Source organism: Bradyrhizobium sp. 1 (genome assembly GCF_023073315.1).
Classification (GTDB): Bacteria; Pseudomonadota; Alphaproteobacteria; order Rhizobiales; family Xanthobacteraceae; genus Bradyrhizobium.
Window position 1 is genome coordinate 186,494 of sequence record NZ_JADPJH010000018.1, and the last position, 111,194, is coordinate 297,687.

Annotated in this window: 114 protein-coding genes, 1 other RNA gene and 2 pseudogenes (1 of these 117 cut by a window edge); 54 read left to right on the forward strand and 63 right to left on the reverse strand. The window is 64.7% G+C overall.

Annotation, left to right across the window (positions count from 1 at the left end; translation table 11 throughout):
• The first annotated feature begins 313 nt into the window (after nt 1–313).
• Entirely contained in the window at nt 314–3,724 is a 3,411-nt protein-coding gene (locus IVB29_RS13280) for a PAS domain S-box protein (RefSeq protein WP_247503822.1), read from the forward strand.
• 40 nt (nt 3,725–3,764) lie between these two features.
• Here IVB29_RS13280 and IVB29_RS13285 read toward each other — a convergent pair whose 3' ends face one another.
• The 13 genes and pseudogenes from IVB29_RS13285 to IVB29_RS13345 all read right to left on the reverse strand — a co-directional run bounded on the left by IVB29_RS13285 (nt 3,765) and on the right by IVB29_RS13345 (nt 17,562).
• The gene (locus IVB29_RS13285) at nt 3,765–5,294 is read right to left on the reverse strand and encodes an FAD-dependent monooxygenase (RefSeq protein ID WP_247503823.1); all 1,530 of its coding nucleotides are present in this window, start codon (nt 5,292–5,294) and stop codon (nt 3,765–3,767) included.
• 320 nt (nt 5,295–5,614) lie between these two features.
• Nucleotides 5,615–5,797, reverse strand: a pseudogene (locus IVB29_RS13290) (hypothetical protein); the annotation flags it as partial.
• A 430-nt stretch (nt 5,798–6,227) separates the two neighbouring features.
• Nucleotides 6,228–7,400: an acetyl-CoA C-acyltransferase gene (locus IVB29_RS13295; RefSeq protein ID WP_247503824.1), complete on the reverse strand. Its 1,173-nt coding sequence runs from the start codon at nt 7,398–7,400 to the stop codon at nt 6,228–6,230.
• Between the two features lie 218 nt (nt 7,401–7,618).
• Nucleotides 7,619–9,208: a phosphoglycerate dehydrogenase gene (gene serA / locus IVB29_RS13300; protein ID WP_247503825.1), complete on the reverse strand. Its 1,590-nt coding sequence runs from the start codon at nt 9,206–9,208 to the stop codon at nt 7,619–7,621.
• 220 nt (nt 9,209–9,428) lie between these two features.
• Complete coding sequence (locus IVB29_RS13305; protein WP_247503826.1) at nt 9,429–10,601, reverse strand: phosphoserine transaminase; 1,173 nt, start codon at nt 10,599–10,601, stop codon at nt 9,429–9,431.
• 79 nt (nt 10,602–10,680) lie between these two features.
• On the reverse strand, nt 10,681–10,872 hold the full coding sequence (locus IVB29_RS13310) for a hypothetical protein (RefSeq protein ID WP_244547669.1): 192 nt from the start codon (nt 10,870–10,872) through the stop codon (nt 10,681–10,683).
• Nucleotides 10,873–11,045: 173 nt separating this feature from the next.
• Entirely contained in the window at nt 11,046–11,510 is a 465-nt protein-coding gene (locus tag IVB29_RS13315; protein ID WP_247503827.1) for a GNAT family N-acetyltransferase, read from the reverse strand.
• 18 nt (nt 11,511–11,528) lie between these two features.
• Complete coding sequence (locus IVB29_RS13320) at nt 11,529–12,119, reverse strand: glutathione S-transferase family protein (protein WP_247503828.1); 591 nt, start codon at nt 12,117–12,119, stop codon at nt 11,529–11,531.
• 75 nt (nt 12,120–12,194) lie between these two features.
• Complete coding sequence (locus IVB29_RS13325; RefSeq protein ID WP_247503829.1) at nt 12,195–13,082, reverse strand: outer membrane beta-barrel protein; 888 nt, start codon at nt 13,080–13,082, stop codon at nt 12,195–12,197.
• A 168-nt stretch (nt 13,083–13,250) separates the two neighbouring features.
• Entirely contained in the window at nt 13,251–14,096 is an 846-nt protein-coding gene (locus tag IVB29_RS13330; protein WP_247503830.1) for an outer membrane beta-barrel protein, read from the reverse strand.
• Between the two features lie 228 nt (nt 14,097–14,324).
• Complete coding sequence (locus IVB29_RS13335) at nt 14,325–15,566, reverse strand: MFS transporter (protein WP_247503831.1); 1,242 nt, start codon at nt 15,564–15,566, stop codon at nt 14,325–14,327.
• A 264-nt stretch (nt 15,567–15,830) separates the two neighbouring features.
• Nucleotides 15,831–17,174, reverse strand: a complete 1,344-nt coding sequence (glmM, locus tag IVB29_RS13340) for a phosphoglucosamine mutase (RefSeq protein WP_247503832.1) — start codon at nt 17,172–17,174, stop codon at nt 15,831–15,833.
• A 220-nt stretch (nt 17,175–17,394) separates the two neighbouring features.
• On the reverse strand, nt 17,395–17,562 hold the full coding sequence (locus IVB29_RS13345; protein WP_247503833.1) for a hypothetical protein: 168 nt from the start codon (nt 17,560–17,562) through the stop codon (nt 17,395–17,397).
• Between the two features lie 105 nt (nt 17,563–17,667).
• Between IVB29_RS13345 and IVB29_RS13350 the strand changes: the two genes are divergently transcribed.
• Nucleotides 17,668–18,804 carry an alpha-hydroxy acid oxidase gene (locus tag IVB29_RS13350; RefSeq protein WP_247503834.1) on the forward strand — a complete coding sequence of 379 codons (1,137 nt, stop codon included), beginning with the start codon at nt 17,668–17,670 and terminating at the stop codon, nt 18,802–18,804.
• Nucleotides 18,805–18,941: 137 nt separating this feature from the next.
• Here the strand turns inward: IVB29_RS13350 and IVB29_RS13355 are convergent, their stop codons facing one another.
• The 9 genes from IVB29_RS13355 to IVB29_RS13395 all read right to left on the reverse strand — a co-directional run bounded on the left by IVB29_RS13355 (nt 18,942) and on the right by IVB29_RS13395 (nt 28,559).
• Nucleotides 18,942–19,565 (reverse strand): hypothetical protein, encoded by a 624-nt coding sequence (locus tag IVB29_RS13355; protein WP_247503835.1) that lies wholly within the window; start codon nt 19,563–19,565, stop codon nt 18,942–18,944.
• 151 nt (nt 19,566–19,716) lie between these two features.
• On the reverse strand, nt 19,717–20,343 hold the full coding sequence (locus IVB29_RS13360; RefSeq protein WP_247503836.1) for a hypothetical protein: 627 nt from the start codon (nt 20,341–20,343) through the stop codon (nt 19,717–19,719).
• Nucleotides 20,344–20,409: 66 nt separating this feature from the next.
• Complete coding sequence (locus IVB29_RS13365; protein ID WP_247503837.1) at nt 20,410–21,249, reverse strand: shikimate dehydrogenase; 840 nt, start codon at nt 21,247–21,249, stop codon at nt 20,410–20,412.
• A gap of 54 nt (nt 21,250–21,303) precedes the next feature.
• Entirely contained in the window at nt 21,304–21,948 is a 645-nt protein-coding gene (locus tag IVB29_RS13370) for a YoaK family protein (RefSeq protein ID WP_247503838.1), read from the reverse strand.
• A 68-nt stretch (nt 21,949–22,016) separates the two neighbouring features.
• Nucleotides 22,017–23,780, reverse strand: a complete 1,764-nt coding sequence (locus IVB29_RS13375; protein WP_247503839.1) for a SulP family inorganic anion transporter — start codon at nt 23,778–23,780, stop codon at nt 22,017–22,019.
• A 108-nt stretch (nt 23,781–23,888) separates the two neighbouring features.
• The gene (locus tag IVB29_RS13380) at nt 23,889–24,161 is read right to left on the reverse strand and encodes a helix-turn-helix transcriptional regulator (protein WP_247503840.1); all 273 of its coding nucleotides are present in this window, start codon (nt 24,159–24,161) and stop codon (nt 23,889–23,891) included.
• Between the two features lie 336 nt (nt 24,162–24,497).
• Nucleotides 24,498–26,546 carry an elongation factor G gene (locus tag IVB29_RS13385; RefSeq protein WP_247503841.1) on the reverse strand — a complete coding sequence of 683 codons (2,049 nt, stop codon included), beginning with the start codon at nt 26,544–26,546 and terminating at the stop codon, nt 24,498–24,500.
• 168 nt (nt 26,547–26,714) lie between these two features.
• The gene (locus IVB29_RS13390) at nt 26,715–27,197 is read right to left on the reverse strand and encodes a DUF992 domain-containing protein (protein ID WP_247503842.1); all 483 of its coding nucleotides are present in this window, start codon (nt 27,195–27,197) and stop codon (nt 26,715–26,717) included.
• Nucleotides 27,198–27,356: 159 nt separating this feature from the next.
• Nucleotides 27,357–28,559, reverse strand: coding sequence for a pyridoxal phosphate-dependent aminotransferase (locus tag IVB29_RS13395; protein WP_247503843.1), 1,203 nt, complete (start codon nt 28,557–28,559; stop codon nt 27,357–27,359).
• 542 nt (nt 28,560–29,101) lie between these two features.
• On the opposite strand from IVB29_RS13395, the gene IVB29_RS13400 reads away from it, so the two are divergent.
• From IVB29_RS13400 to IVB29_RS13425, 6 genes are all read left to right on the forward strand, one after another.
• Nucleotides 29,102–29,752, forward strand: coding sequence for a glutathione S-transferase family protein (locus IVB29_RS13400; protein ID WP_247503844.1), 651 nt, complete (start codon nt 29,102–29,104; stop codon nt 29,750–29,752).
• A 154-nt stretch (nt 29,753–29,906) separates the two neighbouring features.
• Complete coding sequence (locus IVB29_RS13405) at nt 29,907–30,083, forward strand: hypothetical protein (RefSeq protein ID WP_247503845.1); 177 nt, start codon at nt 29,907–29,909, stop codon at nt 30,081–30,083.
• Nucleotides 30,084–30,156: 73 nt separating this feature from the next.
• Nucleotides 30,157–30,315 (forward strand): hypothetical protein, encoded by a 159-nt coding sequence (locus IVB29_RS13410; protein ID WP_247503846.1) that lies wholly within the window; start codon nt 30,157–30,159, stop codon nt 30,313–30,315.
• A 128-nt stretch (nt 30,316–30,443) separates the two neighbouring features.
• The gene (locus IVB29_RS13415) at nt 30,444–31,250 is read left to right on the forward strand and encodes a PAS-domain containing protein (protein WP_247503847.1); all 807 of its coding nucleotides are present in this window, start codon (nt 30,444–30,446) and stop codon (nt 31,248–31,250) included.
• A gap of 65 nt (nt 31,251–31,315) precedes the next feature.
• The gene (locus IVB29_RS13420) at nt 31,316–31,771 is read left to right on the forward strand and encodes a GNAT family N-acetyltransferase (protein WP_247503848.1); all 456 of its coding nucleotides are present in this window, start codon (nt 31,316–31,318) and stop codon (nt 31,769–31,771) included.
• A gap of 260 nt (nt 31,772–32,031) precedes the next feature.
• The gene (locus IVB29_RS13425; RefSeq protein ID WP_247503849.1) at nt 32,032–32,973 is read left to right on the forward strand and encodes an aldo/keto reductase; all 942 of its coding nucleotides are present in this window, start codon (nt 32,032–32,034) and stop codon (nt 32,971–32,973) included.
• 2 nt (nt 32,974–32,975) lie between these two features.
• On the opposite strand, the gene IVB29_RS13430 is transcribed toward IVB29_RS13425, so the two are convergent.
• The 3 genes from IVB29_RS13430 to IVB29_RS13440 all read right to left on the reverse strand — a co-directional run bounded on the left by IVB29_RS13430 (nt 32,976) and on the right by IVB29_RS13440 (nt 36,165).
• Complete coding sequence (locus IVB29_RS13430; protein WP_247503850.1) at nt 32,976–33,299, reverse strand: antibiotic biosynthesis monooxygenase; 324 nt, start codon at nt 33,297–33,299, stop codon at nt 32,976–32,978.
• 77 nt (nt 33,300–33,376) lie between these two features.
• Nucleotides 33,377–34,594: a DUF1501 domain-containing protein gene (locus IVB29_RS13435; protein WP_247504306.1), complete on the reverse strand. Its 1,218-nt coding sequence runs from the start codon at nt 34,592–34,594 to the stop codon at nt 33,377–33,379.
• 2 nt (nt 34,595–34,596) lie between these two features.
• Nucleotides 34,597–36,165: a DUF1800 family protein gene (locus IVB29_RS13440; protein ID WP_247503851.1), complete on the reverse strand. Its 1,569-nt coding sequence runs from the start codon at nt 36,163–36,165 to the stop codon at nt 34,597–34,599.
• 114 nt (nt 36,166–36,279) lie between these two features.
• On the opposite strand from IVB29_RS13440, the gene IVB29_RS13445 reads away from it, so the two are divergent.
• Nucleotides 36,280–36,477: a cysteine-rich CWC family protein gene (locus tag IVB29_RS13445; protein WP_247503852.1), complete on the forward strand. Its 198-nt coding sequence runs from the start codon at nt 36,280–36,282 to the stop codon at nt 36,475–36,477.
• 93 nt (nt 36,478–36,570) lie between these two features.
• Here the strand turns inward: IVB29_RS13445 and IVB29_RS13450 are convergent, their stop codons facing one another.
• Nucleotides 36,571–37,269: a glutathione S-transferase family protein gene (locus IVB29_RS13450; RefSeq protein WP_247503853.1), complete on the reverse strand. Its 699-nt coding sequence runs from the start codon at nt 37,267–37,269 to the stop codon at nt 36,571–36,573.
• A 184-nt stretch (nt 37,270–37,453) separates the two neighbouring features.
• Between IVB29_RS13450 and IVB29_RS13455 the strand changes: the two genes are divergently transcribed.
• Together IVB29_RS13455 and IVB29_RS13460 are read left to right on the forward strand one after the other, a co-directional pair.
• Nucleotides 37,454–38,569 (forward strand): MBL fold metallo-hydrolase, encoded by a 1,116-nt coding sequence (locus IVB29_RS13455; RefSeq protein ID WP_247503854.1) that lies wholly within the window; start codon nt 37,454–37,456, stop codon nt 38,567–38,569.
• Between the two features lie 29 nt (nt 38,570–38,598).
• Complete coding sequence (locus tag IVB29_RS13460) at nt 38,599–39,174, forward strand: SCO family protein (RefSeq protein WP_247504307.1); 576 nt, start codon at nt 38,599–38,601, stop codon at nt 39,172–39,174.
• A gap of 24 nt (nt 39,175–39,198) precedes the next feature.
• On the opposite strand, the gene IVB29_RS13465 is transcribed toward IVB29_RS13460, so the two are convergent.
• Nucleotides 39,199–39,429: a hypothetical protein gene (locus IVB29_RS13465; protein ID WP_247503855.1), complete on the reverse strand. Its 231-nt coding sequence runs from the start codon at nt 39,427–39,429 to the stop codon at nt 39,199–39,201.
• On the reverse strand, nt 39,426–40,205 hold the full coding sequence (locus IVB29_RS13470; RefSeq protein WP_247503856.1) for a sulfite exporter TauE/SafE family protein: 780 nt from the start codon (nt 40,203–40,205) through the stop codon (nt 39,426–39,428). Before IVB29_RS13470 ends, IVB29_RS13465 begins: the two co-directional genes overlap by 4 nt.
• Before the next feature lie 330 nt (nt 40,206–40,535).
• On the opposite strand from IVB29_RS13470, the gene IVB29_RS13475 reads away from it, so the two are divergent.
• The 4 genes from IVB29_RS13475 (at nt 40,536) to uvrB (ending at nt 45,108) form a co-directional block, all read left to right on the forward strand.
• Complete coding sequence (locus IVB29_RS13475; RefSeq protein ID WP_247503857.1) at nt 40,536–41,450, forward strand: LysR substrate-binding domain-containing protein; 915 nt, start codon at nt 40,536–40,538, stop codon at nt 41,448–41,450.
• A 110-nt stretch (nt 41,451–41,560) separates the two neighbouring features.
• Entirely contained in the window at nt 41,561–41,788 is a 228-nt protein-coding gene (locus tag IVB29_RS13480; RefSeq protein ID WP_129267758.1) for a hypothetical protein, read from the forward strand.
• A gap of 40 nt (nt 41,789–41,828) precedes the next feature.
• On the forward strand, nt 41,829–42,062 hold the full coding sequence (locus IVB29_RS13485; protein ID WP_247503858.1) for a hypothetical protein: 234 nt from the start codon (nt 41,829–41,831) through the stop codon (nt 42,060–42,062).
• Between the two features lie 91 nt (nt 42,063–42,153).
• Nucleotides 42,154–45,108 (forward strand): excinuclease ABC subunit UvrB, encoded by a 2,955-nt coding sequence (gene uvrB, locus IVB29_RS13490; protein ID WP_247503859.1) that lies wholly within the window; start codon nt 42,154–42,156, stop codon nt 45,106–45,108.
• A gap of 59 nt (nt 45,109–45,167) precedes the next feature.
• On the opposite strand, the gene IVB29_RS13495 is transcribed toward uvrB, so the two are convergent.
• The 4 genes from IVB29_RS13495 to IVB29_RS13510 form a co-directional block, all read right to left on the reverse strand.
• Nucleotides 45,168–45,410 carry a hypothetical protein gene (locus tag IVB29_RS13495; protein WP_247503860.1) on the reverse strand — a complete coding sequence of 81 codons (243 nt, stop codon included), beginning with the start codon at nt 45,408–45,410 and terminating at the stop codon, nt 45,168–45,170.
• Between the two features lie 7 nt (nt 45,411–45,417).
• Complete coding sequence (locus IVB29_RS13500) at nt 45,418–45,804, reverse strand: hypothetical protein (protein ID WP_247503861.1); 387 nt, start codon at nt 45,802–45,804, stop codon at nt 45,418–45,420.
• A 105-nt stretch (nt 45,805–45,909) separates the two neighbouring features.
• Complete coding sequence (locus IVB29_RS13505; RefSeq protein ID WP_247503862.1) at nt 45,910–46,089, reverse strand: hypothetical protein; 180 nt, start codon at nt 46,087–46,089, stop codon at nt 45,910–45,912.
• Nucleotides 46,090–46,183: 94 nt separating this feature from the next.
• Nucleotides 46,184–46,420, reverse strand: coding sequence for a hypothetical protein (locus IVB29_RS13510; protein WP_247503863.1), 237 nt, complete (start codon nt 46,418–46,420; stop codon nt 46,184–46,186).
• 359 nt (nt 46,421–46,779) lie between these two features.
• On the opposite strand from IVB29_RS13510, the gene IVB29_RS13515 reads away from it, so the two are divergent.
• The 4 genes from IVB29_RS13515 to IVB29_RS13530 all read left to right on the forward strand — a co-directional run bounded on the left by IVB29_RS13515 (nt 46,780) and on the right by IVB29_RS13530 (nt 49,592).
• Complete coding sequence (locus IVB29_RS13515; RefSeq protein ID WP_247503864.1) at nt 46,780–47,220, forward strand: nuclear transport factor 2 family protein; 441 nt, start codon at nt 46,780–46,782, stop codon at nt 47,218–47,220.
• 220 nt (nt 47,221–47,440) lie between these two features.
• Nucleotides 47,441–48,361, forward strand: a complete 921-nt coding sequence (locus IVB29_RS13520; protein WP_247503865.1) for a hypothetical protein — start codon at nt 47,441–47,443, stop codon at nt 48,359–48,361.
• A 349-nt stretch (nt 48,362–48,710) separates the two neighbouring features.
• Nucleotides 48,711–49,133: a hypothetical protein gene (locus IVB29_RS13525; RefSeq protein ID WP_247503866.1), complete on the forward strand. Its 423-nt coding sequence runs from the start codon at nt 48,711–48,713 to the stop codon at nt 49,131–49,133.
• 321 nt (nt 49,134–49,454) lie between these two features.
• Nucleotides 49,455–49,592, forward strand: coding sequence for a hypothetical protein (locus IVB29_RS13530; RefSeq protein WP_164987744.1), 138 nt, complete (start codon nt 49,455–49,457; stop codon nt 49,590–49,592).
• 26 nt (nt 49,593–49,618) lie between these two features.
• Here the strand turns inward: IVB29_RS13530 and IVB29_RS13535 are convergent, their stop codons facing one another.
• The 3 genes from IVB29_RS13535 to IVB29_RS13545 all read right to left on the reverse strand — a co-directional run bounded on the left by IVB29_RS13535 (nt 49,619) and on the right by IVB29_RS13545 (nt 50,896).
• The gene (locus tag IVB29_RS13535) at nt 49,619–49,765 is read right to left on the reverse strand and encodes a hypothetical protein (RefSeq protein ID WP_007596790.1); all 147 of its coding nucleotides are present in this window, start codon (nt 49,763–49,765) and stop codon (nt 49,619–49,621) included.
• Nucleotides 49,766–49,964: 199 nt separating this feature from the next.
• Nucleotides 49,965–50,444 carry a MaoC family dehydratase gene (locus tag IVB29_RS13540; RefSeq protein WP_247503867.1) on the reverse strand — a complete coding sequence of 160 codons (480 nt, stop codon included), beginning with the start codon at nt 50,442–50,444 and terminating at the stop codon, nt 49,965–49,967.
• Nucleotides 50,444–50,896, reverse strand: coding sequence for a MaoC family dehydratase (locus tag IVB29_RS13545; RefSeq protein ID WP_247503868.1), 453 nt, complete (start codon nt 50,894–50,896; stop codon nt 50,444–50,446). Before IVB29_RS13545 ends, IVB29_RS13540 begins: the two co-directional genes overlap by 1 nt.
• 155 nt (nt 50,897–51,051) lie before the next feature.
• Here IVB29_RS13545 and IVB29_RS13550 point away from each other — a divergent pair, with 155 nt between their 5' ends.
• Nucleotides 51,052–51,348: a DUF4282 domain-containing protein gene (locus IVB29_RS13550; RefSeq protein ID WP_247503869.1), complete on the forward strand. Its 297-nt coding sequence runs from the start codon at nt 51,052–51,054 to the stop codon at nt 51,346–51,348.
• 146 nt (nt 51,349–51,494) lie between these two features.
• Here IVB29_RS13550 and ychF read toward each other — a convergent pair whose 3' ends face one another.
• From ychF to IVB29_RS13570, 4 genes are all read right to left on the reverse strand, one after another.
• Nucleotides 51,495–52,592, reverse strand: a complete 1,098-nt coding sequence (ychF, locus tag IVB29_RS13555) for a redox-regulated ATPase YchF (protein WP_247503870.1) — start codon at nt 52,590–52,592, stop codon at nt 51,495–51,497.
• Between the two features lie 5 nt (nt 52,593–52,597).
• Nucleotides 52,598–53,203: an aminoacyl-tRNA hydrolase gene (gene pth, locus IVB29_RS13560; RefSeq protein ID WP_247503871.1), complete on the reverse strand. Its 606-nt coding sequence runs from the start codon at nt 53,201–53,203 to the stop codon at nt 52,598–52,600.
• A 58-nt stretch (nt 53,204–53,261) separates the two neighbouring features.
• Nucleotides 53,262–54,011, reverse strand: coding sequence for a 50S ribosomal protein L25/general stress protein Ctc (locus tag IVB29_RS13565; RefSeq protein ID WP_247503872.1), 750 nt, complete (start codon nt 54,009–54,011; stop codon nt 53,262–53,264).
• 342 nt (nt 54,012–54,353) lie between these two features.
• On the reverse strand, nt 54,354–54,605 hold the full coding sequence (locus IVB29_RS13570) for an accessory factor UbiK family protein (RefSeq protein ID WP_247353013.1): 252 nt from the start codon (nt 54,603–54,605) through the stop codon (nt 54,354–54,356).
• A 167-nt stretch (nt 54,606–54,772) separates the two neighbouring features.
• On the opposite strand from IVB29_RS13570, the gene IVB29_RS13575 reads away from it, so the two are divergent.
• The 7 genes from IVB29_RS13575 (at nt 54,773) to IVB29_RS13605 (ending at nt 61,398) form a co-directional block, all read left to right on the forward strand.
• Entirely contained in the window at nt 54,773–55,504 is a 732-nt protein-coding gene (locus tag IVB29_RS13575; protein WP_247503873.1) for a dienelactone hydrolase family protein, read from the forward strand.
• Nucleotides 55,505–55,518: 14 nt separating this feature from the next.
• Nucleotides 55,519–56,364 (forward strand): prolipoprotein diacylglyceryl transferase, encoded by an 846-nt coding sequence (gene lgt, locus IVB29_RS13580; protein ID WP_247503874.1) that lies wholly within the window; start codon nt 55,519–55,521, stop codon nt 56,362–56,364.
• Between the two features lie 21 nt (nt 56,365–56,385).
• Nucleotides 56,386–57,501, forward strand: coding sequence for an SAM-dependent methyltransferase (locus tag IVB29_RS13585; RefSeq protein WP_247503875.1), 1,116 nt, complete (start codon nt 56,386–56,388; stop codon nt 57,499–57,501).
• Entirely contained in the window at nt 57,501–58,268 is a 768-nt protein-coding gene (gene pgeF, locus IVB29_RS13590) for a peptidoglycan editing factor PgeF (protein WP_247503876.1), read from the forward strand. Before IVB29_RS13585 ends, pgeF begins: the two co-directional genes overlap by 1 nt.
• A gap of 304 nt (nt 58,269–58,572) precedes the next feature.
• Nucleotides 58,573–59,187 (forward strand): hypothetical protein, encoded by a 615-nt coding sequence (locus tag IVB29_RS13595; protein WP_247503877.1) that lies wholly within the window; start codon nt 58,573–58,575, stop codon nt 59,185–59,187.
• Between the two features lie 193 nt (nt 59,188–59,380).
• Nucleotides 59,381–60,334 carry a ribose-phosphate pyrophosphokinase gene (locus IVB29_RS13600; protein ID WP_247503878.1) on the forward strand — a complete coding sequence of 318 codons (954 nt, stop codon included), beginning with the start codon at nt 59,381–59,383 and terminating at the stop codon, nt 60,332–60,334.
• 278 nt (nt 60,335–60,612) lie between these two features.
• Complete coding sequence (locus IVB29_RS13605; protein ID WP_247503879.1) at nt 60,613–61,398, forward strand: IclR family transcriptional regulator C-terminal domain-containing protein; 786 nt, start codon at nt 60,613–60,615, stop codon at nt 61,396–61,398.
• A 3-nt stretch (nt 61,399–61,401) separates the two neighbouring features.
• On the opposite strand, the gene IVB29_RS13610 is transcribed toward IVB29_RS13605, so the two are convergent.
• Together IVB29_RS13610 and IVB29_RS13615 are read right to left on the reverse strand one after the other, a co-directional pair.
• Nucleotides 61,402–61,794, reverse strand: a complete 393-nt coding sequence (locus tag IVB29_RS13610; protein ID WP_247503880.1) for a group II truncated hemoglobin — start codon at nt 61,792–61,794, stop codon at nt 61,402–61,404.
• A 2-nt stretch (nt 61,795–61,796) separates the two neighbouring features.
• Nucleotides 61,797–62,705 carry a helix-turn-helix transcriptional regulator gene (locus IVB29_RS13615; protein WP_247503881.1) on the reverse strand — a complete coding sequence of 303 codons (909 nt, stop codon included), beginning with the start codon at nt 62,703–62,705 and terminating at the stop codon, nt 61,797–61,799.
• A gap of 138 nt (nt 62,706–62,843) precedes the next feature.
• Here IVB29_RS13615 and IVB29_RS13620 point away from each other — a divergent pair, with 138 nt between their 5' ends.
• Entirely contained in the window at nt 62,844–64,385 is a 1,542-nt protein-coding gene (locus IVB29_RS13620) for a benzoate-CoA ligase family protein (RefSeq protein WP_247503882.1), read from the forward strand.
• A 39-nt stretch (nt 64,386–64,424) separates the two neighbouring features.
• Here the strand turns inward: IVB29_RS13620 and IVB29_RS13625 are convergent.
• Both IVB29_RS13625 and IVB29_RS13630 read right to left on the reverse strand, forming a co-directional pair.
• Nucleotides 64,425–64,772, reverse strand: a pseudogene (locus IVB29_RS13625) (ATP-dependent DNA ligase); the annotation flags it as partial.
• Nucleotides 64,769–65,806 carry a ligase-associated DNA damage response exonuclease gene (locus IVB29_RS13630; RefSeq protein ID WP_247504308.1) on the reverse strand — a complete coding sequence of 346 codons (1,038 nt, stop codon included), beginning with the start codon at nt 65,804–65,806 and terminating at the stop codon, nt 64,769–64,771. The pseudogene IVB29_RS13625 and the gene IVB29_RS13630, both read right to left, overlap by 4 nt.
• A gap of 64 nt (nt 65,807–65,870) precedes the next feature.
• Here IVB29_RS13630 and IVB29_RS13635 point away from each other — a divergent pair, with 64 nt between their 5' ends.
• The 5 genes from IVB29_RS13635 to IVB29_RS13655 all read left to right on the forward strand — a co-directional run bounded on the left by IVB29_RS13635 (nt 65,871) and on the right by IVB29_RS13655 (nt 72,197).
• Nucleotides 65,871–66,797 (forward strand): methyltransferase domain-containing protein, encoded by a 927-nt coding sequence (locus tag IVB29_RS13635; protein ID WP_247503883.1) that lies wholly within the window; start codon nt 65,871–65,873, stop codon nt 66,795–66,797.
• 116 nt (nt 66,798–66,913) lie between these two features.
• Complete coding sequence (locus IVB29_RS13640; protein WP_247503884.1) at nt 66,914–68,143, forward strand: ABC transporter substrate-binding protein; 1,230 nt, start codon at nt 66,914–66,916, stop codon at nt 68,141–68,143.
• Between the two features lie 203 nt (nt 68,144–68,346).
• Nucleotides 68,347–70,923, forward strand: a complete 2,577-nt coding sequence (locus tag IVB29_RS13645) for a ligase-associated DNA damage response DEXH box helicase (protein ID WP_247503885.1) — start codon at nt 68,347–68,349, stop codon at nt 70,921–70,923.
• Nucleotides 70,924–70,975: 52 nt separating this feature from the next.
• Complete coding sequence (gene pdeM, locus IVB29_RS13650) at nt 70,976–71,647, forward strand: ligase-associated DNA damage response endonuclease PdeM (protein WP_247503886.1); 672 nt, start codon at nt 70,976–70,978, stop codon at nt 71,645–71,647.
• A gap of 118 nt (nt 71,648–71,765) precedes the next feature.
• Nucleotides 71,766–72,197, forward strand: coding sequence for a hypothetical protein (locus IVB29_RS13655; RefSeq protein ID WP_247503887.1), 432 nt, complete (start codon nt 71,766–71,768; stop codon nt 72,195–72,197).
• A 67-nt stretch (nt 72,198–72,264) separates the two neighbouring features.
• Here the strand turns inward: IVB29_RS13655 and IVB29_RS13660 are convergent, their stop codons facing one another.
• Nucleotides 72,265–73,041, reverse strand: a complete 777-nt coding sequence (locus IVB29_RS13660) for a DUF2865 domain-containing protein (RefSeq protein ID WP_247504309.1) — start codon at nt 73,039–73,041, stop codon at nt 72,265–72,267.
• Between the two features lie 295 nt (nt 73,042–73,336).
• The gene (gene pyrE / locus IVB29_RS13665) at nt 73,337–73,900 is read right to left on the reverse strand and encodes an orotate phosphoribosyltransferase (RefSeq protein ID WP_247503888.1); all 564 of its coding nucleotides are present in this window, start codon (nt 73,898–73,900) and stop codon (nt 73,337–73,339) included.
• A gap of 171 nt (nt 73,901–74,071) precedes the next feature.
• On the opposite strand from pyrE, the gene IVB29_RS13670 reads away from it, so the two are divergent.
• Nucleotides 74,072–74,698, forward strand: coding sequence for a glutathione S-transferase family protein (locus IVB29_RS13670; protein WP_247503889.1), 627 nt, complete (start codon nt 74,072–74,074; stop codon nt 74,696–74,698).
• A gap of 162 nt (nt 74,699–74,860) precedes the next feature.
• On the opposite strand, the gene IVB29_RS13675 is transcribed toward IVB29_RS13670, so the two are convergent.
• The 3 genes from IVB29_RS13675 to IVB29_RS13685 all read right to left on the reverse strand — a co-directional run bounded on the left by IVB29_RS13675 (nt 74,861) and on the right by IVB29_RS13685 (nt 79,965).
• Nucleotides 74,861–75,496, reverse strand: a complete 636-nt coding sequence (locus IVB29_RS13675) for a LysE family translocator (RefSeq protein ID WP_247503890.1) — start codon at nt 75,494–75,496, stop codon at nt 74,861–74,863.
• A gap of 148 nt (nt 75,497–75,644) precedes the next feature.
• Nucleotides 75,645–78,668 carry a DNA polymerase I gene (polA, locus tag IVB29_RS13680; RefSeq protein WP_247503891.1) on the reverse strand — a complete coding sequence of 1,008 codons (3,024 nt, stop codon included), beginning with the start codon at nt 78,666–78,668 and terminating at the stop codon, nt 75,645–75,647.
• Between the two features lie 229 nt (nt 78,669–78,897).
• Nucleotides 78,898–79,965: an acyltransferase family protein gene (locus IVB29_RS13685; protein WP_247503892.1), complete on the reverse strand. Its 1,068-nt coding sequence runs from the start codon at nt 79,963–79,965 to the stop codon at nt 78,898–78,900.
• A 194-nt stretch (nt 79,966–80,159) separates the two neighbouring features.
• On the opposite strand from IVB29_RS13685, the gene IVB29_RS13690 reads away from it, so the two are divergent.
• The 4 genes from IVB29_RS13690 to IVB29_RS13705 all read left to right on the forward strand — a co-directional run bounded on the left by IVB29_RS13690 (nt 80,160) and on the right by IVB29_RS13705 (nt 86,519).
• Nucleotides 80,160–81,476, forward strand: a complete 1,317-nt coding sequence (locus IVB29_RS13690) for a UDP-glucose/GDP-mannose dehydrogenase family protein (RefSeq protein ID WP_247503893.1) — start codon at nt 80,160–80,162, stop codon at nt 81,474–81,476.
• A 142-nt stretch (nt 81,477–81,618) separates the two neighbouring features.
• A complete protein-coding gene (gene hrpB / locus IVB29_RS13695; protein ID WP_247504310.1) occupies nt 81,619–84,093 on the forward strand; it encodes an ATP-dependent helicase HrpB in 2,475 nt (824 codons plus the stop codon).
• A 119-nt stretch (nt 84,094–84,212) separates the two neighbouring features.
• Nucleotides 84,213–84,725, forward strand: coding sequence for a TIGR02281 family clan AA aspartic protease (locus IVB29_RS13700; RefSeq protein ID WP_247503894.1), 513 nt, complete (start codon nt 84,213–84,215; stop codon nt 84,723–84,725).
• A 294-nt stretch (nt 84,726–85,019) separates the two neighbouring features.
• Nucleotides 85,020–86,519: a phosphomannomutase/phosphoglucomutase gene (locus tag IVB29_RS13705; protein WP_247503895.1), complete on the forward strand. Its 1,500-nt coding sequence runs from the start codon at nt 85,020–85,022 to the stop codon at nt 86,517–86,519.
• Nucleotides 86,520–86,676: 157 nt separating this feature from the next.
• On the opposite strand, the gene IVB29_RS13710 is transcribed toward IVB29_RS13705, so the two are convergent.
• From IVB29_RS13710 to IVB29_RS13750, 9 genes are all read right to left on the reverse strand, one after another.
• Nucleotides 86,677–87,186, reverse strand: coding sequence for an Lrp/AsnC family transcriptional regulator (locus tag IVB29_RS13710; protein WP_092035192.1), 510 nt, complete (start codon nt 87,184–87,186; stop codon nt 86,677–86,679).
• Between the two features lie 97 nt (nt 87,187–87,283).
• Complete coding sequence (locus IVB29_RS13715) at nt 87,284–88,201, reverse strand: sugar kinase (protein ID WP_247503896.1); 918 nt, start codon at nt 88,199–88,201, stop codon at nt 87,284–87,286.
• Between the two features lie 19 nt (nt 88,202–88,220).
• On the reverse strand, nt 88,221–89,159 hold the full coding sequence (nudC, locus tag IVB29_RS13720; RefSeq protein ID WP_247503897.1) for an NAD(+) diphosphatase: 939 nt from the start codon (nt 89,157–89,159) through the stop codon (nt 88,221–88,223).
• Nucleotides 89,160–89,170: 11 nt separating this feature from the next.
• Entirely contained in the window at nt 89,171–89,590 is a 420-nt protein-coding gene (locus tag IVB29_RS13725; RefSeq protein WP_247503898.1) for an HIT family protein, read from the reverse strand.
• A 158-nt stretch (nt 89,591–89,748) separates the two neighbouring features.
• The gene (locus IVB29_RS13730) at nt 89,749–90,876 is read right to left on the reverse strand and encodes a muconate cycloisomerase family protein (protein WP_247503899.1); all 1,128 of its coding nucleotides are present in this window, start codon (nt 90,874–90,876) and stop codon (nt 89,749–89,751) included.
• On the reverse strand, nt 90,873–91,628 hold the full coding sequence (locus tag IVB29_RS13735) for an SDR family oxidoreductase (protein WP_247503900.1): 756 nt from the start codon (nt 91,626–91,628) through the stop codon (nt 90,873–90,875). The genes IVB29_RS13730 and IVB29_RS13735 overlap by 4 nt, the downstream gene beginning before the upstream one ends.
• Nucleotides 91,628–92,422, reverse strand: a complete 795-nt coding sequence (locus IVB29_RS13740; protein ID WP_247503901.1) for an amino acid ABC transporter ATP-binding protein — start codon at nt 92,420–92,422, stop codon at nt 91,628–91,630. The genes IVB29_RS13735 and IVB29_RS13740 overlap by 1 nt, the downstream gene beginning before the upstream one ends.
• The gene (locus IVB29_RS13745) at nt 92,419–93,081 is read right to left on the reverse strand and encodes an amino acid ABC transporter permease (protein WP_247503902.1); all 663 of its coding nucleotides are present in this window, start codon (nt 93,079–93,081) and stop codon (nt 92,419–92,421) included. Before IVB29_RS13745 ends, IVB29_RS13740 begins: the two co-directional genes overlap by 4 nt.
• Before the next feature lie 223 nt (nt 93,082–93,304).
• Nucleotides 93,305–94,159 (reverse strand): transporter substrate-binding domain-containing protein, encoded by an 855-nt coding sequence (locus IVB29_RS13750; protein WP_247503903.1) that lies wholly within the window; start codon nt 94,157–94,159, stop codon nt 93,305–93,307.
• A gap of 184 nt (nt 94,160–94,343) precedes the next feature.
• On the opposite strand from IVB29_RS13750, the gene ffs reads away from it, so the two are divergent.
• The 5 genes from ffs to IVB29_RS13775 all read left to right on the forward strand — a co-directional run bounded on the left by ffs (nt 94,344) and on the right by IVB29_RS13775 (nt 97,816).
• An RNA gene (ffs, locus tag IVB29_RS13755) (signal recognition particle sRNA small type) lies at nt 94,344–94,440 on the forward strand.
• A gap of 94 nt (nt 94,441–94,534) precedes the next feature.
• Nucleotides 94,535–96,379: a DNA polymerase III subunit gamma/tau gene (locus IVB29_RS13760; RefSeq protein ID WP_247503904.1), complete on the forward strand. Its 1,845-nt coding sequence runs from the start codon at nt 94,535–94,537 to the stop codon at nt 96,377–96,379.
• Nucleotides 96,380–96,427: 48 nt separating this feature from the next.
• Complete coding sequence (locus IVB29_RS13765) at nt 96,428–96,748, forward strand: YbaB/EbfC family nucleoid-associated protein (protein WP_247503905.1); 321 nt, start codon at nt 96,428–96,430, stop codon at nt 96,746–96,748.
• Nucleotide 96,749: 1 nt separating this feature from the next.
• The gene (recR, locus tag IVB29_RS13770; RefSeq protein ID WP_247503906.1) at nt 96,750–97,352 is read left to right on the forward strand and encodes a recombination mediator RecR; all 603 of its coding nucleotides are present in this window, start codon (nt 96,750–96,752) and stop codon (nt 97,350–97,352) included.
• A gap of 26 nt (nt 97,353–97,378) precedes the next feature.
• Nucleotides 97,379–97,816, forward strand: a complete 438-nt coding sequence (locus tag IVB29_RS13775; protein ID WP_247503907.1) for a hypothetical protein — start codon at nt 97,379–97,381, stop codon at nt 97,814–97,816.
• A 53-nt stretch (nt 97,817–97,869) separates the two neighbouring features.
• Here the strand turns inward: IVB29_RS13775 and IVB29_RS13780 are convergent, their stop codons facing one another.
• The 4 genes from IVB29_RS13780 to tldD are packed head-to-tail and all read right to left on the reverse strand — an operon-like array spanning nt 97,870 to nt 101,002.
• Nucleotides 97,870–98,436, reverse strand: a complete 567-nt coding sequence (locus tag IVB29_RS13780; protein ID WP_247503908.1) for a nucleotidyltransferase family protein — start codon at nt 98,434–98,436, stop codon at nt 97,870–97,872.
• An 8-nt stretch (nt 98,437–98,444) separates the two neighbouring features.
• On the reverse strand, nt 98,445–98,792 hold the full coding sequence (locus IVB29_RS13785) for an MmcQ/YjbR family DNA-binding protein (RefSeq protein ID WP_247503909.1): 348 nt from the start codon (nt 98,790–98,792) through the stop codon (nt 98,445–98,447).
• A 9-nt stretch (nt 98,793–98,801) separates the two neighbouring features.
• Entirely contained in the window at nt 98,802–99,578 is a 777-nt protein-coding gene (lepB, locus tag IVB29_RS13790; RefSeq protein ID WP_247503910.1) for a signal peptidase I, read from the reverse strand.
• Nucleotides 99,575–101,002 (reverse strand): metalloprotease TldD, encoded by a 1,428-nt coding sequence (gene tldD / locus IVB29_RS13795; RefSeq protein ID WP_247503911.1) that lies wholly within the window; start codon nt 101,000–101,002, stop codon nt 99,575–99,577. Before tldD ends, lepB begins: the two co-directional genes overlap by 4 nt.
• An 89-nt stretch (nt 101,003–101,091) precedes the next feature.
• On the opposite strand from tldD, the gene IVB29_RS13800 reads away from it, so the two are divergent.
• Nucleotides 101,092–101,580 carry a GNAT family N-acetyltransferase gene (locus IVB29_RS13800; protein WP_247504311.1) on the forward strand — a complete coding sequence of 163 codons (489 nt, stop codon included), beginning with the start codon at nt 101,092–101,094 and terminating at the stop codon, nt 101,578–101,580.
• A gap of 16 nt (nt 101,581–101,596) precedes the next feature.
• Here IVB29_RS13800 and IVB29_RS13805 read toward each other — a convergent pair whose 3' ends face one another.
• Nucleotides 101,597–102,142, reverse strand: a complete 546-nt coding sequence (locus IVB29_RS13805; RefSeq protein WP_247503912.1) for an invasion associated locus B family protein — start codon at nt 102,140–102,142, stop codon at nt 101,597–101,599.
• A gap of 446 nt (nt 102,143–102,588) precedes the next feature.
• Between IVB29_RS13805 and coxB the strand changes: the two genes are divergently transcribed.
• The 9 genes from coxB to IVB29_RS13850 all read left to right on the forward strand — a co-directional run bounded on the left by coxB (nt 102,589) and on the right by IVB29_RS13850 (nt 109,624).
• Entirely contained in the window at nt 102,589–103,428 is an 840-nt protein-coding gene (gene coxB / locus IVB29_RS13810; protein ID WP_247503913.1) for a cytochrome c oxidase subunit II, read from the forward strand.
• An 88-nt stretch (nt 103,429–103,516) separates the two neighbouring features.
• Nucleotides 103,517–105,142 (forward strand): cytochrome c oxidase subunit I, encoded by a 1,626-nt coding sequence (ctaD, locus tag IVB29_RS13815; RefSeq protein WP_092026928.1) that lies wholly within the window; start codon nt 103,517–103,519, stop codon nt 105,140–105,142.
• A gap of 60 nt (nt 105,143–105,202) precedes the next feature.
• Nucleotides 105,203–106,147, forward strand: a complete 945-nt coding sequence (locus IVB29_RS13820) for a heme o synthase (RefSeq protein ID WP_247503914.1) — start codon at nt 105,203–105,205, stop codon at nt 106,145–106,147.
• Complete coding sequence (locus IVB29_RS13825) at nt 106,144–106,320, forward strand: CoxF protein (protein WP_092026932.1); 177 nt, start codon at nt 106,144–106,146, stop codon at nt 106,318–106,320. The genes IVB29_RS13820 and IVB29_RS13825 overlap by 4 nt, the downstream gene beginning before the upstream one ends.
• A gap of 5 nt (nt 106,321–106,325) precedes the next feature.
• Nucleotides 106,326–106,958 carry a cytochrome c oxidase assembly protein gene (locus IVB29_RS13830; RefSeq protein ID WP_247503915.1) on the forward strand — a complete coding sequence of 211 codons (633 nt, stop codon included), beginning with the start codon at nt 106,326–106,328 and terminating at the stop codon, nt 106,956–106,958.
• Nucleotides 106,959–107,035: 77 nt separating this feature from the next.
• Entirely contained in the window at nt 107,036–107,893 is an 858-nt protein-coding gene (locus IVB29_RS13835; RefSeq protein ID WP_247503916.1) for a cytochrome c oxidase subunit 3, read from the forward strand.
• 96 nt (nt 107,894–107,989) lie between these two features.
• Nucleotides 107,990–108,391, forward strand: coding sequence for a DUF983 domain-containing protein (locus IVB29_RS13840; RefSeq protein WP_247324638.1), 402 nt, complete (start codon nt 107,990–107,992; stop codon nt 108,389–108,391).
• On the forward strand, nt 108,388–109,140 hold the full coding sequence (locus IVB29_RS13845) for an SURF1 family protein (protein WP_247503917.1): 753 nt from the start codon (nt 108,388–108,390) through the stop codon (nt 109,138–109,140). Before IVB29_RS13840 ends, IVB29_RS13845 begins: the two co-directional genes overlap by 4 nt.
• A 118-nt stretch (nt 109,141–109,258) precedes the next feature.
• Nucleotides 109,259–109,624 carry a nuclear transport factor 2 family protein gene (locus IVB29_RS13850; RefSeq protein WP_247503918.1) on the forward strand — a complete coding sequence of 122 codons (366 nt, stop codon included), beginning with the start codon at nt 109,259–109,261 and terminating at the stop codon, nt 109,622–109,624.
• A 97-nt stretch (nt 109,625–109,721) separates the two neighbouring features.
• On the opposite strand, the gene IVB29_RS13855 is transcribed toward IVB29_RS13850, so the two are convergent.
• On the reverse strand, nt 109,722–111,062 hold the full coding sequence (locus tag IVB29_RS13855) for a histidine kinase (RefSeq protein WP_247503919.1): 1,341 nt from the start codon (nt 111,060–111,062) through the stop codon (nt 109,722–109,724).
• Nucleotides 111,063–111,148: 86 nt separating this feature from the next.
• Here IVB29_RS13855 and IVB29_RS13860 point away from each other — a divergent pair, with 86 nt between their 5' ends.
• On the forward strand, nt 111,149–111,194 hold the 5' end (the start) of the coding sequence (locus IVB29_RS13860; protein ID WP_008139927.1) for a response regulator transcription factor. Its footprint extends 599 nt past the window's final position; the window shows 46 of its 645 coding nt (coding positions 1–46); it begins with the start codon at nt 111,149–111,151; the stop codon falls past the right edge of the window.

The window sequence follows — 111,194 nt, forward strand, 5'->3', positions numbered from 1 at the left end:
GGGGCACCGCCTCTGCGGAACGACTGTCACCCCACCTCGGTTCGCATATCGCTTCGCTCCATGCGAACCGATCCTCCCCCTCCAGGGGAGGATGGGCACCTCCGGCTTGGCCGCGTCCATCGAATCCTGCGGATGTCCCCGAGCTGCGGCTTGCGGGGCCGGGCGGATTAAGGTTATCGCGGCTTTAGGTCCTTCCCCTTAGGCTGCGGCCGTGGACCTGCCCGTCCCCGCGGGCGATACTAACCCTTTCTTAAGGCTGCCATTCCCGGCGGCCGCCCGCGAGAATGCGACAGCGAGACTTGAAGCCGGTTGGATGACGAGTTCGGATTTCCAGTTGCGAGGCGTGGGTGATCCCCGGCTGGCCGTGCATGCGACGTCCCCGCTGCCCGCCTGGCTCTGGTCGATCGACGGCACGCGCGTGCTCTGGGCCAATCCGGTCGGCGCAAAACTGTTTGGCGCGGCGAATTCCACGGCGCTTGCGGGCAAGATGTTCGGACCGGCCGACGGCCATCGCCGCCAAATTATCAGGCTCGCCCGCCAGCTGCCGGCGAACGGCGCCATCAGGCTGGAGCGGCTGCGCGGCTTCGGCGCCCGGCTCGGCACGCTGATGACCTGCGTCTGCGCGCGGCTCGACTTTGCCGATGGCGCCTCTGGCGTGCTCGTCACGGCGATGGATCCGGCTTTGCGCACCATGCCGCTGGTGGAGCGGCTGCATCGTCTCGTCGACGGCGCCAAGGTGCCGATGGCGGCGTTCGGGCCCGACGGGATGTTCGCCGGCGCGAGCGAAGCCGCCCGGTCCCTGCTCGGCTTTCGCGATCTCACCGAGGCCGGCCTCCAACAGGCGCGCAACGATGCGCTTCGCGAAGGCCGCGTCGAGATGCCGATCGGCATCGGCCAGATGGTGCTGCAACGGGTCGGCACGGGCGACGATGTCGGCCTGGTCGCGCTGATCGAGCCGGCTGCGCAGCCGGCGGCAGAAGCGACGACAGATGCCGCGCCTGAAGTGGTTGAAGACATCGCGCGCGACGAGGTCGCCCAGCCTGCCGCACCGGACACTCCGCCGCCAGCGATGCCGGACGATGCGCAGGGGGCGCCGTCGAACGGGGCTCCATCCGGGATCGCGCTGTTCGATGCCTTCGCCGAGCCGGTCGAGACGCCTGCGCCCGCGACGGAGATCGTCACGATCCAGGACGCCGTGAGAGAGGCGGCCGAAGCGCCGCTCGAAGCCGCACCAAAGACTCCGGTTGAAAACCCGCCCGAAGCCATCGTGCCGCCGCAGGCCGCGCCGATCACCTCACACATGGTCGAGCCGCAATCAGCAGAGCCGCCCGCACCGCGCCAGCATCCGCTGCGCTTCCTCTGGCAGATGGATGCGGAGGGCCGCTTCGTGCTGGCGTCCGGCGAGTTCATCGGCCTGATGGGCACACATACGGCCTCGGGCTTCGGCCGGCCCTGGCGCGAGATCGCCGACGAGTTTGCGCTCGACCCTGACGGTCGCGTCGCGCAGGCGCTTGAAAGCCACGACACCTGGGCCGGGATCACCGTGAACTGGCCGGCCGATGGCGGCGAGCATCTGCCGGTCGAACTGGCGGGCCTCCCCGTCTACGACCGCGAGCGCAACTTTGCGGGTTTTCGCGGTTTTGGCGTCTGCCGCGATCTCGACAGCCTGAACCGGCTCGATGCGCTCAGGCGCTTTGAGCTGTTCGTCGAACCGTCCGCACAGCGCGGCCTGTCCGCCGAAATCGTCGAGCCCGGGCCCGAACCGGAGCCCGTGGCAGAGCCACCGCCTCCGCCGATCGAGCCATCTGAGCCTGAGCCCGAGCCTGAGCCCACATTTGAGCCTGTCGCCGAACTGCCCGAACCCGCACCTGATGTGAATTCACACCCAACCGAACCGGAAACGCCAGTGGAAACGCCTCCCAATGTCGTGCCGTTCCGCCCCGCCGGCGATGCGAGATCACCCGGTGATCAGAGATCGCCGACGCTGACGCCGGTCGAGAACAGCGCGTTCAACGAGCTCGCCCGGCAATTGTCCGAGCGGCTCGAACGCGAGCGCGAGACGATCGCATCTGTTGCCGCCGAACCGCCGGCGGTGGAGTTCACGCCCGAACCGCCGGCGCCCGAAGCGCCGCACGCGCCGGCCGAATGGCTGACCGAACCCGCACCGCCCGCGCACGGCCACAGCGCGCGCGACCGCGCGCTGCTCGATCTGGTGCCGACGGGCATGTTGATCTATCGCCTCGACCGCCTGCTCTACGCCAACCCCGCCTTCCTCGCGCGCATGGGCTATGCCAGCCTGAGCGCGCTGGAGGATGCCGGCGGGTTGGATGCGCTCTATGTCGAGCCGGGCGTGTCCTCGGCCAGCAGCACGTCGCAGGCCGGCACGCCCGTGACGATCAGCGCGACCTTTGCCGATGGCGAGCGGCCGCTTCCGACCACGGAAGCCCATCTGCACACGATCGACTGGGACGGCGACAACGCGCATGCGCTGATCTGCGCGCTGCCGCAGGCTGCTGTCGTTGCTGCACAAGCGGTCGTCGCGCCGTCCGTCGTCGCCGAGACTGTTGTCGCGGAATCCTTCCCCTACGCCGTCGAACCCGATCTTGAAGCCGGCGACGCGGACGCGGAGGATCTCGCCGCGATCCTCGACACCACGGCCGAGGGCATCGTGATGTTCGATGCCGAAGGCAACATCCACGCCTGCAACCGCAGCGCCGAAGCGCTGTTCGGTTACGACGGCGAAACGCTGATGCAGCAGAATCTGGCGACGCTGTTCGCGCCGGAGAGCCAGCAAATCGTCATCGACTATCTCGAAAGCATGAAGAGCCAGAACATCGCGAGCCTGCTCGACCATGGCCGCGAGGTGCTGGGACGCGAGAAGAAGGGCGGCGTCATTCCGCTCGCCATGATCATGGGCCGCACCAGGCCCGACGGCCCGAACTTCTTCGCCGTGTTCCGCGACCTCTCTCAGAGCAAGAAGGGCGAGAGCGAGCTGAAGAGTGCACGACGTCTCGCCGACGGCGCGGCCAACGCCAAGGCCGACATGCTGGCGCGGATCAGCCACGAGATCCGCACGCCGCTCAACGCCATCATCGGCTTTTCCGAGGTGATGATCTCCGAACGCTTCGGTACGCTCGGCAACGAGCGCTACGGCGAGTACATGAAGGACATCCGCGCCTCCGGCGAGCGCGTCATCGCCATCATCGACGATCTGCTTGAGCTGTCGCGGATCGAGACCGGCAAGCTCGACCTCAATTTCGCCAACCTCAATCTCAACGACCTGGTCGAGGCCTGCGTCGTGGTGATGCAGCCGCAGGCCAACCGCGAGCGCATCATCATCCGCACCTCGCTCGCGCATGCGCTGCCGCAGGTCACGGCGGACACGCGCGCGATGCGGCAGATCACGATGAATTTGATCTCGAACTCGATCCGGCTTGCGAGCGCCGGCGGCCAGGTCATCGTCTCGACCGCGCTGTCCGATCGCGGCGAGATCGCCCTTCGCATCCGCGACACCGGTCACGGCCTGTCCGAGCGCGAGGTCGCAGCCGCCATGGAGCCGTTCCGGACGCCACCGCCTGGAGATGCCGCAGACAATTCGGCGCTCAGCCTGTCATTGACGAAGGCCCTGGTCGAAGCCAACCGCGCCCGGTTCAACATCAAGAGCGGGGCAAATTCGGGGACGCTGATCGAAGTGGTATTCGCGCCGGTGGTGGCGGGGGCTTAAGGCCCCGCCGTCATTGCTGCGAGCGGCGAGAGCGTCGCTCTTAGTCGCCGAACCATCGCGACCCGGCCTGAGCGGCCTCCTCCTCGTCGGATGCGCTATCACAAGCCCAGGCTACAAAACCATCGGGGCGCACCAGCACGGCGCTGAGGCCCAGACGATCCTCGGGCGCGGCAGCGACATATGTGATGCGGTCGCCCCAACGGCTTGCAAGCGCCTGAAGCGATGCGCGCGCGTCGAAGTCCAGCAATATCCCTTTCGCGCTCCTGAGGCGCTCTCCGACCGTCGTCCCGTCGCGCAATTGGAAATCGGGAACACTCCGACCGACGAGCGGATGGCTGCCGCCGAGATCGTAGCGGAGCGAAATGCCCCGCACGCGCTCCGCGAAATAGGTTGCGCCGTCGCGGGTCTCGATGAGATCGCCCATGATGGCCTGAAGCGCACGGGCGCTCGGCGTCGGCCGCATGATCGCCACCTGCGCGCGCGACCAGTCGAGGACTTTCGCAGCGACGGGATGCCGCTCGTGCGAATAGCTATCGAGCAGATCGGCCGGTGCATGGCCGCTGATGGTCGCAGCCAGCTTCCAGCCAAGGTTCATCGCATCGCCGAGGCCGAGATTGAGGCCCTGGCCGCCGAGCGGCGAATGGATGTGGGCGGCATCGCCCGCCAACAGCACACGCCCCTTGCAATAGGTCGTGGCCTGATGGGCGCGATCCGTCCAGGTGGCGGCGAGCCGAAGCGACGTGATGGTGACGTCCGTGCAGGAGATACGGCGCAGGACATTCTGCACATGCTCGAGTGTGACCGGCTTGGTCCGGTGGAAGGCGCCACCGTCGAAATCGACCATCGCGATCGTTCCTGGCTGCGCATAGGTGTACATGCCCGTGGCCGTGTAGTTGCGTCCCGGACGGAGTTTTTGCGGATCGGCCAGTTCGACGTCGATGGAATAGCCGGTGAGCTCCGGGTCGGTGCCGACGAAGTCAAAACCGCTGATCTTGCGCACGGTGCTGCGGCCGCCGTCGCAACCGACCAGCCAGCGTCCCCGAAAAGTCTCGCCGGCCGCCTGCACGACGACTTCTTCGTCTGAAACAGCAATGGCATTGACACCAAAACCGCGCCGGATCTCGACTCCGAGGCCGAATGCGCGCGCGACCAGAACGGATTCGAGGGTTTCCATGTCAACCGCAACGTTGGCATCGGCTGGCGTCGGCAGGCGATACGACCATTTCGCGGCATCAACATCGTCCTGATAGAACTGGATGCCTGCAAAGTGGCCTGCGGGCCGTCGCGCCTGCTGCATCCAATGGGCAGCACTCTTGATCGCGACAGACTTGGCGCGCTGCGCGGCCACGATATCGTCCAGCAAGCCACGCCGGTGAACGGCCTCGGTCGTGGGGATCGACAAGCCGCGCAGGCCGAACGGGAGTTGCTTCAGGGGAGACTGCGGGTCTTGTGCTTGCTCCAGCACCAGCACGGAGAGACCCGCGAGCCGCAGCTCGCAGGCGAGAAACAGGCCGACGGGGCCCGCACCGGCAATAACGACGTCGTATGGATTCGTGGATCGGGTTTGCACGAGACGCTCCTGTGGTCGATGTTCGACCGGAGCGTTCCCTAAGCTTCGAGAATCACACGGACGAACGATTGGACGCCTCTATGGCGTCCGATGTTCGTCGCGGGGATCTCGTGCACAAGGCCAAAGACCAGAGCTTTCGTTACCGAAAGGATTTGGGCTTACCAGACCAAATCTGCCTTTTCCGACGGGAGCTGTATAGTTTCGCGGCGATCGTTCCGCAACAAGAAAGGCACGGCGCGCAGCAAGCGCCGTGGCCTTCACATTCGAGGTGCCGTCGCCGACTCCGCCTTCGGTGCCGCGGCAGTTCCTTGCCGGCTCACCTATCGCTTGGCAGGCGGTCCGCTCTTGTTGCCGGGCAAACCCTTTATGTTCGAAGGATCTTGCTCCTGGACTGACTGATTTTGGGAGCTCGAGCCGACGGTTCCGGTGTGCGCCGCCGGACCATTCTTGTTGCCCGGGGCGCCCGCGATCCCTGCCCCTGAGTTCTGCGCGCTGGGAGAGGTGGCAACCCCGCCTGTCGTAGTGGTGCGGTCTCCCGGCACGTTCGCGGCCGCGCCCGGCTTGTCCTGCTCTCCGACATAGCCCGAGGCGCCGGAGTTTTGTGTCTTGATGCCCTTGTCAGCCTCACTTTGCATGTTCGGGTTCGGCGTCGTCTGCGCGAGCGCCGGCCCTGCCATGAGCGGGACCACCATAAGGATTGCTGCCATTGTCGTGCGCATGAACATTCTCCTCCATCTGCCCCATCGCGCTTAACGCCTGGCGAGACAAAGATTTCCTCGGCACCGCGAATAAGCCTGCGGCACGAACCAGCCTGTTCCGGCCAAGAGCGCCGGACATTTCTGTTGGGCCCGCACCCGACATCGCATCAAGCAGGATCCCAAACAAAAAGGGCACGGCTCACGCCGTGCCCTTTCGTGTTCTTGCAGCTTCGCCTCAGCTGTAGATCTCGAACAGGCCGGCGCCGCCCTGGCCGCCGCCGATGCACATGGTCACGACGCCCCACTTGGCCTTGCGGCGGGCGCCTTCCTGGAGCAAATGGCCGGTGAGACGGGCGCCGGTCATGCCGAAGGGATGGCCGATCGCGATCGAGCCGCCATTGACGTTGTACTTGGCGGGATCGATGCCGAGCTTGTCGCGCGAGTAGAGGCACTGGCTGGCGAAGGCTTCGTTGAGCTCCCACAGATCGATGTCGTCGATCTTCAGGCCGTGACGCTTCAACAGCTTCGGGATCGCAAACACCGGGCCGATGCCCATCTCGTCCGGCTCGCAACCCGCCGCCGCCCAGGCAACGAAGCGGCCGAGCGGCTTGAGACCGCGCTTCTCCGCGTCCTTGGCTTCCATCAGCACCACGGCGGCCGCGCCGTCCGACAGCTGGCTGGCGTTTCCGGCGGTGACGTATTTGCCCGGACCCCTCACCGGCTCGAGCTTGGCGAGGCCTTCCATCGTGGTCTCGGGACGATTGCACTCGTCGCGATCGACGACGTAGTCGACGATGCTCTCGGCCTTGGTCGCCTTGTCGACGACTTTCATCTTCGTCTTCATCGGGACGATCTCGTCCTTGAACTTGTTGGCCTGCTGCGCGGCCGCCATGCGGCGCTGCGATTCCAGCGAGAACTCGTCCTGGTATTCGCGGCTGAGCTTGTAGCGCTCGGCGACGATGTCGGCGGTGTCGATCATCGCCATGAAGATGTCGGGCGCGACCTTGAGCAGTTCAGGATCGATCGATTCCTTCGGCGTGCCGCCGCCCGGCATCGAGATGCTCTCGACGCCGCCTGCGACGATGCAATCAGCGCCGTCGGAGCGGATCGAGTTGGCGGCCATCGCGATGGTCTGGAGGCCCGAGGAGCAGAAGCGGTTGACCGAGACGCCGGCGGTGGTCGTCGGCAGGCCGGCGAGCAGCGCGGCCTGGCGGCCGATGTTCGGCGCGCCGTGGGCGCAATTGCCGAGATAGCAGTCCTCGACATAATCCTTGTCGACGCCGGCGCGATCGACCGCGTGCTTGATGGCGTGGGCCGCGAGCGACATAGGCGGCGTGATGTTGAACCCGCCGCGGCCGGATTTTGCCAGGCCCGTGCGTGCATAGGAAACGATGACGGCTTCACGCATTTGTTTTCTCCCTTTCGACGATGGTACGGAGGCGTAGGTACGAGGCTTTCTCGGCGCCATTGGTACACAAAGTTTGCGAGGCTTGGGAGAAATAAAGCACCGCGATGCATCAACAAAAACGCCGCCCTCTCGCGAGGGCGGCGGCGTTGTTCCGCAGGTCGGAATTTATGAGATGATGACCGTCATTCCGAAGCGCCCGGGCGCCGGATTGACGTAGCTCAGAACGTCAGCGCCTTGACCTGCTTGACCTGCGGCAGGGCCTGCACCTTGGCGAGCAAATCGGCCGGCACCGCGCCATCGACCTCGATCAGCGCGATGGCATCGGAACCCGGCGCGACGCGGCCGAGATGGAAGGTCGCGATGTTGATCTTGGCATCGCCCAGGAGGCTGGCGAACTTGCCGATGAAGCCCGGCTTGTCCTCGTTGGTGACGTAGATCATCGATTTGCCGAACTCGGCATCGACGCGGATGCCCTTGATGTCGACGAGGCGCGGCTTGCCGTCGGCATAGACGGTGCCCGAGACCGACCGCTCCTGCCGTTCGGTGGTCACCGTGACGGTGATCAAGCTCTCGTAATCGCTCTGGGCGGCGCGGACGATCTCGTCCACCACCATGCCGCGCTCCTTGGCGACGACGGGCGCGGACACCACGTTGACCTCACCGAGCATCGGCCGCAGCAGGCCCGACAGCACGGCCGAGGTGATCGCCTTGATCTTCATCTCGGCGACGTGGCCCTCATAGGTGATCTCGACCTTGAGGATACCGCTTTCAGTGAGCTGGCCGGCGAACGAGCCGAGCTTCTCGGCGAGCGCGATGAACGGCTTCAGCTTCGGCGCTTCTTCCGCCGTGATCGAGGGGAAGTTGACCGCGTTCGAGATCGCGCCGGTGAGCAGATAGTCCGACATCTGCTCGGCGACCTGGAGCGCGACGTTCTCCTGCGCTTCGGTGGTGGAGGCGCCGAGATGCGGCGTGCAGATCACGTTGGGATGACCGAACAGCACGTTCGCGGTCGCGGGCTCTTCGACAAAGACGTCGAAGGCCGCACCCGCGATGTGCTTGGAGTTGAGCGCATCGACCACCGCCTGCTCGTCGACGAGACCGCCGCGGGCGCAGTTGATCAAACGAACGCCCTTCTTCATCTTGGCGATCGCGGTAGCGTCGATGATGTTCCGGGTCTTTTCGGTCAGCGGCGTATGCAGCGTGATGAAATCGGCACGCTTGAGCAAATCGTCGAGCTCGACCTTCTCGACACCGATGTCCCTGGCGCGCTCGGGCGACAGGAACGGATCGAATGCGATCACCTTCATGCGCAGGCCGAGGCCGCGGTCGGCGACGATCGAGCCGATATTGCCGCAACCGACCACGCCCAGCACCTTGCCCGTGATCTCGACGCCCATGAAGCGGTTCTTCTCCCACTTGCCGGCCTGCGTCGAAGCGTCAGCCTGCGGGATCTCACGGGCCAGCGCCAGCATCAGCGTGATCGCATGCTCGGCGGTCGTGATCGAATTGCCGAACGGCGTGTTCATCACGATGATGCCCTTGGCGGTGGCCGCGGGAATCTCGACATTATCGACGCCGATGCCGGCGCGGCCGATCACCTTGAGGTTGGTCGCCTTCTCGAGGATTTTTGCGGTCGCCTTGGTCGCGGAGCGGATCGCAAGGCCATCGTAATTGCCGATGATCTCGGCGAGCTTGTCCTTGTCCTTGCCGAGGTTGGGCTGGAAGTCGACCTCGACGCCGCGGTCCTTGAAGATCTGCACGGCGGCGGGCGAGAGCGCGTCGGAAATGAGAACTTTGGGTTTGGTCATGGGAATGTGTCCTTCACCGTCCCTGAGGGAGGATCGGCCCGAGGGCCGGAATGAGGAATTGCTCGGAAGCTCTTTGCACTCCCTCTCCCCGTTCTTACGGGGAGAGGGTTGGGGTGAGGGGCAGCCACAGGCGAAGTGCTCGTGGAGAGAGCCCCTCACCCGGATCGCTGCGCGACCCGGCCTCTCCCCGTAAGAACGGGGAGAGGCGAAGAAAGAAAACTTACGCGGCTTTCGCCAGCGTGGCCTTGATCTCGGCAAAAGCCCAGTCGATCCACTGCGTCAGGATCTCGACGTCCCTGGCTTCGACGGTCGCGCCACACCAGATGCGCAGGCCAGCCGGCGCATCGCGGTAGTACGCGAAGTCGTAGCCGGCGCCTTCCTTCTCGACCAGCGCGACCAGCTTCTTCGAGAACTCCGCCTGCGCGTCCTCCGAGAGCGAGGTGAGCGCGGGATCGGTGAACTTCAGGCACACAGAGGTGTTGGAGCGGATCGCGGCGTCCTTGGCGAGGAAGTCGATCCAGGGCGTCTTCGCCTTCCAGTCGGCGAGCACCTTGGTGTTGGCGTCGGCACGCGCGATCAGCGCCTTGAGGCCGCCGATCGACTTGGCCCAGTTGAGCGCGTCGAGATAATCCTCGACGCAGAGCATCGACGGCGTGTTGATGGTCTCGCCGACGAAGATGCCTTCGTTGATCTTGCCGCCCTTGGTCAGGCGGAAAATCTTCGGCAGCGGCCAGGCCGGTTTGTAGGTCTCGAGCCGCTCCACCGCACGGGGCGACAGGATCAGCATGCCGTGCGCGGCTTCGCCGCCGAGCGCCTTCTGCCAGGAGAAGGTGACGACATCGAGTTTTGCAAAATCGAGCGGCTGCGCGAAGGCGGCAGACGTCGCGTCGCAGATCGTGAGACCTTCGCGATCCGCCTTGATCCAGTCGGCGTTCGGCACGCGCACGCCGGAGGTAGTGCCGTTCCAGGTGAAGATGACATCGCTGTTGGGATCGACCTTGGAGAGGTCGGGGATTTCACCATAGGCTGCGTTGAGCTTGGTGACGTCCTTGAGCTTCAATTCCTTGACGATGTCGCTGACCCAGCCCTCGCCGAAGGATTCCCAGGCGAGCGTGGTGACGGGCCGCGCACCGAGCAGCGACCACAGCGCCATTTCAACCGCGCCGGTATCGGACGCCGGCACGATGGCGATGCGATAATCGGCGGGCACTTCAAGCACTTCACGCGTCAGATCGATCGCGAGCTTGAGCTTGGTCTTGCCGACCTTCGCGCGATGCGAACGGCCGAGCGGTGCGTCCTTGAGATTTTGGGCGTTCCAACCGGGGCGCTTGGCGCAGGGGCCGGAGGAGAAGTGCGGCACGTTGGGCCGCGAAGCGGGCTTCGCTACAGTCATAATCTACCCTTCCAGATAGTAAGCCTCCCGTTGGGGGGAGGTGTCCCGCCGCGGCTGATACGGGAAACAGGAAGAGTCGTCAAGGAAGTTCCGGGGCTTCACGCGCGAGTGATGGCGCCTCCGGCGCGATATCGGGGGATTCGACCACGGCGAGCGCGTTCAGCAAGTCCGTGGCATCGCTGATCAATTGCGCAGCTTTGCGGCGGCTGCCGACCTTCAAAATGCATTTGTCATTGGCCTGCACAACGTAGTCGTTGCCGACCTTGATCATCGAATAGCTTGTCATCGCAATCCCCGAACCGACCGAGCCCGGTTTGAGATGCTCCGGTAGCACCGTTCGTTCCTGGTTCCACGTGAACGCGCGCTGGGTAGTTTATCAGCTCTTAAGATGAACGAATGCGCGATCGGATTTCGCTGATCACGCAACGCTCGCGCGATGCTGCCTCAAAAGCGGACAGTCATGCCGACATGGCTCGATGTGAATCCGAGCCGCTTGTAGAAGCGCTGCGCATCAACTCTGCTCGCATGCGTCAGTAATTCGACCAGATTGCAACCGCGCGCTTTTGCTTCACTCACCGCCCACTGCACCAAGAGCTCGCCGATGCCGCGGCTGCGGCAATCGGAGGCAACGCGCACGTCTTCGAGCAGGCCGCGAATGCCGCCTTGCGAGCTGATGCCGGATAACACGGCGAGTTGCAGGCAGCCGACCACCCTGCCCTCGCTCTCGGCGACGACGAGCGTGAGGTTGGGATCGCGCTCGACCCGCTCGAACGCTTCGTAATAGATCGCAGGCAGCGGATCCTCCATGCGCTCGCGGGCGCGCCCGAGATGATCGTCGGCGAGCATCGCGATCATCGCAGGGACGTCCTCGCGGCGCGCGGCACGGATGGAAACGGACTTGTCGTTCATGTCAGGGAAACTCCAGGCTCAACGCGCCGGCGGCAGGCCAAGCGAGGCCTCGGCCTCGCCGATCCAGCGGCGGAGGGCCGCATAACGGCCGAGATCGAAGCCGCCCTCATGCGCCAGGCGCGTATAGGCCAGCAGCGAGACATCGGCGAGCGAGACCTCATCGCCGGCGAAGAAGCGGCTTGCCGCCAGATGCTGCTCCATGCGGTCGAGCGCCGCATAGCCGCGTTTGACCTTGTCGGGATCGAGCTCGGAGGCGTCCTTGCCGAGATAGAGCAGCTGGAAGCGGCACACCGCGATATAGGGCTCGTGGCTGTACTGCTCCCAGAACAACCATTCATCCATCTTGGCAGCAGTGAACGCGTCGCGCGGGATCAGCGCACTGTCGCGCGCGAGATAACGGATGATGGCATTGGACTGCGCCAGCGTGCGGCCGTCGTCGAAGGCGACGGCCGGCACCTGGCCGGCGCCGTTCATCGCCAGGAATTGCGGCGTGCGCGTCTCGCCCTTGCGCGTGTCGATCTCGATCCAGTGATAGGGCAGTGCGAGCTTGTCGCAGACCCACTTCACCTTCAGACAATTGCCGGAATTGGTATCGCCGTAGATCTGCATCGCTGCCGCCCCGCCCTCGGGCGACAGAGCATCAGGACGGGCAGAGCCTGTCAACCGCGGCGTAGAGGAGCCGCCTCAGAACTTGTAGCCGAGGCCGACGCGCGCGTTGTTCAGCGTCACCGAGGTGTTCATGACGGGAGAGAATTTCACGTATTCGTACTCCACCCGCGCGAACAGCCCCTCCCAAATGCAATATTCCAGTCCGATGCCGGCGGTCCAGCCGACCACGAAAGCATTGGTCTTGTGCTGACTTTGCGTCTGCGACTGCGCGTCAACATGCCCCGGCGTTCCCGTGATGGTGATGACGTTGCCGAGTGCGTCCACCACTGTCGCATCCTGACGCAGCCACACATCGCTGGTCACGGTGCGGGAGACGTCCATCCGGCCAACAGCGGCGCCGGCGAACATGTAAGGCATGAAATCGCCGCCGTCCCACCCCACGCGCCCGCGCAGCGTGACCATGTCCTTCACCTGTGCTGCAGCGGTGCCGGTCAGTGTCGTGAGATAATGATTGGTCACGCCGGTAGGCTGGACGTCACCGGGCGGATTGACGATATCGAGCGAGTTGTAGCCGGATGACGACGTTTTGATATTGTTGAAGTAGGTGTAGGTGCCTTCGAGACCGAGAACGGCATCGTACCATTGCCAGTTGCGGCCGACGAAGCCGCCGAAATTGGTCCCTTGCGCGGTGTTCGTGTTGAGCAACGACCAGGACGCCGTCGGCCCTTGCAGCACGCTGTCGCGGAAGATGAAGTTGGTCAGGCCGGCCACGCTCCGGCTGAAGTCGGTCGAATCGGTGGTGTAGCCGAAATTGCCGCCGGCGTAGAAGCCATCCCAGTTGTGGCTCGTCTTCGACAGGCCGTCGGTGAAGCTGCCGCGCAGGATCGGCAGATCCGGCATGTCGGCCGCGTGCGCGGCAGACACCGTCCCCAACATCACCGCTGCCAACAAAAGCCTACGCATCGCAACGCTCCATCGAACTCGAACTTTCGCTGGTGATCATGGCTCGTTAACCTTAACCAATGGTTGCGCCGGACGCTTTCATCGCCGCCCGCCATGAAAAATACGCAAAGCAAAACGGCGCGGGATGATCCCGCGCCGTTAAGACAGGTTAAGCGATGAGACTGACGATCAGCCCTTGGTGACGAGCGGCGGCATGTAGGCCGGCGGGCTGTTGAGCTCCCAGCGCACGCCGAGCTTGACGTCGTGCGAGGTGAGGTCCTTGAGCTTGATCGAGGTCGGGCCCGAGGCACTATTGTCGAACGCGCGGAAGTTGCCGGGCGCCGCGTCGCCGAGATTCATGTAGCTGTAGGCCAGTTCGACCGTGAAGCCGGGGTTGACCTTGTAGGCGAGACCGGCGTGTGCGGCCCAGGCGAAGTTCCACTTTCCGTTGTCGGCGAAGTAAGTGACGCTGTTGCTCGGGACCCCGGCCGGCACCCCCGCCGCGCCGTATATCACGCCATCGTCGCGGAAGCCGCTGATCTTGTTGTAGGAGCCGCCGACGCCGGCACCGACGAACGGGGTGATGCACCACCAGGTGCCGAGATCGACATAGGCATTCGCCATAACGACCCACTCGGACTTGCTGCCGGTATAGTTGTTGGTCTCAGCGTAACCGGGCAGAACGAGGTTGTTTGCGCCGTGCAGGTTAGCCTTGCCACGGTACTGGCCGATCACGTCCGCACGGAACCAGTTGTTGAAGCGATAACCGACGCCGAGGTCGAACAGCGGCGAGGAGTCGAAACCAAGGCCCTCGGTCGTGAACGGCAGTGCAGCCGCCGGCCCGCTTTCGATGCTCTTGGCACGCTGGTTGGTCATGCCGACGTCGCCGCGCAGATACCAGCCGCCGAAGTCGGAGGGCGGGGCAACCGGCGCGTACATCGGAGGGGGCGCCGCGATCGGCATGTCGGCGGCGAATGCCATCGACGAGATCAGGGATGCCGCACCCGCGGCAAGGAGAGACTTAACGCTACGCATTGGCTTCGTCCTTATGGCCGGTGAGGCTAAATACGGGCGCCTCACGTTCTGGAAACTCACAGGCGGGACGATCGCACCAAATGTTTAAGCGCCACTTAACCCTAATTTTTAAGGTTGATTTTTTCTGACTGCACACGCGGATGCGGCGCAAGCGTTGCAAAAATGCGGCACTGGCGTGCCGCAATTGCTAACGATTGATGAAGTCGCGTTGCGGCATAACAGGATCTGTTAACGCGTATGTCGCGGCAGTTTCGGCAGGAACACCGCAAGCAGCCCGATCGCCGGCAGATAGGCGCAGATTTGGTAGACGAACTCGATCGAGGTGTGATCGGCGAGCTTGCCGAGCACAGCGGCGCCCAATCCCCCGATGCCGAAAGCGACACCGAAGAACACGCCGGAGATCATGCCGAAGCGGTGCGGCACCAGCTCCTGCGCGAACACGATGATCGACGACGTCGTCGAGGAGATGATCAGGCCGATGATCACTGACAACACCGCGCTCGCAGTGAGACCGGCATAGGGCAGCGCCAGCGTGAACGGCAGCGCGCCGAGGATCGAGATCCAGATCACGATCTTGCGGCCGAAGCGATCGCCGAGCGGTCCACCGAGAAACGCGCCGACCGCGTTCGCGGCGAGGAAGATGAAGAGATACATCTGGGCTGCCTGCGTCGAGACGCCGAAGCGGTCGATCAGATAGAAGATGTAATAGCTCGACAGGCTGGAGACGTAGAGCTGTTTCGAGAACAAGAGCGCGACGAGCACGAGCAGCGCGACCGTGACGCGGCGCGAGCTTGGCGCATCAGGATGGGCCTGAACCGCAACCGTCTTCTTCGCCCTGATCTGCGGCTCATACCAGCGGCCGATGCGCCAGAGGATGAGAATCGCGAGGAACGCGATCGAGGAGAACCAGGCGATGCTGCCCTGCCCGAACGGCACCACGATCAGCGCGGCCAGCACCGGCCCCATCGACGTGCCGAAGCTGCCGCCAAGCTGAAACACCGATTGCGCAAAGCCGTAGCGGCCGCCCGAGGCGAGCCGCGCGATGCGCGCGGATTCGGGATGAAACACCGCAGAGCCGAGGCCGACGAAGGCAGCCGCAACGAGGATGACCAGATATTGGTGCGCGGCGCTAAGCAGCAACAGGCCGAAGAAGGTCGAGGCCATGCCGATCGACAGCGAGTAAGGCTGCGCCTTCTTGTCGGTGTAATGCCCGACCACCGGCTGAAGCAGCGAGGCCGTGAACTGGAAGGCCAGCGTGATCATGCCGATCTGCGCGAAGTCGAGCGCGTATGTGTCCTTCAGGATCGGATACACCGAGGCGATCAGCGACTGCATGGTGTCGTTGAGGAAGTGCGAGAACGAGATGCCGGCAAGCACGACATAGGCCGGCCCCGCAGCGGCGGGCGTGATGTCCGCGACGACGACGGGCTCGGTCAGCGTTTCCTCTGAGACGACGACTGGCTTGTTCAAGGGAGCATCCTGGCAGGCGCGGCGAACCGCCGCATCCGCCTACCTACGATGCAAGCGGCGGCCAAACCACCGCCAATCGTCGATGGCTGGGATGCGTGTCTTACTTCTCCAAGGGTCCAGTATCGTAGGGTGGGCAAAGCGAAGCGTGCCCACGCGCCTTTGCCGTATTGGAGAGATCGTGGGCACGGCGCAAGGGCGCCTTTGCCCACCCTACGATACTGCGCGTGGGGAGAGATCACCCCACATTGCTCGCGCTTGAAAACCTCAGGCCGCTGCCTGCCCCAGTGCCGAGACGATGGTGTCGACGACGTCCTCGACGAGGATGCGGTCCTCGCCTTCGGCCATGACGCGGATCACGGGCTCGGTGCCGGAGGAGCGGATCAAGAGACGGCCGTGGCCGTTGAGTCGCTTCTCGCCGTCGGAGATCGCCGACTTGACGTCGGAATCATCGAGCGGCTTGCCGCCCTTGTGGCGGACGTTCTTGAGGATCTGCGGCAGCGGATCGAAGCGGTGGCAGACTTCCGAGACCGGCCGGCGCGACTTCTGCACCACGGCCAGCACCTGCAACGCAGCGACGAAGCCGTCGCCGGTGGTGGCATAGTCGGACAGGATGATGTGGCCGGATTGCTCGCCGCCGAGATTGTAGCCGCCGCCCAGCATCTGCTCGAGCACGTAGCGGTCGCCGACCGGCGTGCGCACGAGATCGAGCCCCTGCTCTTTGAGAAAACGCTCGAGGCCGAGATTGGACATCACGGTGGCGACGATGCCCGGACGCGAGAGACGTCCGTCTTCCTTCCAGCTCTGCGCGATCACCGCCAGCAACTGGTCGCCGTCCACGACATGGCCGCGCTCGTCGACCAGGATGACGCGATCGGCGTCGCCGTCCAGCGCAATGCCGATGTCGGCGCGCATCTCGCGCACCTTCCGCGACAGCGCTTCCGGCGAAGTGGAGCCGCAATCCTTGTTGATGTTGAAACCGTCGGGCTCGACGCCGATCGGCACGACGTCCGCGCCCAATTCCCACAGCGCTTCCGGCACGACCTTGTAGGCGGCGCCATTGGCGCAATCGACCACGACGCGCAGGCCGTCGAGCGAGAGGTCGCGCGGCAACGTGCGCTTGGCGAACTCGATGTAGCGGTCATGCACGCCGTCGATACGGCGGGCGCGGCCGAGACTGGCACTCTGCGCAAGACGCTTATCAATGGGCTCGTCGAGCAGTTGCTCGATCTGCTTCTCGACGTCGTCGGAAAGTTTAAAACCCTGCGGGCCGAACAGCTTGATGCCGTTGTCCTCGAACAGATTGTGCGAGGCGGAGATCATCACGCCGAGATCGGCGCGCATCGACTTGGTCAGCATCGCAACAGCCGGCGTCGGCATCGGGCCGACCAGCAGCACGTCCATGCCGACGGAGGTGAAGCCCGCGACCATCGCGTATTCGATCATGTAGCCGGACAGGCGGGTGTCCTTGCCGATCACGACCCGGTGGCGGTGATCACCGCGCTGAAACGCAAGGCCCGCGGCCTGGCCGACCTTGAGCGCGAGCTCCGGCGTGATCAGTCCGTTGGCGCGGCCCCGAATCCCGTCCGTCCCGAAATATTTGCGGCTCATATCGTCCCCCAACGCAACAACCAGGAATCCCCACGACAACCTCCGGGTGCCCCAACGAGCCCCGCATCCCTGATTTGCTGAGGTCTTATAAAGCCTGTGCGGCTAACTTGGCTTCAAAAAATATGATGAATCATTACGGAACCGGGGACAGCGCCCCCCGGTAACTTATTGTTAACGTTATATTTCCGACTGGTCCGCAGGGGCGTTAGGGAACCCGCTCCTAACTGGAGCGCTTCACATGGCCGTCCCCACGGCTCGGCGCGGGCTGGGTGACGTTGACGGGATCGGAGCCCGGAAAGGTCTCTTCGAGGCCCTCTTCGAGGGCGTCATCGAGGTCCTGCTTCTCCTTGATCTCTTCCGGCGTCGGCCCGGCGTGCGGCTTGCTCATGGCGCCCTCTTCTCAAACGATTTGGCTGTGCATCCAACCATGCTAGATGACCACTCGATCTTCCGATGCAAGACTGCCGACGCAAGACGGGCCGGGGAAACGTTCATGAAGCATATCACCTGTATCGACGACCTTCGCACACTGCATCAGCGCCGCGTGCCGAAGGCGTTCTTCGATTATTGCGACCGCGGTTCCTATGCCGAAGAAACGCTGCGCGCCAACCGCGACGACATGCAGAACATCAAGTTCCGCCAGCGCATCCTGGTCGACGTCTCCAAACGCGATACGTCGACCACGATCCTCGGCGAGCCCTCGACCATGCCGCTGATGCTGGCGCCCGTCGGCCTGCTCGGCATGCAGCATGGCGACGGCGAGATCCACGCCTGCCGCGCCGCGCAGGCCGCCGGCATCCCGTTCACGCAGTCGACGATGTCGATCTGCTCGATCGAGGACATCGCCGCCAATGTCGAGAAGCCGTTCTGGTTCCAGCTCTACGTCATGAAGGACCGCGGCTTCATCAAGGAATTGATCCAGCGCGCCGCCGCAGCCAAGTGCAGCGCACTGGTGCTCACGGTCGATCTTCAGGTGATCGGCCAGCGCCACGCCGACATCAAGAACGGCATGACGGTGCCGCCGGAATGGTCGCTGTCGAAGCTGCTGGATTTCGCCAGCAAGCCCGCCTGGGTCTCCGGCGTGCTGCAAGGCAAGCGCCGCACCTTCGGCAACATCGCCGGCCACGTGAAGAACACCGAGGATCTCAACCGCCTCGCCGAGTGGACCGCATCGCAGTTCGACACCTCCTTGAGCTGGAAGGACGTGGAGTGGGTCCGCAGCATCTGGCCGGGCAAGCTCATCATCAAGGGTATCCTCGATGTCGAGGACGCCGAGGAAGCCGCCAAGACCGGCGCGCAGGCCCTCGTCGTCTCCAACCATGGCGGCCGTCAGCTCGACGGCGCGCCGTCCTCCATCGAGGTGCTGCCCGAGATCGTCGACGCCGTTGGCGAGAAGATGGAGATCATGTTCGACGGCGGCATCCGCTCCGGCCAGGACGTGATGCGCGCGCTCGCGCTCGGCGCAAAGTCCTGCATGATCGGCCGCGCCTATGCCTATGGGCTCGGTGCCGGCGGCCAGGCCGGCGTCGCCAAGGCGATCGACATCATCCAGAAGGAATTGCTGACGACCATGGGCCTGTGCGGCGTCAACAAGATCGACGAGATCGACGATCATATCATCGCGGTGTAGCGGTAATACCGCAGGGTGGGTTAGCTCTGCGGCTGCGCGAAGCGCGGTCGCTGAGCGTAACCCACCAATTTCGGTTCGCATTTGCGGAAGCATGGTGGGTTACGGCTTCGCCTAACCCACCCTACAGGTCCCGCCCCTCACATCGGCGGCGTCACGCCGTCGCGGCCGACATTCACGCGGTTCGCCTCTAGCGTGCCGTCCTCCTTCTTCGCCGCACCGAAGATGATCAGCTTGGCGCCCGGCTTGATCTCCGACTTGTCGCTGGCGACGAAGGTGACGATCGGGGTGTCCGGCGGCACCACGACTTTCTTCTCGCCGTCCTTGTATTTCACCGTGATGTTCTGGCCGTCGGTGCCCTTCACCGTTTGCGCCACGGTGGCGTTGGTCATGGTCGAATTGGCGCGCGCGTCCCAGGGACGAAAACCTTCGGCGGCGCCGCGCTGGTTTTCCGGGAAGATGTGCACGGCGATGGCTTTCTGGGTGCCGTCGGGCTCGGGCAAGCCGGTGACGCCGATGTAGGAGCCGTCCTTGATCTCCGACAACGAGGTCTTCACCACGGCGAAGACGGCAACATTGTCAGTCATGTTCACCTTCACGTCAGTGCCCTCACGAGTCTTGATGGCGAGGGTGTTGCCGTCGACACTCTCGATGGTTCCGCGGATGCGGACCGTCGGCGCCGTCTGCGCCGAGACGGACACGATTGAAACGACTGCAAATGCAGCCACGACGGCGCGCGGCATCCAGTTATTCAGCTTCGACATGATTGTCCCCTCCAGGGCGTTGCGGTGGATCAAACACGGCAACCCCGCGTCACCACCGCTATTCCCTCAACTTTTTGAGCATGATCTTTTCGGAAAACCGCTGCACACTTTGCGCTAATGCGGCCCTTCGGGTCCGGACCATGCTCTCCGATCACATCGGCGGGGTCAGGCCGTCTCGGCCGACGCTGACGCGGTTGGTCTCGAACGAGCCGTCCGGCAGCTGCTTCATGAAGGCGATGACCTTGGCACCGGACTTCAAATCGGACTTCTCGCCGGGCACGAAGGTCACGACCGGCGTGTTGTCGGGGACGAACACCTTCTTCTCGCCGTCCTTGTACTTGACCAGCAGCGTATGTCCGTCATTGCCGACCACGCTTTCCGACACGGTCGCATTGGTCATGCTGGAATTGGGCTTGAGGTCATAGGGCCGCGAGCCCTCGCCGGTGCCGCGCATATTTTCCGGAAACACATGAACCTCGACGGCGTTGTCGTCGCCATCAGGGCCCGGCACGGTGGTGGCGCCGACGAAGGAGCCGACCTTGATGTCGGCGAGTGAAATTTTGGTAACGCCTGACACCTTCACGTCAGGGGCGATGTGGAGCTTGACGTCCTCACCGCTGCGCGACTTGACCTGCATGGTGTCGCCGTTGACGCTTTCGATCGTGCCGCGCACGCGCGTCGGCACCGGCGCCTTTTGCGCAACGGCATAAAGGGTCGAAGCGGCCACCATCGCGACGGCGATCAGCGGACGTGTGAAAGTTGCGCGTTGAATGGTCATGACGGTCTCCGATTGTCCCCACAGGGGTAGAACTCCGGAGATGGTGCGCTATTCGCGATTCATCTCTCAAGTCTTTGTGAGATCGGCCTCAACCAGCGCGCGCAGCTCGGCGGTGACCGTCGGCCGCTGGCCGAACCACAGCTCGAAGCCGCGCACCGCCTGGTGCAAGAGCATGCCGAGCCCGTCGGCGGTCTTCAGCCCGCGCGCTTGCGCTGCCGCCAGCAGCGGCGTCACCAGCGGGACGTAGACGAGATCGGCGACGACCGCCGTTTGCGGCAGGCGCGCGACGTCGACATCCAGTGACGGCTGGCCGTGCATGCCGAGCGAGGTCGTGTTCACGAGAAGGTTCGCGCGCGGCAGCACGTCGCCGATCCCGTCCCACGCAACAGGATGCACGTTCGGTCCGAACTGTCTTGCAAGCGTCTCGGCCCGCGCGATGGTGCGGTTGGCGAGGTGGATGCGCTTGATGCCGCGCTCGCGCAGGCCGAACACGATTGCGCGCGAGGAGCCGCCGGCCCCGAGCACCAATGCTTCTTCAGCCCTGTCCCAGCCGGGCGCGCTGGCATCGAGATTGTTGATGAAGCCTTCGACGTCGGTGTTGGTCGAGCGCAGCTCGCCGTTCTCGAACCATAGCGTGTTGGCGGCGCCGACCGCTTGCGCGCGCGCATCGGGCGTGGACAACGCCAGCACGCCTTCCTTGTGCGGAATGGTAACGTTGGCGCCCGCAAAACCGCGCAGCGACAGCCGCAGCACGAAGTCGCGCAAATCGTCGGGCGGCACCGCCTCGATGACATAGCCGCCCTCGATCCCGAGCGTGCGCAGCCAGTAATGATGGATCAGCGGCGAGCGCGAATGCGCGGCCGGCCATCCGATCAAACAGGCAGCTAGCGTCCTGGGCGCGGTCATCTTTCCCTCGGGTCGTGTTTCCGAGGCGATCCATTTCGCGTCCCGCCGGCTCTGTCAAGCGCGCGGGCGCCGCAGCGCCACGGCCACGATCGCAGCCGACGCCAGCGCCGCGCCCGCTGCGAACCAGATCGCGGCGAGGTTGATCCAGGCATAAGCGAGCGCGCCGGCCGCCGAGCCCGCAACCAGCGCCGCCCATAGCAGGAGGTTCGGCACCCAGCCCCAGCGCGGCCCGCCGGTGAGGCCGACCGCGAGGAGCTGGCCGACCTTGACCAGCGCGCCGGTCACATAGGTGAGGCCGAGCCCGGCGCCGCCGTCGATCTGGAACACGGCATTCTCCAGCCCCATCGCGAGCACGATGCCGGCAATCGCAAGGTTCGGAAGGCCGTAGCCATGGCAGAGCGCGGCAGCGGCGAGCAGCGCAGCTTCGATGAGCAGCAGCCATGGCTGCCGCTCGGCGCCGGCGCCGAGCACCACGAGACTGCCGGCGGCAGCTCCAGCAACGAACAGCGCGATCAGGCCGAGCGCGCCTGCGGCCTGCCACCATTGCGCCTCCGCAAGGCTGACGCCGAGGCGCGTGGAGTTGCCGCTCATGAACGAGACGAACAGGCCGCCGAGATGCAGGAAGCCGATGCCGTCGACATAGCCCGCAAGCATGCTGAGCGCGCAGGCCAGCGCAATATTGCGACGCGACTCCAGCATTCCCTGCACCACCGCCGTGACATGGCGGCAGTGTCGGTCAAATCCGCCGGCTTGAGAAGTGCGCGCCGCTAGCTTGCTGCGGCGGCGTCATCGGCTGCGGGCGCCGCAGTCCCGCTCGTGCCCTTAATGTCGGCAACCGCACGCGCGATGGTCTCGCGATAACGCGCGCGCGACCGAGTGACACCATGGGTCAGCAGCGCGCGGCGAACGGCGGGCGACGCCCCGGTGATGAACAGCCTGATGCCCTGGCGATGGGCTTTGGCGGCGACGCGCCCCAGCACGTTCGCGGCCGTCGAATCCAGGAACGGGACCGCGGCAAAATCCACCACGAAGGCCTTGCGTCCGTCGGCGACGCCGTCGAGCACGCTTCCGATCGCGGAAGCGGCGCCGAAGAAGAACGCACCGGTGATGCGGTAGACCAGCACGTCGCGATCGACGGCGAGCGCAGGATCGTAAGGCACGCGCTCGCCATTGCCGTCGTCGGGGCGGTCGGCTGCCACCAGCGGCGAGCGCTCCTCGATGCCCGTCATCTCCGACATGCGATGAATGAACAGCACCGCGCCGAGCGCGAAACCGACCAGAATGCCTTCGGTGAGATCGCGGAAAATCGTGAGCAGGAAGGTTGCAAGCAGCACGATTGCGTCGCCCCATGACGAGCGCAACAGCGTGGCGAATTCGTGCTTCTCCGCCATGGTCCAGGCCACCACCACGAGCACTGCGGCAAGTGCTGCGAGCGGAATGTAGCTCGCCAGCGGCGCTGCGATCAGCATGAACAGCAGCAGGAAGACCGAGTGCAGCATGCCCGCCAGCGGCCCGCGCGCACCGGCGCGGATGTTGGTCGCAGTGCGCGCGATCAGGCCGGTGACACAGATGCCGCCGAACAGCGCCGAGCCGATATTGGCAACGCCTTGCGCGACCAGCTCGCAATTGGAGCGGTGACGGCGCCCGGTCATGCCGTCGGCGACCACCGCCGACAGCAGCGATTCGATCGCAGCCAGCAGCGCGAACGCGATGGCATCCGGCAGTACGGCCGTTGCCTTCGCCAGCGAGAACGCAGGCAGGGCCGGCGACGGCAATTCGCGGGGAATGCCGCCGAAGCGCGAGCCGATGGTTTCCACCGGTAGCGAGAATACCGCACACACGACGGCCGCGAGCACGACCGCGATCAGGATGCCGGGCCAGGACGGCCGCCAGCGCCGCAAGGCGGCGATGATGGCGATGCTGACGATCGCGACGGCGAGCGCCGACGGATTGACCGTGGGCAGGCCGCCGGCGAGCGCGGCAAGTTTCGGAACGAACTCGCTCGGCTCCTTGCCCGCCAGCGTGATGCCGGAGAGATCGCGGAGCTGGCTGGCAAAAATGATCACGGCGATGCCGGCGGTGAAGCCGACCGTCACCGGATAGGGAATGAACTTGATGTAGGTGCCGACCCGCAGGAAGCCGGCGGCAACCAGGAAAAGCCCCGCCATCAGGGTGGCGAGGATCACGCCGTCGACGCCGTGACGATCGGCGGTCGCCGCGACCAGCACGATGAAGGCGCCGGCCGGTCCACCGATCTGAAATCGGCTGCCGCCGAGCAGCGATGCGATGAAGCCCCCGACGACGGCGGTGTAAAGGCCGCGGTCCGGCGTCACGCCGGAGGCGATCGCGATCGCCATCGACAGCGGCAGCGCGACGATCGCGACCGTGAGGCCCGCGAAGACGTCGGCGCGGAAATCCGACAGGCCGTAGCCTTCGCGCCAGACGGTGACGAGTTTTGGCAGATAGAGTTCGGTGAAGGTCGGCCGACGAAGCTGGCGCAGCTTGTCCGCGTGTTCCCCTGTGATGCTCATGCCGCGAAGTGCTCCGCTGCCCACAATGCTCCGATGCATCGTGCGGCCGCATTCTCCGGCGCGACGATGCGCTAGTTCATTTCGCCCTTGAGCACGATCATCCGCGGATCATGCTCCCACCTTGCGTGGTGGTCCTGGCTCCTTGAGCCGAACACCACGTCCGCCGCCGTCACTGCGCGCCTGTTCGCCGATCAACTCGACGCCGGCCCGCTCGAACGCCTCGACCACTTTCATCAAGGTCTCGACCACACCGCGAACGTTGCCGGTGCTCGCCTCCATCCGCTGGATGGTCGGCAGCGACACGCCGGCGAGCTCGGCCAGGGTTTTCTGGTCAATGCCGAGCAGCGCGCGGGCTGCCCGCATCTGGAACGACGTGATCACCTTGGCCTCACGTATCAGAGCTTATAAGTGATATCTGAGATATGTACAATGATGTAAAATACATCATCTTGAGACGAATGCAAGGTCTCTCTGCCTCCTCCATCGCTGCGAGCGAAGCAATCCAAAATCTCTCTGCGGAAAGACCCTGGTGTGGCGTGGCGGCACGCACGAATCTCGTGTCCCGGACGCGCTGCAACGCCCTTAGCGTTGCTGCGCAGAGCCGGGACCCAGAATGCCGAGCACCCCGCTGATCCATGGGCCCCGGCTCTGCAGCGCACCGCTAAAGGAGCGCTGCGCTGCGTCCGGGGCACGAGATCAGATTTTCGGCACGAGCTGTCACGCCGCGTGCTGATGCGCGGCGATGATCTGGTCGGCTGCGCGTCCGGTGACTTCGGCCATGTGGTCGAACTGGCGAGTAAAACTGCCGGCACCGGCCGTGGCCGAACGCAGCTCGACGATCAGCTCGCCGATCTCGGCTTCCGGCATCATGGCCCGGACGCAGTCCCAGCCGCTCCAGCCGTCGCGGGTGTCGAAGCCGAGGATCTGGCCGCGCCGCGCCGACAGGATCGCGTTGATCTTGGCGGTGGCGTCGGTCGGACAGACGATCTCAACCACGTGGATCGGCTCCAGCAGCACCGACTGGCATAGCGGCAGGCCCTCGTTGAGCCCGACCCGCGCCGCCGTGCGGAAGGCGAGGTCAGAGCTATCGACGCTGTGATAGGAGCCGTCGGTCAGCGTCACCTGCAAATCGGTGACAGGGAAACCGAGCGGACCGCGCGTCAATCCGTCGACGACGCCTTCTTCCACCGCGCCGATGTAGTTGCGCGGCACCGCGCCGCCGACCACCTTCTCGGCGAACTTGAACCCTTCGCCGCGCGGCAGCGGCCTGATGTCGAGCACGACGTCGCCGAACTGGCCATGGCCGCCGGACTGCTTCTTGTGGCGGCCGCGCTGGACGATCGGCTTGCGGATGGTCTCCTGGTAGCCGATCGCGGGTGGATGCGAGGCGATCTTGACGCCGAAGCGGTCGCGGAGCCGCTCGCTCGCGACGCGCAGATGCATCTCGCCCTGCCCCCACAGCACGGTGTCGTGGGTCTGGGCGTTCATCACGAAGACGAGCGAGGGGTCCTCCTCGTGCAGCCGCATCAGCGCCTGGCCGAGCTTGACGTCGTCCTTGCGATCGGTGGATGCGACCGAGATCGCGAGCACCGGCGGCGTCGGCTCGCTGGCTGCGAGCGCGGCCGGCGGGGCCTTGCCGCTCGATACGGTGTCGCCTGTCTTGATCGGGTCAAGCTTGGCGAGCGCGACCGTGTCGCCGGCTTCGGCAGCGGTACGCTTGGTGTCGTAGGCGCCGCTGACGGCAAGAATGCCGGAGATGCGGCCCGCTCCTCCGGAGGCGGATTGCAAGGTCGCACCGTCCTCGAGATGGCCGGCGAGCAGCCGCGTCAACGACAGCTTTCCGCCGTGCTGCGAATGCAGCGTCTTGAAGACGAAACCAAGCGCATCCCTGGTGTCGGGAACACCAAGACGTTTTGCGGTTTCCGCGACACCGGGCGCCTCGTGGCGCAGCGCTTTCATCAGACGCAGCACGCCATTTTCGCGCGCAGCCGCGCCCAGCAGCACGGGGCAGATCAATCCCTCGCGCAATTCGCGGGCGAGATCGTCGAACACGGCATCGCGCGGCGGCTGGATGTCTTCGAGCAACTGCTCCATCAGCGCGTCGTCGTGGTCGGCGAGCTTCTCCAGCATCGAGAAGCGGGCCTCCTTCTCGCGATCGAGATTGCCGCCTTCGAGTTCAACCACCTCGGAAGCCTTGTGCTCGCGATAGACGAAGGCACGCTCCAGCGCGAGATCGACAAACCCCTCGATCAGCTCGTCCTTCCAGATCGGAATCTGGCGCAGCACCAGCGGCACGCGCGAGGCGGGCTGCAGCGTTGCGAGCGTCTCACGGATGCGCTTGTTGGCGCGGTCGATCTTGTTGAGGAACAGGAAACGCGGGATCTTCAGTTGCTCCAGCTCACGCAGGATGATCTGAAGCTGCGGCAGCTTCTTCTCGTCGGCCTCGCAGACCACGATCGCGGCGTCGACTGCGGGCAGCGCGGCGCGCATGTCGTGGGCGAACTCGACGGAACCTGGACAATCGAGGAAGGTGTAGCTGTCGCCCATGAAACTCGTGGTGGCGGCAGTAAGGCCAACGGTCATCTTGTGATGACGGGCCTCGGCACTGGCGTCGCCGACGGATGTTCCGGCGTCGACACTGCCGGCGCGGGGGATTGCGCCCGTTCGCGCCAGGATTGCTTCGAGAAGTGTGGTTTTACCGCTTTGGAAAGGGCCCACCAGCGCAATGCACCGTGGACCTCGGGGACTTCTGACGTCTTGTCCCATTCGCCGCCTCCTTGGTGTGGAGCTCGGCCCATGATTGGGTCGGCAAGCGCAGATGCTCTGCCCGTCCCCGAGATTTGGCAAGCGTCAAACGTCGCTGCGGTGCGTCGTTGCGGAACGCGCCGGTGGAGCGGCGCGTCCCACGCAATTTCAAATCGTAACGGCCGGATTTCAGCGACCGGCCCGGAGTTCCAGGCTCTCGAGGCCGGCCGCGACGTTGAGGCCGACCTGGCCCTGCACGCTGAGCGGCTGGAGCGCGATCGAATTGTTGGAGCCGCCGATCAGCACGTTGCCGCCGACACCGACGCCGAGCGTGGCGCTGCCCTGCGCGCCCGCGTAACTGCCGGAGAGATCGCCGGGGCCGAGCCGGTCGACCGGCGCGAACACGCCCCAGGCCAGCGAGGTCTCCTGGGTGATGCCGATGTCGAGGCCGACCTTGCGAATGGTCGCGACGTAGCGATCCTCCGGCGCGCCGTCGGCACGCAGCACGCAGCCGAGATTGGTCACCGAGCCCACGATGAAGCCGACACTGGCGCCGCCGCGGCATTCGAGCACGCCGACCCGCACCATCCGCTGCTGCTGAGCGCCGCTGTTTGCGACGGAGACAACGAGGCTGGCCGCGGCGAGCCCGGCGAAGATGAACGAACGGCGCATGAATGTCTCCGGCGATGAATGTGATGCGAGCAGAGAGGGCGCCCTACCCGTGACGCGCGACGGTCTATGCCACAACATTCCCGGGCGTGCCAGATTGCGCCAGCAATAAAAAAGGCCCGCGCGAAGCGGGCCTTTCCAATTTGCACTGTCGCGACAGACTTACCGCAAATTGCCGCAGAAGCGCTGAATGCGCTTGCAGGCGTCTTCGAGGTCCGAGGTCTTGGTCGCATAGGAGATGCGGAATGCCGGGCCGAGGCCGAAGGCCGAACCCTGCACCACCGCGACGCCTTCGGTCTCGAGCAGCTCGGTCACGAAGGTCTCGTCATTGTCGATCACCTTGCCCGACGGCGCGGTCTTGCCGATCGTGCCGGCGCAGGACGGATAGACATAGAACGCGCCTTCGGGGCGTGGGCACTCGATGCCCTTGGCCTGGTTGAGCATGGAGACGACGAGGTCGCGGCGCTCCTTGAACACTTTGTTGTTCGCTGGGATGAAGTCCTGCGGACCGTTCAGCGCTTCGACCGCAGCCCACTGCGCGATCGAGGACGGGTTCGAGGTCGACTGCGACTGGATCGTCGACATCGCCTTGATCAGTTGCGCGGGACCACCGGCATAGCCGATGCGCCAGCCGGTCATGCAATAGGCTTTCGACACGCCGTTCACGGTCAGCGTGCGGTCATAGAGTTTCGGCTCGACCTGCGCGACGGTGGTGAACTGGAAGTCGTCATAGACGAGGTGCTCGTACATGTCGTCGGTCATCACCCAGACATGCGGATGCCTGACCAGCACGTCGGTGAGCGCCTTCAGCTCGGTCTTGGTATAGGCCGCGCCGGTCGGGTTCGACGGCGAGCACAGGATCACCCATTTGGTCTTCGGCGTGATCGCGCGCTCGAGCGCCTCGGCCTGGAGCTTGAAGCCGGTCGCGGCGGTGCAGACCACCGGCACCGGCTCGCCGCCGGCGAGCGCCACCATCTCGGGATAGCTGACCCAGTACGGCGCGGGGATGATCACCTCGTCGCCCGGATTGATGGTCGCCATCAGCGCGTTGTAGAGCACCTGCTTGCCGCCGGTGCCGACGATGATCTGGTTCGGCTTGTAGACGACGCCGTTCTCGCGCTGAAACTTCGCGATGATGGCTTCCTTCAACTCGGGAATGCCGTCGACCGCGGTGTACTTGGTCTTGCCGGCTTCGATGGCGTGGATCGCCGCCAGCTTGATGTTGGCGGGCGTGTCGAAGTCGGGCTCGCCGGCGCCAAGGCCGATGACGTTGCGGCCCGCCGCTTTCAGCGCACGTGCTTTATCCGTGACCGCGATGGTTGCGGACGGCTTCACACGGTCGAGCGCAGCGGCAAGGAAGGGCATCGTCATCTCCTGACAAGCGTCGTGAACCCTTTGGCCTCACGACTCCAATTGTGGGAATGCAGACACCCTAAAACGTGTGCCGCTGCACCGCAAGAAACTTCAGCCCGATCTCGCAAAAGTTTACGGGATTTGGAGCGTTTCAAGGCAATTTTCCGCAAGTTTGCCGCGCAAACTCCTCATATCCGGCAAGGCCTGTCCTCGGAGCAATTTTGGCTGTTTTCGACACGCACGGAAGGTCGTCATGCCCGGGCTCGACCCGGGCATGACGATGTGGAGGCATTAACGCCCAAGCTCGACGCGCATACGCCCTGATCCTGCGTCCTTCACCAATGCAGGGGACAATGCGTCCGGGCGTTGACGCAAGCGTGAACTGAGTTGCATCGTCGTGTGGAAATGATCTTCCGCGGCATTGCAGTGCGGTAGGGTTTTCGAGTTTTTCTATTGGGCAGCCCTTGCGGCGGATTTGCATCGGCATCATTGTTTAGCCGCGTTGCGGGGCAACAAGCACCGCGCCTTTCCGTCCTCGGTTTAGAACTCCCAGAATGTACAAGCTCTATTCGATGCAGCGCTCCGGCAACAGCTACAAGGTCCGCCTTGCGCTGGCCCTGTTGAACGTGCCTTACGAAGCCGTTGAGGTGGACATTCTGCGCGGCGAAAGCCGCACGCCGGACTTCCTGTCCAAGAACCCGTCGGGCCAGGTGCCGCTGCTCGAGGTCGGCGCCGATCGCTTTCTCGCCGAGTCCAATGCGATCCTCTGGTACGTCGCGGTCGGCACGCCGCTCGCGCCGGAGAACCGCATCGATCGCGCCGAGGCGCTGCAATGGATGTTCTTTGAGCAGCACGCGCTCGAGCCGAACATTGGCGCCGCCTATTTCTGGCTGTCGCTGGTCAAGGGCGGCCGCGACCTGCAGACCCACGCGCTGGAGGACTGGATGGAGCGCGGCTACGGCGCGCTCCAGGTGATGGAGAACCACCTCAAGACCAATTCCTATTTCGCCGCCCGCCAGCTCACGGTCGCCGACATCGCGCTGTACGGCTATACCCACGTCGCCGACCGCTGCGACTTCGACCTCCAGGCCTTCCCGGCGATCCGGGACTGGCTGAAGCGCGTGGAAGCAGCACCGGGCTTCGTGGCGATGGACTGGCGGCCGGTCGAGGTCGATGACCCCGCCAGCATCGCGGCGGGCGCCTGAATGCGGGCCGGCGTTAAGAAATAACGGGCATAGCGTTAACCTTTGCCGTAATCCCGCCATTTTCACCGTCGGAGCCGCCGCAATATTGCCGGCTGAAACGGTGAAATTGCAGGACGTCGCGGGTGATTCGCTCGCACGTTGAAGGATTTAGACCATGATTCGGGCGTCCGGCACGGCAGGCTTTCAGGGCCCAACCGATACCGTTTCGTCTTCCCGGCTGACCCATGCGGTCGCGGCTTCGCTCGCCATCGCCGCGATCTCGCTGTGCCTGATCGTCACCCTGACGGTGCTGTCGACCAAGGCGACCATGGCAATGGGCCTGCCAGTCTGATCCCCGTTTCATTCTGGACCTGCCTTCAAGGTGCCGCGCGGCTCGCGCCAACCGGCATCGCGATGGGACGTCGATGAAATCACCTGTGGTCATCGTTGCAATCGCCCTGACTGCGGCCATCCTGGTCGCGGCCTCGCTGTTGATTTTCACCGGCATGCGCAAGAGCTCGGGGACCTCGACGCTGAACGCGCCCGCGTTGCAGCAACACCTCAGGCACGTGCACTTGGTCTAAAATCATCCGAAAGCTTTGCACGGCGAGCCAAGCGCGCCTTAAGCGTTCCACGCGAATTCGCACTGCAACAGAGCAACGATCAGTCAGTGTTGCGGCCTTTCCTCGTTCAGGGAGGAACGAGACAGCCCATGCGGTTCGGATGGCGTGCGATCTGCGGTCCGGTTCTGACGGTAGCGACCCTGTTGCTGGCGATCTTGCTCGATCGCTTTGTTCCCGTCCCCTCGCCTGCGCCACTGTTCGTCTGCATCGTGGCGCTTGCCGGCGCATTGTCGGGTTTCAGCGCCGCGCAGATCACCGCGGGCCTCGCGGTGATCTGCGCGGCGCTGTTCTTTCTCAACCGTGGTGTTCCTTTTGCGCCTGCAGACCTGGTGCAGCTCGGCCTGCTGGCTGCAACAGCGGCTGGCACCGCAGCGATCACCGGCCTGATGCGCGAACGGCTGCTCGACACCTTCGCCGCCGAGCGCCGGAGCCACGCCATCGCCGCGCGGCTGTCGGCTGCGCTCGACCAGGTCGACATCGGCATCGTGCTGCTCGATGCCGAGACCCGCGCCGAATTCATCAACCGCGCCTTCCGCGACTATTTTGCGCTGCCGGATGAGATCGCCGACGGCAAGCCGCCCTTCGTCGCGCTGATGTATCACGGCCGCGACACCGGCGCGTTCGAACTGCCGGAAGACGAGCTCGGCACCTTCATCGCGCAGCGCATGGAGATGGTGCGGATCGGCGATGCCACGCCGATCAACATCAGCTTGCGCAGCGGCGAGGTGCTGCGCTTCGTCTGCGCCGTGCTGCCCGACGGCGGCCGCATGCTGAGCTATACGCCGGTGACCGACCTCGTCCGCCACACCGACGCGCCCGCGCGCGCCGACTACTACCGCTCGCTGCGCGATCCCGCGAGCCGCAAGCTGATCCGGTATCTGCGCGTTGCGGAGTAGGCCCGATTGATCAGCACGCCCATCATCACGTATGAAGGACGCCTCATCGATCGCGGGAATTTCAGATGTCGCTCACCATTCGCTCCGTCATCAAGCAGGACTACGAACAATGGCTGCCGCTGTGGGACGGCTACAACGCGTTCTACGGCCGCTCGGGCCCGACTGCGCTCGCACCCGAGATCACGAAGCTGACGTGGCAGCGCTTTTTCGACGCCTACGAACCGGTGCACGGGTTGGTCGCCGAGAGCGACGGCAAGCTGCTCGGCATGACGAACTATCTGTTCCATCGCAGCACCACCGCGATCGAGCCGTCCTGCTATCTGCAGGATTTGTTCACGAGCGAGGCCGCCCGCGGCAAGGGTGTCGGCTCGGCGCTGATCCACGGCGTCTACGAGCGCGCAAAGTCCGCGGGATCGCCGCGCGTCTACTGGCAGACGCACGAGACCAACATCACGGCCCAGAGCCTCTACGACAAGGTCGCGGAACGCTCGGGCTTCATCGTCTATCGCAAGATCTTCTGATCCGGCGGCCTCGGGACCTGTGGATAACTCTGCCTGTCATCGGCGCGTAACACACCGGGATTAAGTTGCAGCTGCGTCTGATCAGGCCCCCCGTCACCGATCAAGCGCTCCAAGCGGTCCCCGTCAGTCGCCGCGTCTGACAGGGGCCGCATTTTTTTGTCTGCCGTTTATCGCAGCATGGCAGCAACGCGGCTGGCGTATTGCCGCAACGTTGCACCGCGGTCACAATGGGCCGCTGCTTTCTCCTGACAGGACCTCTCATGGAAATTCGTAATCTCGGCGCCTCCGGCCTGCGCGTGTCTGCGGTCGGGCTCGGCTGCAATAATTTCGGCCAGCGCATCGACCTTGAAGCATCGCGCAAGGTGATCCATCGCGCGCTCGATCTCGGCATCACGCTGTTCGACACCGCCGACATCTATTCGAACATGGGCGGCTCGGAAAACGTGCTCGGTGCCGTGCTGGGCGATCGCCGCAAGGACATCGTGCTGGCGACGAAATATTCCAAGCCGATGGCGGAGGACGGCACCAAGCAGGGCGCCTCGCGCCGCTACATCTTTGACGCCGTGGAAGCGAGCCTGAAGCGGCTGAAGACCGATTACATCGATCTCTACCAGCAGCACGACTATGACCCGCTGACGCCGATCGAGGAGAGCCTGCGCGCGCTCGACGATCTCGTCCGGCAGGGCAAGGTCCGCTACATCGGCAATTCGAACTTTCCGGCCTGGCGCATCGCCGAAGCCGAGTACGCCGCGCGTGCGATGAATGTCAGCCGCTTCGTCTCCTGCCAGGACGAATATTCCCTCGTCGTGCGCGACATCGAGAAGGACCTGCTGCCGGCCGCCGCGGAATACAAGCTCGGCCTGTTGCCGTTCTTCCCGCTCGCCAGCGGACTTCTCACCGGCAAGTACAAAAAGGGTGAGGCCGCGCCCGGCGACACCCGCTTCGGCCAGACTCAGCGACTGCGCGACCGCTACGTCACGCCGCGCAACGAGGACATCGTCGAGAAGCTCCAGGCCTTCGCCAAGGCACGCGGGCACTCGATGCTCGAACTCGCCTTCTCCTGGCTCGCCGCGCGCCCGCAGGTGTCGAGCGTGATTGCGGGGGCCACCCGCGCCGAGCAGATCGAGCAGAACGTCAAGGCGATCGCCTGGAAGCTGAGCGCGGAGGATCTCGCCGAGATCGACAAGATCACGCTGGGCTGACGCTACTTCGCGCCGCCGCCAACGGTCTGGATCACCTCGAAGCCTTCAAATTGCGGATGGCCGAGATAGGACGGCTTGTGATCCCCGGCCCGCGCATGCGCCGCGCGGAATGCATCGGATTTGGTCCAGGCCTCGAACGTCGCATAGTTCGCCCAGATCGTGTGCGAGGCATACAGCGTGTGGTCCTCGAGCTCGGGGCCGCGCAGCAGATGGAATTCGACGAAGCCCGGCACCTTGTCCAGATGCGTGTCACGCGAAAGCCAGACCTGCTCGAAGGCGGCCTCGGAGCCCTTGGCGACGCGGAAGCGGTTCATGGCGATGTACATGCGGATGGTCTCCTGATGCTCAGCTCATCATGTCGTCATTCCGGGACGCGCCGCAAGGCGCAGGCCAGGAATGACGGCTAAGCCACCAGCCCCTTCATCGGCCGTGCGCTCGCGCTGTCCGGGAACACCGTCTCCGCCAGCACGCGGTCCGAGAGACCGAACTGCCCCTGCAGCACGCCCTTGATCACCGAACGCAGATCTGTTGTTGGCTTGAGGTCGCGCCCTTCATACAGGTTCGCGAGCTTCAAGCCGGGCCAGTCGGAGATGACGCGGCCGCCTTTCACGGCGCCGCCGGCAAGCAGCGCGATGGTGCCGGTGCCGTGGTCGGTGCCGTCGGTGCCGTTGATGCGCGCGGTACGGCCGAATTCGGTGGCGACGACGACGACGGTTTCGCGCCAGCGCGCGCCGAGACCGCTCTCGAATTCGGCGAGCGCGCCGTCGAGGCCGCCGAGCAGGAAGGCGAGCCGCCCGACCGGGCCGCCTTCATTGGCGTGCGTATCCCAGCCGTCGAAGGCAAGCGCTGCGATGCGCGGACCGTCGTCGGCGGCCATCAGCTTTGCCGCACCACGCGCGACCTGGCGCATCTGCGCAGCCTGATTGCCGGGCTTCGGCTTCATGTCGTCACCGCTCGCGGCCTTCTCCAACTGGAGACCTTGCGACAGCGCCGAGGCCAGCGCGGGATCGCGGTGACGATAGAGCTCGACGAGCCGCATCGCGGTGTCGTCATCGGCCTGCGGCAGCGCCACCGGCGCCCAGCCGACCGTCGGCGCGTTGCCGCGCAGCACCAGCGGTGCTGTCGGCCCCACCGCAAGGCCGCTGGACACGCGATCGCCGCGCGGCAGCGCTTCCAGCGCGCGATTGAGCCAGCCCGATTGCACGCGGCCCGGGCCGGCATAGCCGCTTTCGAGCACGTCCTGGCCGTCGAAATGCGAGCGGTCGCGATAGGGCGTCGCCACGGCGTGAATCACCGCGGCATGCATGTCGCGGTACATGCGCGCAAACTCCGGCATCGCCGGATGCAGCGCGAAGAAGCTGTCGAGCATGAAGGCGGGATGCGCGCCGTCCGACGTCAGCGCGATCGAGCCGTGCAGGCCGGCATAATCGGGGTCACCAACCGGCGCGACGGTCGAGAGCCCGTCGAGCGCGCCGCGCAGGATCACGACGATCAATCGCGGATCGCGCCCGTCGGCCGCGCGCGCAAACTTCGGCAAATAGGCCCAGGCCGCGAACGATGCGCCGCCGAGCAGCAGGCCGCGGCGCGAGGTGAGGAGCCGGTTCTCGACACAGTCGATCATCATCATCTCCTCTGCATTTCCGGCGACATCAGCAACAGCGCCAGCGCCTGCTGGCGCGATTCCGCACGCTCGATGGTTTTGCGCGTTTCGACGGACGCCGCGTCCGCCGCCACGAATTCCAGCAGGTCGAGCGGATCGATGTTGGGCCCAAGCCGCGCGCCCATTTGCGCGGCGATGTCGAGCCGCAGCTTCATGCCTTCGGGTGCGGCCCAGGCGGCGCTGCTATCCGGGAACCCGTTGGGACCAGCCGGCGACCACAACGGCTGGCCGAGCAGGTTGAGATTGTTCAGATAGCCGCCGGGATCCTCCGGCACGCGCGCGAGCAGCCGGCCGCTTGCGACCACGAAATCGTAAGCCGAGCGCATCTTGGTCAGCGGCGCCTTCCACGCCTCGTCGGAGTCGACGAGCGCGACGGCAAGCGCCTTGAGGTCACCATCGGTCCTGACGAAGGTTTCGCGCAGCCGCGCGACGAGAGAAGGCGGCGGATCGTCGGCGACAAAGTGGCGGACGAATTTGGTGGCGATGAAGTTCGCGGTCGACGGATGGCGCGCGATGTCGGCGAGCGCGGCCTCACCCTGCGCGAGTCCGGTCGGCTCGTAGGTCTTGCCGAGCAGCTGTTGCGGACCGGGCTGGTGCGCATTGGCGTTGAACACGAAGGAGCCCGGCGTGCCGAGCCCGCCTTGCCGGCCGGCAAAGGTCCAGCCGGTGATGATGCGCGCGAGCGAGGTGACGTCCTCCTGCGTGTAACCACCGCCGACGCCCAGCGTATGCAGCTCCATGATCTCGCGCGCGAGATTTTCGTTGAGCCCGCGCTTGCGGTTCTGGCCTGCGCGCGAGTCCGGACCGAGCGATTGCTGATTGTCCAGGAAGAACAGCATCGCCGGATGCTGCTCGACCGCCTTCACCATGTCGGCGAAACGGCCAAGCACGTGCGGGCGGATCGCCTCGCGCTCGAACGCGCCGGCCCAGATCCGCGCCAATTCGCCTTTGCTCGCGGAGATGCAGAAATGGTTGGACCAGAACACGACCAGGCGCTCGGTGAAGCCGCACTCGACCAGCGCCGCCCGCTGCAACCGCGCCAGCGCCTCGGCGCGGAAAGCTTTTTGGATGACGTTCAGCGGCTGCGGCGCGGGCTTTGCGGCGGGCGGCGCGGCCATATTCGGCTGCATGGTCTCGGGCTTCGTGGCTGTGTCAGCCGGCTTCGCATCAGTCATCTGCCCGGCGATCCCGGTTGCCACCGTATTCAGCGAGAGATTGCGGCGCGGCCCGGGCTTCTGATCGGCCGGCAGTGGCGGCGCTTCCGGCGGCGTGCCGGCCTTCGCTGTTTCCTTGGCAGCCGCTTCGCGCGCCTGCTTGACCTCGTCCTGATAGGCGAACACGGCTTGTCCAAGCTGCGGCGTCGATTGCAGGCCTGGTGCCTCCAGCAGCACGCCGTTGGGGCGGGCGAGCTCCGCCTTCACGAAGCCCCGCGGATCGGACGCTGCATTGATGAGATCGCCGGAGGCTCCGCCGCGGGCCCCGAAACCAAAACGGTTGAGCGCAACGAGGGCGGCTTGCGAATCGCGGGCCATCGATTTGTCCTTCGCTGATTGCGAACCGCTTTGCGAGTCTCTGCGCGGCGCGTAATATACCGCAGCCACAGATGAACCCGACATGAAAATGACGGCGAAACCTTTGCGTAAATCATGACAATTTCGAAAGAATCCGCGTCGCCGGAACCGCGCCGCCTCGCCTGCTCCCGCTGCGGCACCGAGTTCGGCTGCGACCTCTCGGGCAATTGCTGGTGCGCGGAGGAAACCGCGCGACTGCCGATGCCGGTCAAGGGCGAGGATTGTTTGTGCAGGGAGTGTTTGCGCAAGGCTGCGGCAGAGGCAGTATCGTAGGGTGGGCAAAGCGAAGCGTGCCCACCATTTTCATTGCGTGTTGGGGGAGATGGTGGGCACGGCGCTTTTGCGCCTTTGCCCACCCTACGAAGTCTACACCGCGTGCCCCGGCGACTTTCGCGCCACGCCGTCGAACGCATCGAGCAGCTTTTCGCGCCAGGCGTAAACCGGATCATCAGCTTCCAGCAGCTTGAACGGGCTGGTCACGCGCGCCCACTGAAAGCCCCCGAACACGATGTAGTCGGCATAGTTCGGCGCGCTGCCGCCGATGAAGGGCTGCTTCTTCAACGCCTGCCGCATCACCTCCAGCGATCTGCGGAACGCGACCACGCCGGTGTCGCGGCTTGCCATCACCTCTTCCAGCGTCTTGCCGCCGAAGCGCGCCTCGCGCGACTGACGAAAATAATTCGCATCGACCTCGGCGAGGTTCTTCGGGATGTCGGCGACGATCAGGGGAAAGATGCCGCCGACGATGGCGATGTCGCCCCACGCGTTGATCATGCGCGCCATGGCGCGGCCGCCCTCGCCGCCGAACAGCGACGGGCGATCCGGAAAATTGTCTTCGAGATAAGTCGCGATCGCCCAGGAATCGACCACGGGCTTGTCGTGATGCAGCAGCACCGGGACCTTCTCCGAACCATGCGGCGCGATCGCGCTCTTCTCGGTGAAGCGCCAGGGCAGCGATTCCGCCGCCAGCCCTTTGTGCGCCAGCGCCATCCGCGTGCGCCAGCAATACGGGCTGAAGGGACGCGAGGCGTCGGTGCCGACGAGTTCGAAGAGTTTGAGTGACATGACGTGTCCTGCTGCTGCGAAGATGCAGTTGCATCAGTTTCGGAACATTCCTACCGCGCTGTCAACCGCCCTGCGCGCGTGCACGGCAAAACTGATGCGGCGTATTTGTCGTTGCTTATTGAGCCGCTTCCGGATTGGACCTAAGCTCGTGGCATTGCAAGCATCCGATACCGGAGGAATAGCAATGACCAGGAGCATTCCAAGGCGCGATTTTCTGCTTGGCTCGGCGGCGCTTGCCGGCGCTGCGGCCGCCAATGCCTTCACCTGCGTCGAGATCGCGAGCGCGACGCCGATCGCCGTTCCGACCGTCGACAAGCTCTCGCTCCGCGTCCTCGTGGATTCGAGCTTCGACCTGTTCTTCCGCCCGAAGCAGATCAATGGCGTGTCCATCGCGCCAGCCGCACGCGGCAGCGACTTCCGCAAATCGCTGCATAATGAGTGGGGTCTGTCGCTCTGGCTGGAATCCGAGGGCAGCGGCAACCAGCGGACGCTGATGCTGGACTACGGCTACACGCCCGAGGTGCTGCTCAACAACATGGCGTTGATCGGCGTCGATCCGGCCAAGCTGAACGCGCTGATCGTCAGCCACGGCCATTATGATCATTTCGGCGGCCTGAACGGCTTCCTCGACAAGTTCCGCGACAAGCTGCCGCCCGACGTCAAGCTCTATGCGGGCGGTGAGGACAATTTCTGCCATCGCGTCAACCCGACGCCGACCCAGGGGCAATTTGCCGATTTCGGCACGCTCGACCGCCGGCAGCTCGCGGCGCAGAAGGTGACGACCGTGCTGTGCGAAACGCCGACCGTGATCGCGGACCACGCCTTCACCACCGGCAAGATCACCCGCCGCAGCAGCGAACGCGTGCTGCCGAACACGCTGGTCGAGTTCGGCATCAAGGACGGGCTCGGCTGCAATGTCGGGCACTACCTGCCGGCGGAGATGGAAGGCAAGATCGTGCCGGATGAGCATATCCACGAGCACGCCACCTGCTTCAACGTGCGCGATCTCGGTCTCGTCGTAATCTCGTCCTGCGGCCATGTCGGCATCGTCAATTCGGTGAAGCAGGCGCAGGAGGTCTCGGGCATCCAGAAGGTGCACGCCATCGTGGGCGGCTTCCATCTCGGCCCGGCGCCCAAGGACTACCTCGCGCAGGTCGTGAGCGAGATCAAGGCGCTCAATCCTGACGTCGTGGTGCCGATGCATTGCAGCGGGCTCAACTTCGCACAGGAAGCCAATGCCCAGATGGGGGGCAAGGTGGTGGTGACGACGACGGGCAGCCGCATCACCTTCGGGCTGTGATGCGGCGCGCCGGCGCCTGGCTCTACGTGATGCTCGCTTTCGCCTGCGCGGGAGCGGCGCAGGCGCGCTCGGCCGCGGAGACCATGGACATCCTGATGTGGAATCGGGAGCCGGTCGGTGGACCGTTCGAGCTGATCGACCAGAGCGGCAAGCCGCGCAACGACCGCGACTTTCGCGGAAAGCTGATGCTGGTCTATTTCGGCTTCACCTACTGCCCCGACGTCTGTCCCACCGACCTGATGGCGATCGGACAGGCGCTCGAACAGCTCGGGCCCGCCGCCGATGCCGTGCAGCCGATCTTCATCACCGTCGACCCCGAACGCGACACGCCGGAGCATCTTGCCGACTACGTGCCGATGTTTCATCCCCGGCTGATCGGGCTGACCGGCAGCCGCGACGCGATCGGGCGGGCGGCTGAGGTCTACAAGGTCTACTTTGCAAAGGTCCCGATCGGCAAGGAGGCCGGCGACTACACGGTCGACCACACGTCCTTCATCTATCTCATGGATCGCGACGGACGATATCTCGGCTTCTTTCCGCCGGGCACCTCGGCCGAGCGCATGGTCGAGATCATCCGTCCGCGACTTGCGGCGCCGTCGCAATGACGGGACGGCGCGAAGCGAAGCCCGTCACCGCCCGTTCGAGCGCAGCAACCTCTCGCCGTCCTCCGTCACCGCGATGACCAGCCCGACGCCTGCAATCGTCTCGCGGGCGACGTAGCCGCGATCGGCGGCATCTTCCCAGATGGTGAGGCGCGGGCACGAGGTCTTCCAGGTCGAAATCACCTCGGCATAGGCGCGCGGCTCGCGCGCGACCCATTCGACGAAATCCAGCACCAGCGGATCGGCGGTACCGCTCATTGCAAACCTCCCTTGGTAAAGGCCGCCAGCACCGGTGTGCGCACGAAGAGCCAGCCGCCATAGGCGATGTAGTAGCAGGCGATGGTGGTGATCAGCTTGTTCGACCACGCCACGAATTGCTGGTCGGTCATGGCTTCGAGGATGCGCCGCGCCAGTGTGGTGCCGAGCATCGAGGCGAGAATCGCGACGGCCGCGAGCACGGGATCGAGGCTCGCGGCCTGATCGATGATGCCGCCGAAATAGATCAGCTTGGTGAAATGGCTGACGAGCTGGCACATCGCTTTCGTCGCGACCTTCTCGCGCCGGCCGAAATCGCCGCCGAGGAAGAAGGTGTCGAGCAGCGGGCCGGAGACGCCGGTCATCAGCATCAAGCCCATGCAGATCGTGCCATAGACCGTGCCCTGCCAGAGACGGTCGGGATCGGGCTTGGTATTCGCGGGCATGAGCCGCGCCATGAACGGCGTGATGCCGAGCAGCAGCAGCGCCATCGGCTTATCAGGCACATAGCGCGTGATCGACCATGCCGCGAGTGCGACGGCAGCGCCGACCAGATAGTTCCCGACCGGCCGCCAACGGATATGCGCCCGCCACAGCAACGCGCGCCAGCCATTGGACGCCATCTGCGTGATCGCATGCAGCACCATCGCGGTCGGCAGCGGCATCAGCGCCAAGAGCACGCCGATCAGGATCAGCCCGCCCGCCATGCCGAACAGCCCCGACAGGAACGCGGTGCCGACCATCAGCAATCCAAGGGCAGCGATCATGATGGATGTCACGAGGGGTTCTCCTGCACGTAAGGGACGCAAAGGCGCTTCACTCCCTCGCCCCGCTTGCGGGGTCGGGACGAGCAGAGCTCGCCCTGAGAGGGTGGGGTGAGGGGGAGTCTCCGGAAGGGAGCCAGCAGTGTGACTCGCGGAGAGTCCCCCTCACCCGGAATCCAAGCTGCGCTTGGATTCCGGCCTCTCCCCGCAGGCGGGGAGAGGCGAAGGGCACCGCCTCCGCTTCAGCAAATCAGCCTAGATTACGCCGATATTTCTGCCCGGCTTGCTCCCCTCGCGCAAACTGAGTTATCTTGCCCTGGCATCAGCTTTCCTGATGGTGATCATTTGCGGCGGCTGCTGTTTCTCAACGGTATCAAGGCATTCGAGGCGGCGGCGCGGACCGGCAGCTTTGCCGCGGCCGGGCTCGAGCTCAGCGTGTCTGCGGCGGCCGTCAGCCGCATGGTGCATCTGCTGGAAGAGCGGCTCGGCGTCGCGCTGTTCGAGCGCAAGGCCAACAAGCTGGTGCTGACGCAGGCGGGACGTGCCTATCAAAGCGGGCTGACCCCGATCTTCGATGCGCTGGCAAGCCTCACCGCGCAGGTGACGGCGCCCTCCGGCGTCCGCGTGCTCACCATCGGCGTCGGCCATACGTTTGCGATGCGCTGGCTGATCCCGCGGCTATCGGAGTTTCGCAGCGAGGAGCCCGACATCGAGGTGCGCTTCACCACCGGCGGCGCGTCGGTGCCGTTCGGCGAAGACTGGAGCTGCGGCATCCAGCTCGGCACCGGCGACTGGCCCGGCCTCGTCGCCGAGCCGCTGTTCGCCGGCGACCTCACGCCGGTCTGCGTGCCCCGGCTCGCCACCTCGTTGAAGCGCCCGGCCGACCTCAAAGGCCCAAGCCTGATCCGCGTCGAACATTCGCCCGAGGACTGGCCGATCTGGCTGAAGGCCGCGAACCTCCCTCGCATCAATCCGCGCGGACCGGAGTTCCAGTTCTACGGCCAGGCGCTCCAGGCCGCCGCCGACGGGCTCGGCATCGCCATGGGCATCCGGCCTTATATCGACGACGACCTCGCCGCCGGCCGGCTGGTTGCCCCATTCGACCTCTCGGTGCCCAAGGGCATGCGCTGGTATCTGCTCTATCGCGGTTTTCAGACCGAGCAGCGCGACTTTGCCGCGTTCCGCCGCTGGATCATGCGCGCGGCGGCGGAACCCGCGACCCGGCCCCGGCGGTCCGGGCGCGGCGCCGGACGGGGCTGACCATCACCCTGTCGGGTGAAAAAGCCAGCCGCTTGTGAACGGCTTCACATCTCAAAATCCGCAATCGTGGTCCTCTAACCCTCCGACAAGAGAGCATTTGGGGACTACCAATGACGACCCTTTACGACGGCTTTGACATCGAATCCTTCGAAGCTGGCAAGGGGCTGTGGCACGCCCGTATCAGGCGCGCCGATTTCAGCCTGGTTGCCATCGACGGCGTGCTGTTCCCGGCCATGGAGGTCGGCTTTGCCTGGCCCGACCGCGACGCGGCGATCCGCGATGCCAAGCACCACATCGATCGCTTCCGCCGGCGGGCGGACGACAGCGACGACGAATAGACGAGCCTCCATCCCAGCGGCGTAACGTGAGGAACCGGTGATGTCGTATATCGAGATCGAAGAGACCCAGCCGCTGGCCCGATCCTACGCACGGTCAGTGCTGTCGAATTGCCCGGAATGCGATGGCGATCTCACGGTGCTCCGCGTGATCGGCGGCCGTGCCGGATGCGAGTACTGGACCATGCGCTGCACCGATTGCGGCGGCATCCATCTCGATATCCTCAAGCCGCGCGGGGCGAGCGAGGACGACGAGGGGCCGCTGCCGGCGGCGTAGAACGCCCCTGCTGCCAACCTGCTGTCAGCAGCCTGCACGCGGATGAACCTTCGCCCTTTTCTGAGGGGCGGACTCGTCCCATATTCGGGGCATGGCGAAGAAACCTGCTCCCCCGAAATCCCCTAAAATCAAGACGCCGAACTCGAAGGCACATCGGCCTGACGTGCAGCCGATCGGGCCGGCGCTGGCCGAGCTGCTCAATCCCGCGATCAATCGCGGCGATGCCGGGCTTGGATCGGGCACCGGCCTGCAGCCGCCGCCGGACAATTCGCGCGACCGCCGCTCCGGGGGCGAGGCCGCCGCGCATCGCGCGCGGGCCTCGACGCCGAAGGAGTTTCCGCAGGATACGACGCGGCCGATGCCGCTACGGCCCAATCCGCAGCCCCCGGGCGCACGGGAGAGCGGCGGCTTCGACGAGGCGCCGCAGGCCAATTACGGCACCGCGGCCACGATCCCGTTCCTCGATCCGGAACTGGCGAAACAGCTTGGGATGCCCACCGAAGAGGACGACGCGGAAGCGCTCGCCCGTCCACCGCGCAACAAGATGGAGGCGCTCGGCGTCAAGGCTACCGCCGATGCGCTGGAGTCGCTGATCCGCGAGGGCCGGCCGGAGTTCCGCAAGGACGACGGCTCCACCAAGGTGTGGACGCCGCACCGGCCGCCGCGGCCGGAAAAGTCCGAAGGCGGGGTGCGCTTCGAGCTCAAGTCCCACTATGAGCCGCGGGGAGATCAGCCCACCGCAATCAAGGAGCTGGTCGAGGGCATCCAGCGCAACGACCGCTCGCAGGTGCTGCTCGGCGTCACCGGTTCCGGCAAGACCTACACGATGGCGCAGGTGATCGAGAAGACGCAGCGCCCTGCCATCATCCTGGCGCCGAACAAGACGCTCGCCGCCCAGCTCTATGGCGAGTTCAAGAGCTTCTTCCCCGACAACGCGGTCGAATATTTTGTCTCGTACTACGACTACTACCAGCCGGAAGCGTATGTCCCGCGCACGGACACCTACATCGAAAAGGACTCCTCGATCAACGAGCAGATCGACCGCATGCGCCATTCGGCGACGCGCGCGCTGCTCGAGCGCGACGACGTCATCATCGTCGCCTCGGTGTCCTGCATCTACGGTATCGGTTCGGTTGAGACCTACACCGCGATGACGTTCGCGCTGAAGAAGGGCGAGCGCATCGACCAGCGCCAGCTCATCGCCGACCTCGTCGCGCTCCAGTACAAGCGCACCCAGGCCGATTTTACCCGCGGCACGTTCCGGGTGCGCGGCGACGTCATCGACATTTTCCCGGCGCACTATGAGGACCGGGCCTGGCGCGTGAATTTGTTCGGCGACACCGTGGAGAATATCGAGGAGTTCGATCCGCTCACCGGCCACAAGCAGGACGAGCTCGAATTCATAAAAATCTACGCCAACTCGCACTATGTGACGCCGCGCCCGACGCTGGTGCAGGCGATCAAATCGATCAAATCCGAATTGAAGATGCGGCTCGACCAGCTGCACGACCAGGGCCGCCTGCTGGAGGCGCAGCGGCTGGAGCAGCGCACCACCTTCGATCTCGAGATGATGGAGGCGACGGGAAGCTGCGCCGGCATCGAGAACTATTCGCGCTATCTCACCGGTCGACTGCCCGGCGAGCCGCCGCCGACCCTGTTCGAATACGTCCCCGACAACGCGCTGGTGTTCGCCGACGAGAGCCATGTCACCGTGCCGCAGATCGGCGGCATGTTCCGCGGCGACTTCCGCCGCAAGGCGACGCTGGCCGAATACGGTTTCCGTCTGCCGTCCTGCATGGACAACCGCCCTCTGCGCTTCGAGGAGTGGGACATGATGCGGCCGCAGACGGTCGCGGTGTCGGCGACGCCGAGCGCCTGGGAGCTGAACGAGAGCGGCGGCGTGTTCGTCGAGCAGGTGATCCGACCGACGGGTTTGATCGATCCGCCCGTCAACATTCGCCCCGCCCGCACCCAAGTCGACGATCTCGTCGGCGAGGTCCGCGCCACCGCGCAGGCCGGCTATCGCTCACTGATCACCGTGCTGACCAAACGCATGGCGGAGGATCTCACCGAATATCTGCATGAGCAGGGCATTCGCGTCCGCTACATGCACAGCGATATCGACACCATCGAGCGCATCGAGATCATCCGCGACTTGCGCTTGGGTGCGTTCGACGCGCTGGTCGGCATCAATTTGCTTCGCGAGGGCCTCGACATTCCCGAATGCGCGCTGGTCGCCATTCTCGATGCCGACAAGGAGGGTTTTCTGCGCAGCGAGACCTCGCTGATCCAGACCATCGGCCGCGCCGCGCGCAACGTCGACGGCAAGGTGATCCTCTATGCCGACCAGGTGACCGGATCGATGGAGCGCGCCATCGCCGAAACCGACCGTCGCCGCGAAAAGCAGGTGGAGTACAACACGGCGCACGGCATCACGCCGGAGAGCATCAAGAAGTCGATCGGCGACATCATGAACAGCGTCTACGAGCGCGATCATGTGCTGGTCGAGATCGGCGGCCACGACATGACCGACGACGTCATCTCGATCGGCCACAACTTTGAAGCCGTGCTCGCCGATCTCGAAACAAGGATGCGCGAGGCCGCCGCCGATCTGAACTTCGAGGAAGCCGCGCGCCTGCGCGACGAAGTCAAGCGCCTGCGCGCCACCGAACTCGCGGTGGTCGACGACCCCACCGTCAAGCAGCGCACCGTGCAAGGCAAGGCCGGCGCCTATGCGGGAGCGAAGAAGTACGGCGACGCCGCCAATCTGCCGGTCAGCGCCATGAAGAAAAAGACCGTGAGCTCCGCGCTGAAAGCCAGCGGCGGCGGCAGCGGATCGAAGGTGCACAAGCCGCATCTCGACGAGATGCACGGCCCGGAATCGCTGCCCTATCGCGAGGGCCGCGCGTTGCCGTCAAAGCCGTTCGGCGGCGAGAGCCGGATCATCCAGCCGACGGACTCAAAGCAGTCGGGGCCGGAGTTCGGGCCGTCGCCGCGGTCGAGCGGAGGAGCGCCGGGGCATAGGGGTGGGTGGAAGAAGCGGTAGACCACACAGGATCACCCGCGCCAGTCGTGGCTATGGATTCTCAGATGCGCAATTGCGCATCATAGCTCGCCGCTTTGCGGCGCCCCGGAATGATGCTCCTCACCCGCGATCGTCGCCAGCAGCGACAGCAGCAGCACCGACGCCATGAGCTGCAGCGACGTCGCCGGCTTGGCGCGCCAGTGGGCGATCTTTTCGGGGAGGGAAAGGTTCACGTCGAAGAACTGCGTTTCGTAGCCGTTCTTGAACAGCTTCGGTTCGAGCCAGTTGAGCGGGCCGGGTTTCGACGCGGTGATGAAGGGCATAACGCGCTCACCCCACGCTCGCCGTCACCACCGCCATTACCGACATCAGCAGCACGATGGTCATGAGCTGGAGCGAAGCCACCGGCTGGGTGCGCCATGCGGTGATCTTGTCGGAGAGCGACAAATGGGCCTCGAAGAATTTCGGCTCATAGACGGTCTTGAAGACGGCCGGGAAGCTCGGGCCGAGCGTCACAGCTAACATCGCGTGGGCGAGCGAGACGATGGTGACGAAGATGGCGACGCCGGGGTCGCCGACGAGGTCGTGGTCGCCGACGAGCTTGAGCAGGAAAGCGGCGGCGGCGAAGGTCGGGAAGCTCTGCAGCGTCGTGGTCAGCGCGAGGCCTTCGATCGCGTTGTGCAGGCGGGACTTTCTTGCGGCGGCGATGGCGGCCATGGCACGTCTCCCAGATGACATGCCGATAACGATAGCTGCGCCGGGAGGGGGGTGATGTGAGATAGGTCACGCCTGCCGGGAGCCCGGCAGTGCGGGCCCACGGCCTCAGAGCTGGCGGAAGAAGACGAGGTAGATGGCGAGGCCGACCGTCGAGAACGACAGCAACACGCCGACCCAATTGTATCTGACGCCCCGCGAGCGGAAGACGCTCCTTATGAAGGCAACGAAGAAACCCAGGAACAGGATTGCGAGGACGACGCCCCAAAAGAACTTCCCGACGTCCATCGTCCCCGTCCAACTCAACCCCAGCGTTAGCGGATGGAACTTACCATCGGGGCGGGCTGGATAGAAGGCGGTGGGCGTGAAGTTTTCGGTTGCTCTACAGCTTGCCCTGCCCGTTCACCTGGCTCTGCTGTTGCTGCTGCTTTTCCTGTTCCTTGGCGTGGTGCCGGCCGTAGAGGCAGCCGGCGGCGGCGCCTAATACGCCGTGATGGCCGGCATAGTGGCCGGCGACGCCACCGACGACGGCGCCCTTGATGCAGCCCTTGGCGTTAGCGGCGGAGGTGGCGCCGAGCATCAGAAGCGCGGCAGTGACGGCGAGAAGTGGGGATTTCATGGGTCGATGTCTCCGGATGCGATTGTCCTGGCATCAACGAGCGCAAGCGGGTCCGAGTTCCCTCGTCTATTGCCTGCGGGCGCCGCACACCCTCACCGAGGGTGACGGGGTCGCGACCTACATGCACATCTCTTCAGAAAGCGCAGCAGCGACCGTGCGTGGACGGCCGGACCGGGAAACTACGGGGTTCTATTGTAAATTTCACAAAGAGCCCTCAATTGTGCATTGCAAAAACGTGATTTGCGTTTCGGCCGAAATTCACTACTTTGTTTGTATACGAATGAGTTGAGCACCCTCGGCACCTTTTCCGTGCATGGGGTTGTTTTCCGTTTTGCAAGCCATCGTCAGGACTGCCCAAAATGACAGAGCACAGCCTCTGGCGTTTCTCGCGCGCGTTGCACCGTGCGATCAACGACCGGCATTTCGAGGATATCGAGGCCCTGATCGACGAGGACGTCGAGTGGGCGCTCTACGGCCCGATCGACATGTTTCCGTTCCTCGGCGCGCGGCAGGGCAAGGACGCCGTGCTCGACGTCATCCGCCAGCTCGCCGACAATTTCCAGGTCCGCCGCTTCGACCGCGAGAGCATCATGCTGGGCGTCGATTCCGCCGCCTCGATGCTGCGCTATTCGCTCACGGCGCTGGATTCCAACAAGCCGATCAGCTTGCGGGTCGCGCAGTTCGCCCAGTTCAGGGCGGGTAAGCTCACCAGCATGCGGGTTCTGATCGACACCTTCGACCTGGTCGAGCAGGCACTCGGCCGCGCCATTCATCTGCCAAAGATGACCAGCGCCGGCTGAGGGGGACACCAACGGGCTCCGCAATTCGGGACCGATCGATTGATGCTCCCACGACGCGTTCTGGCCTCCAGCCCCGCCGGATGCCGTCGTGGAGATGCTCGTCATCGGGCGCGCGCCTTGCGCGCGGCCCGTTGGTTCGTCATTCCAGGCGAGGCGAACGCCACAATTTCGCAACGATAGTTCCGCATCCTGGGCGCGAACTGGGCTCGCGGGCAGGGTAATGGAAATCTCGACAGGTTTTGGCTGGACCAGGCTGCCGCTGGCGGTCGCGTTCATCTTCGGCTCGGTGCTGACGGCCCCGGCGCAGATCATTCCGCCCTTCTCCCCCGCCCCCACCGCAGCAGCAGTGCCCGACGACGAGGACGAGGCGGCGGATGCCCCCGATGTCAACGATCCCGACGTGATGAAAGGCATCGACGTCGACAAGCTCGACTGGGGCCAGCTCGCCATCGAGGCCGGCACGCTCAACGACATCATCGCCGCCAAGAAGCGCGCCCAGGCTGCGGCCAATAACGGGATGAACTGGTCGTCCAACGCCAACGCCAATGGCTCCTCGGCCGTGACCGTGAAACAGTCGGTCTCCTCGTTCTGGGATGCCCGGATCGGCGCCGATATGACAGTGGCGAACGAGCCGCGGACGATGTCCGAGCTGCTGGCGCAGAAGGCCGCCAATGGCGGCAATCTGCCGCAATCCTCCGGCAGCGCCTGGGCGGCGGCGACCGCGCCGGGCGCGGGCCGGATCTGGGACAAGACCGCGGTCGAAGCCCGCGTCGATCCCGGCTCTGAACAGAGCAAACTCGGGGCATCGCTGATCAAGTCGATGCCGCTGACGGGCGACACCTCGCTGACGCTCCAGAACGGCTACAGCGTCAACCAGCAGGGCACCACCGCCGTCCCCGGCGTCGGCGGCCACATCACGCGCAATTACGAGACCGACCAGACCGCCAAGGTCACCATCACCGACACCGGCACCAGCATCAGCGCCGGCCAGTCGCTATCGACCACCGACGACAAATGGCTGCGCAAGGTCGGCGCCGAGCAGAAGCTGTTCGACAACGTCACCGTCTCCGGCTCGGTCGGCGAGACCTCGCAGGGCGCGATCAACAAGAGCGTGACGGCGGGTTTCAAGAAGAGCTGGTGAGTTGCTTACCTCGCCCCGCTTGCGGGGAGAGGTCGACGCGCGGAGCGCGGCGGGTGAGGGGGAGTCTCCACGAGTCCAACTTCCTCCGTTATTGCGGAAGCAGCCCCTCACCCCACCCTCTCCCCGTAAGAACGGGGCGAGGGAGTGAAGCACCGGCCGAGCCGCGAACACGCTTCACTGCAGCAGCGTTCACACTCTCCTAACCATACGCCACGGCAAAGCCCCCGAATCGTCTGCCCTTGCCGTATCTCGGCCAAGTTGCGGTCAAAATCCGGCGCCCTAGTCGGATGGCCGAATTCGTCGTGCGGGGGACACTCGCGCTGCGCTCAACGCGAACAGGGGAATAACGATGAACGCCATGCGTCCGGAAAAGACCGAGACCACCGAGACCGAGACGGTCGACACCAACCTCGCCGCCGTGACGGAAGTCGAAGCCGGCATCCGCGACTTCGTCCGCAACGACATCGCCTATCTGCGCCGTCCGGCGGCGACCGCCACCGACGCGCCGCCGCTCGATCCGAGCGCGGAAGCCACCGTCAACAACGTCAACTCGCTGATCCAGCGCGTCGCCGGCACCTCGCTCGCCGAGATCGAGAACCTGATCTCCGAGCTCGAGAGCCTGCGCGACCTGCTCCACGCCGAAGGCCAGCGCGTCCAGCGCGAGATCTCCGGCTACGCCCAGCTCAGCCAGGCCGCGATGAAGTCGACCCGCATGATCGCCGACAACGTCTCGCAGTGGAAGCGCGCCGCCGACGGCCTGCGGAATAGCTGATCGCTGCCACCAGCGCCTCATTGGCCGCCGCGTTCCGAAAGGGGCGCGGCGGTTTTGATTCGTGCAGGTCTCGTGCCCCGGACGCGATGCGACACCACAAGCGCGGTTACGCGCGTCTTCGACTCGCTATTGTCACGCGTCGCAGAGCCGGGGCCCACAGTCAGGACGAATGCGCGGCACGATGGGTCCCGGCTCTGCGCAGCAGCGTTGCACGCTGCAGCGCGTCCGGGACACGAGAGCGTCCCTTTGAACCCTCCACCCCTCCCCGGCGACCAATGCCAAGCGCCCGTGCAGCCACGGCCGGGCCTGGGGACATTTCAGATGGAAAGCATTCGGCCCGACACCACGGACCCGATACCGATGCGGCCCGCGCCGAACCAGTTCGGCACGATCATGCTGCGCTTTGTCGGATTGCTGGCGGTCGCGATCGCGGTGCTGGCATTCGTCTATAGCCGCTGAGGCGGCCCCGAGACGTTAACGGATTCTTACCGGGCGGCTTCCACGGTCGAGGCTTCCAGGGTGTAGGCGCCATCGGCATAGCCCTTCACCACCATGCCGGCGACCAGCATCACGGCCAGCGTCGCGGTAGCAAAGATAAATCCGACCAGCTTGAGTGCGCCGCGGTCTGCCATGGTCCTCGTCCCCTGTACTCTGCCCAGTTCGTTCAAATAGACAGCGACAGGTTCATAATTGGTTAGCAACTCGATGGTTCCGCCAAACTGCTTCGCGGATAACCACGTTGCGCAGGCTTATGGCAGCCGCCCCGAATCGCGTCCATAGCGCGCGGGCAACACTCGCGCGCTCTTTTCAGCCGTTCATGTTGGAACAGGTCTAACCCTTCACGCGCGTCGGCACGAAGGCTGAGGCGGTGATGGAATAGACCTCTTCGCCGCGCTGATTGGTGCCGGTCGTACGGGCCGTCAAAATGCCCCAGCCGGGACGCGAAGCCGAGGTGCGCTTGTCGACGACGACATTCACGTAAGAGATCGTATCGCCGGCGAGCACCGGCCTGATCCAGCGCAGATCGCGAAAGCCCGGCGATGGGCCCCATACCGCGATCTCCACGCCACGCTCCGCGGCCTCACGCGCCAGACGTTGGCCGTCCGCGACAAGCAGGCTCATGCAGGCTGAGCCGACATGCCAGCCCGAGGCGGCGAGCCCGCCGAACAGCGAGTTCTTGCCTTCCTCCTCGTCGAGGTGGAAGCGCTGCGGATCGAACTTTGCGGCGAACGTCTTGATGGAGTCAGCGGTGAAATTATAGGCGCCGATCTCGCGGCGCTGGCCGATCTCGATGTCCTCGAAGAACCGCATCAGGCCGCTCCCTCGCGCCGCTTGATCAGGATCGGCGAGGTCATCTCGCACAGCACCTCACTCCTGGCATTGCGCACGGTGCATTTGAACTTGACGATGCCAAGCTCCGGCCGGCTCTTCGAGGCGCGCGCCTCCAGCACGTCGACATCGAGTGTCAAATCGTCCCCCGGCCTGAGCGGCGACAGCCAGCGCACCTCGTCGACGCCGGGCGATCCCAGCGACGCGGCGCGGGTGATAAAACCGTCGGCCATCATCCGCATCATCAGCGAGCAGAGGTGCCAGCCGGAGCCGGACAGACCCCGCAACATGCTTTTGCTGGCGGCGTCCTCGTCCAGGTGCATCGGCTGCGGATCGAACTCGGCGGCAAAGGCCAAAATCTCGTCGCGGGTGACATGGCGCGGGCCGAATGTTCCGAAACGGCCGGGCGGGAAATCTTCGAAGGTCAGGGTCATCTTGGGATTGGTTTGCGGGAATGACAGATTGTGGCCGCAGTTTGCGGCAATCTCAACCCGCCGGCCCGCATGGCTCGTGCTACATTTGGCGAGTCGGGCCCAGCCTCATCGTCCAATTGACGCAGCCGGCGGCGCGATTTGCCCGGGGGAGAGCAATGTTTTCATTCAGCGACCTGTTTCAGTGGGACCGCTTCATCACGCCGACGATCATCAAGACCTTCTACTGGCTGGTGATCGCGCTGATCTGCCTGTTCGGCCTCTCCGGCATCTTCTCCGGCCTCGCTGCGATGGCGATCAGCCCGTTCGGCGGTTTCCTGGTGCTGCTGTCGTCGATCGCGAGCGTCGTGGTCGGCATCGTGTTCTCGCGCATCATCGCGGAACTGATCCTGATCGTATTCCGCATCAACGAGCATCTCGGCGCGATCCGGGACCAGGGCGGCGGGATGAAGTAGCTCTCGTGTCCCGGACGCGGCGCGGCACGCAGTGACGCAACGCAGAGCCGGGACCCACGCGTCCTTAATCAAGACTCCTGGGCCCCGGCTCTGCAGCGCACCGCTGAAGAAGCGCTGCGCTGCGTCCGGGGCACGCAGCCAGCATCTTACGTATTAAACCTGAAATGCATCACGTCGCCGTCGGCGACGACGTATTCCTTGCCTTCAAGCCGCAGCTTGCCGGCATCGCGGGCGCCGGCTTCGCCGTTGAGAGCGACGTAGTCCTCATAGGCAATGGTCTCGGCGCGGATGAAACCCTTTTCGAAGTCGGTGTGGATCACACCGGCCGCGCCCGGCGCCTTGGTGCCGCGATAGATGGTCCAGGCGCGCGCTTCCTTCGGGCCCACCGTGAAGTAGGTGATGAGGTCGAGCAGCGTGTAGCCGGCGCGGATCAGCCGATCGAGGCCCGCTTCTTCCAGACCCAGCGTCTCCAGGAAATCGGCGCGTTCATCGCGCGAGATCGTCGCGATCTCGGATTCGATCTTGGCCGAGATGACGACGGCAATCGCGCCTTCCTTGGCGGCCTGCTCCTGCACTGCCTTCGAGAACGAATTGCCTGTCGCTGCCGAGCTTTCCTCGACGTTGCAGACATAGAGCACGGGCTTCGACGACAACAGGCCGAGCATGCCGAACGCGCGCTCCTCCTCGGCCTTGCGCTCGACGAGGCGCGCGGGCTTGCCCTCGCGCAGCAGCACCAGCGTGCGGTTGACGAGGTCGAGCTGCTCCTTGGCGTCCTTGTCGTTGCCCTTGGCTTTCTTGGTGAGGTTGTCGACACGCTTCTCGAGGCTATCGAGGTCGGCGAGCATCAGCTCGGTCTCGATGGTCTCGATGTCGGCGAGCGGGGCGATCTTGCCTTCGACATGGGTGATGTCGGAATCTTCAAAGCAGCGCACGACATGCGCGATGGCGTCGGTCTCGCGGATGTTGGCCAAAAACTGGTTGCCGAGGCCTTCACCCTTGGAGGCGCCGCGCACGAGGCCCGCGATGTCGACGAAGGTCAGCCGGGTCGGGATGATCTGCCCTGACTTCGCAATCGCCGCGAGCTTGTCGAGCCGCGGATCGGGCACGGCGACCTCGCCGACATTCGGCTCGATGGTGCAGAACGGATAGTTCGCAGCCTGCGCCGCGGCCGTCTCGGTCAGCGCATTGAACAAGGTCGACTTGCCGACATTGGGCAATCCGACGATCCCGCATTTAAATCCCACGAGCGTTATTCCTTGCCGTTGTCGTCCTTGGTCAAAAATCCCTTCGCCTGCATGGCGAGGTGCACCCTGTTGGCGAAGGTCGCGTCCGTGCCCTTGGCAACCAATGCCGCGTGCTCGGCAACGGCGTCGCAGAGCGTCGCCACCCAGTCGTTGTCGGCCTTGGCGAAGTCCGACAGCACGTGGCCATGCACCAGCTCCTTCACGCCGGGATGACCGATACCGAGCCTGACACGGCGATACTCGTTGCCGATATGCGCGGAGATCGAGCGCAGGCCGTTGTGGCCGGCGATGCCGCCGCCGATCTTCACCCGCACCTTGCCCGGCGGCAGTTCGAGCTCGTCATGGAACACGGTGACGTCGCCAGTTGCGATCTTGAAGAAGCTTGCCGCGTCCTGAACGCTGCGGCCGGAATCGTTCATGTAGGTCGTGGGCTTGAGCAGGATCACGCGCTCAGTGCCGAGCGTGCCTTCCGAGGTCTCGCCCTGAAAACGACGGCGCCACGGTGCGAAACCATGACGCCGCGCGATCTCGTCGACGGCCATGAAGCCGATATTGTGCCGGTTACGTGCGTATTTCGCGCCGGGATTGCCGAGCCCAACAAACAGTCGCATGACGCGGCGCGCCCCTCGCTCGGCGCGCGATCAAGGACCGCGCGCCAGCTTTGAGAGATTACTTCTTCTTGTCGCCGCCGGCGGGAGCCTTGGCTGCCGGAGCCTTGGCAGCCGCTGCCGGAGCCTTCGCACCGGCCGCCGGAGCCGCAGCACCCGCTGCTGGCGCAGCGGCGCCAGCCGCCGGAGCCGCAGCAGCACCCGGAGCCGCAGCACCAGCCGCAGCCTTCTGCTCTTCGGCGTAGCCGGAGGGCGGCACGATGGTGACGAGGGTCGCGTCCTCGGATGTCAGCGCCTTGACACCGTCCGGCAGCTTAACGTCGGACAGATGCAGCGAGTGGCCGATTTCGAGCGAACTGACGTCGACCTCGATGAACTGCGGAATGCTCTCGACACCGCACTCGAGTTCGATCGCGTGGGCAACGATGTTGACGGCGCCGCCGCGCTTCACGCCCGGCGAGCCTTCCGCCTTCACGACATGCAGCGGCACGCTGATGCGGATGGTGGCGCCTTCGCCGAGACGCAAGAAGTCGACATGGATCGGGAAATCCTTGACCGGATCGAGATGGTAGTCGCGCGGAATCACGCGGTGCTTCTTGCCATCGAGTTCGACGTCGACCAGCGTGGTCAGGAACCGGCCGGCGAGGATGCGCGTGCGCAGGTCACGGTCGTCAACCGAGATCGGGAGCGGGGGCTGGTTGTTACCATAGATCACTCCGGGCACTCTCCCGGCGCGACGCTCTGCCCGGGCGGCCCCCTTGCCGCTCTTCGGACGTGCGGTCGCCTTCAATTCCTTGACGGTCGTCGCCATAACGTTAAGTCCTTGTTTTTGCAAAAGTTAATGGGCCGCAACGCGGCCCATGGCATCGTCCACAGCAAGCCTCCAGGGGTGCGGGGGCCGCGGACGTGGCGGGCTTTTACCCGGAAGACGCGGAAATGACAAGGAGAATGGGCTGCCGGGCTGCGGTTCCCACCCTCCGCTGGAGCGGGAGGGTCGGCTCACATTGAGCGCAGCGAAATGTGAGACGGGCGGGGTGATCTCTCCCCACGGTCACTGTTCGCGCGGAGAGACTGTCACCCCACCCCGCGCGTGCTAGGCGCGATCGAGCCCCCTCCAGGGGAGGGTAAGCGAGGGTAAGCGAGGGTAAGCGCCCTACCCGCCGAGCTTGGCCTCCAGCGCCACGATCCGCGCCTTCAGCGCCTCGTTCTCCTCGCGCGCCAAGCGGGCCATGTCCTTGACCGCCTCGAACTCCTCGCGCTTGACGAGATCCATGTCGCGCAGGAATTTCTCGGCCTGGGTACGCAACACGGTGTCGACCTCGCGCTTGACGCCCTGGGCAGCACCGGCGGCGTCGTTCATCAGGCGGCCGATCTCGTCGAAAAACCGGTTGTTGGTCTGGGTCATGTCGGTCTCCTGGCGGCTGCCGATAAACTTTGCGCGAACTCTCCAAAAGACAATGGCAATCCGCGCCGAACGGTTCAAGTGCTGATCGGCGGTATCCTTGTCATGCCCCGGTTTCCTTGCAATCGTATTCAACGTCCCTGCATAACAAGAATCAGAAAGCGCAAGAGATGATCGACCAGCAGATCGCAATCCCGACCAAGGACGGCCACACCGCAACGTTCATCTCCCACCCCGAACGCGGCGGGCCGTTTCCGGTCATCCTGTTCTACATGGATGCGCCGGCGATCCGCGAAGAGCTGCGCGACATGGCGCGCCGGCTCGCAACCTCTGGCTATTACGTGATGCTGCCGAACCTCTATTACCGCTCCGGCGTGATGGAGCTCGGCGCGCTCCCGGCCGATCCGAACGCGCCGGAGCGCAAGCGCATGTTCGCGCTGATGGGCTCGCTCACGATTCCCATGATCATGGAAGATACCAAAGCGCTGCTCAATTATGCCGAGGGCCAGACGGCCGCGAACACTGAAATCATCGGCACCGTCGGCTATTGCATGAGCGGCCGCTACGCCGTCAACGCCGCTACGCATTTCCCCGACCGCGTCAAGGCGGCCGCCTCGGTCTACGGCACGCAGCTCGCAACCGATCAGGACGACAGCCCGCATCTCGCGGCCGCCAAGACCAAGGCCGAGCTCTATTTCGCCTGCGCCGAGACCGACATCTATGCGCCGAGCGAGGTCATCGAAAAGGTCAAGCAGGGCATGAGCGCTGCGAAGGCCGAGGTCGAGATCTATCCCGGCACGCATCACGGCTTCGCCTTTCCCAAGCGCCCGGTCTATGACCGCGACGCCGCCGAGCGGCACTGGGAGCGCCTGCTGGCGCTCTATCGCCGCAATCTCGTCTAGACATAGAAGGCCTGATGCCCTTTCTGCTCATCGACTTTCCCGCCTTCAAGCCGATCGCCATCGAGATCGGCCCGTTCGCGATCCGCTGGTATGCGCTGGCCTATATCAGCGGCATCGTGTTCGGCTGGCTCTATGCCCGCTCGCTGCTGAAGAAAGAGCGCCTGTGGAGCGGGCCTGCGCCGATGTCGCTGGTGCAGATCGACGATTTCATCCTGTGGGTGACGCTCGGCATCATCCTGGGCGGCCGCACCGGCTACGTGCTGTTCTACAATCTGCCCTTCTTCATCGAACACCCCGCGGCGATCTTCAAATTGTGGGAGGGCGGCATGTCCTTCCACGGCGGCTTCCTCGGCTGCGTCGTGGCGGTGATGTGGTTCGCCTATCGCAGCCGCATCTCGATCTTGTCACTCGGCGACATCACCACCGCGGTCGCACCGGTCGGCCTGCTGCTCGGGCGGATCGCCAATTTCGTCAATGGCGAATTGTGGGGCCGCGCCACCGATCCGGAATTGCCCTGGGCGGTCATCTTCCCCAAGGACCCCACACAATTGCCGCGCCATCCCAGCCAGCTCTACGAAGCCGGCATGGAGGGCATCCTGCTGTTCATCGTGCTCGCGATCATGATCCGCTTCGGCGCCCTGAGGCGGCCGGGCATGATCCTCGGCGCCTTCATCCTGATCTACGGCCTGACCCGGATCGTCGGCGAGCATTTCCGTGAACCGGACGAGCAGCTCGGCTTTCTCTGGGGCGGATTAACCATGGGCATGCTGTTGTCGATCCCGATGCTTATTGTAGGCCTGATACTTATTGTATTGGCAGTGAGGCGCGGTGCGCCGAAGCCGACCGAGGCTATTCGTTAGTTCATTTCGAGAAAGCACGCCGTGACCGAGCAGTCGCTAATCAACGAGATCAAGGCGCTGATCAAATCCTCAGGCCCCATGCCGGTCTGGCGGTACATGGAACTGTGCCTGATGCATCCGCGCTACGGCTATTACGTCTCGCGCGACCCGCTCGGACGTGAAGGCGACTTCACCACCGCGCCTGAGGTCAGCCAGATGTTCGGCGAGTTGCTGGGACTGTGGACCGCCTCGGTGTGGAAGCAGATGGGCTCGCCGCAATTTTTGCGGCTGATCGAGCTCGGCCCCGGCCGCGGCACCATGATGGCGGATGCGTTGCGTGCGCTGCGCGTGCTGCCGCCGCTCTATCAGGCGCTTCAGATCCATTTGGTCGAGGTCAATCCGGTCCTGCGCGAGCGACAGAATGCGACACTGTCTGGCGTGCGCAACATCGCCTGGCACGACAGCATCGACGATGTGCCTGATGGTCCCAGCATCATCCTCGCCAACGAATATTTCGACGTGCTCCCAATCCACCAGATGGTGAAGCGCGAGAACGGCTGGCATGAGCGCGTGATCGAGATCGATCCCAACGGCAAGCTTCAATTCGGCGCGGCCGCCGAGCCGACGCCGCGCTTCGACGTGCTGCTGCCGTCCCTGGTGCGCGCCGCGCCCGTCGGCGCCGTGTTCGAGTGGCGGCCGGATAGCGAGATCATGAAGCTCGCGACGCGCGTGCGCGACCAGGACGGCGCCGCGCTGATCATTGATTACGGCCATCTGCGCAGCGATGCCGGCGACACTTTTCAGGCCATCGCGCGCCACACCTTCACCGATCCCCTGAAGGCGCCCGGCCAGGCCGACGTCACCGCCCATGTCGATTTCCAGGCACTCGCGCGTGCAGCCGAGGATGTCGGCGCCCGCGTGCACGGGCCGGTGACGCAGGGCGATTTCCTCAAGCGCGTCGGCATCGACACGCGTGCCGCCGCCCTGATGCAGAAGGCGACGCCTGATGTCGCCACCGACATTTCGATCGCGCTGAAGCGCCTGACCGATACCGGACGCAGCGGCATGGGCTCGATGTTCAAGGTGCTCGGCATCTCCGAACCGCGGCTGACGGGCCTTGCCGGCCTCAGCGATCTCGAACGGTCCGGAGGGAATTGATGACTCTCGCTTCGTCGCTACTGTCGGCGGTGCCAGGCCTGCGCCATTCCTTCTTCACGCGTGAAGGCGGCGTATCGAACGGCATCTATTCCGCGCTGAACGGCGGGCTCGGCTCGAACGACGATCAGGCCCTCGTCGCGGAGAACCGCCGCCGCATGGCCGAACATGTCGGCGTCGGGCCGGACCGTTTCCTCAGCCTGCACCAGATCCACTCACCCGACGTGCTCGTCGCAGATCGCGCATGGCCGAGCGGGCCGCGGCCGAAGGGCGATGCGCTGGTGACGAACACGCCAGGCATCGCGCTCGGCGTCTCCACCGCCGATTGCGGGCCGGTGCTGTTCGTCGATCCCAACGCGCGCGTCATCGGCGGCGCGCATGCCGGCTGGAAGGGCGCGCTCACCGGCGTGCTGGAGTCCACGATTTCGGCGATGGAAAAACTCGGCGCCACGCGCAGCGGCATCATCGCCGCGATCGGCCCGCTGATCCGGCAAGAGAGCTACGAGGTCGGCAACGAGTTCGTGGCGCGTTTCATCGAGGCGGATGCGGACAACGCAATGTTCTTCATTCCGTCGGTGCGCGAGGGACACGCGATGTTCGATCTCGCCGGCTTCATCCGGAAACGGCTGGAGGCCGCCGGCATCCTGATGATCGACGACCTTGGTCTCGACACCTATGCCGACGAGCGCTTCTTCAGCTACCGCCGCTCGGTGCATCGCAAGGAGCCGGATTACGGCCGCCACGTTCACGCGATCGCGCTGGAGGGATGACGGTCTCGTGCCCCGGACGCTGCGCAGCACGCAAGTGATGCGCTGCAGAGCCGGGGCCCATTCGGCAACGAGTCTGCGGTGCGTTGTGGGTCCCGGCTCAGCGCAGCAGCGCTACGCGCCGCAGCGCGTCCGGGACACACCTTGCGTGTTACTCAGAGCCAAGTGATCGCGCTGGAAGGGTGAACACACCGGCAACGCCGTCTCATTCCGGGGCTATGCACAAATATCGTGCCCGTAATGCCCCGGATCTGTGTCGCCCCCGCCCTAGACGTTAATGCGTTTTAACGATATCGCTGCCTCCATAATGAGGGACGCGTCATTCATCCTGGGCCGCGCGGGTTCGCGCGTGCTGGCGGTCATGCTGCTGGCGGCGGCGACCGCGCTTGGCGGCTGCGCCGGCGGCGGTAATGTTGCCAACTCCTATGCGATGGCGCCGAGCGGCGGCTCCGGGGCAACCGTGGCCTTCGAATCGATCGACGGACCGCCGCCGCAGGTATTCGACCGCATGGTCGGCGTGCTCGACAGCGAATCCAAGCTGCGCAGCCTGTCCGTGGTCTCCCGCGAGGGCACGGCTGCCTACCGCGTGCGCAGCTACCTCTCCGCCCAGGTGGTGCGCGGCAAGACCGTGATCGCCTGGGTCTGGGACGTCTACGACGCCAACCAGCAGCGAGCCCTGCGGGTCTCGGGCGAGGAACTGACCTCCGCCAAGGGTGGGCGCGACCCCTGGCAAGCCGCTGACGATCTGGTGCTGCGGAAGATCGCCCAGGCCGGATTCAGCGGACTTTCCAACATGATCAACGGGACGCCGGACGCGCCCGGCGCTGTTCCCGGCCTGCGGGGCCCGGCGGTGGCGAGCGTGATCCCGGAGGCACCGGCAACCGAGATGCCGGCTACCGCGCTCGGCTATGCCGAGCGATAACCCCCGCTCAACCACGGTCTCAAGTTGCGGCCAAGCCGTTGGCCCGACTCAGGATTTTCGAAGGGAAAACGTAGCATCCCGGGTTGCCATTGCGGCCCCCGGCCTGATATTTCCTCGCCCGTCGTAACCGTGCTTTCAGTGGGTATCTGAGATGTTGAACGTCCTATCCAGCAAAGCGCGGGAGGAAGCGTCCATGTCGGCCAAGAACGGCTCCATCAAGCTTGTCGCCGGCAACTCCAATCCGGCTCTCGCCCAGGCCATCGCGCAGGGCCTCGACCTGCCGCTGACCAAGGCGGTGGTACGGCGCTTCGCCGACATGGAGATCTTCGTCGAGATCCAGGAGAACGTCCGCGGCTCGGATGCCTTCATCATCCAGTCGACCTCGTTCCCGGCCAACGACCATCTGATGGAATTGCTGATCATCACCGACGCGCTGCGCCGCTCCTCGGCGCGCCGCATCACCGCGGTGCTGCCCTATTTCGGCTACGCCCGGCAGGACCGCAAGTCTGGCTCGCGCACGCCGATCTCGGCAAAGCTCGTTGCCAATTTGATCACGCAGGCCGGCGTCGACCGCGTCATGACGCTCGACCTGCACGCCGGCCAGATCCAGGGCTTCTTCGATATCCCGACCGACAATCTCTACGCGGCGCCACTGATGGTGCGCGACATCAAGGACAAGTTCGACCTCTCCAAGACGATGGTGATCTCGCCCGACGTCGGCGGCGTGGCGCGTGCGCGCGGCCTTGCCAAGCGCATCAACACCCCGCTCGCGATCGTCGACAAGCGCCGCGAACGCGCGGGTGAGTCCGAGGTCATGAACGTGATCGGCGACGTCGCCGGCTACACCTGCATCCTGATCGACGACATCGTGGACTCCGGCGGCACGCTGGTGAACGCGGCTGATGCGCTGATCGCCAAGGGCGCCAAGGACGTCTACGCCTACATCACCCACGGCGTGCTCTCCGGCGGCGCGGCGGCCCGCATCACCAACTCCAGGCTGAAGGAGCTCGTGATCACCGACTCGATCCTGCCGACCGAGGCGGTGAGCAAGGCGCCGAACATCCGCACGCTGCCGATCGGCAGCCTGATCTCGGACGCGATCGCGCGTACCGCCGCGGAAGAGTCGGTGTCGAGCCTGTTCGATTGATTTTTTCTTCGCCTCTCCCCGCGTGCGGGGAGAGGCCGGAATTCGCGCGAAGCGCGGATTCCAGGTGAGGGGGACTCTCCGCGAGTCTCACTCCCACCGTCTCCGTGGAGACTCCCCCTCACCCCACCCTCTCCCCGCAAGCGGGGCGAGGGAGCGAAAGATCGAGCTCACCTAACCGAAAACTATCCAAGGCGATTGTTCGCCTATTGAACGAATGGGCGAATTATGACATGCCTTGGAAAGGCAGCAAGCACTATTTTGCAGGATTATCCGAGGCCATGCCCAAGCTGAAGCGGAGTGACACGGACGAGCGCGCGACGGATTTCGTCGAGAGCCTCGATCGCGGACTGCGCCTGCTTCAATGCTTCGGCACGACGCCGGGTCCGATGACGCTGAGCGATCTCGCCCGCGCCGCGGACCTTCCCCGTGCTACTGCGCGTCGTATGCTGTTCACGCTCCAGCGCGGCGGTTACGTTTCCGGCGACGGCAAGCTGTTCACGCTGACGCCGCATGTGCTGACGCTGGCGGCGTCCTACCTGCGCTCCAACCAGCTCGTCACGGTCCTGCAACCGGTGCTCGACCGCGTTGCGATTGCGGCAAATGAAATCGCCTCGCTCGCGGTGCTCGATGGCGATGACGTCGTGTTTGTCGCACGCAGCAGCCCGGCGCGGATGTTTTCCGGCGGCCTCGAAATCGGCTACCGCCTCCCGGCCTTCTGCACCTCGGTCGGCCGCGCCATGCTGGGCCAGCTCGACGATGCCGATCTCGCCGCGCGGCTAAAGGCTATGAGACGCGAGCCGCTGACACCGCAGACGGTGACAGATCCGAAAGCACTGCTCACGCGCGTCGCCGCCGACCGCGCGCAAGACTATTCGCTTGTCGACCGCGAGGCCGAGCCGCATTTCCGTTCAATCTCGGTTCCAGTGCGCCGTTACGACGATGTGATCGTCGGCGCCATCAATATGGGCGCCCACGTCGATCGCGTGCCCGTGCAGGAATTGATCGAGCGATTTTTGCCGCTACTGCGCGAGGGCGCGGAGTCGGTGCGGTCGCAGTTGCTGTAGGCGCTACCGGTTCCGCATCCAGTCGGCGAGCCCGGACAGCGCGCGATCGAGATCCTGTCGCGCAGCGGCGTCCGCGATCGTCTCCTCCATCGCGCCGCGCATGCAAAGCAGCCACGCATCGCGCTCGGCATCGCCGATGGCAAAGCCGAGATGCCGCTGCCGCAGCCGTGGATGGCCCTTCTCGACGGAATAGAGTTTTGGGCCACCGGTCCATTCGGTGAGATAGCGCTTCAGCACGTCCCTGATCAGGCCGAGGTCGTCCGCATGCATCGCGCGGATGATCTTTGCCTCCGGCAGCGTGTCCATGCGGTCGTAGAAGCGGTCGACCAACAGGTCGATCGTGGCACGGCCGCCGATCCGCTCGAACATGGAGATGGTGACGTCGCTGTCGGTCATCCCTACAGCGCCACGCTGCGCAGGCCAAAACTGCGGGCTTCGTTCTGCAGCACCGGCCTTACCGCATCGATCAGCCTTGCAGCCGCAGCATCCACCGACAGCCCCGCCGTATCCACTACCGCCGTCGCACGCGAATACAGCGGCTCGCGGCTCAGCAGGATATTGCGCAGCTCGGCCATTGCGGAGCGATCATCGGCCATCGGCCGCAGGTCGCCCTGGCGGCGGACGCGGGCCATGTGCTCCTCCGGCTCGGCCTTCAGCCAGATCGTGTAGAACGACGACAGGATCTGGTCGAAGGTCAGGGGCTCGGAGACGATGCCGCCGCCGGTCGCCAGCACCATCAACTCGTTGCGGGCGAGGAGCTGTTGAAGCGCCGCCTGCTCCATACGGCGAAAGCCTTCCTGGCCATATAGCGCGATGATCTCGGCGACCGAGAGGCCGTTCTGCTGCTCGACCTCCTTGTTGAGCTCGACAAAGCTCCAGCCGACCTTCTTCGCCAGCATTCTCCCAAGCGTGGACTTGCCAGCGCCGCGCAGCCCGATCAGCGCGATGCCGCAGAACGGCGCGCGTCGCGGCGCGGTTGCGCTGCCGCCGGCGAGCAGATCTTTTGCTTGAGCGATCTGCGCAGGCGTGGCCTTGCGCAGCAGGTCGCGAAACATCTGCCAGTCTGGTGTCGGATCGGCGGAGGGGAGCAAATCTTCGAGATGCGCGCCCATCGCATCTGAGACGCGGCGCAACAGCACGATCGAGACATTGCCCTTGCCGCTTTCGAGCTGCGCGATGTAGCGCTCCGAAATCCCCGATACCTTGGCGAGCACTTTGCGCGACATGCCGCGCAGCGCGCGCATGGTGCGCACGCGTTGGCCGAGCTGTTCGAGAAATCGGGATTCGGCTTCGGGACTGTCGGTCATGAGCCTTCTTTAGCGGATGCCTTCTTGAAAGAAGGCCCTGCAGCGTGTTTTAATGAAACATAATGCCTGCTGGCATTGACAGCAAGTCGCCGCAGTGTCTTTCTATGAATTATAATTCTAAATTCGGGGGAGACGACCGTGAGCGAGGGATCCTATAACGCGGTGACCTGGCTGCTCGACCGTAACGTCGAGGAGGGCCGAGCCAACAAGCTCGCCTTCGACGACACCGTCTCGCGGCTCACCTATGGCGAGCTTGCGCGCGAGACCCGCCGCGCCGCCAACATGCTGCGCCGGCTCGGCGTCCGCCGCGAAGAGCGTGTGGCGATGATCATGCTGGATACGGTCGATTTCCCGGTCGTGTTCCTGGGCGCGATCCGCGCCGGCATCGTGCCGGTGCCGCTCAACACGCTGCTGACCGCGGATCAATATGCTTACATCCTCGCCGACTGCCGCGCGCGCGTGCTGTTCGTCTCGGAAGCGCTCTATCCCGTCATCAAGGACGTGGTCGGCCGCATGCCGGATCTCGAGCATGTCGTGGTCTCCGGCGCCAAGCAGAACGGCCACAAGCAGCTCACTGAGGAGATCGCCGGCGAAGCCGATCAGTTCACCACTGCGGCGACGCATCCGGACGAGCCGGCGTTCTGGCTCTATTCGTCGGGCTCGACCGGCATGCCCAAGGGCGTGCGCCACATTCATTCGAATTTGCAGGCGACCGCCGAGACCTACGCAAAGCAGGTGCTCGGCATTCGCGAGAATGATGTTGGTCTGTCCGCGGCAAAACTATTCTTCGCCTATGGCCTCGGCAACGCCCTGACCTTCCCGATGTCGGTCGGCGCCACCACGATCTTGAACAGCGAGCGCCCGACTCCGGCGCGCATGTTCGACCTGATGAACCGTTACAAGCCGTCGATCTTCTACGGCGTGCCGACCTTGTTCGCGGCGATGCTCAACGACGAGGCGATGAAGAGCGAGCGCGGCGGCGGCGCCTTGCGCATCTGCACCTCCGCCGGCGAGGCGCTGCCGGAATCCGTCGGCAACAGCTGGAAATCGCGCTTCGGTGTCGACATTTTGGACGGCGTCGGCTCGACCGAGCTGTTGCACATTTTCCTGTCGAATGCGCCAGGCGACATCAAATACGGCTCGTCCGGCAAACCGGTGCCGGGCTACGCGGTGCGCCTTGTCAACGAGGCGGGCCAGGATGTCGCTGATGGCGAGGTCGGCGAGTTGCTGGTCGATGCGCCCTCAGCGGGCGAGGGCTACTGGAACCAGCGCCACAAGAGCCGCCGCACTTTCGAGGGGCCGTGGACTCGCACCGGGGACAAATATGTCAGGGATGCCGAGGGCCGCTACACCTTCTGCGGCCGCGCCGACGACATGTTCAAGGTCTCCGGCATCTGGGTCTCGCCGTTTGAGGTCGAGAGCGCGCTGATCACGCATCCGGCGGTGCTGGAAGCCGCCGTGGTGCCCGAGGCTGATCCTGAAGGCTTGCTGAAGCCAAAGGCTTTCGTCGTGCTGCGCCCGGGCGCGACGACGGCGGATTTGCAGGAGATGCTGAAGGAGCACGTCAAGCAGAAGATCGGGCCGTGGAAATATCCGCGCTGGATCGACGTGGTGGATTCCCTGCCGAAGACGGCGACCGGGAAGATCCAGCGGTTCAAGCTGCGGGACGGGGCGAATTGAGCGCGCTTAGTATGATGCACACTGCTGCACCGAACTCCGCTGCGCTCCCTCCCCCCTTGTGGGGGAGGGCGGGGGAGAGGGGTGGCTCGGAAAAGACTCGTCGTTGTTTGCGTTGCGCTTCGGCCACATCAGCGCCACCGTCTCCGAGAGATCGCCGACATAGTCGTAACTCAACCCGAACAGCACCGGATCGGTCCGGGATGCAATGAGGTCGCGGATCAGCGCGGGTTTCGCGTGCTTGAAGCTGAGCGCGCCGGTCAGCGCGGCCAGCGCGTAGCCGCGGTCGGAATCGCCGGTCTCGCGAAAATAGCTGGTGAGCAGCCGCAGCTTGTTGTTGCGGCCGGGCTCGTAGGCGAGGCGGTCCAGCAGTTCGGCGAAGCGGTTCATGCTTCCGCCTCATCAGGGAGCGGCGTCTCGCTCTCCTCCTCGTCGCCATAGCCGACGAGATCGAGCGGCTGCGCACGTAAGCCACGCGACTTGCACCAATGCACCAGCGCATCTTCCTGGCCGTGGGTGACCCAGATCTCGCCGGCGCCGGTCGCGGCAATCGTCGCGGTGAGGCCGTCCCAATCGGCATGGTCGGAGATCACCAGCGGCAGTTCGATGCCACGCTGCCGGGCACGGGCGCGCACGCGCATCCAGCCTGACGCAAACGCGGTGACGGGGTCGGGGAAACGGCGCGTCCAGAGATCGGACGTGGCCGAGGGCGGCGCCAGCGTGATGGTGCCGGCGAGCGCCGCCTTCTTCATGCCCAGCACCGGCCTGAGCTCGCCGAGCGCGATGCCGCGGCTCTGATAGTACTCGGTGATCTTCTCCATCGCGCCATGCAGATAGATCGGCGCGTCATAGCCGGCCTGGCGCAGCAGCGCGATCACGCGCTGCGCCTTGCCGAGTGAATAGGCGCCGACAAGATGCGCCCGTTCGGGAAACAATGCGACGGACGCCAGCAGCTTCTTCACCTCGTCGGCCGCATCGCCATGCCGGAACACCGGCAAGCCGAATGTCGCCTCGGTGATGAAGACGTCGCAGAGCACCAGCTCGAACGGGGTGCAGGTCGGGTCAGGCGCATCCTTGTAGTCGCCGGAGGCGACGATGCAGGTGTCCTTGCAGGTCACGGCGATCTGCGCCGAGCCCAGCACATGGCCGGCCGGGTGAAACTTCACGCTGACATCGCCGAGCCGGATCTCTTCGCCATAGCTGATGACTTGCGTCGATCCGGCAAAATTCTCGCCATAGCGCAGCCGCATCATGTCCAGCGTTTCCTGCGTCGCCAGCACGGCGCCATGGCCGGCGCGGGCGTGGTCGGAATGGCCGTGGGTGATCACGGCCCGCTCCACGGGACGGACAGGGTCGATATGGAAGCCGCCGGGCTTGCAGCACAGGCCGGCAGCAGCTGGCAACAGGATGTCTTGCGGACGCATGCCTGTTATATAGGTCGCGCCACCGCATCTTCGAGTCACCACCCGCTCTCCTCTCTGGTTCCCAATGCCCCTGCGCCTGTTCCTGACCTCCGGCGATCTCATGGCCGACCGCCGCTTCGAATTCGCACGTGATCTCCAGCTCAAGGGCGATCTGCCGGCCGCTGCCGACCTCATCGAGCAGGCGATCGAGTTCGCCCCCAACTTCACCTCGGCCTGGTTCACGCTCGGCGAAATCCGCGCGCAACTCGGCGAGCGCGACAAGGCCGTTGCGGCGTTTCGCGAAGCGCTCCGGGGGGATCCCAATGATCAGCACGGCGCCGAGCTGCATCTGATGCGGCTCGGCGATGCGCAGCTCTCCGAAATGCCAAAGGCCTATGTGCAGGCCCTGTTCGATCAATATGCGCCGCGCTTCGAGCGTACGCTGGTCAACGATCTCGACTATCGCGGGCCGTCGTTGATCTTCAAGGCGGTGGTGGCTGCGCGCGTCGCCGCGAAGAAGCCGGCCTTGTTCAAGCATGCCATCGATCTCGGCTGCGGCACCGGGCTTGCGGCCGCGGCCTTCGCGAGACAAGTCGATCGTTTCATCGGCATCGATCTGTCGCCCGGCATGATCAGGGAGGCGCGCGCCACAAATCTCTATGCCGAGCTCGAAGTCACCGACATGATCGAAGGCCTGCGCACGAAGGCCGATGCGAGTGCCAACCTCGTCGTCGCCGCGGATGCCTACGTCTATCTCTCCGATCTTGCGCCGGTGCTGACCGAAACGAAGCGCGTGCTCGCATCCGGCGGCGTGCTCGCCTTCACGGTGGAGACGCATGACGGCGACGACATCGTGCTCGGCGAGGGCCTGCGCTATGCCCACTCAGCGGAATATGTCCGCGGTGCCATTGCGAAGGCCGGACTCAAGCTGCTGACACTGGAGTCGGGTTCTCCACGCATCGAGAATGACGAGCCGGTGCGCGGTCTCGTCGCCGTCGCCGAGAAAACTTGAGTCTAGGCGCTAAACACGCGGCGATTTAAGCGTCATTGCGTCGCAAAGCGGCGACTTCATGCTTGCGAGCCGTGTTGCGTTCCCAGCACAATGCGCGCGCTAGGGAGAAACAGATAATGACCAAGAATCCATCGCGGCGCGATTTCAGCGCCGGCGCACTCGCCACCGTCGCTGCATCCACTCTGCCTGCGCCGTACCTCTGGGCCGCGGAGAAGAAATACGATGCCGGCGCCACCGACACCGAGATCAAGATCGGACAGACCGTGCCGCATTCCGGCCCAGGCTCGCTCTACGGAGTGCTTGGACGCATCGGCGAGGCCTATTTCCAGATGCTGAACGAGAAGGGCGGCATCAATGGACGCAAGGTCAAGTTCCTCACCATGGACGATGCCTACAGCGCGCCGAAATGCGTCGAGGCGACGCGGCGTCTCGTTGAGCAGGAAGAAGTGCTCGCGCTCTACGGCTCGCTCGGCACCGCGCCACAGACCGCCGTGCACAAATACCTGAACTCCAAGGGCGTGCCGCAACTGCTGCTCAACACGGGCGCGTCGAAGTGGAATAACCCGAAAGAGTTCAAGTGGACGATGGCGGGCCTGCCGCTCTATCCGACCGAAGCACGCATCCTGGCGCGGCATGTCGTCAACGTGAAGCCCAACGCGAAGATCGGCATCCTCTATCAGAACGACGACTTTGGCCGCGACTTCCTCGGTCCGTTCAAGAAGGTGCTCGCTGATGCCGGCGGCACCGCGCAGGTGATCATGGAGCAGACCTACGATCTCACCGATCCGACGGTTGATTCCCAGCTCATCAATCTCTCGAAGTCGGGCGCGGATGTCTTCTACAACATCACCACCGGCAAGGCGACGTCGCAGGCGATCCGGAAGGTCGCTGAGCTCGGCTGGAAGCCGCTACAATTGTTGTCGGCCGGCTCCACGGGCCGCTCGATCCTCAATGCTGCGGGCCTCGAGAACGCCACCGGCATCGTCGCCATCCGCTACAACAAGGAGGTCGGGCTGCCCAAATGGGAGAAGGACCCGGACGTGATGGCGTTCGAGGAGCTGCGCAAGAAGTACACGCCGGCCATCGACCAGGACAACACCATCGCCTTCGCCGGCTACGGCCAGGCGGTCACGATGGGCGAGATCCTGCGCCGCTGCGGCGACGATCTCAGCCGCGCCAACGTGCTCAAGCAGGCCTCCACGCTCGCGGGCTTCCACTCGCCCTATTTTCTCGATGGCGTGACTTACGACTACACCCCCGAGGACTACACGCCGATGAAGACGCTCTTCATCTCGATCTTCAGCGGCAAGGACTGGGACATCTCCGACAAGCCGATGTCGGAGTAAGTTTTCTCCCTCTCCCCGTTCTTACGGGCAGAGGGTTGGGGTGAGGGGCTCTCTCGGCGTATTCAGTGACAATTGGGCTCGCGGAGGCTCCCCCTCACCCGGAATCCGCGCTGCGCGCGCATTCCGGCCTCTCCCCGCAAGCGGGGAGAGGCGAAGTAAGCCACCCCTCGACGAACCCACCCCCACGGCTTACCTGTCATGCCGTGCCGCCCCGCATCCTCAAAATCCCGGCCGAGCCGGGCATGCTGCTGCCCGACCGCTTCCAGCGATGGTTCGCGGCGCGGAGCTGGTCGCCGCGTGAACATCAGCTGGCGCTGCTGGAGAAAGCGCGCGAGGATCGTTCCGCACTGCTGATCGCGCCGACCGGCGCAGGCAAGACGCTGGCGGGCTTTCTGCCGACGCTGGTGGACCTGAGTTCTGCGCCAGCCGTTTCGGCGAAAACGGTTGTCTCCACCGGCCGCAGACTCCAGCGCAGTAGCGGCCTGCACACCCTCTACATCTCGCCGCTCAAGGCGCTCGCCGTCGACATCGCTCGCAATCTGGAACGGCCGGTCGCGGAGATGGAATTGCCCATCAAGATCGAGACCCGCACCGGCGATACACCAACATCGCGACGCCAGCGGCAGCGACGTTATCCGCCGGATATTTTGCTGACGACACCGGAGCAACTCGCGCTGCTGTTGTCCTCCGACGACGCGCCGTTCCTGTTCTCCTCCTTGAAGCGCATCGTGCTTGACGAGCTGCACGCGCTGGTGACCTCCAAGCGCGGCGACCTGCTCTCGCTGGGGCTCGCGCGGCTGTGGCGGCTGGCGCCGCAGATGCGCGCGATCGGCTTGTCCGCGACGGTGGCCGAGCCGGAATCACTGGCGCGCTTTCTGGTCCCGCAGCCGAAAGATAGTCCCCAATCGGCCGACATCGTCATCGCCGGTGGCGCCGCGCCGCCCTTGGTCGAGATGCTCGACACGCGCGAGCGTCTACCCTGGGCCGGCCATAGCGCGCGCCATGCGCTTCCCGAGATTTACGAGCTGATCAAGGCGAACAAGACCACGCTGGTGTTCGTCAACACCCGCAGTCAGGCCGAGATGCTGTTCCAGGCTCTCTGGAGCATGAACGACGATAATCTCGCGATCGCACTGCATCACGGCTCGCTCGACGTCGCCCAGCGCCGCAAGGTCGAGGACGCCATGTCTGCAGGCAAACTGCGCGGCGTGGTCTGCACCTCCTCGCTCGACCTCGGTGTCGACTGGGGTGACGTCGATCTCGTCGTCAATATCGGCGCACCCAAGGGATCCTCGCGCCTGATGCAGCGCATCGGTCGCGCCAACCATCGCCTCGACGAAGCCTCGCGCGCGGTGCTGGTGCCGGCCAATCGCTTCGAGGTGCTGGAGTGCCGCGTCGCGATCGATGCCATCGCCGAGAATGCGCAGGACACGCCGCCCCTGCGCACCGGTGCGCTCGACGTGCTTGCTCAGCACGTCCTCGGCTGCGCCTGCGGCGAGCCGTTTCTCTCCGACGAGCTTTACGACGAGGTGCGCACCGCCGCGCCCTACGCCGAGCTCACGCGGCGGGATTTCGACGATGTCGTCGATTTCGTCGCCTCCGGCGGCTACGCGCTGAAGACCTATGAGCGCTTTGCCCGCATCAAGCAGGACAAGGAAGGGCGCTGGCGCGTCGCCAATCCAAAGGTGCGTCAGAGCTACCGCATGAATGTCGGCACCATCGTCGAGGACGACATGCTGAAGGTGCGGCTGGTGCGCTCGCGCGGTGGCGGTCAAGGAAAAGCGGGCGGCTCGACCGGCGTGATCGCCCGCGGCGGCAGGTTGCTCGGCGAGATCGAGGAAGCTTTCATCGAGGGTCTCAGCCCGGGCGATACCTTCGTGTTCTCAGGCGAGGTGGTGCGTTACGAAACACTGGTCGAGGATCAGGTCTACGTCTCCCGCGCCAACGATAAAGACCCGAAGGTGCCGTCCTATATGGGCGGCAAGTTTCCGCTCTCGACCTATCTCGCCGAACGCGTTCGCCGGTTGCTCGATGACGCGCGCGCGTGGCATGCGTTGCCGGAGCAGGTGCGCGACTGGCTATCCCTGCAAAAAGACGTCTCCCGCGTGCCGGCGGTGCGCGAGCTGCTGGTGGAGAGCTTTCCGCGTGCCAACAAGCATTACATCGTCTTCTACCCCTTCGAAGGACGCCTTGCACACCAGACGCTCGGTATGCTCTTGACGCGCCGGCTGGAGCGCGCCCGTGCGCGGCCGCTTGGCTTCGTCGCCAACGAATATGCGGTGGCAATCTGGACGCTCGGCGACATGTCGTCCATGATCCGGAACGGCGGGATCGATCTCAACGCGCTGTTCGATCCGGACATGCTTGGCGACGACCTCGAGGCATGGCTCGCGGAATCCGCGCTGATGAAGCGCACCTTCCGCAGTTGCGCAATTATTTCCGGCCTGATCGCCCGCCGCCACACCGGCGAGGAGAAGAGCCGCCGCCAGGTGCTGTTCTCGACCGATCTCGTCTACGACGTCTTGCGAAAACACCAGGCCGACCACGTCCTGCTGCGTGCCGCGCGAGCGGACGCCGCCACCGGCCTGCTCGATCTTCGCCGGCTCAGCGACATGCTGACCCGCATCCAGGGCCGCATCACCCACCGGGAACTCGACCACGTCTCCCCGCTCGCCGTCCCGGTGATGCTGGAAATCGGCCGCGAGTCAGTCTATGGCGAAGCTGCAGACGAGCTTTTGGCGGAAGCCGCCAACGAGCTGGTCAAAGAGGCGATGGGATAAAGCAGGTTTTGACGTGACGGTAGGCGCGCTGGTTTCAGGAGATGTCGAGGACATGCGCGTTTCCGGAGTCATCATCCGCGATGTGACCTTCGCAGCCGATCTCTCCGGCGCGTTGTTCTGGGAAGAGCAGCGCCTGCTCGTCGTCTCCGATCTGCATCTGGAAAAGGGTTCGAGCTTCGCCACGCGCGGCGTGCTGCTGCCGCCCTACGATACGCTCGCAACGCTGAGCCGTCTCGCTGCTGTCATCTCCCGCCATGACCCGCGCACAGTCATCGCGCTCGGCGACAGCTTTCACGACCGCACCGCGCATGAGCGCCTGTCCGCGGACGATCGTGACGCCGTCGCCGCGCTCCAGAGCGGCCGCGACTGGATCTGGATCTCGGGCAATCACGATCCAGCGCTGCCGTGCAATCTCGGCGGCACCATTGCCGACGAGGTCGCGATCGGCCCGATCACCTTCCGCCACGAGCCGACCGGCGCGCATGGCGAGATCGCCGGCCATCTGCATCCGAAGGCGCGCGTCTCCGCGCGCGGCCGCTCGATGGAGCGCCGCTGTTTCGCCAGTGACGGGATGCGCGCCGTGATGCCGGCCTTCGGCGCCTATGCCGGCGGCCTCAGCATCCGCGACGCGGCTTTCGCAAGAATCTTTCCGAAGAACGGCTTTGTCGCCCATCTGCTCGGTGACCGCCGCGTCCACGCGATTGCGGCCTCGCGCTGTTATTGAGCTGCAATCCTCGCTCTAGAACAAATTAAGAACACTTTAGCAAGTCTTTGATATATCATTGTGATTCGGCGCGTTGCCGACACAATATCTAGCGTCTGTCCGACTTTGCGAGGACTACATGTCCACCATTGCCTTCGATCAATTTGCCCTCACCCGGATCGCCGATTTCGCGCGCTCGCTGTCGCGACTGCATCAGGCGGCGCGGCGCCAGAGGATCGATGATGACCAGTTCGACCGCGAGTTCAACGCGGTGTGCCAGTCGATCTGGGGCTACACCATCGACGACATCAGCGACGACCTGTTCTCGGTCGAGGACCACCTGTTCCTGGATACGCTGGACGAAGCCCATGCGCGCATCTTCGCGGCCGAGCAGGGCTACGACCTCATCGGTGAAGCCGGCCTGCTGACCGACTGGTGGGGCTTCTGCTGGATGATTCTGGCCGAGAAGCGCGGGCTGCTGACCCAGGAAAACCGCGCCGCTGCGCGTGCGGCGATCGAGGAGAAATATCTAGCCGCGCCGAATGTGATCGGGGTGATCATCGGGAGGTGACGGTCTCATGCCCCGGCTCAGCGTCGCGTCATTTCATGCCGCGCCGCGTCCGGGACACGAGACTGAATTAATCCAATCCCGCCCGCTTCGCCGGCTTCTGCGTCTTCGGCACCGTCACATCGGGCAGCGCCTGGCGCACGATCTCGGCCGGCGCCGGCGCATCTGCCGCAACAGTCTCTGCCCGCACGGGCGCCACCTTCATCTCGCCGAGGCGGGCGCGGACCTGCGCGGTGAGGCCGGGATAGGAGGCGACCGGGGTGAACTCTGCGGCCTGGTCGTTGCCGAGACGGACCCCGGTATAGGCGACCAGGCCGTCGGTGGTCGCGATCACGTCACCGGCTTTCAGCGAGGAATCCAGCGCAAGATCGACCGGCGCGAGGCCGACCGGCTCGCGGCCGTTGCAGGTGCAGTCCGAGCGCAGCGCCTTGCGATAGGCGAACGCGTTCTCGCTGTCGGCGTAGCGTTCGCCGGTCTGCGCATAGGCGCCATCGATCGAGGAGCCGAAATAGACCTTTGTCGTGCTGGCAGGACAGAACGCCTGACACATCTGCGCGGGCGAGGCGAGGCCGCGCATCAGCGGAAAATATTTTCCGTCGCAGCTGCGCACGCAGAACGCCGGGCCGGAGCCGCCGGCCGCGGCCGAACGCGTCGGCGGCACATATTGCGGTGTTGCTGCGTTTTGCTGGCCGGTGAAGGGATCGGCGTAGGAGCTCGCCTGCTGCGGCACCTCGCGCTGAGGCCGCTGCTGTTGTGCTCCACCGAAGAAGAAATCAAACAGGCCTTCGGCCGAAACCGGGGCCGGAGCTGCCAGCAGCGGTGCTGCCAGGATGGCGGCCACAAGCATCGCGCGACGCCGCCGGCGCGCATGGGAGATGACTGTACGCAACGCTTACTCCACCCGACGCTACTGAACCGGGCCGGGACCAACGAGGTCTCAGCGAATGATTCACCATAGAGCGGGATGGTAAATGAGGGGTTGAGGAAGCAGATCCTGGCGGACTCTCGTGCCCCGGACGCTGCGCAGCGCGCCGCCCTTCGCGGCGTGATGCGCTGCAGAGCCGGGGCCCATCTAGCAAGACTGGGTCCCGGTTCTGCGTCGCATCGTTACACGCTGCGACGCGCCCGGGACACGGGAGGCCTCAAGCCTTCAAAAACTCCGACGCCTTATACAGCGAGCGGAACGGCAGGCCGGCCGCGCCAAAGGTGTCGGTGGCGCCTTCCTCGCGATCGACCATGGTCAGCACCAGCACCACTTCGGCGCCGGTCTCGCGCACGGATTCCACCGCCTTCATCGCCGAGCCGCCCGTCGTGGTGACGTCCTCGACGATCACGACGCGCTTGCCGGCAAGCGTCTCGCCCTTGGGCAGGCCTTCGATCCCGAGCTTGGCGCCGTGCTCTTTCGGCTTCTTGCGCACGAAGAACGCCGCGATCGGATGGCCTTTGATCCAGGAGATCTGCGCCAGCGCACCGGCCAGCGGCACCGCGCCCATCTCGAGCCCGCCGATGAAATCGAGATTGTCGTCCTTCAGCGTCTCATAGGTCAGCTCGGCGAGCAGCGTCGCGCCCTCGGGGTCGAGCATGGTCGGCTTCAGGTTGAAATAGAAATCGCTCTTGCGGCCCGACGCGAGCGTGACATCGCCGCGGCCGAAGGAGCGCCGGCGGATGATTTCGAACAGGCGGGCGCGGGAGGCTGATTTCGACACGGCGGTCCCTCGGGAGCGTTTTGGAGGTGGCGGAATTTATCCGCGACGGCCCCGACATTCCAGAGGGGGTGTCTCCCGTCAACAGGGATCGGCCATCCCGGTCCGCCGGTTGTGGGGGTGCAACCTTCTGAGGTAGGTGGATGCCAGATATCTTGGGGAAGGAAATAAGGCATGACCATCGAGCTGCACACCTGGAACACGCCGAACGGCCGCAAGATCTCGGTCGCGCTGGAGGAAATGGGGCTGCCCTACAAGGTGGTGCCGGTGAACATCAGCAAGGGCGAGCAGATGGCGCCCGGGTTTCTGAAGCTCAGCCCCAACAACAAGATCCCGGCGATCCTCGACCCCGAGGGTCCGGACGGCAAGCCGGTCGGCATCTTCGAATCGGGCGCGATCCTGCTTTATCTCGGCGAAAAGACCGGCAAATTCCTGCCGAAATCGCTTGGCGAGCGCATTCCGGTCTATGAATGGCTGATGTGGCAGATGGGCGGCTTCGGCCCGATGCCCGGCCAGGTGCATCATTTCATCGCACTCGAGAACGAGCAGGACCGCGCCTACGGCCTGAAGCGCTACATGGCCGAGACCCGCCGGCTCTACGGCGTGCTCGACCGCCGGCTGGCAACCCACGACTTCGTCGCCGGCGACCTCTCGGTTGCCGATTTTGCTATTTTGGGCTGGGCCTGGCGCCACCCTCGCCACAAGGTTGATCTGGCCGATTTCCCCAACGTCAGGCGCTGGTACGAGGCGCTGATGGCCCGCCCGGCGGTGAAGCGGGGCATGGAGGCGAAGCTGGATTGAGGTTTCTTCTCCCTCTCCCCGTTCTTACGGGAATAGGGTTGGGGTGAGGGGCCTCTCTCCGCACATGAGATCGACGTGAGACCTGTACCGCCTCACCCGGAATCCGCGCTACGCGCGAATTCCGACCTCTCCCCGCAAGCGGGGCGAGGTGAAAACAGCCGCTCACACCTTCTTCGCTTCCACCGCCATCCGCACCGCGAGCCCGGCCAGCACAGTGCCCATCAGCCAGCGCTGCACCAGCATCCAGCTTGGCCGGCTCCCCAAAAATAGCGCAATCGATCCAGCCGCGAGCGCGATCATCGCGTTGACGCTGACGCTGATCGCGATCTGGATCGCCCCTAACATCACCGACTGCGTCAGCACGCTGCCGGCGGTAGGGTCGATGAACTGCGGCAACAGCGCCAGATAAAGCATCGCGATCTTCGGGTTGAGCAGATTGGTGACGAAGCCCATCGCGAACAATTTGCGCGGGCTGTCGATCGAAAGCGTCTTTACCTGGAACGGCGAGCGTCCGCCCGGCTTCACCGCCTGCCAGGCGAGCCAGAGCATGTAACCGGCGCCGGCAAAGCGCAGCGCGTCATAGGCAAAGGGAACGGCGAGCAATAGCGCCGTGATGCCGAACGCCGCGCACAGCATGTAGAAAACGAAGCCCAGCGCTACGCCGCCGAGCGAGACGATGCCCGCCGCGGGCCCCTGCGTGATCGAGCGCGAGATCAGGTAGATCATGTTCGGCCCCGGCGTGAGCACGAGGCCGAGGCAGACGAGGGCGAAGCCGAGCAGGGCGGAGGTGTGAGGCATGGGTGAACCGGTGCGGGGGATTGCACGGTTCTAATATGCGTGGCCCCGCGGGGCCATCGCGCAATTGCTCGGAGGACAATTCGATCTGGTGCGGCGAACGCGGTGCGCTCCCTCGCCCCGCTCTTGCGGGGAGAGGTAAAGAAAGAGGCTAGTGCGCCTCATCCCAATTATTCGCCGCGCGCGCATCGACATGCAGCGGGACCGACAGCAGCACGGCCGGGAACGGCGCGTCCTGCATCACGTGCTGCACGACCGGGAGCGTCGCTGCGACCTCCGCGTCCGGCACCTCGAAGATCAGTTCGTCATGCACCTGCAAGAGCATCTGCGCCGAGAGCTTCTTCTCGGAGAGCGCATCCTCCACCCGCGTCATCGCGCGGCGGATGATATCGGCGGCGGTGCCCTGAAGCCGCGCGTTGATGGCGGCGCGCTCGTTGAAGGCGCGCACCGAGGCGTTCGAAGCCTTGATGTCGGGATAGTGCATCTTCCGGCCAAACAGCGTGGTGACATAGCCGTGGCTCCGGCAGAAGTCGCGCGTCTCGTCCATGTAGGCGCGGATGCCGGGGAAGCGCTCAAAATATTTCTTGATGTAGGCGGAGGCTTCTTCGCGGCCGATGCCGAGCTGGTTGGCGAGGCCGAACGCGGAGATGCCGTAGATGATGCCGAAATTGATCGCCTTGGCGCGGCGGCGGACTTCGCTCGGCATGCCCTCGATCGGCACGCCGAACATTTCGGAGGCGGTCATCGCGTGAATGTCGAGCCCGTCTTTGAACGCCTGCTTCAGCACGGGAATATCGGCGATCTCCGCCAGCAATCGCAATTCGATCTGCGAATAGTCGGCGGAGACGAGCTTGTGTCCTGATGTCGCGATGAAGGCGCGGCGGATTTTTCGGCCGTCCTCGGTGCGCACCGGAATGTTCTGCAAATTCGGCTCGTTCGACGACAGCCGGCCCGTCGTGGTGGCCGCCAGCGCGTAGGTCGTGTGCACGCGATGGGTCTGCGGATTGACATAGGTCGGCAGCGCATCGGTGTAGGTCGATTTCAGTTTCGAGACCTGGCGCCACTCAAGAATCTTCTTCGGGAGGTCGTGGCCCTGCTCGGCGAGCTCGTCGAGCACCTGCGCGGTGGTCGACCAGGCGCCGGTCTTGGTCTTGGTGCCGCCTGACAACCCCATCTTGCCGAACAGGATGTCGCCGATCTGCTTGGGGCTGCCGACATTGACCGGCTCGCCCGCGATCTGCTGGATCTCGGCTTCGACGCGCGCGGCGGTCTGGGCAAAATCGCCCGAGAGACGCGACAGTACCTGCCGGTCGATCGAGATGCCGCGTCGCTCCATCCGCGCAAGCACCGACGCCAGCGGCCGCTCCAGCGTCTCGTACACGGTCGTCATGTGCTCGGCGACGAGGCGCGGCTTCAGCACGCGCCACACCCGAAACGCCATATCGGCGGCCTCGGCCGACAGCGGCGCGGCCTTGTCGATCGGCACCTGATCGAAGGTGATCTTGCCCTTGCCGCTGCCGAGCAGCTCCCCCTCCTTCAGCATGGCGTGGCCGAACCAGCGCTCGGCGAGCTGTTCGAGCCCATGCGAGCCACGGCCGGCATCGAGCACGTAGGAGATCAGCTGCGCATCGTCGGTGTTGCGCAAGGTGATGCCATGCTGCGCCAGCATCACGGCGGTGAACTTGACGTCGAAGCCGATCTTGAGAATGCCTGATGATTCCAGCACGGGCCGCAACGCCTCGATCGCGTCGGCGTGCTTGACCTGATCCGGCGCGAGACCGGCATCGAACAGGCCGGCGCCGCCGCCGGACTGCTTGTGCGCCAGCGGCACATAGCAGGCCTCGTTCGGGGCCAGCGCCAGCGCGATGCCGCAGAAATCGGCCTGCATCGGATCGATGGAGTTGGCACGGATCTCGATCGCGACATGACCGGCATCGTGGATGCGTGTGATGAAAGCGTTGAGCTCGGCGAGCGTCTTGATCGCCTGGTATTTGCCCCGATCGACCGGAAGCTTGCGCAAGGCCTCTTCGCGCGCGGCTGCGAGAGAAATCGGCGCGCCCTTCGGGCCCGCAGCTTTGTCCTCCTTGCTGGCCGATGCGTTGCGCTGGCCCGACGGAACTTGCGCCGGCGTGCCCGGCGCAGGCACGACGTCCGAGGGCGGCAGCGGCGAGAAGACGCTGGCGCCGCTGGCATAGCCGGGATCGGCATCGACGTTGGCCGGATCGATCTGCGAATAATCGGCGACACGGCGCGTCAGTGTGGAAAACTCCATCGCCTTCAGGAACGCGACCAGCTTGCGTGCGTCAGGCTCGTGGACGGCGAGATCGTCCAGCGGCACCTCGAGGTCGACCTTGTCGTCGAGCAGCACCAGCTGGCGCGAGATGCGCGCCTTTTCGGCATGCTCGATCAGCGCCTCGCGCCGCTTCGGCTGCTTGATCTCGGTGGCGCGGAACAGGAGCTGTTCGAGATCACCATATTCGACGATCAGCTGCGCCGCGGTCTTGATGCCGATGCCGGGCACCCCCGGCACGTTGTCGGTGGAATCGCCGGCCAGCGCCTGCACCTCGACCACCTTCTCCGGCGGCACGCCGAATTTCTCGATCACCTCGGGAATGCCGATGCGGCGATCCTTCATGGTGTCGTACATCGTGACGCAATCGGTCACGAGCTGCATCAGGTCCTTGTCGGAGGACACGATGGTCGCGGTGGCGCCGCGTTCGCAGGCCTCTCGAACATAAGTCGCGATCAGATCGTCTGCCTCGAAGCCGGCCTGTTCCAGGCAGGGCAGGTCGAAGGCGCGCACGGCTTCGCGGATCAGCGAAAATTGCGGAATGAGATCGTCGGGCGCCGGTGGCCGGTGCGCCTTGTACTCGGGATAGATCTTGTTGCGGAAGGTGACCTCCGACTTGTCGAAGATGATCGCCAGATGCGTCGGCCGGTTGTCCTCGGGCATCTCGCGGAGCAGCTTCCACAGCATGTTGCAGAAGCCGAGCACGGCGTTGACCTGCAAGCCGTCGGACTTGCGGTTCAGCGGCGGCAGCGCGTGATAGGCGCGGAAGATGTAGCCGGAACCGTCGACCAGGAAGACGTGGTCGCCCTTGCCGGCCGCCTTGGCGGCGACGGGCTTTGCGGAGGCGGGCTTGGTTTCGGCGGTTCTGGGGGAGGTTTTGGGCATGCCGCAATGTATGAATTTTTGCGAGTTTTGACAGCCTTGCGAGGGGGATTTTTGGGTCGATTCACACCTCATCGTCTCTCGTCCCGGACAAGCGCCGCGAAGCGGAGCGCAGATCCGGGACCCATAGCCACAGGAAGTGGTTTGGCGATGACTCGGAGTTGCCATCTCCCGCCATAACTCCACCCTGGGGTTATGGGTCCCCGCGTTCGCGGGGACGACAGCGAGTTCGTTACTCCGCCGCCTGCAACACCGCCCCAGCGTTCTTCGACGCAATCCAGAACGCATCAGGCCGCTCGAACAGGAAGTCGGCGTGCAGCCGCAGCGCGGCGCGCCAGATCGCGAGCGCGCCGGTCACGCCGACGATGGTGACGATCAGCGACACCGTGCCGATGTCGGGGATGATGCCGGTGTGCAGCAGCAGCGTCCGCGTTGCCGCCATCGGCAGGAAGAAGGCGAGATAGATCACGATCGAATGTTCGCCGCAGAAGCGGAAGAAGTTCAACCACTGCGCGCGCGCGAGCAGGGTGCCCATGGTGATGATGGCGCATGCGCCGGCAAAGCCGAGCACGAGCGACACGATTTTCCATTCGCTGGCTCCAACCTCGACCAGCCCGGCATTGACCAGCGCCCAGGTCGCGAGCGCCGCGAGCGCGAGTGCCGGACGATCGCGGGCGCGATCCGCGAGCGCGAACACATAAGGCGCGAACAGATAGCCCGAATAGAAATAGACGAAGCGCGCGCAGAACTCGTCGATCGCGGTCCAGCCGGTCGTGATGCGCGCCGTCTCCAGCGCGGCGGCGATGAGCCAGATCGCGGGTGACGGGATTTTGCGTGTCAATTTTGTGACGACGAAGAAGATCGGCAAGAGGTAGATGAACCAGAGCGTGCCGAACGGCTCGATGAAGGATTCCAGATACAGCAGGCCCGCGTCGCGCCAGCTCGATTCCGCCGCGAAGGCGGGGGCCTTGAAGCCGAACTGGATTGTCACCCAGACGACATAGAAATAGGCGAAATGCACCACCTTGCGGTCGAGATAGGTTCGCCAGTCGCGATCGATCACCAGCGGCAGGAACAGGCCCGAGATCAGGAAGAAATCCGGCATCCGGAACGGCTTTGCGAACGCCACCAGGACATGCATGAAACCGGTCTCGCCGGCGGCGAGCTCGACCCCCAGCACCGAATGCATCATCACGACCATGACGATGCAGATGCCCTTGGCGTAGTCGACCCAGTCGACACGCGCGGCAGCGGAGGTCTTGGTGCCCCCGCTCGCTGCGATTGTGGCTGATGGTGCCATGATGTCCCGTTTCGAGGCGTGTTCCGCCCGGCCTTGTGCGGGCATGGGGCAGTGTGGGGCCTTGCGGTTTACGATTTCTTTACCGGTACAATTCGTGTGCCGTTTTTTGCGTGCAGACGGTTCCCTGCCGTCCGGAAAGTGCTAAACCGCCCCCGGATTGGGGTTTCGTTAACCAAGCTAAAACAGGGTTTTTCATGCGAATCGCGATGATCGGAACGGGCTATGTGGGACTGGTGTCCGGAGCCTGCTTTGCGGATTTCGGTCACGACGTCATTTGCGTCGACAAGGACGAGAAGAAGATCGCGGCACTTCATCGTGGCGAGATCCCGATTTACGAGCCCGGCCTCGATGAGCTGGTTGCAGCCAATGTGAAGGCCAAGCGGCTGGAGTTCACCACCGATCTGTCGAAGCCGGTCGCGGATGCCGATGCCGTGTTCATCGCGGTCGGCACGCCGTCGCGTCGCGGTGACGGTCACGCCGATCTTTCCTATGTCTACGCCGCCGCGAAAGAGATCGCGCAGTCGCTGTCCGGCTTCACCGTCGTCGTGACCAAGTCGACCGTGCCCGTAGGCACTGGCGACGAGGTCGAGCGCATCATCCGCGAGGCCAATCCGAAGGCCGACGTCGTCGTCGCCTCCAATCCTGAATTCCTGCGCGAGGGTGCGGCGATCCGCGATTTCAAGTTCCCCGATCGCGTCGTGGTCGGCACCTCGGACGAGCGTGGCCGCAAGGTGATGAGTGACATCTACCGCCCGCTGTCGCTGAACCAGGCGCCGCTGATGTTCACCGCGCGCCGCACCGCCGAGATGATCAAATACGCCGCCAACGCCTTCCTCGCGACCAAGATCACCTTCATCAACGAAATCGCGGACCTCTCCGAAAAAGTCGGCGCCAACGTGCAGGAGGTCGCGCGCGGCATCGGCCTGGACAACCGCATCGGCACAAAATTCTTGCACGCCGGTCCGGGCTTCGGCGGCTCGTGCTTCCCGAAGGACACCAAGGCGCTGATCAAGATCGCGCAGGATTATGACGTCTCCTTGCGCATCGTCGAATCCGTGCTGGCGGTCAACGAGAACCGCAAGCGCGCGATGGCGCGGAAAGTGAGCCAGGCGCTCGGTGGCTCGCTGCGCGGCAAGACCGTCGCTGTGCTCGGCCTCACCTTCAAGCCCGACACCGACGACATGCGCGATGCGCCGTCGATCCCGCTGGTCACCGGCCTGATCGACATGGGCGCGAAGGTGAAAGCCTTCGATCCCGTCGGCATGGAGCAGGCGAAGAGTGAACTGCCCAACATCACCTATTGCGAGGATGCGTATTCCTGCGCGCAAGGCGCCGATGCGCTGGTCGTCGTCACCGAATGGACGCAGTTCCGCGGTCTCGATCTCGACCGGCTGAAGAGCATCATGGCCCAGCCCGTCGTGGTCGACCTCCGCAACATCTTCAGCCCCGAAGACATGGCCGCGGCCGGCTTCACCTACGAGAGCGTCGGCCGTCCGCCGGCGCAGGGCTGATAGCCACATACGATTGTCATACCCCGCGAAGGCGGGGTATCCAGTAACCCCGATCTTCGTGATGATTGGGACCTGAGTTTACTGGATCACCCGCCCCAGTGCGCAATTGCGCACAAGGCGGGTGATGACGGGACCGAGATACTTGCCCCGCAATTTCGACACGCCCCTCCCGATCGATGCCGTGCTCGACGACCTCTCGCGCACGCTGGAGGCGCATAACGCGGCCGTGCTGGTGGCCCCGCCGGGCGCCGGCAAGACCACGCGTGTGCCGCTGGCGCTGCTCGATGCGCCCTGGGCAAAAGGCAAAAAGATCATCGTCCTGGAGCCGCGGCGTATCGCGGCGCGCGCCAGCGCCGACCGCATGGCCAAGTCGCTCGGCGAGCGCACTGGCGAAACGGTGGGCTATCGCGTCCGTTTCGGCTCGAAAATCTCGCGCGCGACGCGCATCGAGGTGGTGACCGAAGGCATTTTTACGCGCCAGATCCTCGATGATCCCGAACTTTCCGGCATTGCCGCCATCCTGTTCGACGAATTCCACGAGCGCTCGCTCGATGCCGATATGGGCCTGGCGCTGGCGCGCGATGCGCAACTCGGCCTGCGCGAGGATCTCCGCATCCTCGTGATGTCCGCGACACTCGACGGCGCCCGTGTCGGAAAACTTCTGGGTGACGCGCCTGTCGTCGAAAGCGAGGGACGCGCCTTTCCTGTCGAGACGCGCTATCTCGGCCGCAAGGCGGATGCGCCGATCGAGCGGCAGATGGCGGATGCGATCGCATCTGCGCTGCGCGCCGACAGCGGCTCCGTGCTGGCATTCCTGCCGGGCGCCGCCGAAATTCGCCGCACCCAGAATTTCCTGGCCGAGCGCGTGCAGGATGCCTCTATCGAGATCGTGCCGCTGTTCGGCGCGCTCGATGCCGCCGTGCAGGATCGCGCCATCTCGCCCGCACCCAAGGGCATGCGCAAGGTGGTGCTGGCGACCTCGATCGCGGAGACCTCGCTCACGATCGAGGGCGTGCGCATCGTGGTCGATTCCGGTCTCGCCCGCGTGCCGCGCTACGAGCCCGATATCGGCCTGACGCGGCTCGAGACCGTGCGCGCGGCGCGCGCCGCCGTGGACCAGCGCCGCGGCCGCGCCGGCCGTACCGAGCCGGGTGTCTGCTACCGGCTCTGGGACGAGCCGCAGACGGCCTCGCTTGCGCCCTATACCCAGCCTGAAATTCTCAGCGCCGATCTGTCCTCGCTGGTGCTCGATCTCGCGCAATGGGGCGTTGCCGATCCCGCCGCGCTCTCGTTCCTCGATCCGCCGCCGCCGCCGGCCTGGAAGGAAGCCAAAAGCCTGCTGTCCGAGCTCAACGCGCTCGATGGCGATGGCCGCATCACGGCGGAGGGCAAGAGCCTGCGCGCGCTGGCGCTGCCGCCGCGGCTGGCGCGCATGATCGTGGATTCGCATCGCGCCGGCGAGGGCGAAGCCGCTGCCGAGATCGCGGCCATCCTCACCGAACGCGGGCTCGGCGGCGACAGCGCCGATCTCGAGCACCGCCGCGACCAGTTCCGCCGCGACCGTTCGCCACGCGCCGCGAGCGCGCGCGATCTCGCGCGGCGCTGGGCCTCGCAGGTGGCGGCGTCGGAGAAGGCAGGGGAGCAGGATGATCTCTCGACCGGCCTGATGCTCGCTTACGCCTTCCCGGACCGCGTCGCGCGCAATCGCGGCAACGGCAGTTTCGTGCTCGCCAATGGCCGCGGCGCGGCGGTGGAGCAGACGTCGTCACTCGCCCGCGCGCCCTATATCGCGATCGGCGAGATGACGGGTACGGCCGCGAGCGGCCGCATCCTGCTCGCCGCGCAAATTACCCAGGACGAGATCGAGCGGCACTTCGCCGAGCATATCGAGGCGGTCGACGAGATCTCGTTCGACCGTGGTGCGATGGCGCTGCGTGCAAGGCGCAAGCGCGCGCTGCACGCGATCACGCTGTCCGAGGCGACACTTGCCGTGTCGCCCTCGGAGGAAACCGCGCGTATCTTCGCCGATGGATTGATCGCCGCGGGGCTCGACCGGCTGCCCTGGTCGAAGGCCGCAAAACAATGGCGCGACCGCGTGATGTTCCTGCGCAAGGCGGAAGGCGCGAGCTGGCCTGACCTCACCGACGACGGATTGATCGCGCGGCGCGACGATTGGCTGGTGCCGGCGCTGTACGACAAGATTGCGCTCAAGGACATTTCCGCCGGCGACCTTTCCGACGCGCTGATGGCGCTGTTGCCCTGGGAGATGCGCGCACGGCTCGACCGCGAGGCGCCGACGCATTTCGAGGCGCCGACCGGCACCGTGCTTGCGATCGACTACGAGGCCGAGCAGGGGCCGACCATCGCGGTGCGGCTGCAGGAATTGTTCGGCCTCAACACCCATCCGTCGATCGCCGCCGGCAAGGTGCCGCTGGTGCTGGAGCTGTTGTCGCCCGCCCAGCGCCCGGTCCAGGTGACGCGCGATCTCCCCGGTTTTTGGCGCGGCAGTTACGCGGCCGTGCGCTCCGACCTGCGTGGCCGCTACCCGCGCCATCCCTGGCCGGAGGACCCGGCAAGCGCGCTGCCGACCCGGCGGGTCAAGCCGCGCGGGACCTGAAGCCGCATTAACCGTTCGCTCATCCTTTTCGTCAAAATGACACCGGCCCGGCCGCAGCGTCGCTCGCGGTCCGGCGTGTCGCGTGGTGAAGTCGAGCTTTCCGGCTCGGAAGTGGTGTGATGCGTAACATTATGATCATCGCGGCCGTCATGATCGGCCTCGGCACCTTCATGGCGCAGATGGCGGACAGGATGAGTTCTGCCTCGGCAACGTCGGTGCCGCGCACGACGGTGGCGGTCGCGACCAACGCGCCGGCCGGCGGCCGCAGCCTCAACATCCCCCGCGACGGCCGCGGTCATTTCCAGACCGAGGGCCGGATCGACGGCCAGCGCATCGGCTTCATGATCGACACCGGCGCCTCCGTGGTGGCGCTGAACGAGACCTCCGCCGCCCGCTTTGGCCTCCGCCCCTCGCGGGGCGACTACAATGCCACCGTCTCCACCGCCAACGGCACCATCAGGGCGGCGCGCACCCGCATCTCCATGCTGGATATCGGCGGCATCGTCGTGCGCGACGTCGACGCGATGGTGCTGCCGGACGAGGCGCTGTCGGAAAACCTGCTCGGCCTCTCCTTCCTGTCCCGCCTCAAGCGCTTCGAATACGCCAACGGGCAGATGGTGCTGGAGCAGTAAAAGCTCATAGTCGCGCCAACTCCGCTGCGTTGCGCCTCCGGCGCAGTTTCACTCGACGAGTCAAAATGATGCGTCGAACGAGCCGGCGTCATGCCGGCTGCGGGCGGCTACTGTGCATGGGGTTGTTTTCCAATATTTTGGCTGGTGCGGGCAAAAGTCTCGCGCTGGGTCGCATTTCCCTGTTACCAAACTGCCGCAATTACCATCCATAAGTTGCCGTTCCCACCTTCCGCTGCAGCCCGGCATTCGCTAAGGGGTGCATCAAATCCTGCCCATTTTCACGAGACCGTCTCCATGTTTCCCAAGCCGAAATCCGTCTTGTTGCCCAACACCTACGCCTTCGAATCCGAGCCGATGGTGAAGGCCACGGGCTTTCGCGAGTACGACGCGCGCTGGCTGTTCCAGAAGGAAATCAACCTGATGGGGATCCAGGCGCTCGGCATGGGGCTGGGTGCGCTGATTGCCGAACTCGGCGTCAAACAGGAGATCGTCACTGGCCACGATTTCCGCGGCTATTCGGCCTCGATCAAATATGCGCTGATCTCCGGCCTGATGGCGGCGGGCTGCAAGGTGCACGACATCGGGCTTGCGGTGACGCCGATGGCCTATTTCGCGCAGTTCGATCTCGACGTGCCCTGCTGCGCCATGGTCACGGCCTCGCACAACGACAATGGCTGGACCGGCGTGAAGATGGGCGCCAACCGTCCGCTGACTTTCGGGCCAGACGAGATGACGCGGCTGAAGGAGATCGTGCTCAACGCCGACTTCAAGAACAAGGCCGGCGGCTCCTACCAGTTCCACGAGAACTATCCGGCGCGCTACATCGCCGATCTCACCAGCCGTCCGAAGCTGAAGCGCAAGCTCAAGGTCGTCGCGGCCTGCGGCAACGGCACCGCCGGCGCGTTCGCGCCGCAGGTGCTGGAGGCGATCGGCTGCGAGGTGATCCCGCTCGACACCGAGCTCGACCACACCTTCCCGAAATACAATCCGAATCCGGAAGACATGGAGATGCTGCACGCGATCCGCGATGCGGTGCTGCATCACAAGGCCGATGTCGGTCTCGGCTTCGACGGTGACGGCGACCGCTGCGGCGTCGTCGACAACACCGGCGAGGAGATCTTTGCCGACAAGGTCGGCGTGATGCTGGCGCGCGACATGTCGGCGATCCACAAGGACGCCCAGTTCATCGTCGACGTGAAGTCGACCGGCCTGTTCGTCACTGATCCGGTGTTGCAGAAGCAGGGCGCGAAGGTCACCTATTGGAAGACCGGTCATTCCTACATGAAGCGCCGCACCCACGAGACGGGCGCGCTCGCCGGCTTCGAGAAGTCGGGCCACTTCTTCTTCAACAAGCCGTATGGACGCGGCTATGACGATGGCCTGGTGTCGGCGATCGCGATCTGCGACATGCTCGACCGTGCCCCCGGCAAGTCGATGGCCGATCTGAAGGACGCGCTGCCAAAGACCTGGTCGTCGCCGACCATGTCGCCGCATTGCGCCGACGAGACCAAATACGGAATCATCGACCAGGTGGTGAAGCATTTTGAAGGCTTGCAGGCGAACGGCGCCAAGATCGGGGGACAGGCGATCCGGGATCTCGTCACCGTCAACGGTGTGCGCGTCACCGTCGAGGACGGCAGCTGGGGCCTGGTGCGCGCCTCCTCCAACAAGCCCGAGCTCGTCGTCGTGGTCGAGAGCCCGGTTTCCGAGCAGCGCATGCACGACATGTTCGAGATGGTGAACAGCGTGCTGCGCACGCATCCTGAGGTTGGCGAGTACAATCAGAAGATCTGAGGTGATTTGAGGAGGGCGTGATCCACGCCTTCCTCTCCACTGTCATGCCCCGGCTCGACCGGGGCATCCAGGACGCCGCGGCTTCTTCAATCGCGGGCGTCACGGAGTACTGGATCGTCCGCCTTCGCGGGCGATGACAGCTTTCGTGTGGTGAAAGTTACGCAGCCACCACCGCGGGGATCGGCAGCGCCGTGACCGATTTGATCTTCTCCATCGCGAAGCGCGAGGTGACGTTCTTCAGCGGCACGGCGCTGATCAGCTTCTTGTAAAAGATGTCGTAGGCCTGCATGTCCGCGACCACGACGCGCAGCATGTAATCGACATCGCCGGCCATGCGGTAGAACTCCATCACCTCCGGCATCGCGCTGACGGCGTCGGCGAACTTCTTCAGCCAGGCGTCGGAATGATCGGAGCTCTCGACCGACACGAATACGGAGATGCCGAGCCCGATCTTGTTCTGGTCGACCAGGGCGACGCGCTTGATGATCACGCCATCGGCCTCCAGGCGCTGGATGCGCTTCCAGCAGGGGGTCGAGGACAGGCCGACGCGGTCGCCGATCTCGGCGACGGACAGGGAGGCATCGTCCTGGAGCACCATCAGGATCTTGCGGTCGATGGCGTCAAGGCGACGGCTGGTCTCGGGGAGTTGGACAGCGAGGTCAGTCATTTGAAGAACTTTGTTCCATTTCAGGGGCTGATTTCCCTGATATAGAGAAAATCTTTCCACAGCAAGCCTATAATCTCGGCGTGTCCATGGAATTGCTCTAGACGTGGCCACGTAAAAACTCAGTAACTTCAATGCGTTGTGGCGCGGCTAGGCCACCGCCATGGCGGGTGCATTTCAGTGCCGCGGTGGCCGCGGCGAATCGCAGCGCCTCCCGTACCCCCGTGCCTTCGGCGAGGCGAAGCGTGAAGGCGCCATGGAAGACATCGCCGGCACCGAGCGTGTCGATGGCCTGAATCGGGAAGGCCGGTGTTTCCTCCAGATCGCCCGTCTCGTTCAGCCAGATCGTGCCGAGGGGCCCGCGCGTGGCGGCCAGGAAGGCCGGCGTCAGCCCCGCGAGACGCTTCAAAGCCTCGCCGTCGTCGGCGATTCCGGCCGTCTCCCGCACCTGTTCGCTGGCGAACAGCAGATGCGAGGCCGCGGTCAGCAGGCCGTCCTGCAACGACATCGCGCGATCGACGCCGACGATGACGGGAATGCCGCGCAGCCGTGCTTCAGTGCAGAGGTCCTGGCAAAAGGAAGCACAGCGGCTTTCGACGAGGACCGCCTGACAATCGGCGAGCAGGTCGTCGGTGTCGGACAGCTTCATGGTCCACAGAGCGGGATCGCGATAGATGGTCAGTGTCCGTTCGCCAGAGGGCTCGATCATGATCGCGGAGACCGGCGTCATCAGGTTCGGCATACGCACAATATGTGTCGTGTCGATGCCTTCCGCGGCCATCCGTTCGAGAATGAAGCCGCTCGACGTTTCCCGCGCATCGCCCATCGGCCCCGCGAACGCGACGCGGCCGCCGAGCCGCGCAATGGCAATCGCAGCATTGAGCGCGTTGCCGCCGCAGATCTCGGCGAGATGGCTGGCGTTGGCCTTGCTGCCGCGCGCGGGCACGGCCTCGACCCGAAAGGTGAGGTCGCGCACGGGAATGCCGATGCAGAGGATGCGTGGCGCGATCTCGGCCATCGACGCTCTCAGCTCAAGCTCAGCTCTTGTCGTGCACCCAGCGGCCGAGCAGATGATGCGCAATCGCAAACGGATGCGGGCCGGCGAGCCCGTCCGGATGCGTCCGCGTCAGCATCAGCGCGGCCTCCTCGCGCGTGAACCAGCGCGCATCCTCGAGTTCGGAATGGTCGACGACGATGTCCTCGCTCACGGCCCGCGCACTGCAGCCGATCATCAACGACGACGGATAGGGCCAGGGCTGGGTCATGTAATACTGCACGTCGGTGCACCTGATGCCTGATTCTTCGAGGATCTCTCGGCGCACCGCGTCCTCAATGGTCTCGGCGGCTTCGACGAAGCCGGCGAGGCAGGAATACATGCCGGGTGGAAACTGCTTCTGGCGGCCGAGCAGGCACTTCTCGCCAGAGGCGACGTGCATGATCACGACAGGGTCAGTCCGCGGGAAATGCTCGGCCTTGCAGCTCGGGCATTCGCGCTTCCAGCCGCCTTCCTTCATCCCGCTGCGCGTGCCGCAATTGGCGCAATAGCCGTGGCGCTGATGCCAGCTCACCATCGACTTCGCCATCGCGATGGCCGAGAGCTCCTGTGGCGGGATCGCGCCCTGCATCGCCATGCCGCGCAACTCGGTGACGGTGTAGTCCTCGCGGCCGATCAGCTTTTCGGCCGCGGCCTGCGGCATGCCCATGCCGAACACCGCCGCGCCGTCGCGCAGGCCGAGGAAAATCGTGCCGGGATTGGCGCCGCACTTCGTCGCTTCGTCGATCGAGAGCAACGCGCGCACTTTCTCGCCCTCGCGCTTCACAAGCAATGAGTCACGATAGACCACGTAGGCGCGCGAGGACGGCTTCTGTTCCAGCGCGAACAGCTTTTCATCGTCGCGGCGCAGATGTGCGGCGCGGTCGAGAATGTTGGTGACAAAGGCCGGCTGCCCCAGCGGAAACGAGTCGAATGCTGACATTTCTTGTTCTTTCAACCCAACCAGATTTTTCGGCGAAGCGCGCTGATGAAATTCTGCACCTCGGTGGCGTCATGCGCGAGGGGCTTCATCACGCCCCACACCGGCCGCGGCCAGGCGGCGTCACCGGTGCGGCGCGCGATGATGTGGACGTGAAGCTGCGGCACCAAATTGCCGAGCGCCGCGATATTGAGCTTGTCGCATTGGGTGATCTCCTTCAGCGCGCGCGAGACCCGGGAGATCTCGGTCATCAGCTGCGCCTGCTGTACCTCGTCGAGATCGATGATCTCGACCGCATCAGTGCGCCGCGGCACCAGCAGCAGCCAGGGATAATGCGCGTCCTTGATGACCAGCACCTTCGACAGCGGCAGATCGCCGATGTCGATGGTGTCCTCTTTCAGGCGGGAGTGCAGCGACCAGTCGGGTTCGGGCATATGCGTTTCCGGATGGCCCGATGGGGTCGGGCTTGTTTGGCCGGACCATACGATACGGATTTGGTGAGGGGAAGGATTGGGCCACGCTGTCAGCGCATACTCGGTCGTCGTCCCGGGTCTGTGCCGACGCTTGTCCGGGATGACAGCGAGGGTGTGGCTTACGCCGCCGCAAGCACGCGCGCATTGGCGCGGACGGAGGCTTCGCTCACGCGAATGCCGAGGCCAGGACCGTCCGGCACGACCACATGACCGGCGCGGTTGGCGACGCGCTCTTCCAGCACGTCCTCGGTCAGCACGTGATGCGGCATGTAGAATTCGCAGCCGAGCGAGATGCCCGGCGTTGCCGCGATCAGTTGCGTGCCGGCGGCAAGTCCGATGCCGCCCTCCCACAGCGTGCCGCCATAGCCGGGCAGGCCGGCGATGTCGGCGATCGCCATGATCGCCTGCGCCTCGAACAGGCCGCCGGCCTTCATCAGCTTGATCGAGACGGCGTCGGCCGCCTCGCGGCGCACCACCTCCATCATGTCGCGGCGGTCGAAACAGCTTTCGTCGGCGAGCACCGGCGTTTCCAGCGCTGCGGTCAGCTGCGCCATCATTTCGAGATATTTGCGCGGCACCGGTTGCTCGATGAAGGTCGGTGCAAACTCTTCGACATCGCGCAAGATCTTGATGGCTCCGAACGGCGCCAGCGCCTGGTTGTAGTCGACGCGCAGATCGACCTTGTCGCCGAATTCTTTCCGGATCGCTTCGAGGTGATCGAGGTCCTCGCGATGCGGTTTGACGCCGGTCTTGACCTTGTAGATGAAATTGCCATCAGGAACCATTTTTCGCATCCGCTCGAGATCGGCGGAAAAATCCGGATCGGCGATCGAGAACGACAGCGGGATGGTGTCGCGCACGCGGCCGCCGAGCAGGTCGGCGACCGACAGCCCCGACGACTTGCCGACGATGTCGAGCAGCGCCATTTCGATCGCGACTTTTGCTTCGGCATGGCCGACCAGCGCGCGGTCGAGCTCCGCCATCAGCGCGCGGATGCGGCGGACGGGTTTGCCGAGCACGATGGGCCTTAAGTAGATGTCGAGCGCGGAGAAGGCCGCTTCCGGCGTTCCCGTAAAGACCTCCCACGGTGCCGCTTCGCCCCAGCCGATCACGCCGTCGCTCGCGGTGAGCTCGATCAGCACGCGCTTCACCGTGCCCTTGACGTTGCCGACGCCCTGGAGGCGCGCCATCTTGATCGGGCTTTCGATCAGGAACAGCCTGAGACGTTGGACGGTTGCTTCGGTCATGTCAGGCCTCCATCGACGTGCCAGACCTGGCCGGTGACGTAAGATGCTTTTGCGGATGCCAGGAAGGCGATGATCTCGGCCACTTCCTTCGGCCGCCCGCGGCGGCGCATCGGGATCAGCGCTTCGGTCGCCGCGATCTGCTCGGGCGACAGCCGGCTTTCACTCGGCTTGTCCTTGACGATGAGGCCGGGCGAAACCGCGTTGACGGTGATGCCGTCTTTCGCAAGCTCGACCGCAGTGAGGCGTACCAGTGTTTCCAGCGCGGAGCGGCTCGCGGCCGTTGCCGCGAAGGGCGCGAATTCGGGCCGGATCGCGTGTGCCACGAAGGACGATACCGCGACGATGCGTGCGTCTTGTCCCGCACGCAGGAGCGGAAGTGCGGCATCGACCAGTCGCGTGAAGGCCAGCGCAGATTCGTCCATCGCCTGCCGGAACTGATCCGCCGGCGTGCCGATGGCGCTGCCGCGGCGGGCATGGCCGCCGACGAGAATCAATCCGTCGAGCCGGCCGAAGGCGCCTTGCGCGGCGGCGATGGCGGCGGTGGCCGCTCGCTCCTCGGCGAGGTCGCCGAGGCACTTTGCGACGTCTGCACCTTTCGCTTCGGCTTCCGCGGCGGTGGTGTCGAGACCTTCCGCGTTCGAGCGCGTGTGCAGCAGCAGCGCGGTGCCGGGCACCGCGAGCAATTTTGCGGTGGCGCGGCCGATGCCGCTGGCGGCACCGGTGACGAGATAAACGCGGTCGATATCAGGCATCAGGATACTGCATTGGCCGGCGGCAGCGCGCCGGTGCGGTGGAAATGGCTGAGGAAGGCACGCGTCGCGGCTTCCTGTGGGTTGTCGATCACCTGTCGCGCGGGGCCTTCCTCGACGACGACGCCGTCGCGCATGAAGATGAGGCGGTCGGCGACTTCGCGGGCGAAGGCGATCTCGTGGGTGACGATCACCATGGTCATGCCCTCCGAGGCTAGCTGCTGGATCACGTTGAGCACCTCGCCGACGAGCTCGGGATCGAGCGCCGAGGTGGCCTCGTCGAACAGCATCACATCCGGCTCCATCGCCAGCGCGCGCGCGATCGCGACGCGCTGCTTCTGTCCGCCCGAGAGCGTCGCCGGATATTGGTCGGCTTTTTCCGCGAGCCCGACTTTTGCAAGCTGCGCCCGCGCGAGTTTTTCGGCGTCAGCCTTGGCCATACGCCGCACCGTGACCGGCCCCTCCATCACGTTCTGGAGCGTCGTCATGTGCGGGAACAGATTGAAATGCTGAAACACCATGCCGGTGGTGGCGCGGAATTTTGCCAGTGTCTTCACGCCTGGCAGCTTCGAGCCGTCGCCGAACGCAAAGCTTGTATCGCCGACACGGACGCTGCCGCCGTCGGGTACGACCAGCAGATTGATGCAGCGGAGCAAGGTCGACTTGCCCGAGCCGGATGGGCCGATCAGCGCGACCACGCCGCCCTTGGCGACGTCGAGGCTGATGCTCTTCAAAACCTCGTTGCTGCCGAAGCTCTTGCGCAAGGCCCTGATCTCGATTTTTGCAGTCTCGCTCATTCGCCGACCGCCAGTCGCTTCTCGCCGCGGCGGACGAGGATGGTCAGGGGAATCAGGATCGCCGCATAGGCGACCGCGACGGCAGTGTAGGTCTCGAGCGGCCGGTAGCTGTCATGGGCGGCGACCTGGCTCTGATAGACCAGATCGGGCACGGCCAGCACCGAGACCAGCGAGGTGTTCTTGAACTGGATGATCGACTGGTTCATCAGCGCCGGGATCATGCGCTTGATCGCCTGCGGCAGCACGATACGCCGCATGCTCTGGATAGGCGTCATGCCGAGCGCGGCACCGGCTTCGGACTGGCCCTTGTCGATCGAGATGATGCCGCCGCGGATGATCTCCGAATAGAACGAGCCGCCATAGAGCGAGAGCGCCAGCGCCGAAGCCGTGATCGGCGTCATGTCGATGCCGGCCAGGATCGGCAGCGCGTAATAGAACCAGATCAGCTGCACCAGGATCGGCGTGCAGCGGAACGCCTCGATGAAGGTGAGCGCGATCATCCGCACCGCTCTGAAGCGCGACAGGGTGCCGAACGCGCCGAACAGGCCGAACACGAGACCGAGTATGACGATGACCACGGTAAAGCCGACCGTGACGCCGAGCCCGTTGAGAAAGAGCCAGCGATAGCTCCAGAGGATGCCGAAGTCCCATTGATACATGTCTTGCGGACCTCAGCCGTAAAATAGCTTGGAAAGTTCGTGCCGCATGCCCAGTGCACCTCTCCCGCTTGCGGGAGAGGTCGGCGCGCAGCGCCGGGTGAGGGCTCTATCCACTGGGGGAGTCTTGCCAGCGGAGACACCCTCACCCCAGCCCTCTCCCGCAAGCGGGAGAGGGAGTGCAGCGGGATTTGTGGATCGAGCTCGGCCCAATCTAACAACGCCCTTACAACGAAACGCCCGGCGGAATGTCTGCCTCGGTCACGCCCACCAGCTCCATGTTGGTGATGATCGCGTTGCGGATGAAGCCGAGGCCCTTGTTGAAGTCGATCCAGGTGTTGACGTAGTCGCGGAAGGTTTTGTCGTTCTCGCGGCGGAAGCCGGCATTCGACGTCGTCGCGAAGATCGGCGTCGGCAGCACGAACTGGCCGAGCGAGGGGTTCTTCTTCAGCACCGTCAGCGACAGCATGGTGATCAGGCACTGCGCGTCGACGCGGCCGGTCTGGAGCGCGGCGGTAGCGTCGTCGGCGGTCTTCAGGCGCGAGATCTGCGCCTTCGGCGTCAGGCGGCTGACGACCTGGTCGTGCGACGAGCCCTGGTCCACGGCGATCTTGACGTCGGGCGAGTTCAGCTCGGCCCATGATTTCGGCTTGAAATCCTTCTTGCAGAGGATGCCGAAGGCGTTGTTGAAGACCGGCACCGAGAAGTCGACGACGAGCGCGCGCTTCGGGGTCGGGTTGAGGCCGAAGAAGATGTCGATCTTGTTGGACTGAAGATCGAGCACCGAATTGCCCCAGGTGGTCTCGGTGATCTCGAGCTCGGCCTCCATGTCGTCGGCGAGCGCCTTGGCGATGTCGACGTAAAAGCCCTTCCACTGGCCGCTGGCGAGATCCTTCATGTAATAGGGCGCGCCGCCGCCGACTGCGCCGATCCGCATCTTCTTGCTGCGGCGGATGCGTGCGAAGGTCGATTCGTTCGGATCGGCGGCCTGGGCCACGGCCGGGGAGGCCAGCGCGCTCGCGGTCACCGCGCCGATGGCGCCAAGTCCGACAATCGATGCAACATCACGACGTGTAACCATTAGAATCAATCGCTTTTCTGGTTGAAGAGGAGTTCCGGCAGCGTTCATACCAAGGCGGCCCTTTCAGTGAAAGCACAGCCTATCGGCTGGGCAGACCGTGAATTGCCCGGATGCTGGGCAAGCGGCAGTCGTTCGGGGTGATCGCCGCTTGCTTTCCGCTCCCTTTGGCCCCAAATAGGGACCGGGAGATTGGCGGTGGACGAGCCACTCGCCAACCGGGTCAGGTCCGGAAGGAAGCAGCCCTAACGAGGTCCGGATCGGGTCGCTCGTCAGTCTCCTACTTGTTTTTCCGAGCGAATTGCGCCGGCGGGCCTCCTGCCAGCGCGCTCCTTTCCGCAAACGCCGGCCGAGAGAGATTTCATTGCGGATCGACCGATGAGCGACGCTGGCGCCCCTTCCAATTCTGATAGCGCCGGCCAGGCCGCTAACGCGCCTTACCGGGTTCTGGCGCGCAAATACCGCCCCTCCTCATTCGACGATCTGATCGGCCAGGAGGCCGTGGTCCGCACCGTCTCCAATGCGTTCGAGACCGGGCGGATTCCGCAGGCCTGGATCCTCACCGGCGTCCGCGGCGTCGGCAAGACCACCACGGCGCGTATCCTTGCCCGTGCGCTCAACTACGAGATGCCGGATGGCTCGGTGAAGGGCCCGACCGTCCATATGCCGACGCTCGGCGTGCATTGCCAGGCGATCATGGAAAGCCGGCACATGGACGTGCTGGAGATGGACGCGGCCTCGCATACCGGCGTCGACGATGTCCGCCAGATCAATGACAGCGTGCGCTATGCGCCGGCCAGCGCGCGCTACAAGGTCTACATCATCGACGAAGTCCACATGCTGTCGACGGCGGCGTTCAACGCCTTCCTGAAGACGCTGGAGGAACCGCCGGAGCACGCCAAATTCGTGTTCGCCACGACGGAGATCCGCAAGGTTCCGGTCACGGTGTTGTCGCGCTGCCAGCGTTTTGACCTGCGCCGCGTCGAGGCCGACGTGCTGATGAAGCACCTCGCCAGCATTGCCGCCAAGGAAAACGTCGAGATCGAGCCGGAGGCACTCGGCATCATCGCGCGCGCGGCCGAAGGTTCCGTGCGCGATTCGCTGTCGCTGCTCGACCAGGCGATCGCGCATGCTGCAGGCAATGTGAAGGCTGATGCGGTCAGGCAGATGCTGGGCCTTGCCGATCGCACCCGTGTCATCGACCTGTTCGAATCGCTGGCGCGCGGCGATATCGCTGCCGCCTTCAAGGAGTTCCGCGACCAGTACGATGTCGGCGCCGATCCCATCGTCGTGCTCTCGGACCTTGCAGAGTTCGTCAATTTCGTCACCCGCGTGAAGATCGTGCCGGCGACCGCCGAAAACGTCGCCTATGGCGAGACCGAGCGCGTGCGCGCGAAGGATTTCGCCTCAAAAATCTCGATGCGCGTGCTGTCGCGGATGTGGCAGATGCTGCTCAAGGGTATCACCGAAGTGCAGGCCGCGACGCGGCCGGCTGCCGCCGCCGAGATGGTGCTGGTGCGCATCGCCTATGTCGCCGATCTGCCGACGCCGGACGAAGCCATCAGGATGCTGGAGCAGAATGGCGGCGGTTCGCCGGTCGTGAGTGGCGGCAGTGCTGCGCGCAGCAGCGCGCCGGCAGCGCCAATGGCCGCTGCGGCGCCGGTTGCTTCTGCTGCGCCTGTTCGCATGCCGAATTCGTCGCCGTCAGCGTTCGGCGGTGGTGCGCGGCCGCAGATGGCGGCACCCGCGCCGGATCCGCAAGCTGCGGCGGCCCCCCAGCTCCGCATCACGAGCTTCACCGAGCTCGTTGCGCTCGCCAGCCAGAAGCGCGATGTCATGACCAAGGGCGCGCTCGAAGGCGACATGCGCCTTGTCCGTTTCGAGGAGGGCCGGCTGGAAGTCGCGCTCGAGCCGAACGCCTCCAAGACCATGATCTCCGAGCTCGCGCGCAAGTTCGAGCAGTGGACCGGCCGCCGCTGGACCGTGATCGTATCAAATGAACAGGGTCAGCCGACGCTGCGTTCGGTCAACCAGGCGGCGAAGCAGGAACATGCGCGCTCTGCGGAGGCCGATCCGCGCGTGCAGGAGGTGCTGTCGCGCTTCCCCGGATCGAAGGTCGTCGAGGTCCGCAGGCTTGCCCCCGAGACGCCGGAATCCAATATTAACTCCGATTATGGCAGTGACGATCCGGTCGACGGTTCCGATGGCGACGACGATCTCTGAGCCAGGCTTTTTCAAGGACGAACACACGCACTTTGAGGACAAGAACTCATGGCTGACTTTCTCGGCATGATGAAGCAGGCGGCGCAGCTGCAATCCAAGATGCAGGAGATGCAGGAGCAGCTCGGCAATGTGGAAGTCGAAGGCATCTCCGGCGGCGGTCTCGTCGCCGTGCGCATGACGGCGAAGATGGACGTCAAGGGCGTGAAGATCGATCCCTCGCTGATGAAGCCGGAAGAGAGCGAGGTGCTGGAAGACCTGCTCGTGACGGCGTTCGGCGATGCCCGCCGCAAGGCGGAGACGGCGATGCAGGAGAAGATGCAGTCGCTCACCGGTGGGCTCGGCCTGCCGCCGGGGCTGTTCGGCCAGTAATATGGGCGCGGTTGCAGGTCCTGAAATCGAGCGGCTGGTCCAGCTTCTCGCACGGCTGCCGGGGCTCGGCCCGCGCTCCGCGCGGCGCGCGGCGCTGCATCTGATCAAGAAGCGCGAAGCGCTGATGATGCCACTGACGTCGGCCTTGCAGGTCGCGCTCGAGAAGGTTGAGGTCTGCAAGACCTGCGGCAACATCGACACCCAAAATCCCTGCACGGTCTGCATCGACCCGACGCGTGATCCTGCCATCATCGTCGTCGTCGCCGACGTCGCCGATCTCTGGGCGCTGGAGCGGGCCAATGCGACCCAGGGGCGCTATCACGTGCTGGGCGCGACCTTGTCGCCGCTCGACGGTGTCGGTCCGCAGGATCTCACTATCGACGCGCTGGTCGCGCGTGCCCACGCTGCAGAGGTGCACGAGATCATTCTTGCGCTGAATGCGACAGTCGACGGCCAGACCACGGCCCACTACATCACCGACCTGCTTCAGGACGCCAACGTAAAAGTAACCCGGTTAGCGCACGGTGTGCCTGTTGGTGGCGAGCTTGATTATCTCGACGAAGGTACGCTATCGGCCGCGATGCGGCAGCGGACCCTGTTCTAGCCACCCAGACCTACGGAACGGACGACATGACGAAACTTTTCGCCACACGCCTGGCTTTGGCCGCGACGATGATGATGCTGGTGAGCCCGGCGATCTCCGCGCAGCAGGACGACGAGGCGGCGCCGCCGTCCAAGCCCGGCAAGCTGATCAACACCGGCGAGGTGCTCTCGGGCGAGCTGAACACGATGAAGGTGCGTGACGTCAAGAACGCCGGGAAGCGGATCGCGACCTACCAGATCACCTCCGAGCCGCGCCGGCTGCCGCCGCCGAGCGGGCTGTGCAATCTCGAGACCGGGCCCGAAACCTTCCAACTCGTCACTTCCAGCGACGCACAGGCCACGCAGCTGAAATCCTTCGTCGGCAAGGCGATCTCGGTCAAGGTCGACGAAGTCGCCTGCGCCAGCGATCCCGGCCAGATGAGCGAGGCCGTGATCACGAAGTGGAGTTTGATCAAGAAGCAGTAGGGGGCGTTCCGCTGCCTCCAGCAGGTTGAGATCCCGCAGCTAACCCAAATATCTCACTCCGCTGCAATCACCGTGAGCTCCGGCCAGTGCGCTTTCCATCGCGCCGCTTTCACCGCGTAGCCTGCCGCTGAAAAATTCGGTGTCCGGTTGGGCCGCGCAATCAGCCCTGCAATGTCGTCGAAGCCGTGCGGTGCGTAGACGTCGTAGCGATCGCCTATGCGCCTCACGCCCACCTGCGTATTCTCCGTCAGGAAGCGATCGATACCATCGGTCGAGCGCATTGACGGCGGGTAGGGCAAGCCGTGCTTGTCGGGATACCACAGATGCACGCGCCCCTGGTTGCGGATCTCGACCTTGACGCCGAGATGCCCGAGCCCCGCATGCAGTTTGCGGATCACCGCATCCTCAGCTTCCCATGAGGTATCGGCGTCGAAATAGAACACGTCGTAGTCGGAGATGCCGTGATGGAGCGGACGACCCGTAAGCACGTTCCAGACCGTTTGTGTGAGGCACCCTGCGACCAGCCACGCATCCGGCAGTGCGAGACGCGCCAGTTCATCGATGATGGCAACGTTGACCGGGTTCTTCAGCGCCAGCGCGATGAATCGCTCTTCATCCATCGGACCGCTCAAGCGCGCTCCTGTCCGTCATATTTCGCTCGTGCCGCCTTTGAGGCGAGCGCGCGCCAGCGCCGCCGCAAAAATGGTTCGACGATCGCGCGCCTCGCCTTCGACAGGCGGATCAGCACGATCGGATAGTCGGCGTAGTGATCGGTGAAATAGAAGATCTTCGGCCGGCTCTCGACCAGCATCGCGCGCTCGTCAATCGGTACGTCCGGCATGACGAGGCTGTCGCCGTCTTCCTTCAAACGCGCCAGCATCTTCTTGCGCACTTTCAGCGCTGGCGTGCCGTAGGAGGTGCCGTCCTCGACCTCCGGCCACGTCAGTGCAAAGTCTCTGACGTCGTCGAAGGTCACGAGCCTGGCTCAATGCACGGCGGTGAAGAACCGCGCGGGCCTGAAACCGGACAGCCAGGTCCAGACCGGCTGGCTGCGCATGCCGAGGTCCCAGGAGCCGAGCACGGCATCGGCGCGACCGACCAGATTGTCGACGGGCAACAGCCCGACGCCGCCGGAGCGCAACGGCACGCGGCTGTCGGCGGAGTTGTCGCGGTTATCGCCGAGCACGAAGAGATGGCCAGGGGGCACCGTCACTTCCTGCGTGTTGTCGAGCGGGCCGTTGTCGCGCATCTTGAAGATCAGATGCGAGACGCCGTTCGGCAGCGTCTCGACATAGCGGTAGGCGGGCTCGCTGCCGCCATTGTCGTCCTCGGCGGCGCCAACGCCGTCCGGCTTCAACTCGGCGGGGCGGTCGTTGATGAAAAGCTGGCCCTGACGCATCTGGATGCGGTCACCGGGAAGTCCCACCACGCGCTTGACCCACGCCTGCGAGCGATCGCCGGGCCAGCGGAACACCACGACGTCACCCTGCTTCGGCGTTTCGGCGAAGACGCGACCGGTCTCGGGCAGGTTGATCTGGATCGGCAGCGACGAGGTGCCGTAGCCATAGGGGAATTTCGAGGCGAGCAGGGCGTCGCCGATCAAGAGCGTCGGCTCCATCGAGCCCGACGGCACGTAGAACGGCTCGGCGAGCGCGCCCTTGGCGATGAACACGGCGGCGACGATGCCGGCGAGCTGCATCAGCTGGCCGGCCCAGCCGCTGCTCTTCCGCTTGGGAGCGACAGTTACCTTCTCAACGCTCATGCGCCCGTTCCACCCACCGTAATGCGTTCCATCAGAAGTGACGGCTGGCCGACACCGACCGGCACGCCCTGACCGTTCTTACCGCAGGTGCCGATGCCGGTATCCAGCGCGAGGTCGTTGCCGATCATTCGGATGCGATGCAGGTCCGTCGGCCCGTTGCCGATCAGCATGGCGCCTTTCAGCGGCGCGCCGATCTTGCCGTTCTCGATCTTGTAGGCCTCGGTGCACTGGAAGACGTATTTGCCCGAGGTGATGTCGACCTGTCCGCCGCCGAAATTCGCGGCAAACACGCCGTTCTTGACCGAGGCGAGAATCTCGGCCGGGTCGCGGTCGCCCGCGAGCATGTAGGTGTTGGTCATGCGCGGCATCGGCACATGGGCATAGCCCTGGCGGCGGCCGTTGCCGGTCGGCTTCATGTTCATCAGCCGCGCGTTCTGGCGGTCCTGCATGTAGCCGACGAGGACGCCGTCCTCGATCAGCACGGTGCGGTTGGTCGGCGTGCCCTCGTCGTCGATCGACAGCGAGCCGCGGCGCGAGGCAATGGTGCCGTCGTCGACCACGGTGACGCCCTTGGCCGCGACCTGCTGGCCCATCAGGCCGGCGAACGCGGAGGTCTTCTTGCGGTTGAAGTCGCCCTCGAGGCCGTGGCCGACCGCTTCATGCAGCATCACGCCGGGCCAGCCCGCGCCGAGCACGACGTCCATCTCGCCGGCGGGGGCGGGGATCGATTCCAGGTTGACCAGCGCCTCGCGCAACGCTCCGTCGGCGGCGTCGCGCCAGTTCTTGCTCTCGATGAATTCGGCATAGCCGGCACGGCCGCCATAGCCCTTGCTGCCGCTCTCCTGGCGGTCGCCCTGGCCGGCGACGACCGAAACATTCACGCGCACGAGCGGGCGGATGTCGCGATAGCTTTCGCCGTCGGGCCGCAGGATCTCGACGACCTGCCAGGTCGCGCCCAGGCTGACGCTGACCTGCCGCACCCGCGGATCCTTGTCGCGCAGATAAGCGTCGATCTCGGCGAGCAGCTTGACCTTGGTCTCGAAGCCCGGCGCATCCAGCGGATTTTCGTCATTATAGAGTCGCACATTGGTATGCGCTGGCGGCGCCGCAAAGCTGCCGGAATAGCCACCGCGGACGGCTGCGACCGCGTCGGCGGCGCGAATCAGCGCCGGCAGCGACACGTCTGATGAATGCGCGTAGCCGACCGCGTCGTCCTTGACGGCGCGCAGGCCAAAACCCTGCGAGGTGTCGTAGGTCGCCTGCTTCAGCCGCCCGTTGTCGAACATCAGCGCTTCGGTCTGGCTGTATTCCAGGAACAATTCGCCGTCGTCGGCACCGGCAAGCCCGCGCGCGAGCTCGTTGCGAACCTGGTCGCGGTCGAGATTGGCACGGTCGAGCAGGGAGGTTGTGGCAGGGTTGGTCATCGATCACCCATTGTCGGAGAGATGTCAGGCAAGATAATGGCTTCCCGGCCGTTCGGCGAGAGGGCGGACCGTCACATTACGGAAACGACATGATTGAAATCATTGCGATATCCGAAGGGCACATCGAAAGCTTCCACCGCGCGCTCGATACGGTTGCGCGGGAGCGGCGCTATTTGGCCTTCCTCGAGGCGCCTCCGATCGAATCCACGCGGGCCTTCGTTCTGGACAACATCGCGAGGGGCTATCCGCAGTTTGTAACGATTTCGGCGGGGGAGGTGGTTGGCTGGTGTGACGTGGTTCGCAAGGCGCGGCCGGTTCATGCACATGGCGGCGTGCTCGGGATCGCCTTGCTGCCAGCGTTCCGGCGGCAGGGGCTTGGCGAGAGGCTGATGCTCAGGGCTCTCGATGCGGCAAAGGCGTTTGGATTCCGTCGCGTCGAGCTGACGGTCCGGCGCGACAACGCCAACGCGATCGTGCTGTACAAGAAGGTTGGGTTTGAAGTCGAGGGATGTCAGCGCGCTGCCGTTCAGGTTGACGGCGTTCTCCACGACGTCGTGATGATGTCCGTGCTGTTCTGAGGCTCAACCCGCCGCCCTACGGCAGCTTGTCATACCCCTCGCCGAGCCCGTTCAGGCTGAGCGGGAAGCCGATTCCCTCTTCCGGGGTTTCGAAGATGATGAAGGTCGCCGTCTTGGCAGTGCGGAGCTGGCCGAGCAGCTTGTCGTCCATGACAACCTCGGCGACGCAGCCATTGGGCAGGCAGCGGACGAAGCCGGCACGGCCGACGTCCTGGTTATCGAGCTTGAGGCCGAGGCCGGAGGGCAGGAGGACGCCGAGCGGGGCGACCACGCGCATCAGGCGGCTCTTCTGATCGGCGGTCTTGAGCACGATCACGGTCAGGCCGGCATTGGAGCGGTCTTCGGCCACCACGCTCTGGATCAGGGCGCATTGCTCGGTCTGGGCGCCCGGCGGGGTGTCGCAGCGGATCTGCCAGTCGCCATGGACGGAGCGCACCGCGCCCTGCGCATGGGCGGGGACGGGCAAGAACACGAACAAGACAAGGAAGAGGGCGGCGGCCAGGAGGCCGATCAGCGCGTTGAGGCTGCTATCCGGCCTTGCCATGCATCTCGAAAGCCCCATCGGGGTCGGTCCCTCTGCTCGCTTGGGTCGCTTGCGCGGGTGGACTGATACGGAAATGACGGCGTCTTGAAGGCAATTCCCAAGCAAATCCCGCGCCGCCGAGGCCGCTACCGCCGGCACGAATCAGGTTCCGCCGCGGCCGTTCGCCAGTGCCTACAACGGGCAATTCCGCTGTCAAGCCGCGGCATCCCGGGAAACGGTATTTTTGTCTGATCTTACTAGGAAATATCTTGCGGGTGATGGCTGACAGACCGACCTCAAGACTGCATTGCGATAGATCAAGAATTATGGTTTGAGAGGCTTGATTTCGGCGTTCTCACGATCTGGCCCCAATTCCTCTTAGAGGTATTCTTGCGTGGCGGTTTGTCAGACGGGCGGATCGAATAAGCGTTTCCCAAAAATAGGGGAATGCACTTGGGGTGATTTCGTAAGGGGAGCGCGACGGCATGACGATGTCGATGGGCCGGGTCGGCCGGCACTTGCTGGGATTGGCCGTGGCGGGTCTGACGCTGGCGACGAGCGGTGCGGCATTCGCCGAGCTCGGGCAACCGGCGGCGTGGGAGTGGACGCTTCAGCAATCCGCTTCCCCGGTGATGGACAATATCGTCTGGTTCCACAATTTCCTGTTCGTGCTGATCACCCTGATTACGCTGTTCGTTCTGGCGTTGCTGGTGATCGTGGTGATGAAATTCAACGCGAAGGCCAATCCGGTGCCGTCGCGGACCACGCACAATACGCTGATCGAGGTGGCGTGGACGCTCGTTCCGGTGCTGATCCTGGTCGGTATCTCGGTGCCGTCGTTCCGCCTGCTCTTCCTTGAGCTTGACGTGCCGAAGGCGGATATCACCATCAAGGCGACCGGCAAGCAGTGGTACTGGTCCTATGCCTACCCGGATAACGGCAAGTTCGAGTTCGATTCGCTGATGGCGGCGGACAAGCAGCCCCGCCTGCTCGGCGTCGACAACGAGATGGTGGTGCCGGTCAACAAGGTGATTCGTGTCCAGGTCACCGGCGCGGACGTCATCCACGCCTTCGCGCTGCCGGCTTTCGGCGTCAAGATCGACGCCATTCCGGGCCGGCTGAACGAGACCTGGTTCAAGGCCACCAAGGTCGGCATGTTCTACGGCCAGTGCTCGGAGCTCTGCGGCAAGGACCACGCCTTCATGCCGATCGCGATTCGCGTCGTGGAGGACAAGGAGTTCGCCTCCTGGGTCGAGACGGCGAAGAAGAAATATGCGAGCGGCGGCACCAGCAGTTACGCCTCCGCGGCCGGCCCGACGCAGTAAGCGCCGGGTGGCGGCTCGAGGGGACTGAAAGCGATATAAAGGGCGGGACCGCATAAGGTCCGCATGGGACGCAAGGCAGGATTTGAAAATGGCAACGAGCGCAGCGGCACACGGCGATCACGCGCAAGACCACGGACATGACGAACACGCCCATCCGACCGGATGGCGGCGCTACGTCTATTCGACCAACCACAAGGACATCGGCACGATGTACCTGATCTTCGCGGTCATCGCCGGCGTCATCGGTGCCGCGATGTCGATCGCGATCCGTGCCGAGTTGATGTATCCGGGCGTGCAGATATTCCACGAGACGCACACCTATAACGTCTTCGTGACCTCTCACGGCCTGATCATGATCTTCTTCATGGTCATGCCCGCGATGATCGGCGGCTTCGGCAACTGGTTCGTGCCGCTGATGATCGGCGCGCCCGACATGGCGTTCCCGCGCATGAACAACATCTCGTTCTGGCTGCTGCCGGCCTCCTTCGCGCTGCTGCTGATGTCGACCTTCGTCGAGGGCGAGCCGGGTGCCAACGGCGTCGGCGCCGGCTGGACCATGTACGTGCCGCTGTCGAGCTCGGGTCATCCGGGCCCGGCCGTCGACTTCGCGATCCTGTCGCTGCATCTGGCGGGTGCATCGTCGATCCTCGGCGCCATCAACTTCATCACCACGATCTTCAACATGCGCGCGCCGGGCATGACCCTGCACAAGATGCCGCTGTTCGTGTGGTCGATCCTGGTGACGGTGTTCCTGCTGCTGTTGTCGCTGCCGGTGCTCGCCGGTGCGATCACGATGCTGCTCACCGACCGCAATTTCGGCACGTCGTTCTTCAACCCCGAAGGCGGCGGCGACCCCGTGCTGTTCCAGCATCTGTTCTGGTTCTTCGGTCACCCCGAGGTGTACATCCTGATCCTGCCCGCCTTCGGCATGGTCAGCCAGATCGTCTCGACCTTCTCGCGCAAGCCCGTGTTCGGCTATCTCGGCATGGCCTACGCCATGGTCGCGATCGGTGGCATCGGCTTCGTGGTGTGGGCGCACCACATGTACACGGTCGGCATGTCCTCGGCGACGCAGGCCTATTTCGTCGCTGCGACGATGGTCATCGCGGTTCCGACCGGCGTGAAGATCTTCTCGTGGATCGCCACGATGTGGGGCGGCTCGATCGATTTCCGCGCGCCGATGATCTGGGCGGTGGGCTTCATCTTCCTGTTCACCGTCGGCGGCGTCACCGGCGTCGTGCTGGCGAATGCGGGCGTCGACCGCGTGCTGCAGGAGACCTATTACGTCGTCGCCCACTTCCACTACGTGCTGTCGCTCGGTGCGGTGTTCGGGATCTTCGCCGGCTGGTACTATTGGTTCCCGAAGATGTCGGGCTACATGTACAACGAGACGCTGGCCAAGGCGCACTTCTGGGTCACCTTCATCGGCGTCAATCTGGTGTTCTTCCCGCAGCACTTCCTCGGCCTGTCGGGCATGCCGCGCCGCTATGTCGACTATCCCGACGCGTTCGCGGGCTGGAACCTGGTCTCGTCGGTGGGCTCCTACATCTCCGGCTTCGGCGTGCTGATCTTCCTCTACTGCGTGATCGACGCCTTCGCGAAAAAGGTGCCGGCCGGCGACAATCCGTGGGGTGCAGGTGCGACCACGCTGGAATGGACGCTGCCCTCGCCGCCGCCTTTCCATCAGTTCGAAGTGCTGCCCCGCGTGCAGTAATCAATCTCCTGCGGCGCCCGTGACGGGCGCCGCAGCTCTACAACAAAGCGAGTCAAACTAGTGTCCGTCCTCGACCACAACGCCATCGATCTCAATCCCCGCATCTCCGAAGCGGAGGTTGGCGACTATCTCGCGCTGCTCAAGCCGCGGGTAATGTCGCTGGTGATCTTCACCGCGCTGGTCGGGATGGCGATGGCGCCCGGGCATTTCCACTGGGTGCTGGCGATCACCTCGCTGCTCTGCATCGCGGTCGGTGCCGGCGCTTCCGGCGCCCTCAACATGGCGCTGGAAGGTGACATCGACGCCAAGATGTTGCGCACGGCGAACCGGCCGATTCCGCGTGGCCGCATCACCCGCCCCGAAGCGATGACGTTCGGCATGACGCTCGCCTTCTTCTCGGTGATGACGCTCGGCATCCTCGTCAACTGGATCGCGGGCGCGCTGCTCGCCTTCACCATCTTCTTCTACGTCGTGATCTACACGATCGGCCTGAAGCGCTGGACCGCGCAGAACATCGTGATCGGCGGCGCCGCCGGCGCGCTGCCGCCGGTGGTGGCCTGGGCCGCGGTCACAGGCACGGTCGACGTCGAGCCGCTGCTGCTGTTCGCCATCATCTTCTTCTGGACCCCGCCGCATTTCTGGGCGCTGGCGCTGTTCCGCTCCGACGATTACGCGCGCGCCGGCATTCCGATGCTGCCCAACGTCGCCGGCCCCGACGCGACGCGTCTCCAGATCCTGCTCTACACCATCGTGCTGATCGCGGTTGCCGCCGCGCCCTGGGCGCTCGGCTATTTCGATGCCGTCTACGGTGTCGTTTCGCTGATCCTCGGTGCCGGCATGCTGGTGCTCGCCATCAACGTCTATCTGCGCCGCGAGCGCAGCCAATCGCTGCGTGCGACGCGAAAACTGTTTGCCTTCTCGATCCTGTATCTGTTCGCGCTGTTCGCGACCTTGCTGGCCGAGGTCGTGTACCGGGCGCTTGCTCCGATGGTTGGGGGCGCATGATCGCGGAGATGGCCGACAAACCCGAGATAGATGGAATCGTCCTCACCGAGGCGCAGAAGAAGAGCCGTCGTCAGCGCTCCATTGCGATTGCTTTGGCGCTCGGCGTGCTCGTGGTGTTGTTCTTCGCCGTCACCATGGTCAAGGGACCGGCAGTTCTAATCCGGCCGATGTAGGGAAGATGGATCGAGAGCCCACCATGTCGCGGGATCAGAGCCGTAAGGCCAGCAAAGGTATCGGCCGCGATGTGCTGGTCGCCTCGATCTGCGGCGGCGTGGTCGCGCTGATGGTCGGCGCCTCCTACGCGGCGGTGCCGTTCTACAACTGGTTCTGCCGCGCCACCGGCTTCAACGGCACCACCCAGGTCGCGACCTCCGCGCCCGCGACCGGGCCGATCGCGCGAAAAATCGCGGTGCGCTTCGATTCCAATGTCGCACCCGGCCTGCCCTGGAAGTTCGAGCCGGAGCAGAACGAGATCGAGGTCAATATCGGCCAGGTCGTGACGGTCTTTTACACCGTGACCAACCAGGCCGCGCGGACCACCGCAGGCCAAGCCGCCTACAACGTCGCGCCGCTGACGGTCGGGTCGTACTTCCAGAAGATCAACTGCTTCTGTTTCACCGAGCAGACCATGGCGCCCGGCGAGAAGCGGGAGATGCCGGTCGTGTTCTATGTCGATCCGTCGATTGCCGCCGATCACGAGAACGACGGGCTGAACACCATCACGCTGTCCTACACGTTCTATCCGGTGAAGGATCCGGTGGTGAAGCCGCTGGCATCGGGCGACGACGACAAACGCAAGGGAAATCTCTGATCGCGGGCTCACGGCCCAGGGGTTGGTTCTAAGGGGATAAGTGCCGGACAGGCACGGGATTGAGGAGAGAGACGGCAATGGCCACAGCGCAAGGCAAACATCACGACTACCATCTGGTCGATCCCTCGCCGTGGCCGGTCGTCGGCTCTATCTCGGCCTTCATCATGGCGGTCGGCGCGATTACCTGGATGCACCATATGTTCTCGGCTGCGCCGATCATCTTCGGTGTCGGCACCATCGGCGTGCTCTACACCATGGCGAGCTGGTGGGGCGATGTGATCAAGGAAGCCCAGTACAAGGGCGACCACACCCGCGTCGTGCAGATCAGCCACCGCTACGGCATGATCCTGTTCATCGCCTCCGAGGTGATGTTCTTCGTTGCCTGGTTCTGGGCCTATTTCAATGCGGCGCTATTCCCGGCCGATCCCGTTCATATGACCCGCGAAGCCCTGTTCGGCGGTGTATGGCCGCCGAAAGGTATCGAGACCTTCGATCCCTGGCATCTGCCGCTGCTCAACACGCTGATCCTGCTGACGTCAGGCACCACGGTAACCTGGGCGCACCACGCGCTGCTCGAGAACGATCGCCAGGGCCTGAAATACGGCCTGATCATCACCGTCGTGCTCGGCGCGCTCTTTACCTGCGTGCAGGCCTATGAGTACAGCCACGCGGCGTTCTCGTTCGCCGGCAACGTCTACGGCGGGACCTTCTTCATGGCGACCGGCTTCCATGGCTTTCATGTCCTGGTCGGCACCATCTTCCTGCTGGTCTGCCTGTTTCGCGCTTACGCCGGCCACTTCACGCCGACGCAGCACCTCGGCTTCGAGTTCGCCGCCTGGTACTGGCACTTCGTCGACGTGGTCTGGCTGTTCCTGTTCCTCTGCATCTATGTGTGGGGACACGGCGCAGAGGCCATGGCGCACGGCGCGCACTGAGCCGCGACTGATCGATCAGAAAGGGCGGCCACAGGGCCGCCCTTTCGCTTTTCGGCCGCCGGAAGCCTTGGTGAAAACTGTGATAGAGTCCGCGACATGAACGACACTGCCGGCCCGTCCGAGCCCGAGACCACCGTCCTGCAAAGCGCGCTGCGCGGGCTTGCCTGCAAATGCCCACGCTGCGGCCAGGGTAAGCTCTATGCGGGCTTCCTGACGCTCGCGCCGTCCTGCGACCGCTGCGGCCTCGACTATGCATTCATCGACACTGGCGACGGTCCGGCGATTTTCATCATCATGCTGGCCGGCGCGATCGTGGTCGGCTGCGCGCTCGTCGTCGAGGTCAAATACCAGCCGCCGTACTGGCTGCACGCGGTGTTGTGGCTGCCGTTGATCCTCGCCACCACGCTCTTGCCGCTGCGTGCGATGAAGTCGCTTCTGATTGCGCTGCAATTCCATCACAAGGCGGCACCGGGCCGGCTGGTCGACCGCGCGAAATGAACGAGACTGCGCGCAAGCCTCGCGTGGCCGGCTTCGCGCTGTTCACGCTTTTCCTGGCCGCGGTGTGCGTCGCGCTCGGCGTCTGGCAATTGCAGCGCCGGACCGCCAAGCACGAGCTGGTCGCGGCACTCACCGAGCGTCTCGCCGAGGCCCCCATCGCGCTGCCGCCGCCTTCGCAATGGGCAGCGCTCAATCCCGCGCGCGACGAATTCCGCCGTGTCAGCTTCACCGCGACCTATGCGCCGCTGCCCGATGCGATGGTCTATTCGTCCGGGTCCGCCGTGCGCAAGGATGCTTCAGGTCCCGGCACCTGGGCGTTCCTGCCGGCGCGGCTTCCGACCGGGGAGACGGTCGTGATCGATGCGGGCTTCGTCGAGAACACGATGCAGGACCGCAGCGTCGAGGACCGCGCGGTGAAGAAGCTCGTGACGGGCCAGCCCGTCGCGCTCACCGGCTATCTTCGTTTTCCGGAAGCCGCAGCCTGGATGACGCCGGCGGCGAGCCGCGACAAGCGGCTGTGGTTCGTGCGCGATCATCTCGCGATCGCGACCGCACTGGGCTGGGGCGCAGTTGCGCCGTTCTACGTCGATCTCGAGCGGCCAACGCCCGAGAACGGCATCCCGCGTCCGGGTCCGCTCGACGTGCATCTGAAAGACGACCATTTGCAATACGCCATCACCTGGTTCGCGCTCGCGGGCGCGGTGCTGATTGCATTCGGCGTCTGGGTGAGGGGACGTCGCTTGATCTGAATTTGTCCGTAAGTTCCCGGAGGGAACCCGGTATCGCCCGGGGTTTATTATTCAGCACATATTCACGAGGGTGATCCTAAGTCGCACACAAATCTTCGCGGCAGACAGGATGTTGGCGTTGAGCGATTTCGATCAGATGGGAATTGTCGTCGACTGGGTGGACGCCTGCCGGAAGGGCGACCTTGCGACGCTGCTGGACCTCTATGCAGACGATGCCCAGGTTGAATGCACCTGCAACGGCACGCGACGCTATCGCGGACGACGCGAGCTCGAAACCTATTGGGGGCCGCGGCTCAGCGCATTCTCGTCGGCCGGCTTCGGCCTGGAAGAGATCAATCCCGCGCCGAACGGCGTCGATCTCGAATATTCCGTCGCGGGATCGCTGCGCATTCACGCCTCGTTTCGCTTCAGTGCCGAAGGCAAGATCTACAGCACGCTGTGCACGCCGGCACGGCAGAATCCGCCGGATGGTTGCGCGTGCTAAAGCGCGATGAGATTGGGATGAATCGTCATCGCGCTTTAGGTTGTTGTTTGCGCATGATCTTTTCGGAAAACCGCTTCGCACTTTTCCGGATCATGCTTTAGCGGGATACCGGCTCGTCTCCCCTCGTCTCCATTGGCAGACGACAGCGCACATAGGTCCGTTCATCCGCACGCAGTAGTGACAGTGATCCGCTGAGCGCGCGGACGCGCTCATGCATCCCGGTCAGGCCCCGGCCGAAGACATTGTCGGCGGGAAAGCCGCCGCCGTCGTCGGATATCTCGATCGCGAGCGCCTCGCCCGCGATGCTCGCCTGCACATGCGCATTGCCTGCTGCGGCATGGCGCAGCACGTTGGTCAGCGCCTCCTGGATCACGCGATAAACGGTCTGCGCCAGCGGCCCGGCGATCTCGTTGAGGTCCGGATCGAGTGTGGCCGTCAGGCTGATCTGGGGCGCTTGTCTGCGAAAATTCTGGAGCAGCGTCTGTACGCTGCTCCCGAGCCCCAATTCCTCGATGTAGAGCGGCCGCAGCCGGTCGAGGATGCGGCGGTTGGTCTGCTGGAGCGCCTCGACCGACCGCATTATCTCCTGCGCCGATTTGCCGAGATTTCCCACTGGCGGCGAGGCTTCGCTCAACGCGATCGTGCCGGCGCGGATGCTGAACAGGAGTGGGCCCAGCTCGTCATGCAATTCGCGGGCAAGATCGCGCCGCTCGTTGTCCTGGAGCGAGACCAGGCGGTGCAGCAGGTCGCGATTGTCCTGACTCAATTGTGCGAGCGTCGTGGCCAGCGCATTGGCCTCTTCGCAGCTCTGCCGGATTTCCGGCGGCCCTGCGACCGGGATCGGCGTTGCGTAGTCGCCGCGCCGTATGCGGGTGAGGCCTTCGCCGAGATGTTGCAGCGGTCGCAGGGCCGATCCTGCGAAAATGTAAGCAATGGTACCGGTGAGCACCATCAGTACGGCGACGAGGCCGGTCAGCGCGAGGAAGCCGATCCACTTTTCGAACAGGTCGGCCGACAGGTCCGGCAGGAATACGATATCGCCGACCCTCTTGCCATCAATGACCACCGGGGAGGCAGCGTCCATGTCCGGTATGGTCAGGAGGTCGACGAACCATTGCGGAACCGCCTGAAGATTGCGCATGCCGTCTCGCGGGGACGGAGTAGGACCTGATTCGATAGAACGGAATTGAATATCGGAGGAGACGCCCAGGGACAGGACAAATGCGTCGAGCGTCTTCTGCGGATTGTCCGAGGCGCGCAGAGTGTTGTTGAGCGCAGCGGCGACGGACCTGGTCGAACGTCGAGCAGGCTCGTTCTCCTCGGCCAGCTGACCGGTTGCAAAAAGCTGCAGCAATATGCCGCCCATCACAAGCGCCGCGACAAACATCACGCCGAGCGGGAGAAACAGTTGCGTCCTGAAGGGGAGCCGTTGCCACATTAGGTCAATTCTAACGCGTATGGGCGCGATTTGCTCTTTCCATTTGTTCCCGCCGGTCTATGAGTCAAAAAACAAGAGAGCGCGCGATGCAAGATACCGCCAAGCCGGCGACTAGGGTCCTGATCGTCGACG

Bases quoted from the DNA above. Each gene is read 5' to 3' on its own strand.
- IVB29_RS13280 (WP_247503822.1), top strand. From the start codon at position 314: ATGACGAGTTCGGATTTCCAGTTGCGAGGCGTGGGTGATCCCCGGCTG.
- IVB29_RS13295 (WP_247503824.1), bottom strand. From the start codon at position 7,400: ATGCGTGAAGCCGTCATCGTTTCCTATGCACGCACGGGCCTGGCAAAA.
- serA (WP_247503825.1), bottom strand. From the start codon at position 9,208: ATGACCAAACCCAAAGTTCTCATTTCCGACGCGCTCTCGCCCGCCGCC.
- IVB29_RS13305 (WP_247503826.1), bottom strand. From the start codon at position 10,601: ATGACTGTAGCGAAGCCCGCTTCGCGGCCCAACGTGCCGCACTTCTCC.
- IVB29_RS13310 (WP_244547669.1), bottom strand. From the start codon at position 10,872: ATGATCAAGGTCGGCAACGACTACGTTGTGCAGGCCAATGACAAATGC.
- IVB29_RS13315 (WP_247503827.1), bottom strand. From the start codon at position 11,510: ATGAACGACAAGTCCGTTTCCATCCGTGCCGCGCGCCGCGAGGACGTC.
- IVB29_RS13320 (WP_247503828.1), bottom strand. From the start codon at position 12,119: ATGCAGATCTACGGCGATACCAATTCCGGCAATTGTCTGAAGGTGAAG.
- IVB29_RS13325 (WP_247503829.1), bottom strand. From the start codon at position 13,082: ATGCGTAGGCTTTTGTTGGCAGCGGTGATGTTGGGGACGGTGTCTGCC.
- IVB29_RS13330 (WP_247503830.1), bottom strand. From the start codon at position 14,096: ATGCGTAGCGTTAAGTCTCTCCTTGCCGCGGGTGCGGCATCCCTGATC.
- glmM (WP_247503832.1), bottom strand. From the start codon at position 17,174: ATGAGCCGCAAATATTTCGGGACGGACGGGATTCGGGGCCGCGCCAAC.
- IVB29_RS13345 (WP_247503833.1), bottom strand. From the start codon at position 17,562: ATGAGCAAGCCGCACGCCGGGCCGACGCCGGAAGAGATCAAGGAGAAG.
- IVB29_RS13350 (WP_247503834.1), top strand. From the start codon at position 17,668: ATGAAGCATATCACCTGTATCGACGACCTTCGCACACTGCATCAGCGC.
- IVB29_RS13355 (WP_247503835.1), bottom strand. From the start codon at position 19,565: ATGTCGAAGCTGAATAACTGGATGCCGCGCGCCGTCGTGGCTGCATTT.
- IVB29_RS13360 (WP_247503836.1), bottom strand. From the start codon at position 20,343: ATGACCATTCAACGCGCAACTTTCACACGTCCGCTGATCGCCGTCGCG.
- IVB29_RS13365 (WP_247503837.1), bottom strand. From the start codon at position 21,249: ATGACCGCGCCCAGGACGCTAGCTGCCTGTTTGATCGGATGGCCGGCC.
- IVB29_RS13370 (WP_247503838.1), bottom strand. From the start codon at position 21,948: ATGCTGGAGTCGCGTCGCAATATTGCGCTGGCCTGCGCGCTCAGCATG.
- IVB29_RS13375 (WP_247503839.1), bottom strand. From the start codon at position 23,780: ATGAGCATCACAGGGGAACACGCGGACAAGCTGCGCCAGCTTCGTCGG.
- IVB29_RS13385 (WP_247503841.1), bottom strand. From the start codon at position 26,546: ATGGGACAAGACGTCAGAAGTCCCCGAGGTCCACGGTGCATTGCGCTG.
- IVB29_RS13390 (WP_247503842.1), bottom strand. From the start codon at position 27,197: ATGCGCCGTTCGTTCATCTTCGCCGGGCTCGCCGCGGCCAGCCTCGTT.
- IVB29_RS13395 (WP_247503843.1), bottom strand. From the start codon at position 28,559: ATGCCCTTCCTTGCCGCTGCGCTCGACCGTGTGAAGCCGTCCGCAACC.
- IVB29_RS13400 (WP_247503844.1), top strand. From the start codon at position 29,102: ATGTACAAGCTCTATTCGATGCAGCGCTCCGGCAACAGCTACAAGGTC.
- IVB29_RS13405 (WP_247503845.1), top strand. From the start codon at position 29,907: ATGATTCGGGCGTCCGGCACGGCAGGCTTTCAGGGCCCAACCGATACC.
- IVB29_RS13410 (WP_247503846.1), top strand. From the start codon at position 30,157: ATGAAATCACCTGTGGTCATCGTTGCAATCGCCCTGACTGCGGCCATC.
- IVB29_RS13415 (WP_247503847.1), top strand. From the start codon at position 30,444: ATGCGGTTCGGATGGCGTGCGATCTGCGGTCCGGTTCTGACGGTAGCG.
- IVB29_RS13420 (WP_247503848.1), top strand. From the start codon at position 31,316: ATGTCGCTCACCATTCGCTCCGTCATCAAGCAGGACTACGAACAATGG.
- IVB29_RS13425 (WP_247503849.1), top strand. From the start codon at position 32,032: ATGGAAATTCGTAATCTCGGCGCCTCCGGCCTGCGCGTGTCTGCGGTC.
- IVB29_RS13430 (WP_247503850.1), bottom strand. From the start codon at position 33,299: ATGTACATCGCCATGAACCGCTTCCGCGTCGCCAAGGGCTCCGAGGCC.
- IVB29_RS13435 (WP_247504306.1), bottom strand. From the start codon at position 34,594: ATGATCGACTGTGTCGAGAACCGGCTCCTCACCTCGCGCCGCGGCCTG.
- IVB29_RS13440 (WP_247503851.1), bottom strand. From the start codon at position 36,165: ATGGCCCGCGATTCGCAAGCCGCCCTCGTTGCGCTCAACCGTTTTGGT.
- IVB29_RS13445 (WP_247503852.1), top strand. From the start codon at position 36,280: ATGACAATTTCGAAAGAATCCGCGTCGCCGGAACCGCGCCGCCTCGCC.
- IVB29_RS13450 (WP_247503853.1), bottom strand. From the start codon at position 37,269: ATGTCACTCAAACTCTTCGAACTCGTCGGCACCGACGCCTCGCGTCCC.
- IVB29_RS13455 (WP_247503854.1), top strand. From the start codon at position 37,454: ATGACCAGGAGCATTCCAAGGCGCGATTTTCTGCTTGGCTCGGCGGCG.
- IVB29_RS13460 (WP_247504307.1), top strand. From the start codon at position 38,599: ATGCTCGCTTTCGCCTGCGCGGGAGCGGCGCAGGCGCGCTCGGCCGCG.
- IVB29_RS13465 (WP_247503855.1), bottom strand. From the start codon at position 39,429: ATGAGCGGTACCGCCGATCCGCTGGTGCTGGATTTCGTCGAATGGGTC.
- IVB29_RS13480 (WP_129267758.1), top strand. From the start codon at position 41,561: ATGACGACCCTTTACGACGGCTTTGACATCGAATCCTTCGAAGCTGGC.
- IVB29_RS13485 (WP_247503858.1), top strand. From the start codon at position 41,829: ATGTCGTATATCGAGATCGAAGAGACCCAGCCGCTGGCCCGATCCTAC.
- uvrB (WP_247503859.1), top strand. From the start codon at position 42,154: ATGGCGAAGAAACCTGCTCCCCCGAAATCCCCTAAAATCAAGACGCCG.
- IVB29_RS13495 (WP_247503860.1), bottom strand. From the start codon at position 45,410: ATGCCCTTCATCACCGCGTCGAAACCCGGCCCGCTCAACTGGCTCGAA.
- IVB29_RS13500 (WP_247503861.1), bottom strand. From the start codon at position 45,804: ATGGCCGCCATCGCCGCCGCAAGAAAGTCCCGCCTGCACAACGCGATC.
- IVB29_RS13505 (WP_247503862.1), bottom strand. From the start codon at position 46,089: ATGGACGTCGGGAAGTTCTTTTGGGGCGTCGTCCTCGCAATCCTGTTC.
- IVB29_RS13510 (WP_247503863.1), bottom strand. From the start codon at position 46,420: ATGAAATCCCCACTTCTCGCCGTCACTGCCGCGCTTCTGATGCTCGGC.
- IVB29_RS13515 (WP_247503864.1), top strand. From the start codon at position 46,780: ATGACAGAGCACAGCCTCTGGCGTTTCTCGCGCGCGTTGCACCGTGCG.
- IVB29_RS13520 (WP_247503865.1), top strand. From the start codon at position 47,441: ATGGAAATCTCGACAGGTTTTGGCTGGACCAGGCTGCCGCTGGCGGTC.
- IVB29_RS13525 (WP_247503866.1), top strand. From the start codon at position 48,711: ATGAACGCCATGCGTCCGGAAAAGACCGAGACCACCGAGACCGAGACG.
- IVB29_RS13530 (WP_164987744.1), top strand. From the start codon at position 49,455: ATGGAAAGCATTCGGCCCGACACCACGGACCCGATACCGATGCGGCCC.
- IVB29_RS13535 (WP_007596790.1), bottom strand. From the start codon at position 49,765: ATGGCAGACCGCGGCGCACTCAAGCTGGTCGGATTTATCTTTGCTACC.
- IVB29_RS13540 (WP_247503867.1), bottom strand. From the start codon at position 50,444: ATGCGGTTCTTCGAGGACATCGAGATCGGCCAGCGCCGCGAGATCGGC.
- IVB29_RS13545 (WP_247503868.1), bottom strand. From the start codon at position 50,896: ATGACCCTGACCTTCGAAGATTTCCCGCCCGGCCGTTTCGGAACATTC.
- IVB29_RS13550 (WP_247503869.1), top strand. From the start codon at position 51,052: ATGTTTTCATTCAGCGACCTGTTTCAGTGGGACCGCTTCATCACGCCG.
- pth (WP_247503871.1), bottom strand. From the start codon at position 53,203: ATGCGACTGTTTGTTGGGCTCGGCAATCCCGGCGCGAAATACGCACGT.
- IVB29_RS13565 (WP_247503872.1), bottom strand. From the start codon at position 54,011: ATGGCGACGACCGTCAAGGAATTGAAGGCGACCGCACGTCCGAAGAGC.
- IVB29_RS13570 (WP_247353013.1), bottom strand. From the start codon at position 54,605: ATGACCCAGACCAACAACCGGTTTTTCGACGAGATCGGCCGCCTGATG.
- IVB29_RS13575 (WP_247503873.1), top strand. From the start codon at position 54,773: ATGATCGACCAGCAGATCGCAATCCCGACCAAGGACGGCCACACCGCA.
- lgt (WP_247503874.1), top strand. From the start codon at position 55,519: ATGCCCTTTCTGCTCATCGACTTTCCCGCCTTCAAGCCGATCGCCATC.
- pgeF (WP_247503876.1), top strand. From the start codon at position 57,501: ATGACTCTCGCTTCGTCGCTACTGTCGGCGGTGCCAGGCCTGCGCCAT.
- IVB29_RS13595 (WP_247503877.1), top strand. From the start codon at position 58,573: ATGAGGGACGCGTCATTCATCCTGGGCCGCGCGGGTTCGCGCGTGCTG.
- IVB29_RS13600 (WP_247503878.1), top strand. From the start codon at position 59,381: ATGTCGGCCAAGAACGGCTCCATCAAGCTTGTCGCCGGCAACTCCAAT.
- IVB29_RS13605 (WP_247503879.1), top strand. From the start codon at position 60,613: ATGCCCAAGCTGAAGCGGAGTGACACGGACGAGCGCGCGACGGATTTC.
- IVB29_RS13610 (WP_247503880.1), bottom strand. From the start codon at position 61,794: ATGACCGACAGCGACGTCACCATCTCCATGTTCGAGCGGATCGGCGGC.
- IVB29_RS13615 (WP_247503881.1), bottom strand. From the start codon at position 62,705: ATGACCGACAGTCCCGAAGCCGAATCCCGATTTCTCGAACAGCTCGGC.
- IVB29_RS13630 (WP_247504308.1), bottom strand. From the start codon at position 65,806: ATGCGTCCGCAAGACATCCTGTTGCCAGCTGCTGCCGGCCTGTGCTGC.
- IVB29_RS13635 (WP_247503883.1), top strand. From the start codon at position 65,871: ATGCCCCTGCGCCTGTTCCTGACCTCCGGCGATCTCATGGCCGACCGC.
- IVB29_RS13640 (WP_247503884.1), top strand. From the start codon at position 66,914: ATGACCAAGAATCCATCGCGGCGCGATTTCAGCGCCGGCGCACTCGCC.
- pdeM (WP_247503886.1), top strand. From the start codon at position 70,976: ATGCGCGTTTCCGGAGTCATCATCCGCGATGTGACCTTCGCAGCCGAT.
- IVB29_RS13655 (WP_247503887.1), top strand. From the start codon at position 71,766: ATGTCCACCATTGCCTTCGATCAATTTGCCCTCACCCGGATCGCCGAT.
- IVB29_RS13660 (WP_247504309.1), bottom strand. From the start codon at position 73,041: ATGCTTGTGGCCGCCATCCTGGCAGCACCGCTGCTGGCAGCTCCGGCC.
- IVB29_RS13670 (WP_247503889.1), top strand. From the start codon at position 74,072: ATGACCATCGAGCTGCACACCTGGAACACGCCGAACGGCCGCAAGATC.
- IVB29_RS13675 (WP_247503890.1), bottom strand. From the start codon at position 75,496: ATGCCTCACACCTCCGCCCTGCTCGGCTTCGCCCTCGTCTGCCTCGGC.
- polA (WP_247503891.1), bottom strand. From the start codon at position 78,668: ATGCCCAAAACCTCCCCCAGAACCGCCGAAACCAAGCCCGCCTCCGCA.
- IVB29_RS13685 (WP_247503892.1), bottom strand. From the start codon at position 79,965: ATGGCACCATCAGCCACAATCGCAGCGAGCGGGGGCACCAAGACCTCC.
- IVB29_RS13690 (WP_247503893.1), top strand. From the start codon at position 80,160: ATGCGAATCGCGATGATCGGAACGGGCTATGTGGGACTGGTGTCCGGA.
- IVB29_RS13700 (WP_247503894.1), top strand. From the start codon at position 84,213: ATGCGTAACATTATGATCATCGCGGCCGTCATGATCGGCCTCGGCACC.
- IVB29_RS13705 (WP_247503895.1), top strand. From the start codon at position 85,020: ATGTTTCCCAAGCCGAAATCCGTCTTGTTGCCCAACACCTACGCCTTC.
- IVB29_RS13710 (WP_092035192.1), bottom strand. From the start codon at position 87,186: ATGACTGACCTCGCTGTCCAACTCCCCGAGACCAGCCGTCGCCTTGAC.
- IVB29_RS13715 (WP_247503896.1), bottom strand. From the start codon at position 88,201: ATGGCCGAGATCGCGCCACGCATCCTCTGCATCGGCATTCCCGTGCGC.
- nudC (WP_247503897.1), bottom strand. From the start codon at position 89,159: ATGTCAGCATTCGACTCGTTTCCGCTGGGGCAGCCGGCCTTTGTCACC.
- IVB29_RS13725 (WP_247503898.1), bottom strand. From the start codon at position 89,590: ATGCCCGAACCCGACTGGTCGCTGCACTCCCGCCTGAAAGAGGACACC.
- IVB29_RS13730 (WP_247503899.1), bottom strand. From the start codon at position 90,876: ATGACCGAAGCAACCGTCCAACGTCTCAGGCTGTTCCTGATCGAAAGC.
- IVB29_RS13735 (WP_247503900.1), bottom strand. From the start codon at position 91,628: ATGCCTGATATCGACCGCGTTTATCTCGTCACCGGTGCCGCCAGCGGC.
- IVB29_RS13740 (WP_247503901.1), bottom strand. From the start codon at position 92,422: ATGAGCGAGACTGCAAAAATCGAGATCAGGGCCTTGCGCAAGAGCTTC.
- IVB29_RS13745 (WP_247503902.1), bottom strand. From the start codon at position 93,081: ATGTATCAATGGGACTTCGGCATCCTCTGGAGCTATCGCTGGCTCTTT.
- IVB29_RS13750 (WP_247503903.1), bottom strand. From the start codon at position 94,159: ATGGTTACACGTCGTGATGTTGCATCGATTGTCGGACTTGGCGCCATC.
- IVB29_RS13760 (WP_247503904.1), top strand. From the start codon at position 94,535: ATGAGCGACGCTGGCGCCCCTTCCAATTCTGATAGCGCCGGCCAGGCC.
- IVB29_RS13765 (WP_247503905.1), top strand. From the start codon at position 96,428: ATGGCTGACTTTCTCGGCATGATGAAGCAGGCGGCGCAGCTGCAATCC.
- recR (WP_247503906.1), top strand. From the start codon at position 96,750: ATGGGCGCGGTTGCAGGTCCTGAAATCGAGCGGCTGGTCCAGCTTCTC.
- IVB29_RS13775 (WP_247503907.1), top strand. From the start codon at position 97,379: ATGACGAAACTTTTCGCCACACGCCTGGCTTTGGCCGCGACGATGATG.
- IVB29_RS13780 (WP_247503908.1), bottom strand. From the start codon at position 98,436: ATGGATGAAGAGCGATTCATCGCGCTGGCGCTGAAGAACCCGGTCAAC.
- lepB (WP_247503910.1), bottom strand. From the start codon at position 99,578: ATGAGCGTTGAGAAGGTAACTGTCGCTCCCAAGCGGAAGAGCAGCGGC.
- tldD (WP_247503911.1), bottom strand. From the start codon at position 101,002: ATGACCAACCCTGCCACAACCTCCCTGCTCGACCGTGCCAATCTCGAC.
- IVB29_RS13800 (WP_247504311.1), top strand. From the start codon at position 101,092: ATGATTGAAATCATTGCGATATCCGAAGGGCACATCGAAAGCTTCCAC.
- IVB29_RS13805 (WP_247503912.1), bottom strand. From the start codon at position 102,142: ATGGGGCTTTCGAGATGCATGGCAAGGCCGGATAGCAGCCTCAACGCG.
- coxB (WP_247503913.1), top strand. From the start codon at position 102,589: ATGACGATGTCGATGGGCCGGGTCGGCCGGCACTTGCTGGGATTGGCC.
- ctaD (WP_092026928.1), top strand. From the start codon at position 103,517: ATGGCAACGAGCGCAGCGGCACACGGCGATCACGCGCAAGACCACGGA.
- IVB29_RS13825 (WP_092026932.1), top strand. From the start codon at position 106,144: ATGATCGCGGAGATGGCCGACAAACCCGAGATAGATGGAATCGTCCTC.
- IVB29_RS13830 (WP_247503915.1), top strand. From the start codon at position 106,326: ATGGATCGAGAGCCCACCATGTCGCGGGATCAGAGCCGTAAGGCCAGC.
- IVB29_RS13835 (WP_247503916.1), top strand. From the start codon at position 107,036: ATGGCCACAGCGCAAGGCAAACATCACGACTACCATCTGGTCGATCCC.
- IVB29_RS13840 (WP_247324638.1), top strand. From the start codon at position 107,990: ATGAACGACACTGCCGGCCCGTCCGAGCCCGAGACCACCGTCCTGCAA.
- IVB29_RS13845 (WP_247503917.1), top strand. From the start codon at position 108,388: ATGAACGAGACTGCGCGCAAGCCTCGCGTGGCCGGCTTCGCGCTGTTC.
- IVB29_RS13855 (WP_247503919.1), bottom strand. From the start codon at position 111,062: ATGTGGCAACGGCTCCCCTTCAGGACGCAACTGTTTCTCCCGCTCGGC.